The sequence below is a fragment of the Streptomyces sp. Root1310 genome (genome assembly GCF_001426425.1).
In the GTDB taxonomy this organism is placed as follows: Bacteria; Actinomycetota; Actinomycetes; order Streptomycetales; family Streptomycetaceae; genus Streptomyces.
Genome location: NZ_LMEQ01000031.1, coordinates 507,649 through 600,179 on the forward strand (window position 1 = coordinate 507,649; position 92,531 = coordinate 600,179).

Consider the following 92,531-nt stretch of genomic DNA (forward strand, 5'->3'; position numbering starts at 1 on the left):
GTGTCGGTGGACACGGTGTCGGTGGACACGGTGTCGGTGGACAAGGCGGCCCGGCGGGCAGCGCAACGTGGATGCAACGTCAGCCTGCCTAGCCTCCCGCGGAGAGCTGCCCAACGGCGGGCAGCGCTGCTGAGGGAGGCAGAGCAGGATGACCCGTTACGCGGCGCCAGGCACCGAGGGCGCGATCGTCTCCTACCAGACGCGGTACGACCACTACATCGGCGGCGCGTACGTGCCGCCGGCCCGGGGGCAGTACTTCGACAACCCGTCCCCGGTCAACGGCGAGACGTTCACCGAGGTGGCGCGCGGTACGGAGGAGGACGTGGAGCTGGCGCTCGACGCGGCGCACGCGGCAGCGCCCGGCTGGGGCCGCACCTCGGCGACCGAGCGCTCCGACATCCTGCTGAAGATCGCCGACCGCATGGAGGCGCATCTGGAGCCCCTGGCGGTCGCGGAGAGCTGGGAGAACGGCAAACCCGTCCGTGAGACGCTGGCGGCGGACATCCCGCTGGCCATCGACCACTTCCGCTACTTCGCCGGCGCGGTGCGGGCCCAGGAGGGATCGCTCAGCGAGGTCGACGACGACACGGTGGCGTACCACTTCCACGAGCCGCTCGGCGTCGTCGCCCAGATCATCCCGTGGAACTTCCCGATCCTGATGGCCACCTGGAAGCTCGCGCCGGCCCTCGCCGCGGGCAACACGGTGGTCATCAAGCCCGCCGAACAGACCCCGGCCTCGCTGCACTACTGGATGAGCCTGGTCGCGGACCTGCTCCCGCCGGGCGTGGTGAACATCGTCAACGGCTTCGGGCCGGAGGCGGGCAAGCCGCTGGCGTCCAGCCCGCGGGTGGCGAAGGTCGCGTTCACGGGCGAGACGTCCACGGGCCGGCTGATCATGCAGTACGCGGCGGAACACCTGAAGCCGGTCACCCTGGAGCTCGGCGGCAAGTCACCGAACATCTTCTTCGACGACGTGTGGGAGAAGGACGACGACCTTCGCGACAAGGCCCTCGAAGGCTTCACCATGTTCGCCCTGAACCAGGGCGAGGTCTGCACCTGCCCGTCGCGCGGGCTGATCCAGCGCGGCAACTACGGCGACTTCCTTCAGGCGGCCGTCGCCCGCACCGAGCTCATCAAGCCCGGCCACCCCCTCGACACGGACACGATGATCGGCGCACAGGCGTCCGGCGACCAGCTCGCGAAGATCCTCTCCTACATCGACATCGGCCGGAAGGAGGGCGCGAAGATCCTCACCGGCGGCGAACGCGCGGAGTACGACGGCGAGTTGAAGGGCGGCTACTACGTCCAGCCGACGATCTTCGAGGGTGACAACCGTATGCGGATCTTCCAGGAGGAGATCTTCGGTCCGGTCGTCTCGGTGGCCTCGTTCGACGATTTCGACGACGCCGTCAAAATCGCCAACGACACGTCGTACGGCCTCGGGGCCGGAGTGTGGACGCGGGACATCAACACGGCCTACCGCGCGGGCCGGGCGATCCAGGCCGGCCGCGTCTGGACGAACTGCTACCACGCGTACCCGGCGCACGCCGCCTTCGGCGGGTACAAGCAGTCGGGCATCGGCCGCGAGACGCACAAGATGATGCTGGAGCACTACCAGCAGACGAAGAACCTGCTGGTGAGCTACTCACCGAAGAAGCTGGGCTTCTTCTAGAGCCCCGAGGGTAATCCCGCCTCGGCGAGGGTCGGCGGCAAGCGCCTGGAGGTTTCCCTCCCCGTCTTCCTCGGCATGTCGCCGGCCCGCTCCGGACTCGCCGACGGCGATGGAGCGACGGGAAGCGGCGCACGTCCAGGAGCGAGGAGTGCGCCGGGCGGCGCTGCCCGTGGCCGCCGTCGGGCGCGCTCCGAGAGGAACGGCAGGCATCTGCCGGGACTCAGGTCAAAACGCTTCTTTGAACAAGCGCATACCCGACGCTCGAAACAATGCGGTGGCAAAAGCAATGACAGGGAGCGGGCGCGCACTCCGAGGAATGCGAATTCTCCATATTAGCTGAACTCTGTAGACGCTCTTGCCCTGGGCTCACGGTCTGCAGCTAGCTAGGTGCTGCGTCCACTTCCTGGCCCGGGTTCCCGATGAGCCCAGGGCAGATCGACAGCACACCGGAAAGTCCCGGGGCCGTCACTCACGGAGGTGGTCGGGAAACCCGTACGTGAGGAGTGGTCATGAAGAAGGCATACGAGGCTCCGACGCTCGTCCGACTCGGCAGCTTCCGGAAGGAGACCGGGCTCCTGGGACGCTCCGGCAACGACCGGCTGATCCTGAGCAAGAACTGACGACCGACGGTCCTTGACCCGACGTCATGACTGAACTGCACGAAAGTGCGGGGACGGGCCCCGGCGACGCGCACTTCGCGGTCTTCACCGACCGTGCGGACGCGGCCGCCGCGGCCCGCTCCTTCGCCCTTCCCGGAAGCCGGACCCTCACGCACGCGTCGGGCCGGCCCTGGCTGGTCGGCCACTGGCACGACGACGAGGTCGTCACGGGGAACGCGGGCGGCGCCGCCCTCGCCGTGGTCGGCTGCTGCCCTGTCACCGCCGACGAACTACGGCGCCGAGCCGCACGGTTGCGTGATCTCACGGAGCTCGACGCGCTGGCCCGGTCCCTTCCGGGCAGCTTCCACCTCGTCGGCGCCCTCGACGGGCAGGTCAGGGTCCAGGGCACCGCCTCCGGACTGCGACTCGTCTTCCACGCGGAGATCGATGGCCTGCGGGTGGCCGCCACCCGTGCCGACACGCTCGCCGCCGTCCTGGGCCTAGACCCCGACGTCGAGGAGCTGGCCGTGAGGCTGCTGTGGCCCGCCCCGTATCCGCTGTTCGAGACATCCCTGTGGCGTGCGGTCACCGCCGTGCCCCCGCAGGACGCCGTGGTCGTCACCGCGGACGGGCGCACCGCGCGGCACACCCGATGGTGGACGCCGCCGGAGCCGGTCCGACCGCTTGCCGAAGCGGCGCCTCTGATCCGAAGGGCACTGGAGGAGGCCGTCGGCGCCCGTACCCGGCAGGGCGGCGTGGTCAGCTGCGATCTGTCCGGCGGCCTGGACTCGACCTCCGTCTGTTTCCTCGCCGACCGCTCCCCCGCCCGCGTGGTGGCCAGTACCTGGCCGGGACGCGATCCGGCGGACACCGACCTGCACTGGGCCGAGCAGGCGATGGGGCACCTCCCGGACGTCGAGCACGTGGTCTGGGACGCCGACGCGTCGCCGCTGGTCTACGAGGACCTGCTCGGCATCGACGACCTCCTCGACGAGCCGACCATCGGCGTCATGGACCGATCCCGGGTCCTGCACCATCTGCCCGGCCTCGCCTCGCGCGGCAGCCGTCTGCACCTGACCGGCATCGGCGGCGACCACGTGGCATGGTGCTCCGAGGCCTACTACCACCGACTGCTGCGTACCCGACCGCTGTTCGCCGTGCGGCAGTTGCGCGGGTTCCGGGCGCTGTGGCAGTGGCCGCTCGGCGGCACGGCCCACGCGCTCGCCGACTCCCGGTCGTACGGGAAGTGGCTCGCCGACGCCGCCGGCCGCCTGCGCGGTCCGTTGCCCCCGTCCGTCGCGACGGGTCTCGGCTGGGGCATGGCTCCGCGCCTGTTCGACTGGGTGACTCCCGAGGCCGAACACATGGCCCGCCGGGCACTGCACGCGGCCGCGGCGAGCATCTCGCCGCTGCATCCGGACCGTGGCATGCACAGCGACCTGGAGCAGATCCGCTCGTGCACCCGCGTCATCCGCCAGTGGGACCGGATGGCGGCCCGCGCCGGTCTGCCGATGGCCTCTCCCTTCCTCGACGACCGCGTCATCGAGGCGTGTCTCGCCGTACGCCCGAGCGAGCGGGTCACGCCCTGGACGTACAAGCCCGTCCTGGGCGCCGCGATGCGCGGGATCGTGCCCGAGGCGTGCCTGCGGCGGTCCACGAAGGCCACGGCCTCCATGGACGCCTCCAACGGGCTTCGCGAACACCGCGCGGACCTGCTGGCCCTGTGGGAGGACTCGCGGCTGGAGGAGCTGGGTCTGGTGGACGCCGCCGAACTCCGCCGCCTCGCCCGGCGGCCCGCCTCTCCGGGATTGTCCGACGCCATCCTCTACTCCACGATCGCCGCCGAGGTGTGGCTGCGGGGCATCTCCGGCAGCCACACCCGTGTCCCCCACCTCTGATCACATCCCTACGTCAGAAAGGCCCTCACATGCCTCTGCGGTTCGGCGCCGACGTCTCCACGGCCGAGACCGACTACGGCACGGTGCTTCTGGACGAACGGGTCGGCGCCTACTGGGAGTTGAATCCGACCGCCACCCTGGTCGTACGCACGCTGATCGACGGCGGGGAGGAGTCGGACGCGGCCGCCGCCCTGGTCCGGGAGTTCGACATCGACGAGGCGCAGGCCCTGCGGGACGTCGAGGCGCTCGTGGGACAGCTGCGGAGCTCGGGACTGGCCTCATGACGACGCCCAGCGCGCTGGAACGACCCACCGGTGTGCCCATGGCCCGACGCCTGGCCGCCCACCTCGTCCTGCTCCCCGCCGTCGCCCTCGCCCTCCTGCCGCCCCGGCGGATCCGCACCGTACTCGGCATCCTGCGGCGCGGTGCCGCACCCGCCACCACCAGGCACGCCCAGAACGCGCGCGACGCCATGTGCGCCGCCAGCCTGCACTGCGCCGGACCGAAGGGGTGCCTGCCGCGCTCTCTGGGGGCGGCACTGCTGTGCCGGCTCGGCGGAACGTGGCCGACCTGGTGCACCGGCGTGCGCGTCGTCCCGCCCTTCACCGCGCACGCGTGGATCGAGGCGGAAGGCAGTCCCGTCGGGGAGGGTGCGCCGGAGGGCTACTTCGCCCGGCTGGTGGCCGTCGCCCCGCTGCCACGACCGACGGACCGATGACCGGCACAACGGTCGCGAACGGCGGCCCGGCCCGGGTCGCCGAGGGGGACAAGTCCACCCGGACGGCGGTGGCCACGATGTACCGGCTCACCGCCGGGCACCGGAACGCCATCGCCGTCGCCACCGTACTGACCCTCATGGGCTCCGCCCTGGGACTGGCCCAGCCACTCATCGCCAAGCACGTCGTGGACGCGAGTGGCCGCGGGCAGGTCATCTGGCCACTGCTGGCACTCCTCGGCGCGCTGTTCGTCACGGAAGCGGCGACGGGAGCCGCGGGGCGCTTTCTTCTGGAACGGATGGGCGAACGTGTCGTACGGCAGGTCCGGCACGGGCTGGTGGGGCGGCTGCTCCGGCTGGAGATGAGGGAGTACGACCGCCAGCGGGGCGGCGACCTCATCTCCCGGGTGACGGCCGACACCACCTTGCTCAGGGAGGTCGTGTCGCAGGCCCTCGTCGACCTGGTGACGGGAAGCCTTGTCGCCGCAGGGGCGATCGTCCTCATGGCGTGGCTCGACCCCCTGCTGCTGCTCATGGTCGCCGTCACCGTGGCCGCGGCGGCCCTGGTCGTCGCCTCGCTGCTCACGGGCATCCGAGGCGCGTCCGAACACATGCAGGACTCGGTCGGCGCCATCGCCGCCGACCTTGAACGCGCCCTCGGCGCCCTGCCGATGGTCCGCGTGCATTGCGCCGAGGAGCGCGAGGCTGCGGGCATCGGCGCACGCGTCGAGGCGGCCTACGGCGCGGGGGTACGCACCGCGAAGCTCGCCTCTGTCATGAGCCCCGCTGTCGAACTCGCCGTCCAGGGCTCCTTCCTCATCGTCCTGGTCGTCGGCGGCCTGCGCGTCAACGGCCACGCCGGCTCCCTCGGCGACCTCGTCGCCTTCCTGCTGTACGCCTCGTACCTCGTCCTGCCGCTGTCCTCCGTCTTCCACGCGGTGGGCCTCATCCAACGCGGGATGGGCGCCTACCAGCGCATCGACCAGGCGCTCCGGCTGCCCGTCGAGCCCACCGCACCGCGGATCCGAAGAGTCCCCGTCCCCACACCCGCGCCGACCGGGCCGTCCGACACCCTCGAGCAGCCCGCCCTCGCCCTGCGGGACGTCCGCTTCGGTTACGCCCCGGACCGGCCGGTCCTCCGCGGCGTTTCGTTCGCCGTCCCGCACCGGCAGCACGTCGCACTCGTGGGTCGGTCCGGAGCCGGCAAGAGCACGGTGTTCGCCCTGGTCGCGAGGTTCTATGAGCCGGACGCGGGCCACGTGCTCTTCGACGGGCTGCCCGCCGCCCAACTCACCCGTGACGCATGCCGCCGGCGCATGGCCGTCGTCGACCAGAACGCGCACGTCGTCCGCGGGACCCTGCGCGACAACATCGTCTACGCCGTTCCCGACGCCACGGAAGCGGAGATCAGGCGCGTCATGGAACTGGCCCGACTCGACGAAGTCGTCGACCGGCTGCCCGGCGGCCTGGCCGCCGTCATCGGCGAACGCGGCAGCACCCTCTCCGGCGGAGAACGCCAACGCGTCGCCATCGCGCGGGCGTTGCTGGCCCGCCCCTCGCTGCTCCTGCTGGACGAGCCCACCTCCCACCTCGACGCGATCAATGAATCGGCCCTCACCACCGTCATGAAGGACGTCGCCCAGGAGTGCGCTCTGCTGGTCATCGCGCACCGCCTGTCTACCGTGCAGCACGCCGACCACATCGTCGTGCTGCACGACGGCCGCACCGCCGCCGGCGGACGCCACGAGGAGTTGCTGGCCGTCAGCGCCCTCTACCGCGAGCTGGCCGCGAGCCAGATGCTCCGGCCGGGCGGGCACCCCGGAAACGGCGACCGAGCGGGGACATCGGGTTGAAGCCATGCCGTCCTCGCGGCCCGGTCGGCCCGAGATCCGGACCATGCACGGCCAACGGCCCAGCTGTCGCGGCCATGGGCTCACCAGTCATCTGTTGTCCGCCCCCCCCAACCGATCCCCCCACCGATCCTTCTGCCGAGTCCCGTTCGGCAGGGTCCCGGCGCACGTTCATCGCGACGACCACCGCGGTCGGGGGTGCCGTCGGCGGCGGCCTGGTCGCGGGGTCGCTCCCGTTGGGTGCCTCGGCGGCGACCGCCGCCGAGGCACCACCGAGTCCACAGAACGCGTACCCGGCGGAGACGGAACTCCCTCACCCTGCCGGCCGGCAGCCACCATCGTCGACGGACCCTGCGGCGTAGTCCGAGGTCAGTCGGTAGACGCCCGCCCGGGGCGCGGTCAGCCGGGTCCACGGACCGTCCGCGCTGACGCACGCTCCCTCGGCCCGCAACCACGGCGAATACGCGATCCGCACGGTGCTCGTCCCGGCGCGAGGCATCCTCAAGGTCAGCCCTGCCTCTCCCGCGTGCTGCAACACGGCCGGAGCGGAGACCAGCGGCAGAGTGTCGCGCACGCGGTAGATCTTCCAGTACCGGTCCTGCCAGACGAGCTCCAGCCAGTGTTGTCCCTCCTTGATCAGAGCGGTCTCGCGCTCCGCGGACCGATCGGGCGGGCCGTCGTGCAGCACGACGTAGCCCACAGCCCAGTGGCGCAGCCAGGCGTGGTAACGCGGCCCGTCGAGGTCGCCCTCGTAGAACAGGCGTCCCCGTTCCACGTCCAACTGCTGATTCCAGCCCCGCATCAGTTCGACGTGCGGGCCGAGGAGGGTGGCCCCGCGGTGGTCGCGATCCGTCGGCAATTCGACACGGCCGCGGTCCGCACCCAGGCGGGCGAGCGCGGCGAGCACTCCGTCGGTGTGCGTGACCCAGCCCGGAACGGGGTCCGGGCTCCGCAGATGCATCAGCGACGTCACACAGAGATAGGAGACGGAGAGAGCCGTCACCAGAGCCATCGCGCGCATACGAGTTCGGCGTACGCCGTTCCGGGTGGCTCCGGAGCGGCGGTGCAGCGCGGCCGCGAGCAACACCGCGGGGGCGAAGAGCAGGGCGAGGCGCTCCACGTTGTTGCCGATCGGTGAGGGGACCAGCCAGGTCAGGACGACCCCGGCGGCGTACAGGGCGCTGCCTGCCCGCACCACCCGCCACTTGCGCGGGGACGCCCACACCACGGCGGCGGACAACAGCACGGGCAGGATCATCCGGCCCGCGGCCATGGGCTGTTCGCCATGGAAGGGGAACAGCAGGGTCGTCAAGCCGACGACGGCGACGGGCGGGAGAGTCAGGGCGAGACACTTGCCGTACTGCCGGGTGACCAGATACCCGGCGCCCGCCACCAGCAGGAAGAGTCCGGCCACCGGGCTGCCCATGGTCGCGAACAGCGCCCCGAACGCGGCGGCGGCAAGCCGGGCCGGGCGGGGCGCACGGTCGGCCACGGCGAGCAGGCCGGCGAGAGCGAAGGCCAGACCGAGGGCGAACGTGGTGCGGCCGAGCACGACGTTGTACCAGAGGCCCAGCGCTCCGACCAGCCCGGGCCACAGCGACACACGGGGAACGGTGCGCTCCAGCAGCATGGCCAGCAGACAGGTGGCACTGACTCCGGACAGCACGGAGACAGCACGGACACCGAGCAGTGCCATCAAGTGCGGTGATATGACGCTGTAATTGACGGTGTGGACCCCGCCGAACCAGAAGAGCCCGTACGGCGTGACCGGGTGCCTGCCCACGAACCCCGCCCACGCGTACTGCGCGGCGAGGTCACCGCCGTCCGTCGCAAGAAGGGCATCCCACCCCCAGTACAGGGGGAGTACGGCGGCGATGGCGAGGAGCGGGACGCGGTATCTCGCCGCTCCGGACGACCGGCGTTCCCGGCGCAGTGCAGAGGCTGGGGGTTCCAGTGAGGCGGGGGTCGGCAGGGTGAAGGACTGTAGGGGCATATCGGCTTTCCCGGTGCGGTACGGACGCTGTACAAGCCCGCTGAGGAATTCGTGGCCCTGAGGGCTCCTGGAACTCGCGGACCCGCGCAGGCGTCACGGCCGGGTTTCTCCCGTCCGTCGCGCCCACTCGCGTATCGCGCACCACATCAGGGCCTCGGCCCCTCGGACGGCTCTCGCGCGTGCCGCCACCGGAGGTCCGGGCCGTTCGTTCGAGGCGCTGACGGCGTCACGCGGCAAGCCCGTATCAGCCCGCCTCCCGCCCGCCGGGGCAGCGTTGAACCACGCTGCGCGGATGGCGCAACTCGCTGACAGCGCCAGCACCAGGAGGCCGACATCGTGCACTGAACCGCTCCGGAATCGGTGGGAGGATCCGGACTGGGGCCTCCTACCCAAGCGGACCACGGACATCAGCCGGATCGCCCCCCGACCATGATCCGGACCATTCCCGGGCCGGCAACCCTCCACCGGCTTCAGCAGAGGCTATTTCCACAGGTCAGCCACAAGCAAGGCGTGTACCACCAGCAGACGAAGAACCTGCTGGTGAGCTACTCACCGAAGAAGCTGGGCCTCTACTGGACACCCTCCCGGCAGGACCCCTTGAGAGGGCCACGACACCGGTCGTGGCCCTCTGCGTCCGGGGTGGGTACCGGGGCCGGGTTCTACGGGCGGCCGCCCAGGCGCGCGCGCAGCAGATTGGGGTCGGCGGCCGTGGTGTAGGCGGCGCTGAGCACGTACACGTCCTTGCCGCGCAGCGCCACGGAGGTGGGGTTCTGCAGTCCGTCGGTGGCATCCAGAACGGTGGTGCCGGTGCCGTCGGTCCGGATGCGCACGACCGTGTTGGGGCCGTTGAGGGCGGCGAGGATCTCGTCCCCCCGGCCGGTGAAGGCGAAATCGTCGATACCGGCCAGGCCCGAAGCCTTGACCTGCGGTGCTCCCGCACGGTTTCCGGAACGGATCGGAATACGCAGGACGGTGCCCCGATCCAGGTTGGTCACCCACAGGGCTCCGCCGTGCACCTTCGCTCCGTTGGCGCCGAGGAAGCCGGTCGAGGCGAGTTCGGGGGCGGCGGACCACGCACGGGGTGTGCCGCCGGTGACGGGGACGGTCCACACGGTGCCGAGCACCGAGTCGGTGATGTAGAGCTGTCGGCTGTGCTCGTCCAGCGCCAGCCCGTTGGGCAGGCCTCCCGCGGGCAGTGCGGCGATGCGCTGCGGTGCCTGCCCGGGGCGCAGCCGCCACAGCCCCGTCAGGTCGGCCGTGCCGGTCGCGTACAGCACGTACAGGGTGCCGTCCGCGGTATGGGCGATGCCGGTGGCCAGGGGGAAGCCGAGGACCGGGGTGCCGACTCCGCCGTCGGCGGGGGCGGGCAGCGTCGCCAGGACGCGCGTGGCGCCCCGGCGGGTGACCTGTGCCACCTGGCGGCCGGCGGCGAAGGTGACGGCCGCCGTGCCGTCGGGCAGCAGGGTGATGTTCTCCGGCATCTGGCCCGTGGACAGGTCGAAGTGGGTGGCGACCCGCACATGTGTCAGCGGTCCTCCGGTGGATGTCGCGTCGGCGGGCACAGCCGCTGCGAGGGTGGCCGCGGCCACCACGACTGCCGACATGATCAGCTTCATGCTTCGGTGGGACATGGGGTTCCTTCACTGTTCTCGGGCATGCGGCAGCCGCGGTGCGATGCCGTGCGGTGCCGTGCGATGCCGTGGACGAGGGGTGCTTCGGGGATGGCGTGATCTGCCGACCGGCGGGCGTGAGGCCGTCCGACCGGCGGGCGTGAGGCCGTCCGACCGGCGGGCGTGAGCCGTCCGACCGGCGGGCGTGAGCCGTCCGGCCGGTGGGCGTGAGCCGTCCGGCCGGTGGGCGCCCTCGGGCGACGGAGGGGCTCGGGTCAGATGGTGCGGGTCTCGGCGCCGTGGCGCGGCTGGGTCGATTCCCGCGGTGCGGTGGAGTGGACGAGCAGGGTGAGGGCTGTGGCGGACGGGGAGCCGGGGGCGGCCGTAGCCACCACCAGGGACGGTCCGCTTCCTTGCGGGCTCTGGAGGGTCTGCTGGGTGACCGCCAGTGTCCCGACCAGCGGGTGGCGCATCTCGTAGTCGGCGACATCGCAGGCCTGGATCCGGTGATCTGCCCACATCGTGGCGAACTCCGGGCTGCGCATGGCCAGTTCGCCGATCAGTCCGGCCAGCAGAGGATCGTCCGGGAAGCGGCCGGCCGTCAGGCGCAGATTGCCCACCACGGCCCGGGCCTTGGCGGGCCAGTCGGTGTACAGATCGCGGGTGTGCGCGTCGAGGAACACCAGCCTGGCCATGTTCGGCCGTCGGCCCGGGTCGTCGGGGCTGTCCTGATCGAGATGACCCGCGAACAGCGCGTGTCCCGGCCGGTTCCAGGCCAGGACGTCGCTGCGGCGGCCGATGACGACGGCGGGTGTGCCCTCGATGGCCGCCAGCAGGGCGCTCGTTGCCGGGGTGACGCGTTCGACGGGCGGTCGGCCGACGGCCCTGGACCGCCTGGGTGCACGGGCCAGGGTGTGCAGGTGGGCCCGCTCGGAATCGTCCAGTCGCAGGGCGCTCGCCACGGCGTCGAGCACCTCGCGCGAGGCGTTGCGTGACTGGCCCTGTTCCAGACGGGTGTAGTAGGGCGCGCTGATGCCCGCGAGCATCGCGAGCTCCTCCCGCCGCAGCCCGGGCACCCGGCGCCGCTCACCGTAGGTCTGCAACCCGACGTCCTGGGGCCGCAGTTGGCTGCGGCGTGCCTGGAGGAAGTCCGCGAGGTGCCCGTGCTTGTTCATGTCACCGAGTATGCGTACGGCCGACGACCCGCGCCTCACCCCGCCGGGGTAGGGATCCCCGGGGTAGGGATCCCCGGGGTAGGCATCGGTGGGGGTAGGCATCGGCGGGGTCTGGTTCGGCCCGGCGGCGGTCTCCAGGATGGGCGCGTTCCTCTTCACCGTCCTCCGGGAGAATCCATGACCGCCACCTGCCCAGACCCCCGAAACCCGCTGGCCGGGATCGACCTGGCTCCCTTCGCCTTCACCCGGCGGTGCTGGGTCGACGCGACGCCGGACTCCGTCTACGACCTGATCAGCGATGTGTCACTGATCGAGACGTGGAGTCCGAGCGCCGGCGGCGTCAGCTACGCACCGGGCGACGGTCCGTGGGCCGGCGCCCGGTTCAGCGGCCGCAACCGCCGGGACGGGCGCGAATGGGTCACCCACTCCGAGGTGGTGCGGGCCGATCCGGGTACCGCGTTCGCCTTCGTCGTCGGTGGAGCCGACGACGGCATCGTGCGCTGGGACTGGCGCTTCCACGAGCAGGGCCGGGGCAGCATCGTCCAACAGTCCTGGCGGTTGCTGCGCGCCGACCCGATCCTGGGCGACACCCTCCAGGACGTCCATTCGTTGCGGGACCACATGGCCGACAGCGCGGAGTCCACCCTGCTCGCCCTGGCGGAGTGGATCGCCGACCGCCGCACCCCCGCCGGCCACCGCACCCGCACCCGCACCCGCTGACAGCTCGGGCCACCTCCGAACGGGCTGCCTCCGAACGACGCGGGGGTGCGGGGGTGCGGGGACAGCATCCTGGCGGAGGAAGAGACCCTTCTCCGAACGGCACCCCCTTGACCCCGGATTCCACTCCCAAACGGAAATTACCCGACGGACTTTTCCTGGCGGCCCCGGCATCCGCGCCCGGCGGTCCGGGCTCTCCAAAAGAAACACAGAGCATCTACAGGAGTGAAGATCGCTCCGCAGGGCACACGATGGATCGGAGGTTGATAACTATGGTTCCTATTCTTCTCGTTCTTCTGCTCGCCCTGATCCTCTTCGGTGCCGGTTTTGCACTCAAGGCCCTGTGGTGGATCGCAGTCATCGTGCTGATCGTGTGGGTCCTCGGGTTCGTGATCCGTCCTGCGGCAAGCGGCGGCAAGCGGGGTCGCTGGTACCGCTGGTAGGCGGACCTTCCTCACGAACGGAACATGGGTGGGCACCGGCGCCATGGCGCCGGTGCCCACCCATGTTCCGTTCCTCCAGCGCTCCGTTCCCCTGCACCAGCGGGACGAAAATGGTGATCTCGTTGATTCAGGGTACTTGGAGGTCGTGGCCGGAGGATGTTCGTGCCGCCAGGAACCATGGCCTCCAACACGACGCCTCCGGCCATTCGAGTTTTGCTTCGGGGCGAATGCGTGGAGGGCGAAAATCAGGGCACTCGATTTCCCGAGAAGGCGTTACCGAAGGTGATGACGTCACCCCGCAGATTCGACTGCGGGGGTAACGAGAATCTCGATGAGGGAGTCGTTTTATGAGTGACAGCATCTGGGGCTACCAGCCGACCACCGGCCACACCACGGGCACCGACCTGATCGGGTACACGGTCGAGGCCACCGACGGAAGCATCGGGAAGGTCGACAAGCACTCGGACGACGTCACCTCTTCGTACCTCGTCGTCGACACCGGCGTATGGATCTTCGGCAAGCACGTTCTGCTTCCGGCCGGCACCGTCAAGACGGTCGACCAGGCCGAGCGCAAGATCCATGTCGACCTCACGAAGGAGCAGATCAAGAACTCTCCCGAGTTCGACAAGGACAAGCACGTCGGTGACGCCGGCTATCACGAGCAGGTCGGCGGCTATTACCAGAACCACCGAAGCGTCTGACCCACGACGTCAGCCGGAAGCGGGGCCGACCTGAGGTACTCCGGTCGGCCCCGCTTCTCGGTCTGCGGCGGCCAAGCCTACGAGTGCCGCTGGCGGCGGGCCGGACGCCGATGCTGCGACGCATGAAGGATCGTGCTCATCCGGCGGCCGCTCTCAGGCGGCCGAAGTACTCCTCGCCCTGTCCGAGCGCGGCCGCCGGCGCCCGCAGCACTCCCGGCTCACCCGTAAGGCCTCGGCCTGCCAGCGCGGCACGATCTCCCGCAACTCCGGCAGTGCGGACGGCCATTGGTTCGGGCCGACCAGACGGAGGTAGTCGGGATCGTCCGGCCCGGTGTCCACGGCCGCGCGCCAGGGGCCGATGTCGATCTGCTCGCGCCGGTCGGCGCTGCCTGCCGTGCACTCGGTCCCGGTACGCGTATAGCCGCGGAACTGGGGCGAGTTGAGGTTCTCGATCTCCCGTCGGCGCTGTTCCGGGAAGGAGGGAGGGGAACGGAAGGACGAGATCGCGGGCCGTCGGACGGCGGTCAACGACAGATCTGGTCGAACTGGTCGGCGCGGCGGCTCACCCAGAACGGGTCGAGCAGCACCGTGTGTGCCGGTCTCCATGGCCGGGATCAAAGCACACGCCCGCAGGTGCGTCCACCAGGCGTCCCGACGGGTGAGACGCCGGTCGGCACGACGACCGGGACGGCGACCGGCACGACGACCGGGACGGCAGCCGGGACAGCCACCCGTGCGACGGCGGGGCACGGCGTGCCGGGCCTTTTCGCCCTCCCCGGCCTGCTGGTGCGCCGTCAGCATCTGTGGTTTTCTGACCTCATGACCGTCCTTGTGACCCGCCGCCACGTCGATTACGTGCGTGTCACCACCACGGGCTGTTCCACCGCGAGCTGACGCCCCACTCCGGTATCCGATCCCCCTCTTGATCCTCGCACCGCGCTGCCCTTCGCCCTGCCCGCGTCCCTGTCCGGGCAGCCGCCGCACGGTCGCTTCAGGCACCCCGCACGCCCCGGGCGCCCGCACGCCCCCGCACAAGGGAGAACCATGAGCCAGCCGATCGACTCCGTCACCGCCGGTCACACCCCCGAGGACGAACCAGCCGGACCCGACACCTCGGCCTGGTCGTTCGAGACCAAGCAGATCCACGCCGGCGCCGCGCCGGATCCGACGACCGGGGCGCGGGCGGTGCCGATCTACCAGACCACCTCGTTCGTCTTCCGCGACACCCGGCACGCCGCCGACCTGTTCTCGCTCGCCGAGCCGGGCAACATCTACACCCGGATCCACAACCCGACCCAGGACGTCTTCGAGCAGCGGATCGCCGCGCTGGAAGGCGGCGTCGCCGCGGTGGCACTGGCCTCCGGGCAGGCCGCGGAGACCCTCGCCGTCCTGACCCTGGCGAGCGCGGGCGATCACATCGTCTCCAGCACGTCCCTGTACGGCGGCACCTACAACCTGTTCCGCCACACCCTGCCCAGGTTCGGCATCGAGGTGTCCTTCGTCGACGACCCGGACGACACCGAGGCCTGGCGAGCGGCGATCCGGCCGAACACCAAGGCCCTGTTCGCCGAGACACTCGGCAACCCGCGCGGCAACGTGCTCGACGTACGGGCGGTGGCGGACGTGGCGCACGGGGCGGGTGTCCCGCTGATCGTGGACAACACCGTGCCGACACCCTATCTGCTGCGGCCCATCGAGCACGGCGCCGACATCGTCGTCCATTCCGCGACCAAGTTCCTCGGCGGCCACGGCACCACCATCGCCGGTGTGGTCGTCGACGGCGGCACCTTCGACTTCGGCGCGCACGCCGACCGTTTCCCCGACTTCAGCGAACCGGACCCCAGTTACCACGGTCTGAGGTACTGGCCCGCGCTCGGCCCGGGCGCCTTCGCGATCAAGCTGCGGGTCCAGCTGCTCCGTGACATCGGCCCCGCCCTCTCCCCGCACTCGGCCTTCCTTCTCCTCCAGGGCGTGGAGACGCTCAGCCTGCGCATCGAACGGCACTCCGCCAACGCCCAGGCCCTGGCCGAGTGGCTGGAACAGCGCGACGAGGTCGCCGTCGTCCACTATCCGGGCCTGGAGTCCAACCGGTGGTACGAGGCGGGGCAGCGCTATCTGCCGCGCGGCGCCGGCGCGGTCCTGGCCTTCGAGCTGCGGGACGGGGTCGAGGCCGGAAAGCGGTTCGTCGACGGCGTCGAGCTGTTCAGTCATCTCGCCAACATCGGCGACGTACGCAGTCTCGTCATCCATCCGGCGTCCACCACCCACAGCCAGCTGGACGAAGCGCAGCTGGCGGCGACGGGCACCGCGCCCGGCCTGGTGCGCCTGTCGGTCGGCATCGAGAACCTCGCCGATCTCAAGGCGGACCTGGAAGCCGGATTCCGTGCCGCGAAGGGCGCGTCCTGAACGCCGCACCGACGACCTCCAGGGTCCCCCTTCCGCCGGCCTCCGGGGCCTGGCGGGAGGGGGACCCTCCGGGGCGCCGCAGATGGCACCTGCGGGAAGGGCCGCTGCCGTTGGAGGCGGGAGGTGAACTCCCGGGTGTGCGGCTGGCGTTCGAGACCTGGGGGCGGCTCGCACCGGACCGCTCCAATGCCGTACTGGTGCTCCACGCGCTCACCGGCGACAGCCATGTCGCCGGGCCGGCCGAACCCGGTCACCCCACCCCCGGCTGGTGGGACGGGCTCGTCGGGCCCGGTCTGGCCCTGGACACCGACCGCTGGTTCGTCGTCGCCCCCAATGTGCTGGGCGGCTGCCAGGGCAGTACCGGGCCGTCCTCGCCCGGTCCCGACGGACGGCACTGGGGCAGCGCCTTCCCCCCGCTGACACAGCGCGACCAGGTCGCCGCGGAGGCCGGGCTGGCCGACGCGCTCGGCATCGACCGCTGGGCCCTGGTGGTCGGCGGCTCCATGGGCGGGATGCGCGCGGTGGAGTGGGCCGTGTCGTATCCGGAACGCACGAGCGCGCTGCTCCTGCTCGCCACCACCGCGGCGGCGAGCGCGGAGCAGATCGCCTGGGCCGACATCCAGCTGCACGCCATCCGCGACGACCCGCACTGGCGTGGGGGCGATTACCACGGCACGGGCCGGGGACCGCACGCGGGACTCGGTCTGGCCCGCCGCATCGCCCACGTCACCTATCGCAGCGAGCCCGAGTTGCAGGTCCGCTTCGGCCGCGCGCCCCAGGAGACGGAGGACCCCTGGAACGGCGGCCGGTACCAGGTCGGGTCGTATCTCGACCACCACGCCGCCAAGCTGGTGCGCCGCTTCGACGCGGGCAGCTATGTCGTACTGGCCGATGCCATGAACACCCACGACGTCGGCCGCGGTCGCGGCGGTACGCGTGCCGCTCTGCGCCGCGTGACCGCACGGACGCTGGTCGCCGGAGTGGGCTCGGACCGCCTCTATCCCCTCGGCCAGCAGGCGGAGCTGGCCGCGGGGATCCCCGCGGCCGATCACCTCCGGGTGATCGAATCCCCCCACGGCCACGACGGCTTCCTCCTCGAAGTGGCGCAGGTCTCCGCACTGGTACGCGAACTCCTCGGCCAGCGGGAGCCGTCGGGGGACTCCGCGCCGGCCTGAGGAGGACCGGGCGCCTTGCCCTTGACGCGTACGTCAGGGGTTAGCGTCTGCGCGCCGCCGGCCGGACCGGCCCGGCGGTCCGCGTCCGCGCGCCCGCCTTCGAACCCGTTCAGGAGCCCCGGCATGACCTCCCCCCCGTCCTCCGTCCTGCCCGCGACCACCCGCGAGATCCTGCTGACCGAGCCGCCCGGGGGGCTGCCGGGGCCGGAGCACTTCACGATCGCGCGGAAGCCGGTGCCCGCACCCGGTCCGGGACAAGTCGTCGTCCGCAACCGGTACTTCCTCGTCTTCCCCGGGCTGCGCACGCTCATCGGCGGCCAGGCCGACGGCGTACCGCTGCCCCGTATCCACGTGGGTGACACGCTGTTCGGACCCGCGGTGGGCGAGGTCGTCGCGGCCGGGCCCGGTGGTCCGTTGCGTCCCGGGGACACGGTCACGCATCTGCTCGGGTGGCGTGAGCACGCGCTGGTGGCGGCGGCCGACTGCGCTCCCCTGGGCGAGGTGCTGCCCGACCCGGTGGCGCATCTGTCGTCCGGTTCGGCCGCCTACGGAGCGCTGACCCGGCTCGCCGGAGTCCGCCCCGGCGACACCGTGTTCGTCACGGGCGCGGCGGGGGCCGTGGGGACGCTGGCGGGCCCCGTGGCGCGGCTGCTGGGCGCGGGGAGGGTCATCGGGAGCACCCGGTCGCCCGACAAGGCCGAGCGGCTGCGGGCCGAACTGGGCTACGACGCGGTCGTGGTCCCGGGAGCTCGGCCCCTCGACGAGCAGCTGGCCTCGGCGGCGCCGGACGGCATCGACGTGCTGCTGGACAACGTCGGCGGTGACCAGCTGGCCGCCGCTGTGCGCGCCGGGCGCAGGGGTGCCCGCTTCGCATTGGTCGGCGCCTTGTCGGGACAGTTGTCACCGCGCCGGGACGGCGGCAGCGCCCCCGCGCGGATCGACACGTTCCGGATCGTCAACCAAGGTATTTCGCTGCACGGTTACAGCGGAACGGACCATCCCGGGGTCGCGGAGGAATGGACCGGGCGGTTCGGGGACTGGCTGCGCTCCGGCGAGATCGCTTTCCCGTACGTGCGGATCCCGGGCATGGATGACGCGCCGCGAGCGTTGCAGGAACTGTTCCAGGGGCGGCACTTCGGGACGGTGGTCGTGGAGTTGCCGCCGACGTGAGGTGCCGTCGCGCGCGGTCGCGGCGGCCGGGACCGAGGACGCGAGGACGGACATGCGGATCGGAGACGCGGCGGCGGCCGCCGGAACCACACCACGGGCGCTGCGGTTCTACGAGGAACGGGGTCTGCTGCCACCGCCGCGGCGCACGGCCACCGGGCAACGTGACTACGGACCGGACGAGGTGGCGAGGGTCCGCGTCATCCGTGAACTGCTGGCGCTCGGACTCACCGTCGAGGACCTGCGCAGTTTCGCCGACCGGATCGGCCTGCTGGTGGAGAATCCCCGACGGCGGTGCGGGCCCCCCGACGACGGCGGGCCCGGCTCCGGGGTGGTCGACCGCAGGATCGCGGCCCTCGACGCCGAGATCGACCGCCTGAGCCGGCTGCGCGCCGGTCCGGCTGTCGTCGCGCCTCGCTAAATCGATCTAGCGCACGGTAGCAAAGCGACTCAGGCCGTGCGAGGCGCGAGGCGCGGGATCTTCGGTTGCGATCCGCGCAACCATCCGCGCACTCGCCCGTCGGCCGTCAGCCGTCTGCCGTCGGCCGTCAGCAGGTGACCGCGGCGGCGCGCAGCGGGGCGGCGGTCTTCGCGGTGACCTCCTCGAAGGTGACGCCCGGGGCGGTCTCCACCAGCGCCAGGCCGTCGGGGGTGACGTCGAGGACGGCGAGGTCGGTGATGATCCGGTGGACGCAGGCTTCCCCGGTGAGCGGAAGAGAGCACTCCCGGACGATCTTGGGTGAGCCGTCCTTGGCGGTGTGGTCCATGAGGACGATGACGCGGCGGGCGCCGTGGACGAGGTCCATGGCGCCGCCCATGCCCTTGACCATCTTGCCGGGGATCATCCAGTTGGCGAGGTCGCCGCGGGCGGAGACCTGCATGGCGCCGAGGACGGCGGTGTCGATGTGGCCGCCGCGGATCATGCCGAAGGAGAGGGCGGAGTCGAAGAAGGAGGCTCCGGGCAGCACGGTGACGGTCTCCTTGCCCGCGTTGATCAGGTCGGGGTCGACCTCGTGCTCGTGCGGGTAGGGGCCGGTGCCGAGGATGCCGTTCTCGGAGTGCAGGACGACGTGCACGTCCGGCGGGAGGTGGCCGGGGATCAGGGTGGGCAGGCCGATGCCGAGGTTGACGTAGGAGCCGTCGGTGAGTTCGGCGGCGGCGCGGGCGGCCATCCGGTCGCGGGTCCAGCTCATGCGCGTACGGTCCCTCGGGTCGAAGAAGAGGCGACGGAAAGGTGCTCGATGTGCTTGTCGGCCGCTTCGGCGGCTGTCAGTTCCACCACCCGCTGGACGTAGACGCCGGGCAGGTGGATCTCCTCGGGGGCCAGTTCGCCCGGTTCGACGAGTTCCTCGACCTCGGCGACGGTGATCCGGCCGGCCATGGCGGCGAGGGGGTTGAAGTTGGCGGCGGCGCGGCGGAAGCGGAGGTTGCCGTGCCGGTCGCCGCGCCAGGCCCGTACGAGGGCGAAGTCGGTGGTGATGCCGTGCTCCAGGATGTGCGGGCGGCCCGCGAAATCGCGGGTCTCCTTGGGCGGGGAGGCGACGGCGACCGCTCCTCCCCCGGCCGCGTAGCGCCAGGGCAGACCGCCCCGCGCGACCTGGGTGCCGACGCCCGCCGGGGTGTAGAAGGCGGGGATGCCCGCGCCGCCCGCGCGCAGCCGTTCGGCGAGAGAGCCCTGCGGGACCAGTTCCACCTCCAGCTCGCCGGACAGGTACTGGCGGGCGAACTCCTTGTTCTCGCCGACGTACGAGCCGGTCACCCGGGCGATCCGGCCCGCGGCGAGCAGCACGCCGAGGCCACGGCCGTCGACACCGCAGTTGTTCGAGACGACGGACAGCCCGGTGGCGCCCTGTGCGTACAGGGCCCGGATCAGCGCCTCGGGCACACCGCTGAGGCCGAAGCCGCCGACGGCCAGTGACGCGCCGTCGGCGATGTCGGCCACCGCCGCCGCGGCGCCGGAACCTACCTTGTCCATAGGGGAGTTGCCTTTCGGTCGGGGCGGCTCACTGCGCCGCCTCGCGCAGCGCGTCGGAGACGGACTTCACGCCGCCGTGCGCGGTGAGGCCGCCGTCGACGGGGATCTCCGCGCCGGTGATGAACGAGGCCTCGTCGGACAGCAGGAACACCACGAGCGGAGCGACCTCGTGCGCGGTGCCCGTGCGGCCGAGCGGTGTCTCGCGGACGTTCGCGTCACGGAACGCGGGTGCGGCGGAGGCGGTCATCTCGGTCTCGATGAAGCCGGGGTGGATCGTGTTCACGCGGATGCCGCGCGGGCCGAGCTCTGTCGCCGCGCTCTTCGACAGGCCGCGCAGGGCCCACTTGCTCGCCGTGTAGGCGACCGGATAGTGGCCGGTGAGTGCGGCGGAGGAGCCGACGTTGACGACGGAGGAACCCGGCGGCATCAGCGGGGCCAGATGCTGGATGCCGAGCAGCGGTCCGGTGACGTTGACGGCGTGGACGCGGGCGAAGTCCTCGGGCCGTACGTCGCCGACGCGGGCACGCCAGGTGATGCCCGCGTTGTTGACCAGGCCGTGCACCTCGCCGTGCGACTCCCGCAGGAACGCGGCCAGTTCGGCCCAGTCGTCCTCACTGGTGACGTCGAGGCGCCGGCAGTCACCGGTCGGCCGGGCGTCGGTGGCGATGACCCGGGCCCCCTCGCGGACGAGCGCCGCGGCCTCCGCCGCGCCCTGGCCGCGGGCCGCGCCGGTGACCACCACGACCTTGCCCGGAAGCCTCCCCCGCGGTTCGGTCACGGCCGCTCCCGGGTGCGGCGGCGGGCGGCGGGGAGCGGCACCGGAGCGGCGCCCGCCACCACCGTGTTGGAGACCGTGCCGATGGCCTCGACGGTGAGGGTGACCGTGTCGCCGGGCCGCAGCGGCGGCGGTGACTGCTGTCCGCGCACCCCCCACAGCTCCGCCAGGCAGCCGCCGTTGCCGCAGGTGCCCGAGCCGAGCACGTCGCCGGGGCGGACGACGGTGCCCCGTGAGGCGTAGGCGACCATCTCCTCGAAGGTCCAGCTCATGTGGGACAGCAGGTCCTCGCCGACGACCTCGCCGTTCACGGCGGCGGTGAGTGCCAGACGCAGGAAGCCGTCGGTGTCCCGGTACGGTTCGAGCTCGTCCGCGGTGACCAGGTACGGCCCGAGGGTGACGGCCGTGTCCTTGCCCTTGCACGGGCCGAGGCGGACCTGCATCTCCCGGGCCTGGAGGTCCCGGGCCGACCAGTCGTTGAAGATTGTGTAGCCGATGATGTGGTCCCGTGCCCGTTCGGGCGTGAGGTCCCGTCCCTCGCGGCCGACGACCGCCGCGACCTCCAGCTCGAAGTCGAGCAGGCGGCTGCCCGGCGGCACCGGCACGTCGTCGTGGGCGCCGACGACCGCGTACGGGTTGGTGAAGTAGAAGGTCGGGGCGTCGTACCAGGCGTCCGGCACCCCGTCGGCCCCGTCGACGGACCGTCGTACCCCTTCGACGTGTTCTTCGAAGGTGACGAAGTCCCGCACGGTGGGCGGCTCCAGCGGCGGCAGCAGCCGCACCTCGGAGACATGGGGTCCGGCCGGAGCCCCGAGGGCGGCGGCGCCGACGCCGAGCAGCGCGTCGAGGCCGTCGCCGGACCGGATCAGCTCCGTGAGCGAGCGCGCGCCGGACACCGGGCGGAGGGTGCCGTCCTCGTCGACGACGGCGACCCTGCGCCGGTGCTGGTGTTCGTAGGTGGCGAAACGCATGGACGGCTCCAGGGCTCCGGGGTGACTCGGCGGTGGCTCGGGGGGCGGGGGATCGGACCGGCGGCTCGGGGGGCGGGGGATCGAACCGGCGGCTCGGGGGATCAGACCGGCGGGGCGACGAACACGCCGCGGTCGACGTCGTTGAACGACTCCTTGGCGACGAGTTCGTTCATGGGGTTGGCGGTGCCCCACTGGTCGGCGATCTCGGGCTGGGAGAAGTCGTAGACGTGCGGGTGCCAGGTGTCCTCGTCCAGCAGCTCCAGCTCCGTCGTGTACTCGACGGTGTTGCCCTGCGGGTCGAGGAAGTAGGTGAAGGTGTTGTCGCCGGCCGTGTGCCGCCCCGGGCCCCAGAGCTTGCGGGCCCCCGAGCGGATCACGCGGCCGGAGCCGCGCAGGTACTCGTCGATACCGCGCATCTCGAAGGAGACGTGGTGCAGGGACGTGTGCGGGCCCTTGGCGATCGCCATGGAGTGGTGCTGGTTGCTGATCCGCATGAAGTGCATGGCCTCGCCCATCCGGGGATGCATGAGCGTGTCGGAGAGCCGGAAGCCCAGGTGGCGCTCGTACCACTCCCGAGTGACGTTCAGGTCCGGGGAGTTGAGGACGACGTGCGAGAGCTTGACCGGGATGGCCTCCTTCTCCTCGATCTTGCGGTGCTGCCGGGTCTCGACGTCGGCCGACACCTCGACGGTGCGGCCGTCGACGTCGAAGAAGCGGAAGCCGTAGCCGCCGCCCGGGGTCTCGACCTTGCCCGGCCGCGAGACCAGCCGGACGCCCCCGGCGAGGAGCCGCTCGGCGAGGGTGTCCACGTCCGCCGCGCTCGCCGCGCCGTAGGAGACCAGGTCGAGGCGCTTCTCGTCGGCCTTGCGCAGCCGTACGACATAACTCTCGGGGCTGCCCTCGGCGGCCAGGAAGGAGATCCCGGAGTCCTCGGCGACCTTGGTGAGGCCCCAGACACCGGCGTAGAAGTCGAGTTGCCTGTCGTAGTCGGGCACGGCGAGGTCGACGTGCCGCAGGTGGGTGAGCAGACGCATGGGGGTCAGTCCTTCCGGAGGAGGGCGGCGGCGTTGCCGCCTCGTACGGCGTGGAAGTCGGCGTCGGGCAGCCCGGCCGCGCGCAGCGCGCCGACGGGGTCCTCGGTGCCCATGTCGAAGGGGAAGTCCGAGCCGAGGAGTACGCGGTCGGCGCCGACGGCGCGGACCAGCTCCCGCAGGACGTGCGGGTCGTGGACCAGCGAGTCGAAGTAGAGCCGCCCGAGATAGCTGCTGGGCAGGTGGGCGCAGCCCGCTCCCGCGTCGGCGCGCGTCGACCAGGCGTGGTCGGAGCGGCCGATGTGGGTGGGCAGATAGCCGCCGCCGTGTGCCGCGATCACCTTCAGGCCGGGATGCCGGTCGAGCACACCGGAGAAGATCAGATGGGAGAGGGCGACCGCGTTCTCGGTGGGCTGGCCGACGGTGTTGGACAGGTACCAGCGGTCCAGGCGCTCGTCGAGGGTGCAGCCGAAGGGATGCAGGAAGAGGATCGCGCCGGTCTCCTCTGCCCGCGCCCAGAACGGCTCGTACGCCGGGTCGGACAGTTCACGGCCCGGGGCGTGGGAGGAGATCTCCACGCCCGACAGACCTTGTTCCAGGGCGTGTTCGAGGGCCCGTACGGCCAGGTCCGGGTGCTGGAGCGGCACGAGTCCGAGCCCCTTCAGCCGGTCGGGCGCCTGGGCGCAGTGCGCGGCGGTGGCCTCGCCCGCGAGCCGGTACAGCTTCTCGGCGGTCTCCTCGTCCGCCCAGTAGTGGTAGTGCGAGGGCGACGGACTGACCAGCTGCACGTCCACGCCCTGCGCGTCCATGGCGGCCAGCCGCACGGTGACATCGGTCAGCCGCGGGAGGCGCTCACGGACCATGGGGCCGCTGACGGCCAGGGAGGCCGGGCCGTTGCGCCGGGCGTCCAGCTCCCTGGCCGCGGTCAGACCGGGGAGCCCCGCGACGAGGGCGTCGACCTCGGGGAGCAGCACGTGGGCGTGCACGTCGACGGTCGGCGACGGGTGGTCGGTCACGGCAGCTCCTTGAGCATCGTCATCGTCCGGCCGATCAGGCCCGGTACGTCGGCGTCGCGCACGCCGTCCAGCTGCCACTGCCCGAGCTGCACGGACGCCTCGACCACGGCCCGCACCCGGGGGATGCGGCGCTCGTAGTACCGCTGGAGCAGGTCGTCGTCCCAGTCCTGGCCGGTGGTGAGGAGTTCGACGAGGACGGAGGCGTCCTCCAGGGACATGGCCGCGCCCTGCGCGAGGGTGGGCGGGCAGCAGTGCGCGGCGTCGCCGACCAGCACCACCCTGCCGCGGTGCCAGGAGCCCTCGACCAGCAGACGGTCGAACCAGGTGTAGTTGACCTTCGCCGGGTCCGTGATGTGCGGGGTGATCTCGGCCCAGTGGCCGCCGTATCCCCGCGCGAGCCGGCGCATCTCGTCGGCGTAGTGGGCCGGGTCGATGGAGGCGCGGTCGCGGCACGGCTCGACGACGTAGGCGTAGAGGGTGTGCTCGCCGGTCGGGCAGTAGCCGGCGATGTACGCCGGGCCGCCGTAGGCCAGGTCGGTGCGCACCAGGCCCGCGGGGCGTGGCGCGGTGGTGCGCCAGATGGCCATGCCGGTGGGCTCGGGTTTCGTCGTGATGCCGATGGCTGCGCGGGTGGCGGAGTTGAGTCCGTCGGCGGCGATCACCAGGTCGTACCGGGCGGTGGAGCCGTCGCTGAAGCGCGCCGTGACGCCTTCGGCGTCCTGGTCCAGGGTCTCGGCGGTGGTGCCCAGGCGGACGCCGGCGCCACTGGCGCGGACGGCGTCGATGAGGATCTGCTGCAACCGGGGCCGCTGCATGCCCAGGGTGGCGGGCAGGTCGTCGCCGCCGGTCCGGATGTCCTCGGCCTCGTGGAGAACGGTGCCGTCGGGGGCGACGACGCCCAGCGAACCGAAGGCCCAGCCGGAGGATTCGACCTCGTCCTGGACGCCGATCTCGCGCAGCACGCGCAGGGCGTTGCCCTGGAGGGTGATGCCGGAACCGGTCGTGGCGTTCCAGTCGGGCCTGGCCTCGATCAGGTCCACGGCGACGCCGGCGCGCCGCAGCAGGACGGTCACGGCGTTGCCTGCGGCGCCGCCGCCGATGACGAGGACCGTGCGGGGTGTGGTCATGGGAAGCTCCCTTGTCACGCGGGCTACTTGACCGCGACCGGGTTGACGGGTGAGCCGACGGCTCCGGTGATGGGCAGGGGGGCGGCGGTGAGCCAGAACGCGTACCTGCCGTCCACCGCGCAGTCGGCGGCGAGCGCGTCGAGGTCCCACATCTCCCCGATGAGCAGGCCCATGTTGGGGATGGCGACCTGGTGCAGGGGCTGGAAGGCGGCGTCGAACTCGTTCGGCCGGACCTCGAAGCCCCAGGTGTCGGTGGCGATCGCGGCGATCTCGGTGCGGTGCAGCCAGCCGGCCGTCGTGAACGACAGGCCGGGCGAGTCGCCGCCCGCGTAGTCGCCCCAGCCCTCGCGCCGGGCCCGGGCCAGCCGTCCGGTCCGCACGACGACGATGTCCCCGCGGCCGACCGCCACGCCGTGCGCGTCGGCGGTCGCGGTGAGGTGCTCCTCGGTGATGGCGAAGCCGTCGGGCAGCTCTCCCCCGCCTTCTCCGACGACTCGGCCGACATCGAGGAGGACCCCGCGTCCCGCGACGTGAGGCGCCATGTGCTCGATGCCGGTGACGAGGTCACCGTCCGAGGTGACGACCCGCTCGGCCGGCCGGCCGTTCCACGCCTTGCCGTGGTCGAAGATGTGGCCGAGCCCGTCCCACTGGGTGGAGCACTGCAGGGGCATCGCGATCACGTCGTCGGCGCCGCCGATGCCGTGCGGGAAGCCCTGGATGCCGAGGGCCGCGTCGGTACCGGTGTCGAGCATGGTGTGCACCGGGTTGGTGCGCCGCCGCCAGCCCTTCTGGGGGCCGTTCATGTCGAAGGACTGCGCGAGCGAGAAGCTGACTCCCCGGCGGACCAGTGCGGCGCCTTCGCGGCGCTTCGCCTCGTCGAGGAAGTTCAGGGTGCCCAGCACATCGTGTTCGCCCCAACGACCCCAGTTGGAATAGGACTTGGCCGCTTCGGCGATCGCGCCCTCGGGGTCGTGCCGGTCCGGGCTCACGACGCCGCCTGCGCGATACAGCGGGTGCGCTGGGCGCCGAGCCCGGTGATCGAGCCGTCCATGACGTCGCCGTCGCGCAGCAGCCGTCCCCAGTGCATGCCGTTGCCGGCCGGCGAGCCCGTCAACACCAGGTCACCGGGCAGGAGTCGGGAGGTCTGCGAGGCGTACGAGACGAGCCGGGCGACACCGAAGAGCATGTCCTTGGTGGACTCGTCCTGCATGGTCTCGCCGTTCAGCTTCAGGGTGACTCGCAGATCGCCCGGGTCGGCGATCGACGCGGCCGGCACGATCCAGGGGCCGAGCGGGGTGAAACCGGGCGCGTTCTTGCTGCGCAGCCAGTCCGTGCCGATGGCCTTCATGTCCCGGCGGAAGACGGTGGCACGGTCGGTGAGGTCGTTGGCGATCGTGTACCCGGCGACGTGCGCCAGGGCCTCCGACACGGACACCCGGTAGGCCGGCCTGCCGACGACGACCGCCAACTCGAGCTCCCAGTCCGGCTGTTCGGCCCAGGTCGGCAGGACGACATCGTCGTAGGGTCCCGTGATCGCGCTCGGCAGGCCGATGAACACGTACGGCAGGTCCTCCGCCGCCCGTCGGTCCATGACCTCGGCGATCTCCGCCCGGGCCGCTTCCGGTGTGCGCGGGTCGTCGGGCGCGCGGTGGGCGAGCTCCAGATCGATCACGTGCTGCCGGTAGTTGGCGCCTGACTGGAAGACCTGGCGGGGTTCGACCGGGGCGTGCACCCGCAGTCCGTCGAGCGGCTGCCAGGCGTCCGCGGTGTCGGCGTCGGCGTCGGCGTCGGTCTGGCTGCCGGCACTGACACCGGTGCCGACACCGGTGCCTTTCGCCGCGAGGGCGCCCAGGCGCGGGAGCACCTCGTCCCAGCGCTCGAGGAGCCGCCGTATCGTCAGGGCGGGGTCGCGGAGGGCGGTGCGCAGGTCCAGCACCCGCCCTTCGGGGACCACGAGGCCGGGGAAAGGTGCCTGGTCGGGGGCGGCGAGGGTGCCGAGGGCGAAGGGTCCGGAGAAGGACGCGGAAGGGGCTGCGGGTTTCACTGACATGTCCTCCTGATTGCGATGCGACTAATCTGGCCCCACCTCCCGTAATCTGGGAAATCGATTCTTTGGATATCGATCATCCATGGCATGAATACTGCCGCCTGGGGCGGCCTCGGTGTGGAGGCGCTGTGTACCTGTCCGGCCTCGATCTCAACCTCGTCCTGTCCCTGCGGGCCCTGCTGGAGGAACGCAACGTCACCCGGGCCGGACAGCGCATCGGGCTCAGCCAGCCCGCGATGAGCGCGGCCCTGGCCCGCCTGCGCCGCCACTTCGACGACGAGCTGCTCTCCCGCGTCGGCGGCCAGTACGAGCTCACGGCACTCGGGCGCGCGCTGCTCGACCGCACCGCCACCGCCTGCGACCTGCTGGAAAGGGTGTTCAGCAGCAGGGCCGAGTTCGTGCCCGGCAGCGAGGAGCACGAGTTCACCCTGCTCTCCTCCGACTACGCCGTCGCCGTGTTCGGCGCCGAGCTCGCCCGGACCGTGCACGCCGAGGCTCCGGGGGTACGGCTGCGCTTCCAGCGGCCTCCGACCGACGTCACGGAGGAGCCGGCGACCCTGCTCAGCACCGCCGACGGGCTGCTGATGCCCCACGGCGTCATCAGCGGCTTCCCCACCGTCGAGTTGTTCACCGACGGCTGGGCCTTTCTCGTCGCCGAGAGCAACGACGAGGTCGGCGACCGGCTGACCATGGACGACCTGGCACGGCTGCCCTGGGTCACCTACCAGCGCACCTACGACGCCCCCGCCGCCCGCCAGCTGAGCATGCTCGGCATCGAACCGCGCGTGGAGGTCTCCGTCGACAGCTTCCAGGTGCTGCCGTTCCTGGTGGCCGGGACCCGCCGGATCGCCCTGGTGCAGCAGCGCCTGGCCGAGCAGCTGCGCGGGGTGGCCGCCGTACGCGTCATGGCGGCGCCGTACGAGGTGGTCCCGCTGCAGGAAGCCCTGTGGTGGCACCCGGTCCACACCCACGACGCGGCCCACATGTGGCTGCGCGACACCGCGGCGCGCGTGGGAGCGGAGCTGAGCGCGCTCGCATCCGGCCCCCGGGGCGCATCTGCCGCATCCGCCGCTCCGCCCGCATCCGCCGCTCCGCCCGCGTCCGCCGCTTCTCGCGCATCCAGGGCATGAATGATCCACATCTTCGATCTCGATCGGCCGGGGGCTAGGCAGGTCCTGCGCGGTACCCCATAGTCGTCTCAACCCGGCGCCGGAGCCGCCCCGCTCACCGCCGCCGGGGCGGCGCGGGCCCGGCAAGCCGGACCTTCGCGACGTCACGGCGACCACCGGTGCCCCGCACTCCGGCCCGCCGGGCGCTCCGGTGCTGTCCCGAGTTCCGGATCCGCCATGTTTTCCGGACCGCCATGTTCTCCGGACCGCCGTGTGGCCCGGATCCGCTCCGAGTTCCCGATCCGCCGTGTGGTCCGGGTCCGCGATGCGGTCCGGATCCGCCATGTGGTCCGGGCGGCCTCACCGAGACGGCCGCGCCCCCGTCCCCCTCCCGATACGCCAGGTGGAGTTCCCGCATGCCCGCACCCGTGCCCCCGCTGCCTTCCCCGCCGCTCGCCGCCGCCGAGGACGCACCCTCCGAGCAGCCCGTGTCCGGAGCCGGCCACCGGCTTCGCATCACGCTGCTGATGGCCGGCAGCTGTCTGCCCATCCTGGGCGCCGTGCTCATCGCTCCCGTCCTGCCGCGGATGCGGGACCACTTCGCCGGCACTCCCGGCGTCGAGGCCCTGGTCCCCATGGCCCTGACGATCCCGGCCCTTTCCCTGGCACTGCTGGCGCCCTTCGCCGGCATCGCCGTCGACCGGCTCGGCCGTAAACGCCTCCTCGTGATCGCCACCGTGCTCTACGCCGTCGTCGGCACCGCGCCCCTGTGGCTGGACTCCCTCGGCGCCATCGTCGCCAGCCGCGCCCTCGTCGGTGTCGTCGAAGCCGCCATCATGACCTGCTGCACCACTCTGATCGGCGACTACTACTCCGGCCGGCAGCGCGACCGCTACCTGGCGATGCAGACGATGTGCGCCTCGATCTCCGCGACGGCCTTCTTCGTCCTGGGCGGCGCGGCGGGATCCGCCGGCTGGCGCACACCGTTCTGGGCCTACGCGGTCAGCCTGCTCCTCGCCCCCGCGATGGCCGCCTTCCTGCCCCGCCCCCGGCCGACCGGCCACAGCACGGCCCCCTCCCCCGTCGCGCCCGCCGACCCGGCCGCCACCCCGTCCCCCGTCGCGCCCCCGGAGCCGGCCGGGCGTCCCTTCCCCTGGCGGCCGCTGGCCGGGACCTGCGCGCTCACCGTCTTCGGCGCCGTCCTCTTCTACACGGTCCAGGTGGAGATGGCGTTCCTCCTCGACGACATGGGCGTGACCGACCCCGGCACGATCGGTCTCGCCATCGCCGCCTCCAGCCTCGCGACCGTGATCGGCGCGGTCGTCTTCACCCGGCTCGGCCGCACCCCGGACGCCTGGCTGCCCGCCGTCTTCGCCCTGTGCGCGCTCGGCTTCGCCGTGATCTGGCTCGCCCCCGGTCCCGTCGTCCTGACCGTCGGCGCCATGATCAACTGCTTCGGCGGCGGCATCATGCTGCCGAGCCTGCTCACCCTCGCCCTGTCCAAGCTCGACTACGCCGACCGCGGCCGCGGCACCGGACTGTGGACGGGTTCCTTCTTCATCGGCCAGTTCGTCTGCCCGCTCGTGGTCCTCGCGCTGACCTCGGCCGTCGGCAGCCTGGCAGGAGCGCTGGGCGTACTCGCCCTCGCCGGATCCGTCGCGGCGGTCGGTCTCGGCCTCGCCGGCCGCCGGCGGGTGGCCCTCACCGCGAGCTGACGCCCTTCTCCCGCGCCCGGCCGGCGCGGCGAGGTCGCCGAGGGCTCAGGAGTCTGCCGGGGCCAGCCAGGCACCGATGCCCGCGAGGGCACCGCTCCCGTAGTCGGACTCGACGTCACCGGCCAGGTCGGCGATGGTGACGGCCCCCAGGGACGCGCGCCACGCCGACTCGGCCGAGGCCATGGCACGGGAGATCGCGCACGGCGCGGTGCAGGCCTCGGGCGGACTCGCCATCGGGCCGCGTTGGCGGATCTCCGTGCAGACGAAGGCCGGGCCGGGCCCGTCGATCGCCTCGACGACGTCGAGCACGGTGATCAGGGCGGGCGACCGGGTCAGGACGTAGCCGCCCGACTTTCCCTGCACCGCCTGCACGAGCCCGGCCCGCGACAGGGCTTGGAGCTGCTTGGCGAGATAGGTGGGCGGGACATCGTGCAGCTGCGCGAGCCGTGCCGCCGGCACCGGCGCCTCCACCGAGGTCAGCACGACGCAGCAGTGCAGCGCCCACTCCACGCCACCGGACATCTTCACGCCCTCACCCTACCTGCGCCCGATTGACACGGACACAAGATGTCCGAGTATTATCTCGGATAGAAAGTGTCCGAGTTTAAGCACGGCGTGGCAGTGCCGTTGCGGCGGTGGTTGCATGAGCCGCATACGGCGCACAAGTCGCGTAGCGGGCACAGCCATCGAGGGAAGGACAGATCATGAAGTTCGCAGTCATCGGCGGCACCGGGCTGATCGGGTCGAAGGTCGTGGAGAACCTCAACGGGGCCGGACACGAGGCCGTCCCGCACTCACCGTCCACGGGCGTGGACATCATCACCGGCCAGGGCCTCGAGGCGGCGCTCGCGGGCGCGGACACGGTGGTCAACCTGTCGAACTCCCCGACCTTCGACGAGGCCTCGCTCGCCTTCTTCCGCACCTCGATGGACAACCTCCTCGCCGCGAGCGAGAAGGCCGGAGTACGGCACTTCGTCATCCTCTCCATCGTCGGCGTGGACCGGGTTCCCGATCTGGACTACTACCGGGCGAAGGTCCTTCAGGAGGACATCCTCAAGGCCGGGTCCGTCCCCTACTCCATCGTCCGCGCCACGCAGTTCATGGAGTTCATGGACGCGGTCCTGTCCTGGACCGCCGACGGTGACACCGTCCGCCTGCCCGCCACGCCGATCCAGCCGATCGCCGCCGCGGACGTGGCCCGCCTCGTCGCCGAGACGGCCGCGGGAGAACCGCTGAACGGTGTCCTCGACATCGCGGGCCCCGACCGCTACCCCCTCGACGAACTCGGCCGGCTCACCCTCGCCGCCAAGAGCGACGCGCGGACCGTCGTCACCGACGACAGCGCCGGCATGTTCGCCGCGGTCGACGGTGACGTCCTCACCGCCCCGAGCGGCGCCCGCATCGCCCCCACGCACTACACCGACTGGCTCTCCTGACCGCCGACGCGCCGATGGCCCACGGCAGGTCAGCGCTCCTCGGGCCGCGCGCCCGCGGGAGCCGGCGGGGACCCGGTTCACTCCCGGATCCCACCGGCTCCCCCACGCGTCGCGGGACGCCGTCAGCCCTTGGCCACCAGGTCCTCGAGCGCGATGTTGAGCTCCAGGACGTTCACCCGCGGCTCGCCGAGGAAGCCGAGGGTGCGGCCTTCGGTGTGCTCGTCGACCAGCCGCTGGACCCGGGCGACGGACAGGCCGTTCCGCTCGGCGATCCGATGGACCTGGATGTCCGCGTACTGCGGGGAGATGTCCGGGTCCAGGCCCGATCCCGAGGACGTGACGGCGTCGGCCGGAACCTCGGAGGGGCGGACCTCGTAGCCGGCTGTCGAGTTGTCCTTGACGACCGCCGCCTTGGCGGCGGTGACCCAGTCGATCAGATCCCTGTTGTCAGCGGACCGGTTGGTGGCCCCGGACAGGATCAGCTGGTACCGGGTGTTGACGCTGTTGGTGCCGAGGCCGTTCTGCGGGCGGCCCTGGAACCACTTCAGGTCGGGCTCCGGGGTCTCCTGGCCCTCCCTGAGCGGCAGGTCGTACGACTGCCCGATGAGCGAGGAGCCGACGACCCTGCCGTCCGCCTCGATCTCGGAGCCGTTGGCCTTGCCGCCGAACAGCCCCTGGGCGATGCCGGTGACGACCAGCGGGTAGAGGACACCGGTCACCAGGGTCAGCACGAGCAGGGCGCGCAGGCCCGCCCCGAGCAACCGGGCGGTGTGGGTGAGGGAGTTGTTCATGGCGTTCAGCCGATCCCGGGGATGAGGGAGATGAGCAGGTCGATGAGCTTGATGCCGACGAAGGGCGCGACCAGGCCGCCGAGGCCGTAGACCGTCAGGTTGCGGCGGAGCATCCTGTCGGCGCTCACCGGCCGGTACCGCACGCCCCTCAGGGACAGCGGGACCAGGGCGATGATGATCAGCGCGTTGAAGATGACGGCGGCCAGGATCGCCGAGTCCGGGGAGGTCAGGCCCATGATGTTGAGCCTGTCCAGGCCCGGGTAGACCGCCGCGAACAGCGCCGGGATGATCGCGAAGTACTTCGCGACGTCGTTGGCGATGGAGAACGTCGTCAACGCACCCCGGGTGATGAGGAGTTGCTTGCCGATCTCGACGATCTCGATGAGCTTGGTCGGGTCGGAGTCGAGGTCGACCATATTGCCGGCCTCCTTCGCGGCCGACGTTCCCGTGTTCATCGCCACCCCGACGTCGGCCTGGGCCAACGCGGGCGCGTCGTTGGTGCCGTCGCCGGTCATCGCGACGAGCTTGCCGCCCGCCTGCTCCCGCTTGATGAGCGCCATCTTGTCCTCGGGGGTGGCCTCCGCGAGGAAGTCGTCGACTCCGGCCTCCTCGGCGATCGCCTTCGCCGTGAGCGGGTTGTCGCCCGTGATCATGACGGTCCTGATGCCCATCCGGCGCAGTTCGTCGAACCGCTCACGCATGCCGTCCTTGACGACGTCCTTCAGGTGAATCACGCCCAGCACGCGCGCGCCCTCGGCGTCCTCGACCGCGACCAGCAGCGGGGTACCGCCCTCCTCGGAAATCCGGTCGGTCAACCCGGCCGCGTCCTGGGCCACTTCACCACCCTGTTCGCGCACCCAGGCGACGACCGAACCGGCCGCGCCCTTGCGGATCCTGCGCCCGTCGACGTCCACGCCCGACATCCGGCTCCGGGCGGTGAAGGCGATCCACTCGGCGCCCTCGAGTTCTCCCTGCCGGCGCTCGCGCAGCGCGTACCTCTCCTTCGCCAGGACGACGACGGAGCGGCCCTCCGGCGTCTCGTCGGCCAGGGACGACAGCTGGGCGGCGTCGGCGAGTTCGGCCTCGGTGGTGCCGCGCACGGGCACGAACCCGGCGGCCCGGCGGTTGCCCAGGGTGATGGTGCCGGTCTTGTCGAGCAGCAGCGTCGAGACGTCTCCCGCGGCCTCGACGGCACGCCCCGACATGGCCAGCACGTTGCGCTGCACCAGCCGGTCCATGCCCGCGATGCCGATCGCGGACAGGAGCGCGCCGATCGTGGTCGGTATGAGGCAGACCAGCAGCGCCACCAGCACGACCATCGTCAGGTGCGTGCCCGCGTAGTCCGCGAACGGCGGCAGCGTCGCCACCGCCAGCAGGAAGGCGATCGTGAGCGAGGCGAGCAGGATGTTCAGCGCGATCTCGTTCGGCGTCTTCTGCCGTGCCGCGCCCTCGACCAGGCTGATCATCCGGTCGATGAAGGTCTCGCCCGGCTTCGTCGTGATCCTGACGACGATCCGGTCCGAGAGGACCTTCGTGCCACCGGTGACAGCGCTGCGGTCACCGCCGGACTCACGGATGACGGGCGCCGACTCACCGGTGATCGCCGACTCGTCGACGCTCGCGACGCCCTCGACGACGTCACCGTCACCCGGAACGACGTCACCGGCCTCGCACACGACGAGGTCTCCGATCCTCAGCCCGGTTCCCGGGACCGGCTCTTCGGAGTCCCCGGTGAGCCGTCGGGCCACCGTGTCGGTCTTGGCCCTGCGCAGGGTGTCGGCCTGAGCCTTGCCGCGGCCCTCGGCGACCGCCTCGGCCAGGTTGGCGAAGACGACGGTCAGCCAGAGCCAGGCGCTGATGGTCCAGCCGAACCAGTCGCCCGGGTCCTTGAAGGAGAAGACGGTGGTCAGCAGGGAGCCGATCCACACCACGAACATCACGGGCGACTTGACCATCACCCGCGGGTCGAGCTTGCGGAACGCGTCCGGCAGCGACCTGACGAGCTGGGCGGGGTCGAACAGACCCGCGCCGACACGGCCCTGGACCTGGGGACCGGTCGGCACAGCCTGGTGCTGCGCCCGGGTCGGGACGGCTGTGGACATCGGGTCCTCTTGCTTCGTTACGTCGGTCGTCATGACGCCAGCCCTTCGGCGAGCGGTCCCAGCGCGAGCGCCGGGAAGTAGGTCAGGCCGGTGATGATCAGGATCGCGCCCACCAACAGGCCCGTGAACAGAGGCTTTTCGGTACGCAGCGTGCCCGCCGTCACCGGAATCGGCTTCTGTTCGGCGAGCGAGCCGGCCATGGCCAGCACGAACACCATCGGCAGGAAGCGGCCGAGGAGCATCGCCACGCCGAGGCTGGTGTTGAACCACTGCGTGTCCGCGTTCAGACCGGCGAAGGCCGAGCCGTTGTTGTTGGACGCGGAGGTGTAGGCGTAGAGGATCTCGGAGAAGCCGTGCGCGCCGGAGTTGGTCATGGAGTTGCCCGGCGTGGGCAGGGCCATCGCCGCGGCGGTGAGGACGAGCACCAGGGCGGGGGTGACGAGGATGTAGCAGGCCGCGAACTTGATCTCGCGGGTGCCGATCTTCCTGCCCAGGTATTCGGGGGTCCGGCCGACCATCAGTCCGGCGACGAACACCGCGATGACCGCCATGATCAGCATGCCGTACAGGCCGGAACCGGTACCGCCGGGCGCGATCTCGCCCAGCATCATGCCGAGCATGGTGATGCCGCCGCCCAGCCCGGTGAAGGAGGAGTGGAAGGAGTCCACCGCGCCGGTCGAGGTGAGCGTGGTCGCCACCGCGAAGATCGAGGACGAGCCGACGCCGAAGCGGACCTCCTTGCCCTCGTAGGCCCCGGCGGCAAGCTCCGGCGCGGGGCCGTGGTGGGCGAACTCGGTCCACATCATCAGAGCCGTGAAGCCGATCCAGATGGTGGCCATGGTCGCGAGGATCGCGTAACCCTGCCTGACGGAGCCGACCATGACGCCGAAGGTGCGGGTCAGCGCGAGCGGTATCACCAGCAGCAGGAAGATCTCGAAGAGGTTCGTGAACGGGGTCGGGTTCTCGAACGGGTGGGCGGAGTTGGCGTTGAAGTAGCCGCCGCCGTTGGTGCCCAGCTCCTTGATCGCCTCCTGCGAGGCGACGGCACCGCCGTTCCACTGCTGCGAACCGCCCATGAACTGGCCGACCTCGTGGATGCCGGAGAAGTTCTGGAGGGCGCCGCAGGCGACCAGGACGACCGCGGCGACGAGGGCGAGCGGCAGCAGGATGCGGACGGTCCCGCGCACCAGGTCCGCCCAGAAGTTGCCGAGCTCACCGGTTCGGGAGCGGGCGAAGCCGCGCACCAGCGCCACCGCGACGGCGATACCGACGGCCGCCGAGACGAAGTTCTGCACGGCCAGACCGGCGGTCTGCACGACGTGGCCCATGGCCTGCTCGCCGTAGTAGGACTGCCAGTTGGTGTTCGTGACGAAGGACGCGGCGGTGTTGAACGCCTGGTCCGGGTCGATCGCCCGGAAGCCGAGCGAGCCGGGCAGATGTCCCTGGAGCCGCTGGAGCAGGTAGAGGAAGAGGACGCCGACGGCGGAGAAGGCGAGAACGCCGCGCAGGTAGGCGGGCCAGCGCATCTCGGTGTCGGGATCGGCGCCGATGGCCTTGTAGATCCACTTCTCGACGCGCCAGTGCCGACCGGAGGAGTAGACCCGGGCCATGTAGGAGCCGAGGGGGATGTAGGCGAGCGCCAGCGCCGCCAGGAGAGCCAGCAGCTGGAGTACGCCGGCGAGTACGGGACCCATGGCCGCTCAGAACCTCTCCGGGAAGATCAGGGCGAGGACCAGATAGCCCAGCAGGGCGACGGCCACGACGAGGCCGACGATGTTCTCGGCGGTCACAGCTTGGTCACCCCCTTGGCGACGAGGGCCACCAGCGCGAAGACCGCGATCGTGGTGACGACGAAGGCCAGATCGGCCATCGCGAACTCCTTGGAGAGGTTCGGAAGAGGTACGGACAGGTCGAGCGAACACCGTCCGTGGCCGGAAACGACCGTCGTTGACACATCCCTTACGGGGTCGCCCACGCCTTTGACGCGGCCCTTACGGCCGGCCGTCGGCAGTGGGGTCCGCGCAGGGCGCGGAGCGGGTCACGGGAGCTCCTGCTCGGCCCAGATGATCTTTCCGTCGGCCGTGTACCTGGCGCCCCACCGGTGGGCGAGCTGCGCCACCAGGAACAGGCCGCGGCCCCCCTCGTCCATGATCCGGGCATGCCTCAGCCGCGGGGCCGTGCTGCTGGCGTCGGAGACCTCGCAGGTCAGGCGCGCGTCCAGGATCAGCCGCAGCCGGATGGGCGGGGTGGCGTAGCGCACGGCGTTGGTGACCAGCTCGCTCACGATGAGTTCGGAGGTCATGGCCAGATCGCCCAGCCCCCAGGCCTCCACCTGCCGGGTGGCATCGCCCCGGACGTGGGCGACGGCTGCCGGGTCCACCGGCACCTCCCAGGAGACGACGTGGTCGGCGCCGAGGGCGTGCGTGCGCGCCAGGAGCAGGGCGATGTCGTCGGGCTGGGGCACGGGCACGAGCTGTCGCACCGCCGAGGTGCACAGGGTCGCCAGATCGGCGTCGGACCCGGCCAGCACTTCGCCGAGCCGGGACATGCCCTCTTCGATGTCCCGGTCGGGCCCCTCCACGAGGCCGTCGGTGTAGAGACCGATCAGGCTGTTCTCGGCCAGCTCGATCTCGGTGGCCTCGAACGCCATCCCGCCGAGCCCCAGCGGAGGGCCGGCCGGGGGCTCCGGGAAGGAGACCCGCCCGTCGGGGGTGACGACGACGGGCGGCGGGTGTCCGGCCCGGGCCATGCTGCACCGTCGGGTGACCGGGTCGTAGACGGCGTACAGGCAGGTCGCCCCCAGAAAGGCGGTGGCGCCCTGCTGGGCGCCCGTGTCGTCGGTCCGCTCCGCGCTCAGCCGTAGCACGAGGTCGTCGAGGTGGGCCAGGAGTTCGTCGGGGGGCATCTCCATGTCGGCGAGGGTCTGTACCGCGGTGCGCAGCCGGCCCATGGTCGCCGCGGCGGCTATGCCGTGCCCCACCACGTCGCCGACGACGAGTCCCACCCGGGCCCCGGACAGGGGGATCACGTCGAACCAGTCGCCGCCCACCCCGTCGGTGGGGTCCGCCGGCAGATAGGAGGAGGCAAGCTCCAGCGCCGTGCCGCCCGCCAGCGCGTGGGGCAGCAGACTGCGCTGAAGGGTGACCGCCGCCGTGTGTTCCCGGGTGTACCGGCGGGCGTTGTCGACGCAGAGCGCCGCCCGCGCCACCAACTCCCGGGCCAGCAGGACGTCGTCGGCCCGGAACGGCACGGGGTTGAGGGACCGGACGAAGGTGGCGAGGCCCAGGGCGGTGTTCCGCGCCCGCATCGGCACGGAGATGAGGGAGTGCAGGCCGAACTCGCGGATGCTCACCGCCCGTTCCGGCTGTTCGGTGGTCCACAGTTCGTCGGAGGGATCGAGCACGGGGATGAACACCGGCTCTCCGTCGATGAGCAGGTTGGCGTCGTGCGGCGGCGGCAGGAAGTCCACCTGGTCCCCGATCCGTGCCACGGCCTCCGGGCAGCCCTCGCGCACCGAGCACATGCCGGCGCGCCGCATCACCGGCCGCGCGGGCGCCGGTCCCGCGTCGGTCAGCCACGCCCCGTGTCCCTCGGTGCTGAGCACCGGCTCCAGGAGGTCGACGATGACGAAGTCCGCGAATCCGGGTACGGCGAAGTCGGCGAGCTCCTGGGCCGTGCGCATCACGTCCAGGGTCGTGCCGACGCGCGTCCCGGCCTCGTTGACCAGCGACAGCAGCCGACGGGCGTGCCAGCGCTCGGTGACGTCCTGGACCATGTAGCAGACCCCGGTGACGGAGTCGTCGTCACCCACCAGCGGGAAGAACGACGTGGAGTAGGCGCGCCGGCGGTGCGGGTCGGCCCAGCTCCACCCGAGGTACTCGTAGTCGGTGACCGGAACCCCGGTCTCCAGCACCTTGCTCATCAGTCCCTCGATGGCGACCGCCTCGAGCCCGGGCAGCAGCTCGCTCAACCGCCGCCCCAGGCGCTGTTCGCGGGGCACACCGCCGAACCGTTCCAGCGTGTCGTTCAGCCACACATAGCGCAGCTCCAGGTCCATCACCGCCATCCCGACCGGGGAACGGGTCAGGAACCCGTCGAGGACGGACTGGCCCAGCGTCCACTGTTCGCTCCGCCTGCGCGCGGAGAGCAGGAAGCACTCGTCGTCTCCGATCCGGAAGGAGGCGGAGACCCGCAGGTCGACGTCGACGGGGCGGCCGTCGCGGTGGCGTACGGGGATGACACCGCTCCACCCCATCCCGGCCCGGCACCGCGCCGCCACGGCGGCCGCCCGTGCCGGATCCCGGTCCATCGCCATCAGTTCCGCGGCCGAGCGGCCGACGACCTGCGACGCCGGGCGGTCGAGCAGTGCTTCCGCACCACGCGTCCAGCCGACCACGACGCCTTGCGCGGACACGATCGCCGCCGCGTCGGTGGACGCGTCGAGGAGATCGCGTGGTCCCGCGGGCGTCGGGGCGTCGAAAGCGTCTCGCGCAGAATCCATGGGTTTCCGTCCTTTACACGACCATGGTCCTGCTTGTCCGCCCGATGCGCACGGCGCCGCCGGCTCCGCCTTCGGGGCTCCCGGTTTTCGGACACGCCGAAGCAGAGGCAGCATGGAGGTACAGGAGGAGGCTCCGCGATGACAGCCGAACCCATCCGGTCGGGCGGGGACAGGTACGACGCCGAGACGCCCGCGCGCACCGGTCTGCTGGACGTGCTGAGCGTGTCCGCGATGGTCATCGACATCGACGGACGCATCGTGTTCTGGACCCCCCAGGCGGAGGATCTCTTCGGGTACACCGCGCAGGAGGCCCTCGGCCAGTACGCGGCACGGCTGTTGATCCACCCCAAACACCTGCAGTCCGTGGTGCGGCTGTTCGCGGAGGTGCTGGAGACCGGCCGGAGCTGGGCCGGCGCCTTCCCCATCCGGCACAAGGACGGCAGCAGCCGGCTGATGGAGTTCCGCAACATGCGGCTGCAGGACGATCTCGGGGACGTCTACGCCCTCGGCATCGCCGCCGACCACAATCTGCTGCAGCGCGTCGAAACCGATCTGGCGCTGTGCGAACGGCTGATCAACCAGTCGCCGATCGGTCTGGCCCTCCTGGACCCGGACCTGCGCTACCTCCTGGTCAACCCGGCGCTCGAACGCATCGACGGCATCCCCGCCGAGGACCATGTCGGCCGTCGGCTCAGGGAGGCGATGCTCCTTCCCGACATCGACACCATCGAGTCCGCGCTGCGTCAGGTGCTCACCACCGGCACACCGCTGCTCGACCAGTACCACGTGGGCCGCCCGCCGACCGACCCCGACCACGAGCACGCCTGGTCCCTCTCCTTCTACCGTCTGGAGGACCCGGGCGGGCGGGTGCTGGGCGCGGCCGCCTCGGTCGTCGACGTCACCGAACGGCACCGCGCCGCCGCGGAGGCCGACCGGGCCCGGCGGCGCCTCGCCCTCATCGCCGAGGCCTCGACCCGGGTCGGCACCTCACTGGAGGTGGACCGGACCGCCCTCGAACTGGCCGACATCGCCGTCCCCCAGCTCGCCGACGTGGTCGCCGTGGACATCCTGGACTCCGCCCTGGCCTGCCGCCGCTCGCGCCGGCCGGACAATGGCCCGGAGCTCTTCCGCGCCCTCGCGCTGAAGGCCGCCCACCCCACCGTGGCGCTGCGCGCCGCCGATCCACCGGGTGACGTCGCCGCCTACGAGGGTGACCGTCTGGTCACCCTCTGCGTACACACCGGCCGGCCGGTCCTGGTGCGGCACGTCGGCGAGCAGGACATCCCCCGGATCGCGCGGGACGCCGAGGCCGGCGCGCTGCTGGCACGGGCCGGGGTCCACTCGTACCTCGCCGTGCCGTTGATCGCCCACGGCGAGGTGCTCGGTGCCCTCGACCTCAAGCGCACCCGCAACCCGCTGCCGTTCGACGAGGACGACGTCATCCTGGCCAGTGAGCTGGCCGGCCGCGCCGCCGTGGCCATCGACAACGCGCGGTGGTTCCAGAGCGTGCGCAACACCGCCCTCACCCTCCAGCGCAGTCTGCTGCCCGACCACGCGCCGCATCACACCGGTCTGGAACTGGCCTCCCGCTACCAGCCCGCCCAGGCGACCAGCGAGGTCGGCGGCGACTGGTACGACGTCATCCCGCTGACCGACGACAAGACCGCGCTGGTCGTCGGCGACGTCATGGGCAACGGCATCGACGCCGCCGCCACCATGGGCCGGCTGCGCACCGCGACCTGCGCCTACGCGGACCTCGACCTCGAGCCCGGCGACGTGCTGCGGCACCTCGACAAGATCACCTGCGACCTGGAGCACTACATCGTGACCTGCCTGTACGCGGTGTACGACCCCCGGACCCGGCAGTGCCGCATCGCCAACGCGGGCCATATGCCGCCCGCGCTGGCCGGTCCCGGCCATGATCCGAAGCTGCTGGAGCTGCCCCCGGGAGCCCCGCTCGGCGTCGGCGGCGTCCCCTTCGAGACCACCACGGTCGAACTCGCCCCCGGCGATCTGCTGGTCCTGTACACGGACGGCCTCGTGGAGACCCGCCTGCACCCCATCGACGACCGCCTGGCCGTCCTGCTCAGCTTCCTGGACGACCCCGGGCGGCCCCTGGAGGAGCTCTGCGACCTGCTGCTGTACGGTCTGCGCCACCCCGACGACCACGACGACGTCGCCCTGCTCATCGCCCGGACCCCGTAGCGGCGGCGTCGGTCATGACCAGACCCGCGATGTGGGCGGTGACCGTGTCGAGGATGTCGGTCCAGGCGGTCGCGTCCCCCAGCACGAGGTAGTTGAGGGTCAGACCGTCGGTCATGGCGGCCAGATAGCGGGCCAGGACGGGGACCGGGACGCGCAGCCGGAGGTCCATGCCGCTGCGGAGCTGCTCGATGAGTTCCGTGTAGGCGTCGCCGTACATCTCGTACTGCCGCCGGGCCAGGTGCTCGAATCCCGGCTCGCGCAGCGCGTACTGGGTGAGTTCGTAGGTCAGCATGTGCTCGTCGGGGTGGGCGCGGACGTGGTCCCAGTACGCCTGGAAGCCCGCCCGGACGGTCTCCTCGAGGGTGGCCCTGGGCCGTAGCGCGTCCTTCACGACGCTCACCGAGTGCTCGGTGAGCGTCGTGATGACGGACTCGACGAGGGCCTGCTTGGAGTCGAAGCAGTAGTGGAAGACGCTCAGGGACACCCCGGCCTCGGCGGCGATGGACCGGGTGGTCGTCTTGGGGACGCCGTCCCGGGCCATCGCTCTGATCGCCGCTTCCGTCAGCTGCCGGCGCCGTTGCGCCGACGGCATCCGTGCCATGTGTGTCCCCCCGTGGCTGCCTGCTAGGCGCTGTGGACGCCCACCTCGTACAGCGAGTATCCCCAATCCGTGCCCCGGTCCAGGCCGTGCACCCGGACGTAGCGGGCGGGGGTGCCGGTGAACCGGGCCGTGTCCAGGCCGCCGTCGCCGGAGGTGGTGGACCACGCGGTCGTCCAGGTGGTGCCGTCGGTGGAGAGTTCGACGCGGTACGACTTCCCGTACGCGCGCTCCCAGTCGAGGGTGACGCGGGAGACCAGCTGGGTGGAGCCCAGGTCGACCTGCCACCACTGGTCGTCGCTCCAGTCGCCGGCCCAGCGACTGGCGTCGTCGCCGTCCACGGCCCGGCCCGGCCGGTAGCTGGTGAACGGGTTGGACTCGTACGAACTCGCGCTGGCGGTACGGCCCTTGGCGAGGTTCACCGAGGCCTGGTGCTGCTCGGTGGAGCCCCAGGTGCCGAGGTAGGACTCGGCGCCCCGGAAGAGGTCGTCGACCACGTCCTGGCCCGCGACGAGCCGGATGTCCTCGATCCAGTCGGGGATCAGGCCGACGTCGGCGGCGCCGTCGGTGTTGAAGTCGAAGGTGCGGGTGCCGACGGTCTGCCTGTCGACGACGGAGCCGCCGTCGACGCTCTTGAAGGGGTACGTGACCTTGTTCGCGGCGTCGGCTCCGCGCGGTGCGGGGTGGTCGCCGATGCCGTTGAAGTCGGTGCCGTAGCCGTAGCCGACGCCGTACTTGTCACGCAGCGCGTCGGTGCGCTCGGCCTCGGCGCCGAACGCCTCGGACCCGTGCATGTACTGGGCGACGAAGCCGCCGAGGGAGTAGACCCGCTCGGTCCAGTCGATGTCCATCCAGCTGTGCGAGGACAGCACGCCCGGGTAGTTCGCGGCCTCGAAGATGTCGAGGGTCTGGCCGACCGCCTTGACGCTCATGTGGTCGATCTCGAGCATCATCTTGCGCTTCATCATGCCGCGCACGGCGTACTCGCCCAGGGCGGTGAGTCCGCGGGTGTTGCACCGGGCGTCCGCGTCGTACGAGGGGACCTCCGTGCCCGCCGGGAGGTCGGCCTCCGCCGCGGAGGCCGCGGTGCCGATGGGGTTGTCGTGCTGCGGTCCGGTGCACTTCTCCGTCTGCCAGAAGGTGCCGGTGGACAGGAACTGGCCGACGTTGATGGCCGTGCCGAGGCCGCCCTCGTCGAAGCGGACGCCGCACAGCGCGTTGTCGAACTTGTGGCACAGGAACATGCTGCGCACGCCCAGCGCGTACAGCTCGTCCAGCCCCTTGTCGACGTCGGCCTGGCTGCACTGCGCGATGTCGAGGATCTGCTTGCAGCCGAACGGTTCGGAGGTCTCGACGCCCAGGACGACCGCCAGCTTGCCCTGCTTGACGACCTCGCGCGCCTGCGCGCTGTCCAGGACGATCCGGAACCAGCCCTTGCCGGCGCCGCCGTACATCTTGTCGATGTAGGCCTGGAGGTCGTAGGTCAGCTTCGCCTGGAGGCGGATCGACGTCATCTCGTCACAACCGCGGTCCTTGAACGGGTAGACCGAGCAGATCATGCCGTTGGTGACCAGGTCGTTGACCAGTACCCGCTGCCCGCCGCGCCAGGCCCGCTCCACCCAGGCGTAGTAGTTCGCCTGATGGGTCATCGAGTCGTAGGCCGGCCAGTCCGCGAAGGTCGGCCAGCCCGCCGGGTCGTGCTTGCCGTCACCGCCGTGGGTGATGTAGTCGAAGAGCGCGAGCGTGCCGTCGGGGTAGTGCTCGGGACAGTCCTTGAGGGCGTCGGCGACCCCGGCTTCGGAGAACACCTTGCCGCAGATGAGCCGGCCGCCGAAGGCCTCGTTGGAGAACAGGTGGTTGTGCGCGTCGACGAACCCGCGCACGTCGCCCGCCGAGTCGGTGCCGGTGAACGGCTCGCCGGTCACGTTGACCTGGGAGTCGGGGGCCGGTCTGGCCGTGGGTGTCCACCAGTCCGCGCCTGCCGCCGAGCTCGGTGTGGGGCCGAGGACCGTGGCGAGCACGAGAAGGAGCAGCGAGACGACGGTGACATCTCGGCGTCTGCGGTACGGGCGTCCGGTCATGGTCACAGCCCACGTCCCTCGGTCGGCGGGAAGGCGCGGTCGACGAGGGCTTTTTGACTGCCCATGAGATTGTCATGACCGGCGCAAGATAGTGCGACGAGGATCGCGACAGAACCCGACCGAGTCAAGGGTCCGGGACGCTTGACCTGATAGCCGTTGACCCGGCGGGTGGCGCAAACTCCTTACGCCCGCCTTTCAGTTGCACCGGAAGCACCGCGGGAGCACACCCTCACCGGCGCGCTCACACGTTCAGGTGGTGATCCACGGGAGCGGCCCTCGCCACCTCCGCTCTGCCCCTATCCAGGGCGTATGGACAAGTCTTCCGCTTCTGTAGACCCCGATCGGCTCTCCCGGCGACGGTTCACCGCGGCCACCGCGACCGCCGCCGCCGCGCTCACGGCCGCCGCCCCGGCCGCCGCCCTGCCCCGGCAGCCCGCCCGTCCGCCCGGGTCCACCGCGGACTGGGCGACCTGCCTCACCGTCGCCCGGGCGCTGCTGGTGGTGGACGAGCACGACCGGCCGCTGGTGCCCCGGTACGAGAAGGTCCTCGCCGACGGGCTGCCCCGCGCCCGGACCGGGACCGGCAAGAAGGTCCTCGTGATCGGCGCCGGGCCCGCCGGGCTGGTGGCCGCCTGGCTGCTGAAGCGGGCCGGGCACCGCGTCACGCTCGTGGAGGCCAACGGCAACCGGGTCGGCGGCCGCGTCAAGACGTTCCGTACCGGTGGACACGAGCACGCGGCACAGCCCTTCGCCGACCCGGCCCAGTACGCGGAGGCGGGCGCCATGCGCATCCCCGGCAGCCATCCGCTGGTGATGGGCCTGATCCGTCAACTGGGCGTCGAGAAGCGCCGCTTCCATCTCGTGGACGTCGACGCCGAGGGCAAGCCCGTCAACAACGCCTGGCTGCACGTCAACGGCGTCCGGGTGCGCCGCTCGGCCTACGCGAGGTCGCCGCGCCGGGTCAACCGGTCCTTCGGGGTGCCACGGAAGTACTGGGACACCCCGTCCGCGACCATCCTGCGGGAGGCCCTGGACCCGGTGCGCGACGAGTTCAGCACCCGGGGCGCCGACGGCAAACGGGTGGACAAGCCGCTGGCGGAGCGGGTGCAGGGCTGGGCACGGGTCGTGCAGCGGTTCGGGGACTGGTCGATGTACCGGTTCCTGACCGAGGAGGCGGGCCTCGACGAGCGGACCGTCGACCTGGTCGGCACGCTGGAGAACCTCACCTCCCGGCTGCCGTTGTCCTTCATCCACAGCTTCATCAGCGCGTCGCTCATCAGCCCGGACACCGAGTTCTGGGAGCTGGTCGGCGGCACGGCGAAGCTCCCGGACGCCCTGTTCGAGGAGGTCTCCGACGTCATCAGGCTCGACCGGCGCGCGACGCAGATCGAGTACTGGGCGCCGGACCGGCAGGGCGACACCACCACCTCGCACGTGCGGGCCGACGGGCCGCACGTGTGGATCGACACCGTCTCCGAGGGGCGTGGCGGCAAGGTGGTGCGCGAGCAGTTCACTGCCGACCTCGCGATCGTCACGGTGCCGTTCTCGGGGCTGCGCCAGGTGCAGATCAGCCCGCTGATGTCGTACCGGAAGCGGCGTTCCGTCGCGGAGCTGCACTACGACAGCGCGACGAAGGTGCTGCTGGAGTTCAGCCGCCGCTGGTGGGAGTTCACCGAGGCGGACTGGAAACGGGAACTCGACGCCGTACGGCCGGGGCTGTACGAGGACTACCGGTCGGGCCGGGCGCCGGCCGACGGGAGCCTGCTCGGCGGGCATCCGTCCGTGCCGCCGGGGCACATCACGGCGGGACAGCGGGTGCACTACGCCGCCAACCGGTGGGCCGGCCGCGACCAGCCCGAGGCGGCGCACATCGTCGGCGGCGGCTCGGTCTCCGACAACCCCAACCGGTTCATGATCAACCCGTCGCACCCGGTCGACGGCAGCGCGGGCGGGGTCGTCCTCGCCTCGTACAGCTGGGCCGACGACGCCTCCCGCTGGGACTCCCTGGACGACGAGGCGCGCTACCCGCACGCCCTGCGCGGGCTCCAGCAGGTCTACGGCCGGCGCGTCGAGGTCTTCTACACGGGCGCGGGCCGCACCCAGAGCTGGCTGCGGGATCCGTACGCGTACGGGGAGGCGTCCGTCCTGCTCCCCGGTCAGCACACGGAGCTGCTGAGCGCCATCCGCTCCGCCGAGGGCCCGCTGCTCTTCGCGGGCGACCACACCTCGGTCAAGCCGTCGTGGATCGAGGGCGCACTGGAGTCGGGGGTCCGGGCCGCACTGGAGGCGCACGGGGCATAGGGACGGCCCAGGGTGTTTTGAACGCGTTCAAATACGTAGTAGGGTCCCTTCCGACAAGAAGGGGCCTTACTGATGAAGATCGTGCTGCCCGGCGGGACCGGCCAGGTGGGGGTCGTGCTGCGCCGCGCGCTGACCGCGGCCGGACACGAGGTCGCGGTGCTGAGCAGACGGCCCGCGGATCACACCCAGATCCGGTGGGACGGCCGCACCCTGGGCCCCTGGGCCGAGGCGATCGACGGCAGTGACGTCGTGGTCAACCTGGCCGGCCGCAGCGTCAACTGCCGCTACACACCGGACAACCTGCGGGCGATGATGGACTCCCGGGTGGACTCGGCCCGGGTCGTCGGCCGGGCGATCGCCGCCGCCGCGCGGCCCCCGCGGGTCTGGCTCCAGATGAGCACCGCCACCGTCTACGCCCACCGGTTCGACGCCCCCCACGACGAAACCACCGGAGTGATCGGCGGAGCCGAACCCGGTGTCCCGGACTACTGGGGCTACAGCGTGGACATCGCGACCGCCTGGGAGCGGGAGCAGGAGATGGCCGACACCCCGCACACCCGCAAGGTCGCCCTGCGGGCCGCGATGGTGATGAGCCCGGACCGGGGCGGGGTGTTCGACGTCCTGTCGCGGCTCGCCCGGCTCGGCCTCGGCGGCCCGGTCGCGGGCGGCCGTCAGTACGTGTCCTGGATCCACGAGAGCGACTTCGTCCGCGCCGTCGGGTTCCTCGTCGGACGGGACGACCTCGCCGGACCGGTGAACCTGGCCGCCCCGGCCCCGCTCCCCCACCGCGCCTTCATGCGCGCGCTGCGCGACGCGTGGGGGATCCCGGTGGGCCTGCCCGCGACGAAGTGGATGGCGGAAGTCGGCGCCTTCGCCCTGCGCTCGGACACCGAACTGCTGCTCAAGAGCCGACGGGTGGTCCCCGGCCGGCTGCTCGACGCGGGCTTCGCCTTCGACCGGCCCGAGTGGCCCGAGGCCGCCGCCGACCTCGTACGACGGGTGCGAGACCGCTGACGGGCCGCGCGGACGTGCACAGGGGTCACGTCCGCGCGGCTGTTCCGGGTGGGCGTCAGCTCGTCGCGCGGACCGCTTCGAGGATCAGCTCCGCGACCGCCTTCGGCTGCGACACCGCGACGGCGTGCGAGGCGCCGTCGATCTCGACGATCGTCGCGCCCGCCCGCTGCGCGCCGAAGCGCTCGACCTCGGGGTTGATGGCCTCGTCCGCACCGGCGATCAGCGCCCAGGACGGCCTGGTCTGCCAGGCGGCCGCGGCGGCCGTCTCCTCGAACGCGGCGGCGGCCAGCGGACGCTGGGACGCGGCCAGGATCTTGGTGACGCCCGCGGGCAGGTCGGCGGCGAACACCGACGGGAAGGCGTCCTCGGCGATGGTGACCTCGACGGCGGGCTCGCCGCCCGGCACCGGGTACGTCCACTGCTTGAGGTTGCTGACCAGCGTCGAGAGCGGGAAGCGGCCCTGGAGCTCGCCGAGGCTCTCGCCCTCCGCCAGCGCGTAGGCGGCGACGTAGACGAGGCCGACGACGTTCTCCGTGGTGCCGGCCACCGTGATGAGGGCGCCGCCGTAGGAGTGGCCGACGAGGATCACGGGGCCGTCGATCTGAGCGGCGAAGGAGGCGACGTACGCGGCGTCGGAGGCGAGACCGCGCAGCGGGTTCGGCGGGGCGACCACGGGGACGCCGTGGCCCTGGAGTTCGGCGATGACGCCGGACCAGCTGGCGGCGTCCGCGAACGCTCCGTGGACCAGGACGACGGTGGGGGTAGTCATAGCGGTATGTCTCCTGAAGGTCAGACGTGCAGAGCGTCGCGCAGGGTGCCGACGGCGAGCGTGATGGCGGCTTCGGCGGCGTACGTCGGGCGCAGCGCGTTCAGCATCACGAAGTCGTGGATGATGCCCTGGAAGCGCACCGCGGTGACCGGGACACCGGCCGCGCGCAGCTTGTTCGCGTACGCCTCGCCCTCGTCGCGCAGCACGTCGGCCTCGCCGGTGATGACCAGGGCCGGGGGCAGGTCCTTGAGCTGCTCGGTGGTGGCGCGCAGCGGGGACGCGGTGATCTGGGCGCGCTCGGCCTCGTCGGTCGTGTACTGGTCCCAGAACCACTGCATGCCGTCGCGGCGCAGGAAGTAGCCCTCCGCGAACTGGTGGTAGGAGCCGGTGTCGAAGCTCGCGTCGGTGACCGGGTAGAAGAGCACCTGCTGGACGAGCGGGACACCGCCGCGCTCCTTGGCCATCAGGGTGAGGGCGGCGGTCATGTTGCCGCCGACGGAGTCACCGGCGACGGCGATGCGCGTGGCGTCGAGGCCCTTGGACGCGCCCTCCTCGACGATCCACCGGGCGACCGCGAAGTTCTGCTCGATGGCGACCGGATAGCGGGCCTCGGGCGAGAGGTCGTACTCGGGGAAGACGACCGCGGCCTCGGCGCCGACGGCGAGTTCGCGCACCAGCCGGTCGTGGGTGTGGGCGTTGCCGAACACCCAGCCCGCGCCGTGGATGTAGAGGATCACCGGCAGGGTGCCCCCGGCACCGGCCGGCTTGACGATCCGGGCCCGGACAGTGCCCGTGGGACCGCCGGACACGGTGATCCACTCCTCGTCGACCGCGGGCTTGTGGATCTCACCGGACTGGACCTCGTCGACGGCCTTGCGACCCTCCGCAGGCGGCAGGTCGAAGAGGTACGGCGGGTTGGCGGTCGCCTCGGCGAACGCCGCGGCCTCGGGTTCGAGCACCGGCGTGACCGGCTCGACGACGTCGGACATGGCATCTCCTGCTGTATTCGATGTGCGTGGTCCTGCTCCGCCACGCTAAATCCGCCGGGCGGGCGGAATTTGTCCGCCCGTGCACCGACGCTGTGCTCACAGTGCACAGAAGCCTTTTCCGTGGTGGGTACGGAATTCCTCCGACCACGAAAGGAAATCCGAGAATACGATTCCGCTCCGCAGGGTGAACAGCCGGGAATCACCGCCGCGTTCAGCGGTGCCCGCTGCGCGCGCCGCGCCCCGCGGTGTCCCGCCATTCCCGCGGGGACATGCCGTAGGCCGACCGGAAGACCCGGCTGAAGTGCGTGGCGCTCAGGAAACCCCACCGGGCGGCCACGGCCGCGATGGTCCGGCCGCCGCGGCCGTACCGCATCAGGTCGCGTCGGCACTCCTCCAGGCGACGGCGCAGAATCCACCGGCCCACGGTGGTGCCCTCGTCCTTGAACAGCTTGTGCAGATAGCGCACGGAGATGTGGTGGGCACGCGCGATGACCTCCGGGGACATGTCCGGGTCGGTCAGGTGCAGTTCGACGTACTCCAGGACGCGCCCCAGCACCGGAGGGTGCGCGCCGGGTGCGCCCGGGGCCCCGGGCGCACCGCGCGTCCCGGGTCCTGCGGGCCCGCCGGGTATTCCGGTTCTGCCGGGTGTTCCTGATGCGTCCGGTGTTCCGGGTGTTCCGGGCCCGTCCGGTGTTCCGGGTGTTCCCGGGACCGCTGTGCCCAACTGCTCGGCGGCGAGGGTGGCCAGCAGGTTCAGCGCGTTCCAGGCGAGCATCTCGCCGACCTGGGGGCGGGCCTCGGCCGTGGCGCGGGCCAGGTCGGACAGCAGCGGCGACAGCAGGGTGCCGAGCCGGGAGGCACGGGCCACCGGTGTCCGCGCGATCCGCCGGACGTCGGAGTCCGCCAGCCCGAGCAGATCGGCCGGGACGAGGAACGTCGTCGCCCGGAACGGCTCGTGGAAGTCGAGCGCCGGCGCGCGCCGGACGTCGTAGAAGCAGACGTCCCCGGGCGCCAGAAGCAGACCGGGGGCCTCGGGCGGCTCATGGGCGGGAGCGGCGGCAGCGGCGGAAGTGGTGGGAATGGCGGCAGCGGTGTGCGGCCGGGCGCCGCCGCGCAGGCCGACGAAGAGGTACTCGCCGGCGTCACGGGCCAGCAGCCGGTGCGCGGGGTGGGGCGACGCCTCTCCCGGCAGCCGGGCGGGCGTGTCCTCGCCGGTCGTGATCTCGACACCCAGGGGTGTCCGGACCACGGACGGGTCGAGGGTGCGGGTGCGGGCGCTGTCACAGGTACTGGTGGTGCTGGTAGTGGGCATCTTCCGCCGTAGCCTCCGGGGACCGTCCATCACGTCGTCCGGACGGTAGTTCGGCGGATGTGCAAAAAGAGTGACAACGAAGTGACAGCGCCTTCACCGACCGGGTGGCCGGCCCTCCGCGGCGGCGCGTTCCACGGCGAAGACCCGCAGCAGGACATGGAGGGTGTAGCGGCCCGGCGCGGGCTCGGTGAGCAGATGGGCGTCGGCCAGCACGCCGAGCAGCTGCCGGGCTCGGCGGACCGGCAGCCCGGCGAGCGCGGCGGCCCCGGCCGGGGTGATGTCGGGTCCTTCGTGCCGCGCCAGGAGCCGGAAGAGCCGCGCGCCGTCCGGCGTCAGGAGCCGGTAGGACCCCTGGAAGGCCTCTCGGGTGGCGGCGAGGGCGTCGAGACTGCCGTGCGCCTCGCGCAGTCCGGCGGCCACCGCGGCGAGCGGGAAGTCCCGTCGGCCGGCCGCGCGCGCGGCGACGAGGGCCAGCGCGAGAGGCAGCCGGCCGCACCGGGCGACGATCTCCTCGGCGGCCCGGGGTTCGGCGGCCACCCGCCCGGCACCGATCCGCGCGGCCAGCAGCGCGTACGCCTCCTCGGCGGGCGGCGGTGCGAGGCGGAGCGGCCGCGCACCCGAGGCGACCAGTCCGGGCAGGGTGTGGCGGCTGGTGACCAGCGCCAGGGAGCCCGGTCCGGTGGGCAGCAGCGGGCTCAGCTGTCCGGTGCCCACGGCGTCGTCGAGGACCACGAGGACCCGCCGCCGCGCGAGGAGGGTGCGGTACATGCCGGTCAGGGCGTCCGGCCCGTCCGGCATGCGGGACTCGGGCACGCCGAGCGCCGCGAGCATCCCGCGCAGCGCGTCGGCCGGCTCCACGGCGGGCCGTGCCGGATCGGAGCCACGCAGCGCCACGTACAACTGCCCGTCCGGGAAACGGCCGGTGGCCCGGTGCGCCCAGTGCAGCGCGAGGGTGCTCTTGCCGATCCCGGCCATCCCGCCGACCAGTACGACCCCCGCCGCCGAGCCGGCCGCCCTGTCCAGCCACTCCGACTCGACGACCCGCCCCACGAAGGAGGGAAGGGCCGACGGCAACTGGGCTGGCCGCACGAACGCCCCGGTGCCCCGACCGGCGGGGGCGTCCGTCGTCCGGGCGGGTCCATGAATCCCGGCGGCGCTCGCAAGCCCGTGGACAGCACCCCTGTCGTCGGCGGAACCGGCACTCGCACGCCCCGGCCCGACAGGACGCAGGACGCCGAGCCCCTGGACGCGCCTACCGGCACCGGCACCGGCACCGTGACCCGGACCGGAGCCGCCGTCCGCGGAATCGGGAGCCCCGCAGTCGCTGAGGGGCGACGCGGCGAGCCCCCGGAGAACCACCCCACCGACATCGGCCCCGGCAGCGGCGAACTCGGGAGCGCCATCCCCGGCAGCGGCGAACTCGGGAGCGCCATCCCCGGCGGCGGCGAGCACTGGAGCGCCATCCCCGGCAGCGGCGAGCCCTGGAGAGCCGTCCCCGGCAGCGGCGAGCCCGGGGGCGCCAGCCCCGGAAACATCGCACCCGGCGGCGGCACGCCCCGGGACGGCAGCCCCGGCACCTTCGGCCCCGGCAGCAGCACGCCCCGAATCGCCAACCCCACCGACATCGGGCCGGACGGCGACGAGCCCCGGAGCGCTGTCCCCGACGGCGGCGAGCCCGGGAGCGCCAGCCCCGGGGGCGAGGGGGGCGAGGGGGGCGGGTCCCGGGGTGGGGGGCTCGGGTGGAATCGGGGCCGTAGGGGCCGGGGCGGTGGGGATCCTCGTGGTCGGGGCCGGTCGGCCGAGGTGGACGACGGGTCCGCTCTTCAGGCGATGTCCGACGTCCTGGCGGAGGACCCGCGTGTGGGCCGCCGCCAGTTCGGTGCCCGGGATGAGGCCGAGGTCGTGGGCGAGGCGTCGGCGGACGGCCTCGTACGCCCCCAGCGCCTCCGCCTGGAGTCCGCAGGCGGCCAGGACCAGCACCAGTCTGGCGTGCAGCGACTCGTCGAGGGGATCGTGCGCGGTGGCCCGGCGCAGGGCGGGCAGCGCCTGCTCGGCGTGGCCGCACAGCAGCGCCGCGTCGGCGGCCAGCCGGGCCGTCTCCAGGAGTTCCCTCTGCACGGCCGTGAACTGGACGTGTTCGCGTACGGACGCCGGGATCCCCATCGCCACCGGCCCACGCCACTCCTCCAGCGCCAGGACGAACTGCCGGGCCGCCGTCCCGGGCCGTCCGGTGGCCGCCGCCCGCTTGCCCTGCCGGGTCAGCTCACGGAAGCGCAGCAGGTCGACCTCGTCGGTCGCCGCCTCCAGGAGGTAGCCGCCGGTCCGGCGCAGCAGACGCCGGCCCGGGACGCGGGGCGGCAACCCCGGTTCGAGCAGCCGCCGCAACGCGCCGACGTAGCGCCGCACCACGTTCAGCGCGCTGGCGGGCGGCCGCTCGGCCCACAGCACGTCGACGATCTCGCTGGTCGGCACGGACCGGCCGGCATGCGCCAGGAGCAGGGCCAGCAGGGCGCGTTGCTGGGGGAAGCCGGGGTCGAGTTCCCGCCCCTCCCGCCACAGCCGTACCGGCCCCAGCATCTCGAAGCGCGTCACCTCGCCCAAGGCGTGGTCCGGCGGCTCACCCAAGGCGTGGTCCGGCGGCGTGATCGAGCCGGAGCGGGGTGTCAGACGGCACCGGCGTGACCGTCCCGTGCGTTCAGCAGTGCCTCGACCCGCTCGGCGTCGGGGTGGTTCAGTCCCCTGAGAAGGACCAGCGCCCGCTGCCACGCGATGCGGGCGCCGTCGTGGTCGCCGGTGGCGAGGTGGGTGTCGCCGACCCGGACGAGGATGTCGGCCTCCACGTAGGGCACGCCCAGGTCGCGCAGCAGAGCGAGGGCGTTGCGGTAGCCGAGGAGCGCGTGCGGGTGGCGGCCGAGATGGTGGTGGGCGTAGGCGATGCTGTCCCAGGTGGCCGCCTGCCCGTAGCGGTCCCCGAGTTCCTGGAGCATGGCGAGGGCCTCGAAGCAGTGCGTCAGGGCACGCCGGTGCTCGCCGAGCCGGGCGTGGTACCAGCCGACCGAGTTCAGCACACTGGCCTGCGCGGCGCGGTCGCCGAGCGTACGGAACAGGCCGAGGGCGAACCGGTTGTGGCGCAGGGCGCCGGGCAGGTCGCCCTGCTGGTCGCACTCCCAGCCGAGACTGCGGTGGGTGTGGGCGCGGCCCGTGTCGTCGCCCAGCTCGGTGAAGAGCTCCAGGGCCCGCTCCAGTCGGGGAACGGACCGGGAGTGCAGACCGAGCCGGCCCTCCACCCGGGCCAGTCCGCGCAGGCCGCGGGCCTCCAACGCGGGGTCGGCGAGCCGTCGGGCGGCGTCCAGCGCGGTGCGCTGCACGGCGAGCCCGTCGTGCCAGTGACCACGCCGGTCGAAGAACGGCTCCAGGGACCAGGCCAGTTGGCAGGCGAGACGTTCCTGCACCGGTCGACCCGACGCGGCGGCCGTCTCGACCACGGCGAGCAGGACCGCGTGTTCGGCGGTGAGCCAGGCCAGGGCGCGGTCGTCGTCGGCGAGGGGTTCCGGATGCACGCCCTCGGGCGCGGGCGGCGGGGGCAACGGGTCGGCGTTGGGGGCCAGCAGCCGGTCCGCGGCGTGGGCGGTGTGCAGGTAGTGATGGTGCAGCCGGTTGAGGGCCGCCGCACGCTCGGCCTCGGTGTGCCGCTCGTGGACGAGTTCGCCGGCGTGGGCGCGGAGCAGGTCGTGGAAGGCGTAGCGGCCGGGACTGTGTTCGGTGACGAGGTGCAGTCCGGTCAGCTCGGCCAGCAGCGGTCGGGTCACGCGTACGGGCAGGCCCGCCAGGGCGGCCGCGGCCGGCAGGGAGAGGTCGGGGCCGGGGTGCAGCGCGAGCAGCCGGAAGAGCCGGGCGGCCGCCGCCGAGATCGCGCGCGAGGACCAGGAGAAGACCGTGCCGACGTCCACGGAGGCGTCGGAGCGGGCGAAGGCGTCGAGGCTGCCGTGGGCCTCGCGCAGTTCGGCGGCGACGGCGGCGAGCGGGAAGTGGGGGTGAGCGGCGGCGCGGGCGGCGACGCAGGCGAGGGCGAGGGGCAGTCCGGCGCACAGCGCGCTGATCTCGTCGGCCGCCCGGGGCTCGGCCGCGACCCGTTCCGCCCCCAGCCGGCGGACCAGGAAGGACCGCGCCTGGACGGCGTCGAACGGGCGCAGGACCAGGGAGTGGGCACCGTGGGCGGCGACGAGCCCGGTCAGTTCGTCGCGGCTGGTGACGATGGCGAGGCAGCCGGGCGAGCCGGGCAGCAGCAGCCGCACCTGCTCGGTGTCCCGCGCGTTGTCCAGCACCACGAGGACCCGTCGGCCGGCGAGCACGCTGCGGTACAGGGCCGCCTGCGCGTCCACCCCGTGCGGGACGCGTTCCGGTGGCACTCCGAGCGCACCGAGGAAACCCCGGACCGCCTCCCCCGGGTCCAGGACGGCGCCGGACGGGTCGAAGCCGCGCAGGTTGACGTAGAGCTGCCCGTCGGGGAACCGGTCGGCGACGCGGTGGGCCCAGTGCACCGCGAGCGTGGTCTTGCCGACGCCCGCCATACCGCCGATGGCGCTGATCACCACGGTCCCGGGCCCCGCCCCGTCCGCTCCGGACAGCGCGAACACCTCGTCGAGCTCGACGTCCCGACCGGTGAACGCCGTGATGTCGTGCGGCAGTTGGGCAGGCGACGGAAGGGCGGACGGCGACGGCGGATCCGGCACCGGCGCAGGCGCGGGCGCGGGCGCGACAGAATCGTCCGCGCCCGCGCGATCCGGCACCTCACCACTCCGCGGCGCGGGCGCGGGGAACCCGTCCGTGCCCGCGCCGCCGGACGCCTCGGCACTCGACCCACCGGACGGCCCGACCGCCGTCTCCCGCATCCCGGACAGAACCGTGTCCCGCGCGTCGCGCAGTTCCGCTCCTGGATCGATCCCCAGTTCCTCGGCCAGCCGCGCCCGTACGGCCTCGTAGGCGGCGAGCGCCTCCGGACGGTGTCCGGCCGCCGCCAGCGCGAGGAGCAGCCCCGCCTGGAGGGGTTCGTCCAACGGGTGTCGCGCGGCGGCCTGTCGCAGCTCGGCCAGGACCGCGTCCGGTCTTCCGGCGCGCAGCGCGACGTCCGCCGCCTGCCGTACGGCTGCGGGCAGTTCACGGTCCACCGCGTCGAACGCCGGGTGCGCACGGGCCTGCACGGGAACGCCGCCGGCGAGGGGGCCACGCCACAGCGACAGTGCCTCGGTGAGGAGTTCGAGCGCCTGCCCGGGTGAGCGGTCCGCGATCCGGCGCCCCTCCTCGCGCAGTGCGCGGAACCTCAGCAGGTCGGAGGAGTCACCGTCGGTCACGAGCCGGTATCCACCGGCGTCCCGCACCAGCCAGCGCCCCTCCGCACGGGCGGCGAGGCCGGGTTCCAGCAGTCGGCGCAGCGAACCCACATGGCGCCGGACGACATTGACCGCGCTGCGCGGTGGAGCCGCTCCCCATAGCACGTCGACGATCTCGCCCACCGCGACCGGCCGCCCCGCCCCGACCAGCAGCAGGGCCAGGAAGGCACGTTCCTGCGGTCCTCCGAGCTCCAGTTCCGCATCCCCCCGGAACACCCGAACAGCGCCCAGGACCGCGAACCGCAGTGGCTCCGGCGGCACGCCATCCCCTCCCTCCGGTCGTCCTCCCCGCCTTCGACTGTACGACAGGACAAAGGTTACCCAGAGTTACACAGGATGCGTTCCGGCTGTTCAGGGACGGCACCCCGAAGAAAACCTGGTTGAGCTAGCCTAAAACCTAGGGATACTAGGAAACGCGGCGAGGGCACGAGGGCCTTCACCCGCACGGACAACCGACTGGAGCAAGCCATGACCCCGCCCCGGACCGGCACCCTGGCAGTGCCCGGCGCCACCCTGTACTACGAGACCCTCGGCAGCGGACCGGTCCTGCTGCTCATCCCCGGCGGCGCCGCGGACGCCGGACTGTACGCGGGCATGGCACCGGAGCTGGCCACCCGCTACACGGTCGTCTCGTACGACCCTCGTGGTCTGTCCCGCAGCCCTCTCGACGGCCCGGCGGACACCTCGCGCGCCGACGAAGAGGTGTCGGTGTGGAGCGACGACGCCCACCGGCTGCTCGAACTGCTCTCCCCCGACGAGGAGGCGGTCGTCCTCGGTTGCAGCTCCGGCGCCGTCGTCGCGGTGGAGCTGCTCGCCCGGCACCCCGAGCGGCTGCGCCGGGTGGTCGCGCACGAACCGCCGCTGTTGCGGCTGCTGGCGGACCCCGCCCCGCATCGAGCGCTGTTCGCCGAAGTACGCGAGACCTTCCGCACCGAGGGCGCCGACGCGGCCATGATCCGGCTCGGTGAGGGACTGGCGGACGGGACGGACCGGCGGGCTCCCGCGCGGCCCACGGAGCTGCCGCCCGAGATCCGGGAGACGGCCGACCGGATGCACGCCAACCTGCCGGTCTTCCTGGGCCGTGTCTTGTGCCCGTTCTCCTCGGCCGCACCGGATCTCGCCGCGCTGCGGCCCGTGGCACACAAGCTGGTGCCGGCCGCCGGGCGCGACTCCCGCCGCCAACTCCCTTTGTACGGACCGGCCGCGCGCCTCGCGGAGCTTCTGGGACGCGGACTCGTCGAGTTCCCGGGCGGCCACCTCGGAGCCGTCGAGTCCCCGAAGGAGTTCGCCGACCGTCTGCTGACCGTCCTGGACCGGTCGGCCCGGTGACGGCGCGCCGGCCCTCACCGGGCCGGCGGACGGACAAGCGGGGTCCGGGACGACCTCGCCCCGGACCCCGTCAGACCGTGGAGTGAGTGACCGCTCGTCAGCAGGTGCGGCCGGTGTAGTAGGCGCCCTGGATCTTGGCCGCGGAGCCCAGCCACGACGTGCCGGGACCGACGCACCGCTCGTAGTCGGCGGCCCAGGCCACGTCGACCTTGATGACGACCCGTGAGCCGTCCGACGTGCAGTGGTTGTAGAAGGCGTCGGAACCGGTCTCGTAGAAGCCGCACGGGTCCGCGGCCGCGGGGCCCGCGGTGGCGGCCGTCAGCGCACCCAGGGAGGTGAGGACGAGAGCGACGGAACCGAGGGTGCTGAGCACCGAACGACGAACACGCACAGCGTGACTCCTTGCCGGAAACGAGGATCGACAGAGGCAAAAGCCCAGGTCCGGCGAGGGACCGGAGGCCTGCACCAGGATCGTGGCGGGCTCCCGCAGATGATCGAACGACGGGCCCCGTTCACCCCGCGAATCGTTTCGCCGCTACTCCGTCGGAGTGATCATCGCCGCAAGGACGCGTGAGCGGGGCGGGGTCCCCGGGATGGAGGGCCGTTTCACCCGGGTGAGCGCCTTGAGTGGTGGAGCGGCGCTCGCTGACTGACGGTGGATCACGTCAGGCCGGGTCGTGTCAGCTGACGATGTGTCGGCTGCCCGGTCGAGACGGAAGGACCATCAGATGCGTTCTGCTCGCATGATCCTGGCCACCGCGGCGGCCTCGGCCGCCCTCGNAGCTGACGATGTGTCGGCTGCCCGGTCGAGACGGAAGGACCATCAGATGCGTTCTGCTCGCATGATCCTGGCCACCGCGGCGGCCTCGGCCGCCCTCGCCATCGGCGCCCCCGGCGCCTACGCCGGTGACACGGACCACGACGACTCTTCCTACAGCAAGGAGGACAGCTCCTCGTACGGCAAGGAGCACGGCAAGGAGGACGACTCCTCCTACGGCAAGGAGGAGCACGGCAAGGAGGAGCACGGCAAGGAGCACGGCAAGGAGGAGCACGACTCCCCGCACGGCGGCATGCACACCGGCGGCGGCGCGCTCGCCCTGGCCGACGACAGCAGCGACCGCGGCGCGGCCAAGGACCCCAAGTACGACCCCGAGACGTACAAGGACAAGGACGACAACGGCGGTGAGCACGGCAAGGACTCCTGGAACGGCGGCAAGGAGGAGTCCGGCGGCTGGAGCAAGGAGCACNCCGAGACGTACAAGGACAAGGACGACAACGGCGGTGAGCACGGCAAGGACTCCTGGAACGGCGGCAAGGAGGAGTCCGGCGGCTGGAGCAAGGAGCACKACAAGCCCAGCGGCGGCGTGCACACCGGMGGCGGCGCCCTCGCCACCCCCTCCGCGACCGCGGCCGGACTCGGCGTCCTCGGCGTCGCCGGCGCCGGCCTCTACGCCCTGCGCCGCAAGAAGACGGTGGGGGGTGTGGCCTGACCCATGCCTGACGCGATAGCGAAGCCGCGGCCGCCACACATGCCCCCCTGTGGCGGCCCGGCCCGTTTTTGCACCGACCGTCCTTCTTCGGCCGAGCCACTCCCGGCCGGGATCGTATGCAGGAGCCCCTACGCCCCTGTCGGCCCGTCCGCTTCGCCCGTACACTGACAATTTGTAGACGTGCGGGCGCAGTTGACCGGGGGGGAGCCGCCATGTCGGGGGACCAGTACGGCAGATACAACGACACCGACCACAACACCTTCTACTACGTTCCGCCCATGCCGTCGGCTCCGCCGCCTGCGCCGGCGGACGGCGCTCGGGCCGTCGCGGTGGCCGTGCTCAACCTCAGCGGTCTGGGCCTGGGTTACGCGCTGGTGCGCCGCTGGGCCCTGATGGCGCTGTGCTGGGTCGCCACCGCCGTCCTGCTCTTCGTGGCCCTGCCGGCCGACCCGGACGGTGTCCCGGGATTCGCCCTCGTCCTGTACGTCCTGTTCCTCGTCGCGGTGGCGGCGGACGGCGCGCGCGTGGGCCTGCGCAACCGGCTGTCGGGACTCCGGCGGGCGCCGCTCGCGCTCGTGCTCGGACTGCTGCTGCTCGTCGTGCCGGCCGGGGGTGTCGTGCTGTACGACAGCGCACGGGACGAAGCGACCCAGCAGATGCTGCTCGACCGGCTCGACGAGGCCGACGAACTGGTGCAGGCCGCCGGTGACAAGCCGTTCAACTCGGCCCAGGCCGACTACCGCAAGGCGCTGGGCGTCTACGCGGACCTCAGGTCCGACCACCCCGGTTCACGGGCGGCCGAGCGGGTGCCCGCCCGGATGAAGACCTACTACACGACGGTCGGAGCCGCGTACGCACAGGGCGACTACTGCGAGGCGGTCGAGCCGCTGAAGTACCTGCGCACGGTCCCGAAGAGCCTGCCCGGGACGGACCTCGGGGCACTGAAGACCTGGCCCGACGACCGGCTGGCCACCTCGCTGTACGAGTGCGCGTCGACGGCCCTCACCGCGGGCGAGGCCAACTGGGCCTCGCAGTACGGGGAACTGCTGACCACCTTCCCCGAGTCGGAGCAGGCCGCGAAGGTCGAACCCGCCGTGGCCGCCGCCGTCGTCCGTACGGAGAAGGACCTGCGCGGGGCCGAACCCTGCTCCGCGGTCCAGCGGCTGCGCACGCTCGGCTCCCAGATCGACGGTCTGGAGTCCGGGCAGGCGGCCATCGGCGCCGCTCTCGACAAGGACGGCCGGCGGGCCACGACCAGCGCCGACACCGGCACCTACACCTGCGGCGTGGACCAGTACCGGGACGGCGACTTCGAGTCGGCGCGGACGACCATGACGGAGTACGCCTCCGCCCACAAGACCGCCAAGAACGCCGGCCTGGCGAAGAAGATCGCCATAGCGGCGGAGATCGCCCAGACGGTGCCGGCCGCGGGCAAGAAGCTGCCGACGACCCGTACCGGCGGCAGCATCTCGGTCACCGTGCAGAACGACAGCCCCGACGCGGTCACGGTCCTCTTCACGGGCCCGGTCACCGGCAGCTTCACCCTCAAGGCCTGCGGCAGCTGCAAGGCGTACTCCCTCGGGAGCACCATCAACCCGTCGTTCGAGCCGTGCAACGACAGCGGCAAGAACTACCCGCAGCGCACCATCAGCCTGCCGGTCGGCACCACGTACTTCCTGCACAAGCCGAACGGCGACAGCTCCGCCACGCCCGCCTCGGACACGGCCAAGCTCGAGTCGGGCTACATCTACACGGAGTGCGCCTACACGACGCAGAGCCTGGGGACAGGCCTCTGAATTCCGTGTGAAAACCCGGAGGATTTCCGCCCGCTGAAAGGCTGTCAACAGCGCACCGTGTTACCTGTGGGTCGCATGTGACGGGTGATAAGGTGCGCCGGAATTCTCTCGCGCAGGGCCCCCACACGAAAGCCTTGAGATACTCCATGAACGACATAAAGGCGGAAACGCCCGTGCATTCCTTTGCCCCGGGCGGTCGACGCCGGCACCGCAAGGCCAGGCAGAGCGGTACCGGCGTCCGGCGGGCGATGGTGCTCGCGCTGGCCCTGCCCGTCACCTCGGCGGCCCTGGCCGGCCCCTCGGCGTTCGCCGCCGAAAAGGGCATCGGCACGACGGCCGAGGACACGGCGGCGGGCCGGACGCTCGACGCGGACGACCGGCAGATGGTCGCCAACCTCGAGAGCCGCGTCCTCGACCGGCGCCTGGGGTCCGAGGTCAGCGGTGTGGTCCTGGACTCCGCGTCGGACACCACCCTGTGGGACCACAACGGGGCGACCGCGCTGATGCCGGCGTCCAACACCAAGCTCGCCACGGCGACCGCCGCGCTGACCGTGCTCGGCCCGAACCACACGTTCACCACGAAGGTCGTCTACGGCAACGGCACCCTGACCCTGGTCGGCGGCGGCGACCGTACGCTGACCGGCGCCGACCTCGCCGAACTGGCGAAGAACGCGGTCGCCGGGCTCAAGGCGGCGGGGCTGACGTCGGTGAGGGTCGCCGTGGACGACAGCCTCTTCGGCGCCCCGACCCTGGCCAACGGCTGGAACACCGGCTACTACCCCGACTCCGTCGCCCCCGTGCGCGCACTGGTCGTCGACGGGCACGGGGTCCAGGACACCTCGCTCGACGCCGGACAGGTCTTCGCCCAGCAGCTCACGGCGGCCGGGGTCGCCGTCGACGGCGCCGTCACCCGCGCCGAGGCGAGCCCGGGCGACGTACCGGTGGCACGGCACCGGTCGGCGGCGCTGTCGGAGATCGTCCACAAGATGATCAAGGTCAGCGACAACAACATCGCCGAGACCCTGCTGCGGATGACCGCACTCGGGGCGGGCCGCCCGGCCACCTTCGAGGACGGCACGGACGTCGTGCGCAAGGTACTGAGCCTCCGTTACGGCGTTTCCCTCGACAATTTCGAGATCTACGACGGAAGCGGCCTTTCGCGGGCCAATCGCATTCCGGCCGCCACGCTCGCGGAAATCCTCGAACTGCTGACGGAATCGCGCTACTCCCCCACCCTGGGCTCCATCCTCGACGGGCTGCCCGTCTCCGGTGAGGCCGGCAGCACGCTCGGTCCGGAATGGGGCCGCTTCGACGACGTGAACTCCATGTGCGCGGTGGGCAAGGTGCACGCGAAGACCGGCACCCTCACCGGCGCCATCGCCCTGAGCGGTCTGACCCAGGGCAAGGACGGCAAGTGGAAGGTCTTCTCGTTCATCGAGAACAACTCCACGGCCAACCCGAACGACATCAAGGACGCCATGGACGGCCTCGCGGCCACCGTGAACGGCTGCTGGGCGTAGCGAAGACCCCTGCGCGACGAGAGGGCCGGCTCCTGCGGGGGCCGGCCCTTCTCGCTTCGCGTCGCGACCCTCCGGTGGGTGTGACCCAGACCACAAGAAAACGCTGCCGTTTCGATGGCTCCGAGGGCTAGTCTGGGCAGCAAGTGAACGAAACAGTTTCGTTCATGAGAGGCGCACGCCCCCACTCGCATGGAGAACACAGCCATGGCCTCCGTACTCATCGCCCACGACCAGTCCCTTCAACGTGTCGGCCTGCGCATGCTGCTGACCGCCGAGCCCGATCTGAGCGTCGTGGGCGACACGGCGAGCGGGCCCGAAGCGGTCCGGATGAGCGCCGCGCTGCGTCCCGACGTCGTCCTGCTCGGCGGCCACCGTCCCGCGACGGACGACATCGAGACCATCCGCCGCATCGCCCACCCGCCACACCTCACCGCCGTCAGCGGCCCCGCCGGACCGCTCGGCCAGCAGCCGCGGATCCTGGTGCTGACCTCCACCGGCGACGAGGGGTACGCCTACGCCGCCCTGCGCGCCGGCGCCGGCGGGTTCCTCCCGAAGGACGCCACACCCCACGAACTGACCGCGGCCATCCGCGTCGTGGCGGCCGGCGACGCCGTCATCACCCCCGAGCTGACCCGCGCGCTCATCGACACCGTCCGCCACGAGCGCGCCCCGCGCCCCGGCGAGCGGGCCGTCGGGCTCGACACCTTCACCGGGCGCGAGCGCGACGTCCTCGTCGCCGTCGCCTCCGGCTGGTCCAACGCGGAGATCGCCGCACGGCTGTCCATCGCCCCGACCACCGTGAAGTCGCACGTCAGCCACATCCTGGCCAAGATCGGCGCCCGCGCCCGGGTCCAGGCGGTCGCCTTCGCCTACGAGTACGGCCTGGTACACCCGGCGGCCTGACGCCCCTCCGCGCCCCATGTGCCTGGGCACCTCCCGCGCGGCCCCGTACCCCGCCTTCCGGGTACGGGGCCGCCGGGCGGCTAGCCGCGGTCGCGCTGGTGGACGCGTGCCAGGAGCAGGTTCGGGTCGGGCTGCTTGAAGTAGGCGGCGCTCGGGACGTAGGCGGTCCGGCCGCGTACGGCCACCGAGGTGGGGTTGGCGAGGCCGTCCTTCTTGGTGAGGACGATCCGGTGGGTGCCGTCCCGCTGGACCTGGGCGATCTCGCTGCCGCCGATCAGGGCGGCGAGAACCGTGTCACGGTGCCGGTCCACGAACGCGAAGTCGTCGATCGCGAAGAGGCTCTTCGCCCGGGTCTCGATCGCGCCGGCACAGCCGCTCTCACGGACGGGGATGCGCAGCAGCGTCCCGGCGTTGGTGTTGGACACCCACACGGCGTCGCGGTGGATCTTGAGGCCGTTGACTCCGACGCGGGCCGCGGGCGGTGCGTTGAGAGGCTCGAGCAGGGCTCCCTCGGCCCATGCCGTGGGCTTGCCGCCCGAGCGGGGCACGCGCCAGACGGTGCCCAGCACCGAGTCCGCGACGTAGAGCACGCCCCGGCGCTCGTCGAGGGCGAGGCCGTTGGGGAACCCGCTCGGCGGCAGCTGTGCGATCTGCCGGGGCCTGCCGCCGCCGGAGGGGATGCGCCAGATGCCGGTCGCGCGGGTACCGGTCGCGTAGTTGACGTACAGGGTGCCGTCCTGTGCGCGGGCGATGCCGAGGACGACGGCCCTGCCGACGACGGGTGTCTGCGGGTTCGTCACGGCGGGCAGGGTCGCGAGGATCCGCGTCCTGCCCTGCCGGGTGACGTTGACGACCTGCCGGGCGCTGGAGAACGTCAGGTCGGCGGAGCCGTCGGGTTCGAGGGCGATGTTCTCCGGTGACTGGCCCTTGGCGAGGTCGAAGTGGGCGACCACGCGCGGAGCGGAGACCGTCGGCTCGTCTCCGACGGCGGGAGCCGTGGCGAGCAGGCCGAGGGCGAGGGTGGCGGCGGTGACGCCCGCCGAACGGGGGACTCGGGGCATGTGACCTACTTTGCAGGGAAGCCGGAACGCCGCCGTGCGGCGGCCAGACGACCATGGCCGTGGGCCGGCGGCGGTCGCCGCAGTCGTGGCCGGGGGATCGCCCGCGTGGCCCACGGCATCGACCCGCCTGCCGCTCACCCGGGTGATCCGGCCATGCCGCAGACTGTGCGGTGCGGACAGCGGTCCCGACCCCCGTCCCGACGGCAGCCCGCCCGACGGACACTCACCCGGAAGGAAGCACAGCGTGATCATCTTCGGCACCAAGGGATACCTCTACCAGCTGGCGATACTGACGCTCGTCTGCGGCCGTTGCGGCAATCCCGCCGCGCACACGCTGCGCAAGCGGGTCACGAAGTTCACCCTGTTCTTCGTGCCGCTGTTCCCGATCTCGACGAGTCACGCGACGCAGTGCACGTTCTGCGGTGCCGAGCAGAAGCTGACCAAGGAGCAGGCGGAGCAGTTGACGGCGCAGGCCGCGGGCGGCGTCGGCGGCCAGGCGTACGGACAGCCGCACCAGCAGCCGCACCAGCACTGACGGCCTCCCGCGGCTCAGCGGGTGAGGCCCGCCCTCGCGCAGGCGGTCAGGAGCTCACGCGTGCAGATCTGCGCCGTGGTGTACAGGCCGCCCTTGACCAGGGTCCGCTCGATGTCACGGGCCGTCACCGGACGCGGCTGGAGCAGGACGGCCGGGACGCGTTTGGTGGTGGGGCTGTCGACGGTCGTGGTGGCGGTGTCCCGGGGGTCCTCACCCCGGCCGACGGCGACGGCCATGGCGGCGACCGCGGCGGCCTCCTTCGCGAACGGCTTGTAGACCGTCATGTACTGCTCGCCCTTGACGACGCGCCGCACCGCGTCGAGGTCGGCGTCCTGGCCGGTGACGGGCGGGAGCTCGGTGACGCCGGCTCTCTTGAGCGCCGCGACGACGCCCGCGGCGATGTTGTCGTTGGCCGCGAGGACTGCGTCGATCCGGTCGGGGCCGAGGGCCGCGATGGCGGCGGACATGTTGGTGTGGGCGTTCTGGGTGCTCCAGTCCGCGGTGTTGTAGGACCGGGCGATCCGCACCTCGCCGCTGAGGACGGACAGCGCGCCCTTCCGATAGGACTCCGCGTTCGGGCTGGTCGGATCGCCGTTCATCATGACGACGTCGTCGCTCGCGGCCCGTTGCCCCGGTTTCAGGCCCAAGGCCTTCAGGAGCGCCTCGCCCTGGAGTCTGCCGACCATGACGCCGTCGAAGCCGACATAGCCGGTGATCGGACCCTCGGCGAGGCGGTCGTAGGCGATCACCGGGACACCCGCCCGGTCCGCCTCCTGGATGGAGGAGCGCAGCGCCCGGGTGTCGGCGGCGTCGAGGATCAGGACCCGGGCCCCCTTGGTGACCATGGAGATCATCTGCTGCCGCTGTCGCGTGACATCGCTCTCGGCGTTGGCGTATTCCGTCCGGCAGCCGGGGCAGAGCTTCCTGACCTGCGCCTCGATCAGCGGCCGGTCCGCGTGTTCCCAGCGCGGGACCATGCGGCTCGGCAGCAGCAGGCCGACGGTGAACCCTTCGCCGGCCGCCTTCTCGTCTCCCCCGCAGGCGGCCAGGGGCATCGTCAGGAGCGCCGCGGCGAGCACCGCGACGACAGCCCTGCGGCGTGTCCTCACGGCACTCCCTCCGGCACGGCGATCTCGCTCCACACCTGTTTGCCGCCGGCCACCGGGACCGACCCGAAGGCGTCCGACATCGCCTCGACCAGCAGCAGCCCCCGGCCGCCGGTCGCCTCCCAGTCGACGATCACCGGTTTGGCGGGCGCGCGCGGCGAGGAGTCGCTCACGGAGACGCGCACCCGGTCCCCGCGCAGCACCAGGTCGAGCCGGACCGGCCCCTGGGTGTGCACCAGCGCGTTGGTGACGAGTTCGGAGACGACCAGCAGCACCGCGTCGGCCGCCTCCTGGACCTTCCAGCGGCGCAGGGTGCGCGCGGTGAAGCGGCGGGCGTGCATGACGGCGTCCGGCAGGCGCCACACCATCCAGCCGGCCCGGATCGGCCGGGTCGTCATGCCGTCGTAGCGCAGCAGCAGCAGCGCCACGTCGTCCTCCCGGCGGCCGTCGTCGCCGAGGAGTTCGTCGGCCATCTTCCCCGGGTCGGCGGGGTCGGCCGCGGCGAGCGCGACGCGTGTCCGGCGCATGCCCTCGTCCAGGGGCAGGTCGGCGGCCTCGACCAGGCCGTCGGTGACCAGGGCGAGGACCGTGCCGGGGGCCAGTTCGACGGACGTCATGGGGAAGTCCGCCTCCGCCAGGACGCCGAGCGGGGGGCCGCCCGCCACCTCGACCTCCTCGGTGGAGCCGTCGGGCAGACGCAGCATGGGTGCCAGGTGCCCGGCCCGGACGAAGAGGACGTTGCCCTCCTCCAGGTCCAGTTCGGCGTAGCAGCAGGTGGCGAACAGGTCGGTCTCCATGCCGACGAGCAGCCGGTTGGCGTGCGAGACGACCACGTCGGGCGGGTGCCCCTCGATGGCGTAGGCCCGGACGGCCGTACGCATCTGGCCCATGATCGTCGCGGCTCCGGCGCTGTGCCCCTGGACGTCGCCGATGACCAGGGCCACCCGGTCCTGGGAGAGGGCGATGACGTCGTACCAGTCGCCGCCCACCTGGAGCCCGCGCCGGGCGGGCAGATAGCGGGCGACGGCGGTCCCGCCGGGCAGTTCGGGCAGGCGCCGGGGCAGCAGGCTGCGCTGGAGCATCGTCGCGAGTTCCTGCTCGGCGTCGTGCGCGTGGGCGCGCTTGAGTGCCTGGCCGACCAGGGCGGCGGTGGCGGTGAGCAGGGACCGCTCCTCGGGGACGAACTCGTGCGGCCGGTCCCAGCCGACCAGGCACACCCCGGCGACCTGGCCCTTGGCGGGCAGCGGCAGCACGGCCAGTCCCCCGGCTCCGATGCCGGCCAGCCCGGCTTCGAGCGGGGTGCCGGCGGGCCAGAGGTCCATCCGGCCGTCCCGCAGGGCCGCCTGGAGGGTGGGCAGGGCGCGCAGCGGTGCGTCGGGCCATTCCGTGCGCCACTCGGTGCGCCACACCTCCGGCCAGGCGCCGGGCTGGGGCGGGTCGAGGGCGGTGACCATGACCCGGTCGTCCTGGACCGCGGCGAGGGCCACGTGGTCGGCGGCCAGCGGCTCGCGCAGGGCGGCGACCACCACGCGGCCGACGTCGCGGACCGTCGCGGCGTCGTCGAGGGCGGCGGTCAGCCACTGGATCCTGGAGACGTCGTCGCCGCCGCGGCGCAGCACCGGGGTGGCCGTCACCACGCCCAGGACCTGCGCGGGCCCGTCGCCCGTGCCCGGCTCCGCCCGGCAGCTCAGGCTCAGCCAGCGCATCTCGCCGGTGGGGCCCCGGACCCGGAACTCCAGGTCCCGGCGGCCGAAGGCGTCGGTGGTCGGCTCCAGGACGGACATCAGGGCGTGCATGTCCTCCGGGAGGGCGTGCGCGAGCAGGGTGTCGACCTTGCCGTCGAAGTCGTCCGGTGTGATGCCGACCAGTTCGAGCAGGGTGTCGTCGGCCTCGATCAGGCCGGTGTCCGGGGCGAGGACGAAGGAGCCGACGCGCAGGCTGCGCAGGGCGGGGCCCAGCAGCGGTGTCGGCATCGGCGGGTCGGCGCCCGGCGGGAGGAGGGCCGCGACCGCGTCGGCGTACCGCTCCAGGAAGCGGCGCTGCTCGGCCTCGAAGCCCTCCGGCGAGGCTCCCAGGACGAGGAGGCAGCCCAGTCGGCTGCCCTGGATGCCGAGGGGCAGCGCGCCGAGCGGGGTCCCGGCGGTCAGCCACAGGGGGTGGTCGGTGCGGAAGGCGCGTGCCGCGGGCGAGTCACCGGACAGCGGCAGGCGCTCCGGCGGTGACGGCCCGGAGGAGACGCTTCCGGACGTGTCCACCAGCTGAAGCTCGCGTGTGCCGACCTCCGGCGCGTAGACCGCCGCCAGTGTCGCTCCGGCGAAGGTCAGGGCCCGGTCGAGGCATGTCCGCAACGTACCTCCCATCCTGCCGCAGGTGCCGACAGGTTGAGATCGGGGCACCCACCCACCAGAATCGCATATAAGGATCAACCGAACATATCCACCGCTACCCACCCTATTGTCGTCTACGGCAGGTACCACCCATGAAGGCCTGCATCAGGGACACAGCCGCCGCGGTGACCGCGGTCTCCACCGCGATCGTCCTGACGGCCTGCGGGGCGGACTCCCCCGACGAACCCGGCACCGACAGGAGCCGGCAGCGCATCGGTCTGCTGCTGCCGGACGTCACCACGCCCCGCTGGGAGACCCAGGACAGGCCACTGCTGGAGAAGAAGATCCACGAACTGTGCCCCGACTGCGCGGTCGAACACGCCAACGCCAAGGGCGACGTGGCCCTCCAGCAGGAACAGATGGACTCGATGATCACCAAGGGGGTCGATGCCATCGTGCTCGTGGCCGTGGACGCCCGCTCGCTCGGCCCGGCGGTCACCAAGGCCCACGAGGCGGACATCCCCGTCATCTCCTACGACCGGCTCTCCGAGGGCCCCATCTCGGGCTACGTCTCCTTCGACGGCAAGGAGGTCGGCAGGCTCCAGGGCCGGGCGCTGCTGACGGCGATGGGCGACAAGGTGCCCGGCGCCGAGATCGTCATGATGAACGGCGACCCCAGCGACCCGAACACCAAGTCGTTCCAGGACGGCGCCCTGTCCGTGCTCGAGGGAAAGGTGAAGATCGGCAAGGCCTACGACACCCTCCAGTGGCGCAGGGAGGCCGCGCACATGAACATGTCCGGGGCCATCGCGGCCCTCGGCGTCGAGTCGATCGACGGGGTCTACGCGGCCAACGACGGCCTCGCCGCCGGGAGCATCTCCGCCCTCAAGGCGAACAAGGTCGACCCGCTGCCCCCGGTCACCGGGCAGGACGCCGAGCTCTCGGCCCTGCGGCGCATCGTCGGCGGCGACCAGTACATGACCGTCTTCAAGCCCTTCGGCCCCGAGGCCGCCGCCGGCGGCGCCATGGCGGTCGCCGCGGTCCGGGGGGAGAGTCTCGGGCAGGTGGCCACGGCCGAGGTGCCGACGCGCGGCGGGGAAGCGGTCGCCGCCGTACTGCTCACGCCCGTGTCGGTGACCGTCGACAACATCGAGGACACGGTGGTGAAGGACGGCCTGCACACCGTCCGGCAGATCTGCACGCCGCAGCTCCGGGCCGCCTGCGAGCGGGCCGGACTGACCTGACCCGCATCGAACGGACACCGTGTCGGCAGGACACGCGGCGATCCGACGCCGCCGCCGGAGCCGACGCCCTCGGGAAGGAGATGGTTTCCGTGCCGGAGACTCGCTCCGGGCGTTCCGCCGCCCTGCTCGGGGGCGATGCGCCCGGGGCCGTCACCGGCGCCGCACCGGGCACGCCCGCACGGCCGGCCGTGGCGGAGGCGAGGTGGTGACCCGCGTGCGGGCCGCCGCCCGTGCCGTGCGGAGCGGGCCCGCGGTCCTGCGGCGCAGGCTGAGCGCCGGTGAACTGGGCTCACTGCCCGTCGTCCTCGTCCTCGCCGTCGTCTGGATCACCTTCCAGTCCCTCAACGAGAACTTCCTCTCGCCCCGCAACCTGTCCAACCTCAGCGTGGACATCGTGGGCACCGGGATGATCGCGGTCGGCATCGTCTTCGTGCTGCTGCTCGGTGAACTCGATCTGTCCGTCGGCTCGATCAGCGGGCTCGCGGCGGCCGTCTTCGCCGTGCTGAACGTGAACAACGGGGTGCCGGAGTGGCTCGCGCTCATCGTCGCGGTGCTGGCGGGCACCGTGGCGGGAACCGTCCAGGGCTACTCCATCGCCAGAACCAGGGTGCCGGCCTTCGTGGTCACTCTCGCCGGGCTGCTCACCTGGAACGGCCTGATGCTCTCCGTCCTCGGGGACAGCGGCACCGTCAACCTCGACGAGAACGGGCTCGTCGCCAAGCTGACCAGCTACTACTTCACCGACGACGCCGTGGCCTACGGCCTGGCGGCGGTCGCCGCGGGCGCGGTCTTCCTCGTCTGCGACCGCGACCGGCGGCGCCGCAGGGCCATCGGTATGCCGCACCGGTCGGCGCGCGCCATCGCGCTGCGCACCGCGGCGGTCGCCGTGGTCGCCTTCGGCGTCGCGTACCTGCTCAACCGGTTCCAGGGGCTGCCGCTCGCCCTGCTGATCTTCCTCGTGGTGGTGGCCGGTCTCGACGTGGTGCTCCGCCGCACCCCCTACGGACGGCAGGTCTACGCGCTCGGCGGCAGCGTCGAGGCGGCCCGCCGCGCCAGCCTCAGCGTGACGTGGGTGCAGACCGCGGTGCTCGCGGCCTCGGGCACGATGGCCGCCGTCGGCGGCCTGTTCCTGGCCTCGCGCATCACCTCGGTGAGCCAGAGCTCGGGGTCGGGCGTGCTGCTGGTCAACGCCATCGCGGCAGCCGTCATCGGCGGCACCAGCCTGTTCGGCGGGCGCGGGTCGACCTGGTCGGCGGTGCTCGGCATGCTGGTCATCCAGTCGATCGCCTCCGGCATGGCCATCACGGACACTCCCCCGGCCGTGCAGTTCGTCATCACCGGCGGGGTGCTCTTCGCCGCGGTGATCATCGACTCGCTGTCGCGGCATTCCCAGGCCACCCGCAGACGGGCGTGAGGGGACGTTCGTGGAACGGTCCCGGTGACCGTTCCACGAACGGGGGGTCACCGAATCTGCTCGTCCTCGACGAACGCCGCGATCAGGCCGTGGGGCGCGAGGTCGCCGAACATCAGCTCGTGCAGCCGGGTGCCGTCGGCGGCGGCCTCGGCGCTGCGGGGGAACATGGCCCGCTCGTACGCGGTGAGCGCCGCCTCGACGTCGTCGGGGTGCGCGGCGAGGGCCCTGCCGAGTTCGGCGCCGTCGTACATGGCCAGGTTGGCGCCTTCGCCGTTGGGGACCGAGAGGTGGGCGGCGTCACCGAGGAGGGTCACCCCCGGCACCCGGTCCCACCGGTGCTCGATCGGCAGCGCGTGCAGGGGGCGCAGGACCGGCGCGGTGTCGGCGTCGGTGATCAGGGCGGTGAGTTCCGGCGCCCAGCCCTCGTACGCCTGGGCGATCCGCGCACCGGCTCCGGCGGCGTCGGTGAAGTCGACGGCGGCGAACCAGTCCTGCGGCTCGCTGAGCATCGCGTAGACGTGCAGGGTGTCGCCCTTCTCCCGGTGCGCCACGATTCCCCTGCCCGGGGCGAGCGCGAGCAGGGACCCGCCGCCGACCGCCTTCGCGCGGTCGGGGTGGCGGGTGTCGCCGTCGAACAGGTACATCTCGACGACCGACATGCCGGTGTACGCGGGCGAGGCGGCACAGAGCAGCGGCCGGACCCGCGACCACGCGCCGTCCGCGCCGACGAGCAGGCTCGTGACGACGGTGCCGCCGTCGGCGAAGGTCACCTCGTGACGTCCCTCGCCGAGGGCACGGACCCCGCTGACCTTGTGGCCCCACCGGACGGTGCCGGCCGGGAGCGAGTCGAGCAGCAGCCGCCGCAGCTCGCCGCGCTGCACCTCGGGGCGGCCGCCCGTGCCGTCGTCGGGGTCCTCGAACAGGACGGTCCCGTCCCGCTCGAGGATCCGCGTCGCCTGGCGGCCCTCCAGGACGAGGCCGCGGAACTCCTCCAGCAGGCCCGCCGCCCGCAGCGCCGGCTGTCCGTTGTCCTCGTGGATGTCCAGCATCCCGCCCTGGGCACGGGCGTTCGGCGAGGTCTCCGCCTCGTAGACGGTGGCGGTGATGCCGTGGACATGGAGGACCCGGGCGAGCGTCAGTCCGCCGAGTCCGGCGCCGATGATCGTGACGTCAGTGGTCATGGTGATTCCCTTGCGTGTCGCGCGGCTGCCGGACGGGCACCCGGCAGGATCTTCCGCAAGGTTCCGGCCCGGTGCCGACAAGCCGCCGACATCGCACCGACAGCCCCCGGCAGATCCCGACAGGCGACCGACAGCGCGGCCCGCCCCCCCCATTGCCCATCGCCCATCGCTCGCCGCCATCCGCCCATCGCCCGCCGCCCGCCGCGATGAGTTCCGGACGCGTCGCGAGTCTCCCTTCGTGAGCGTCCTGGGACGCCGTACGGCGAACGCCGAACGCCGCTGCCCGGCACGGGACCCACCCGCACGAGGCAGCACGCCCGCCCGCCCGGGACGGCGGGCACGAGGTCCGACGGAGGACAGCATGACGACCACCCCGCACGATCCGCACGATCCGGCCACCTCGCCGCCCGGCCGCCCGCCCGTCGTCGACCTGGGCACCTGGCAGACCGCCCGGGACGAGCTCCTGGTCCGCGAGAAGGCCCACACCCACGAGGGCGACGCCCTCGCGGCGGCCCGGCGCCGACTGCCGATGGTGGAGTTCGACGGGACGGTCGAGGTCGTCGGACCCGAGGGCCCGGTCCCGTTCCTGGACCTGTTCCAGGGCCGCGACGAGCTCATGGTCTACAAACACATGTGGTACGACGACACCCCGCACCAGGGGCAGTGCGAGGGCTGCACCACCACGGCCTGGCACCTGAAGGACGCCGTCTATCTCAACGCCCGCGGCGTCTCGTTCGCGATCCTGACCACGGGCCGCTGGGACGAGGTGGCCTCCTACGTCGAGTTCATGGGCTACACCCAGCCCTGGTACTCGGTGCGTGAGGTGGCGGCGCCGGTCGGCGGCGACATGGGTTACCTCACCTGCTTCCTGCGCGACGGCGACCGCACGTTCCTCACCTACTCCACGACGGGCCGCGGCAACGAGCCGGTCAACGGGTCCCTCGCCCTGCTCGACCGGACGCCCTACGGCCGCGGCGAGGCGTGGGAGGACAACCCCGAGGGCCGGCCCGAGGGGGGCAGCCCGTGCTGGTCCTGGCGCACGGACGCGGACGGCAACGCCACCTGGGGCCCGACCAGCCGCCCCGTACCGCAGTGGACCCGCCCCGGCGCGACCCCCGTGGAGACCCTCGGCCGGCACGGCCCCCACCACTGACGCCCCGTCGGCGGAAATCCGGTTGACCCGGCCACGGGCCGACGCTGCACTGTGGCGAGGCGTCACACGGTGTGGTGCCGGTATCCGAAGGGCAGGCTGCGGCAGCGATGGACATCCGCCCCACGACCGACCAGGACCTCGGCGTCTTCGTCGACACGCTCCACGCCGCGTTCGGGCGCTTCCCGGAAACCCCGGCCGAGGGCGGCGGCGGAGTCTGGTGGGCCGCGCTGGAGATGGACCGCAACCTGCTCGCCGTGACGGCGGACGGGCAGCCCGTAGGCACCGCGGGCGCGTACTCCTTCGAGCTCACCCTGCCCGGCGCGATCCCCGTACCGGCGGCCGGGGTGACCGCCGTCGGCGTCCTGCCCTCGCACCGGCGCCAGGGCGTGCTCGGCGCGATGATGCGGCATCAGCTCACCGGGCTGCGGGCCCGAGGGGAGTTCCTCTCAGTGCTGCTGGCCTCCGAGGCCCTGATATACCGCAGGTTCGGCTACGGACCGGCGACCTACACCCGGCGGCTGACGGTGCCGCGCCACAAGGGGGATCTCGCCCTCCCCCGGGCGCGCGCCACGGCCGACGCACCGGTTTCCGGGCCGACGTCCGGCCCGGCATCCGGCACCCCATCCGGCACGGCATCCGGCACGGCATCCGGCACGATCGAGCTGCTGCGGCGTGCCGAGTGCGGCGAGATCCTGGAAGAGGTCTACGACCGGTACCGCCGCGCGCAGCCCGGTGCGCTGTCCCGACCGCACCGCTGGTGGGCCGTGCGCGCCGGACAGCCCCCGATCGCCCCGGCGGCACGCTACGTCGCCGTCCACCGGAACGCCGACGGCGTCCCGGACGGGTACGCCTGCTATTCCCTCGGCGAGCGCGACACCCTGACCGTCGACGAGACCATCGCCGTCGACGACGCCGTCTTCACGGCCCTGGCCCGGTTCGTGCTCGGACACGACCTGGTCGGTGAGGTCGTGTTCCGGCACTTCCCGCCCGAGCACCCGCTGCGCTGGCAGTTCGCGGACTTCCGGGCCGGTCAGGTGAGCGACGACACCGACTGGCTCTGGGTCCGGCTGCTGGACGTCCCGCGCGCGCTGACCGCCCGCGGCTGGTTCACGGACGGCGAGCTGGTCCTCGACGTCGACGACCCGTTCCTCGGGGAGCGCGGCCGCTACCTGCTGACCGTCCGGGACGGCAAGGCCGGCTGCGTCCCGACGGACCGGGAGCCCGACCTCTCGCTGGACGTGAGCGACCTGGGCTCGGTCTACCTCGGCGGCACCGCCCCGAGCACGCTGGTCCGTGCCGGGCACATCCGGGCCCACCGCCCGGGCGCCGCCGTCCTGGCCGACGCCCTCTTCCGCGCCGAGCGTCCCCCGCACTGTCTGCACTGGTTCTGACCGCGCCGCACCGGTTCCGCGTGTGCGCGACCGACGTCCTGGGTGCGCGACCGACGTCTTAGATGAAAGTTGCACCACTTTTGAACGCAGTGCCGCCCACGCGTCGTAGTGAGGGGTACCCGGCGCGTCACGCGCGAGGCGCTCCAGAGGCGATAGGTCGATCGTGCCGAAGAACTCACCCGCGGCTGAGGGACGAAGAAAGCCCTTCACCCGCAACTGGCCCGTGGCCAGACGGCTTCGGGCCGTGCTGCTGATCCCCGTGCTCGTCGCCCTCGTACTCGGTGGCGTACGGGTGAAACGCTCCGTCGACACCTGGCAGGACGCGGACGACGCGGTGCGCGTGGCGGAATTGATCCAAGCGGCGAACAAATACGCGAGCGACGCGATCAACGAGCGCGATCTGTCGGTCATCCCCCTGCTGACGGGCGCGAGGACCTCCGACACCGTCGTACAGGCCCGGAAGATCACCGACGCGGACGCGCGGGTGTTCGACGCGGCGGTCGGCCGGATGCCGAAGACCGCCGGCCTCGTCCGGCGCGTCCAGCTGGTCCGCGCCGGTGAGGCACAACTCACCGCCGTACGGGCCAACGCGTTCACCTCCCGGATGTCCGGAGTGCGGACCGAGGAGAGCTACCACACCGTCCAGCACCCCTTGATGGAGATCTCGAACGAACTGGGCTTCGGCAGCAGCAGCCAGGCGAGCATCGGCCGGACGCTCTACGCCGTGTCCCTGACCCAGGCCGCCGAGTCCCTGATCCGATCCATCGGGACCCATCTGCTGGTGGAGGACCGCGACCGGCTGGCCCCCGGCGAACTCGCCTCCCAGCTCGCCTCGTTCCGCTCGTACGCCTACCTCGAACAGGTCGGGCTCCAGGAGTACGTGGGCGCCGGCACCACCGAGGACGTGACGAGGCTCCAGCAGGCGCTCGCCGCCGCCGAGGAGCGGGGCAGACAGCAGACCGCCGCCGCGGCCGCACAGGCCGCGGCGGCGGGGCGGACGTTCGTCGCCCCGCCCGGCATCGACGTGATGATCGCCGAGATCGCCGACGGGAAGCCGGCCGGGGAGCTGGCCGCGCGGGGCATCACACCCGAGTCGTTCTTCGCCGCGTCCACGCTGGGCTTCGACGCCTACCGGGGCATCCAGGTGAACCTCACCGACGCCGCGCTCACGAGCGCCCACGCCATCGCCGACGACGCGCGCCGGGACGCGGTCGTCAACGCGGCGCTCGTGCTCGCCTCGCTGCTCGTGGCCTTTCTGCTGGCTTCCTGGGTGGCCCGCACGATGAGCACCGGAATGCGCCGGCTCAGCGCCTCCGCGATCGAGATCGCCGGTCGACGGCTGCCCGCTCTCGTCGACCAGATGTCCCGGCCCGACTCCGGCGAGGTGGACACCCGGGTCGTCCCGATCCCGATCCACACCACCGACGAGATCGGCGAGGTGGCCCGCGCCTTCGACCTCGTCCATCGCGAGGCCGTCCGGCTCGCCGCCGAACAGGCCCTGCTGCGGGGCAACATCAACGCGATCTTCACCAACCTCTCGCACCGGGGCCAGTCCCTGATCGAACGTCAGCTCGCCCTCATCACCAGCCTGGAGGACAACGAGACCGACCCGGAGCAGCTGGAGAACCTCTTCCGGCTCGACCATCTCGCCACCCGGGTCCGCCGCAACGGCGAGAACCTCCTGGTGCTCGGCGGCGAACGCCCCGCCGAGCAGTGGGACCGGCCGCTACCGCTGGTCGACGTCGTCCGCGCGGCCTGCTCGGAGGTGGAGCAGTACGAGCGCATCCGGCTCTCCGGGCTGCCGGAGGCCCAGATCGACGGCCGGACCGTGCCCGACCTCGTGCATCTGCTCGCCGAACTGCTGGAGAACGCAACGGTGTTCTCCTCCCCGCACTCGGAGGTGCGGGTGACCGCCGTGCGGCTCCCCGACGGCAGGATCACGGTCGAGATCCACGACGAGGGCATCGGGCTGGCGGCGGACGACTTCGCGGTGATCAACCGCAAGCTGGCCGACCCGCCGACCGTCGACGTCGGCATCTCCCAGCACATGGGGCTGTTCGTGGTCGGCAGGCTCGCCGAACGGCACGGCATCCTGGTCCGGTTGCGGCCCTCCGGCGAGAAGTCCGGCACGACGTCCCTCGTGATGCTGCCCGCCACGGTCACCCGGCCCCTGCCGGGCACCCTGCCCGACTCCGACACCCTGGCGCTGGCCCTGCTCAAGAACGTGCAGCGGCCCGAGTACGCGGGTGCCACGGTCTCTGCCGGCGGCCAGGACTCCGGTGACGCCTTCACGGACTACGAGTCGTGGCAGGACGAACCGCCCGGGAGACGGCCCGCCGACGCCCCGTCCGCCGCCGAACCATCGGCCGCCGGGCCGTCCGCCGCCGAACCATCGGTCACGGGGCCGTCGGTCGCCGAGCCGGCGATGACATCCCGCGCCCGTCCACGGCGGCTCTCCCGCCGCGCCCCCCGAAACGGCCGCCGCCCGCGCACCGGCTGACAGCCGCCTCCGGACCCGCACCCGGCGGCGACGGTCGGCCGAGCGACGGTCGGTCCCGCGGGCCGGTGTCCGAGGGCCCGTCGAGGCGTCCGTCGGGGGCCAGTTGCCGGAGTCGGTGCACGACGGTCCGCGTCGCCGGGTGATCCAGCGGCTGCGGCGCCACTTCATCCGGACCGGACCGCCGGCGGTCCGACGCCCGACGCCGGACGCCCGAGGCCCGACGCCCGACGACAGTCGGCGGAGGGCGTGGCCGCGCGTAAGCAGGGCGACCGCCCGGTACCACGGGGACCACCGTGCTCGGGCCGCGTCGCCTCCGGCCATCGACGGTCCGGATCAGTCGCTCTCGTCGCGCCGTCCAGCGCGTCACCGGCCCGCAGAGCGGATTGTCGGCCAATACCTCCCGAGGTCGCCGCGGGCGCGGGAGGCCGCGATGGGGCGCTCCGGGCCGCGCCGGCGGAGTCCGGCGGCGGCGTTCGCGGCCGTCCGCGTTCGGCTGCGCAACCGTTGCCCGGGTCCTGGGCGCGTCCGGGGCCGCGGCACCGGACGCGGCACACACGGACCTGTGCCGGGTCATGAGCGCGATCTCCCGGGCGTGGCGGGAGGTCCGCTCCGCGCCGCCGCCGATATGCGGATGTGAAGCGGAACCTTTCGCACCGCAGGAGCGCCGGGCCGGCCGCCTCGTGCGCCACGTGAACACGTGCACGGGTTCATGACCAGTCGGTGCTGAGCCATATATCCCCGCATCGGACGACGATTGCGCACTGTGCGGCACTTGTCGCTGACGTTTCGTCATGGCTAGGCTCCCGCCCACTTTCACAGTTCACACACTTTCGGCACATGGAGGCCGGCCGCCGGCGCGGCCTCCCGGGCGTACGGGGGGTGGGGAACGTCGGCACGTCACCGATCCGCCGGCCTCCCGGCCCGGCGCACGAGGAGAGACCCGTCACCGACGGGGAGCCGCGCCGCACGCAGCGGACGGACCCGTCGGTCCCTGCGCACGGGGCGGACCGGACGGACCGCCCGGCGCCACGAAACGCCCGGCCCGCTCGGCCGTCCCGGGACCTCAGGATCCTGTGGTGGGTCAACGCGGCCGACGGGCTCGGCAGTCAGGCCTCCGGGCTGGTCCTCCCGCTCCTGCTCCTTCAGCTCGGTCACAGCCCCGGTACCGCGGGATCGCTGGCCAGTGTCGCCGCGCTCACCGGGGTCGTCCTCGGGCCGCTCGTCGCGGTACCGGCGGACCGGGGACGGCGGCGCCGCCTCATGACGGGTTCGGCGGCACTCGCGGCCCTGGCGACGGGGGTACTGGCGCTGGCCTGTCTGGGCCGGCCCGCGTTGTGGGTCGTGGTGTCGCTGGCCCTGGCGGAGCGGCTGTGCGCCGTGGCCTACGAGGCCGCGTCACGCGGCGCCCTCGTCCGTCTGGCGACCGTCGACGAGCTGCCCCGGGCGGCGGCCGGTATGCAGATGGGCGACCAGGCCGCACTCGTCCTCGGTCCGGTGCTCGGCGGTGCTCTCTTCCAACTCGCCCGGCCGCTGCCCTTCCTGGCCGACGCCCTCTCCTACGCGGTCGCCGCGCTGGGCGTCCGGGCCGTCCGCACCCCCCTCGACACACCCGCACCGACAACGCCGTCCGGCTCCGGCGCCCGTCGGCGAGGGACATGGCCCGAGCGGTTCGCCGCCGCGAGAGCCGGCGTGGTCACGGTGGCCGGGTCCCCGGTGCTGCGCCTCGTGCTGGTCTGGACGTCAGCGGCCGGGGGCGCGCTGACGTTGCTGTTCTACACGGCGCTGTTCCGGCTGGGCGGCGACGAGCGGAGCACGGCGGCCGGTGTGGTCCTCGCCGTGTCCGGAGCGACCGGCCTGCTGGGCTCGCTGGCCGCGGCCCCCGCCGTACGGCGGATCGGTGCGGCCCGCCTGCTGACGGTGACCGCCTGGCTGCTGCCGCTGCCGTGCTGCGCGCTGATGTGGGTGGACGGCGCGGTCGGCTGGGGAGTGGCGTTCGCCGGGCTGTCCCTGCTGGTGCCGCTGATCACCGTGGTGCTGGCCGGCGCCGCCGTCGCGTGCACACCGGTGGAGCTCCAGTCCCGTACCGCGAGTGTGCTCGGCTCGGTGTCCGCCCTGGCCGCGGCCGGTGCGCCGGCGCTCGCCGCCGTCCTGGTCACCGTCTGGAGCTCCCGCACGCCCGCGCTGCTGGTCACCGTGCTGTTCGCGGCACTGGCCGGGTACACGCAGCTGCGGGCCCCCGTCGTACTGCGCGCGGGTGCCGCGGCCGCCGCCGGGACGGGAGACGGCCGTGGCTGACGACTTCACGGTCTTCCTCGGCGCCCTGCCTCAGGTGTGCCCGCGTGACGCGCGGCGCATGGTGCTGACGGCCGACGCCGACGGCCGTTGCGAGGTGTTCACCTGGGACGCGGCCACCAGGAGCACGCGGCAGGTCACGGACCGGCCCCGGGGAACGGTGCACTGCGCCATCGACGCCGACGCGTACGTGTGGTGGTTCGACGAGGACGCCGAGGGCCGGGGGCACTGGTGGTTCCAGCCGTTCGACGGAGGCTGCCGGGTGCCCGGCCTGCCCGGTGTCCCGGCCGCGCTGCCGCGCGGTCTGGCGGTGACGGCCGACGGGACGGTCGCCGCGGCACTCGCGTCCCGGGACGGCGGCACGAGGCTGTTCGCCGGACGGCGCGGCCGGGTGCCGCGCGAGATCCTCGGGATCGCCGGGGAGGGCCGGCTGGGCGGTGTCACCCCGGAGGGCGATCTGGTGGCTCTGGCCACGGTGTCCGACGGTGACACGAGCGTCGTGGTCGTCACCCCGGCCGGCCGGGTCGTCGCCCGGCTGCCCGAGACCCGCGGTCCGGCCGGCAGGTTCTGGTGCCGGGGCTTCTCGCCGCGGCCCGGCCGGTCCGCACTGCTGCTGGTGCACGAGCTGGAGGACGGCTACCGGTTGGCCACGTGGACGCCGTCCGGCGGTCTGGTCACGCACTCCTGGTGCCGTTTCGACACGGAGATCACCGCCCGCTGGTACCCCGACACGGACGAGGTGCTGGTGCGTCAGGAGCGCCACGGACGCTCGCTGCTGCACCGGGTCCGCCTGCACGACCGAACCCGCCGGGTCCTCCCCACTCCGGCCGGGAGCCTGCTGGACGCCGCCCCCCGGCCGGGCGGAGGGCTGCACTATCTGTGGACGGACACCGCCCACCCGCCCGTCCCGCACGCCACCGACGGGGTCGCCCTGCCGACGCCCGGTCCGCTGCCCCGCGTCCCCGGGCGGCACACCGAGGTGTGGACCCGGACGCCCGACGGCCCGGTCCACACGCTGCTCAGCCTGCCGCGCCCCGACGGCGGCCGGCCCGGCGGGGCGGATGCCGACGGCGACGAGGCACCGCCGCCGGCCGTGTTCCTGGTGCACGGCGGCCCCGCCGACCACGACCGGGACGCCTACGACGCCACGGTGCACTCGCTGGTGGCCTCCGGCTATGCCGTGGCGCGCGTCAACTACCGCGGGTCGACCGGCTACGGTCCGCGCTGGCGGCGGACCCTGGGACCGGGTGTCGGCCATCCGCAGGTGGACGACCTGGCCGCGGTGCGCGCCGATCTCGTCGGTCGCGGGCTGGTCGACGACCGGGCGACGGCCCTGTGGGGAGTGTCCTGGGGGGCCTATCTGGTGCTGCTCGCCCTCGGTACCCGCCCGGGGCTGTGGCAGGCCGGTGTCGCGGTGAAGCCCGTCGCCGACTGGGTGACCGCCCACCGGCTGACCACCCCCGCGCTGCGCGCCCTGGACGTCCGCTGGTTCGGCGGCACCCCGGAGCAGGTGCCGCGGCGCTACGCCCACAGCTCGCCGCTCAGCTTCGCGGCGCAGGTGCGGGCGCCGCTGCTCGTGGTCGGTGCCGACAACGACGTCAAGTGCCCGCCGGAACAGATCCGCAGCTACCTCGGCGCGCTGACCGCGGCGGGCGTGGCCCATGAGCAGATGTGGCTCGACACCGGCCACGACGGCTACGACGGCGCGGCTCACGTCGCGGTCCTGCGCCGCTCACTGACCTTCCTGCGTGCGCGGCTGCCCGCGCCGGCGCCCCCTTCGCGTCCCCCGGCTCGCCCGGGAGGACCCCGGCCCCGCTGATCGACACAGCGGGACCGGGTCGTGCACAGCACCACCCGCCCGAAGAACACGCCATGAATCCGAGAAGGAGGACGACTGTGCAGAAGGACATCATCCACAACGACCCGCTGGCGGGCGACGAGGAGAACCGGAAGCCGGGCATCGGCATCACCATCACCATCCCGTTCCGCAACGCCGCCGAGAGCGACGACGAGGAGTGAGCCACGGCCCGGCCGGCCCGCTCCGACCTGGGCCGGCCGGGCTCCCTCCCGCACTCCCGCACTTCCCGCACTTCCCGCACTTCCCGCACTCCCGAACTTCCCGCACTCCCCCGCTCTTCACCGCGCCTCCCGCACCTCTCGTCCCGCCGGCCGCCCGTGCGCAAGGAGCCCATCGTGCGCGTTCTTCTCGTCAACATGCCCTGGTCCCCGATAGACCTGCCCTCACTGGCGCTCGGCATCCTGAAACGCAGCGTCGACGATCACGTCCAGGACGCCACGTGCGAGGTGCTGCACGCCAATCTGGAGTTCACCGACTGGATCACCGCCCGCTCCGAGTTCACGGCCGAGGACTACGAGTACTACGCCCTCTCCTCCTACTTCCTCGGCTGCGGTGACTGGGTGTTCTCCTCGGCGCTCTACGACGACCCGGCGTGGCGGGACGCGCAGTTCGTCGATGCGATGACGTCGAAGCTGCGCCGGTCCCGGATGCGCATGACCCGCGAACTGCACCGCCTCGTACCGGAGTTCGTCGACGAGGTGGCCCGCCGTGTCGTGGCTCTCGAACCCGACGTGGTCGGGTTCACCTCCACCTTCCAGCAGAACACCGCCGCGCTGGCGGCGGCCCGGCACATCAAGCGGCTCGCCCCGCAGGTCGTGACCGTGATGGGCGGGGCCAACTGCGACGCCGAACAGGGCGCGGCCGTCCACCGCAACTTCCCCTTCGTGGACTACGTGGTCCGCGGCGAGGGCGAGGACGCCTTCCCCCGGCTGCTGACCGCGCTGCGCGACGGCGACCCGTCCGCCGTGGAGGCGGTCCCGGGCCTGTGCCACCGCACCCCGCACTCCGGGCACACCGCCAACCCCATGCCGACCGGGCCGTTGCCGCCCAGTGCGATCCTGCCCCCCGACTACAGCGGCTACTTCGAACGTCTCGCCGCGTCCGTGGCACGCAACTGGGTGGAGCCGAAACTGGTCGTCGAGGGCGCGCGCGGCTGCTGGTGGGGAGAGAAGCACCACTGCACCTTCTGCGGCCTGAACGGCTCCTTCATGGAGTTCCGCAGCAAGAGCCCCGACGTCTTCTACCAGGAGATCATGGACCTGGCGGAACGCCACCGGGTGCTCGACATGTACGTGGTCGACAACATCCTGGACATGCGCTACCTGTCGACCGTGCTGCCCCGCATCGTCGACAGCGGCTACGACCTGCGCATGCACATCGAGATCAAGGCCAACATGCGGCGCCCCCAGCTGCAGGTGCTGGCGGACGCCGGGCTCATCTACGTCCAGCCGGGCATCGAGAGCCTCAACAGCCGCGTCCTCGACCTGATGGACAAGGGTGTCAGCGGCTGCCAGAACGTCCGCATGCTGCGCGACGCGGCGGAGACCGGACTGTCGGTGTCGTGGAACTACCTGCACGGCTTTCCCGGAGAGACGGCCGACGACTACGAACCCGTCATCCGCCAGCTCCCCGCCCTGGAACACCTCAACCCACCGGTCGACCTGTCCGCCCGTATCGCCATCGAGCGTTTCAGCCCCTACTTCAAGCGCCCCGAGCTGGGCTTCACCGGGCTGCGGCCCGAGGAGCACTACCTGTTCACCTACGACCTGCCCGAGGCGGAATTGCACGACCTGGCCTATGTCTTCCAGGCGCCCGAACGCGGTATCACCGAACCGACGGTCGGCCTCCTCAACGACGGCATCGCCGCATGGAAGAAGCACCACGCCGACGCCCGCCTCACCCACACCGACCTGGGCGACCGGATCGTGCTGGTCAGCAGGCGGCCGTCCTTCGCCTGGCGGACCATGCAGCTCACCGATCCGTTCGAGACCGCGGTCTTCCGGCTCCTGGACCAGCCGCACACCGTCGTGGCGCTGCACCGCAAGCTGACGTCGGCCGCCGTCGCCGCCGGGGACGCGCCGCGCACGGCGCGGGAGGTCGAGGCCCTCCTGACGGAGTGGGTCGCGCAGGGCGTGGTGTTCACCGACGCGGGCCAGTACGTGCACCTCGCCCCCGCCGCCGTGAACCAGGACCTGCTGCGTCTGGACTACATGCGTCACACCCACACCCGCGGCGAGGCCACGGCGCCGGCCGGTGCCGCGCCCGAGCCCGAGCCCGAGCCGGCGCCCGCGCCCGCGCCCGTCCCGTCCTGAGCGTCGGCCTCCGTACCTCCCTCCCCCACCGCCCCGCTCCACCGAACCGGACGAAGGACCGCCCATGACAGCCACCGCACCGGACCTCGCGATACGTGCCTGGCGCGATCTCGACCCGCAGGCCCGTCACCTGCCGGGCATGTCGCTGGGTTCCCTCCCGGTGACCGCGCGGGACCGGGAGGCCGACCGCCTCTGGGACCTGGGCGTGCGCCACGCCGAACTCGACGCGCCCGTCGACCTGTCCACCGACGATCCCGCGGTGCATCGCCGGACCGTCGACCGGCTGTGTCTCGTCCGCGATCTCACCGCCCGCGCCGTCTCCGTCGACTGGGACCTGCGGCTCTCGCCCCGGGAGTCCGCCCACCAGTGGAAGGTGCTGTCCCACCTCCAGCCGCCCCGCACCCTCACGGGCCTCGACGACGCCGAGGAGGCACTGCACGCCTGGCGGACCCGCCACTACCTGTGCAAGCTGGTCTGGCGTCAGGGGCCGGGCTTCGTCCAGATCCGGGACCGCCGCTGGGGGGACCTGCGCCGTTTCACCGCCGTCGAACCCCACTACCGGGAGGCGATCGCCCTTCTCGGTCCCGGCGTGCACCACGCCGACGTACCCGCCGACGTGCTGGAGGAGTTCGCGGCCGAGCACCTGCTCCTGCGCGTCGGCGAGCTGGCCTGGTGGCTGCCCTACCGGGTCTCCCGCTGGCTCCAGGAGGCCATGGCCGTGTGAGTCCGCAGGCCCGCTCTCCCGGAGCGCGCTCTCCCGGGCCCGCCCGCCCCGCTCCGGCGGACTTCCGGAGCGGGGAGGACACGCCGCCGGATGGCCCATAGCGGCCTTTTCGGACCTCACGGCCATAACGTACACAATATGAAGAAATGCCATATCGCGTACTTGGCGTGCACCGCGGCGCTGATCGGGACGGGCCTCGGCGCCGCTCCGCCGGTCGCCGCGCACAGGATCCATGTGGTCCACCCGGGGGAATCCATCCAGAAGGCGGTGGACTCGGCCCGTCCGGGCGACACCGTTCTGCTGACCTACGGCACCTATCACGAGAGCGTCGACGTGAGCACGCCCGGGCTCACCCTGCGCGGCGTGGGCCGCGGCACGGTGCTCGAGCCGGCGACGGCCGCCGCCACCGGCAGCACCGCCCCGAGCACCGGATCGGCCGCCGGATCGGGCGCCGTGAAGGGCTCGAAGGGCTCAAAGGGAACGAAGGGCCCGAAGGCCGCGACCAGTTGTGCCGCGAGCGGCAACGGCATCTGTGTCGTGGGCACGAAGGACCACAACGTCGACGACGTCACCGTCGCCTCCCTGACGGTGAGAGGCTTCGCCAAGACCGGCGTCTACGCCACCGAGGCCGACGGGCTGACCGTGCGGCACGTCACCGCCGAGAAGAACGGCGTATGGGGCATCGCCACCGAGCACTCGGTGCACGGCCTGTTCCGCCACAACACCGCCCGCGACAACGGCGACGCGGGCCTCTTCCTCGCCAACACGGTCAAGGAGGAGCTGGGCGCCACGGACACCGAGGGAACCGTGGTCGAGCGCAACCGGCTGGAGGGCAACCGGATCGGTGTCACCGTCCGCCGGCTGCGCAACCTGACCCTCGCGGGCAACCACCTCACGGGCAACTGCGCGGGCGTGTTCGTCGTCGGCGACGAGAACAAGCCGAAGGCCGGCTTCGTGACGGTGCGCGAGAACCGCATCGTGCGCAACAACAAGTCGTGCCCGAAGACCGCGCGGCTGGACGCCCTCCAGGGCTCCGGCATCGTCCTGACCGGCGCCGAGGACAGTCTGGTCACCCGGAACGTGATCAAGGACAACGTCGGCAAGTCCCCGCTGTCCGGCGGCATCGTCCTGTTCAAGAGCTTCGTGGGCACGACCAGCGACCGGAACCGGATCAGCGACAACCTGCTGCGGGGCAACTCCCCGGACCTCGTCAACACGGACACCGGCAAGGGCAACACCTTCGAAGGCAACTCCTGCCGTTCGTCGAAGCCCGCCGGTCTGTGCTGAAGCCCGTGACCCCCACGAACTCCAAGAAGAAAGGCGGCACATGACGACCACTCAGTCTGCCCCTCCGCCGTCGATGCGGCTGCGGGAACTCGCGTTCGGGGCGGCCTGTGCCGCCGCCGTGCGCGCGGCCGCGCGGCTGGGCGTCGCCGACGCCCTCGGCGACAGCCCCATGGCCGTGGAGGACCTCGCGGCCGCGGTCAAGACCGAACCCCGCCCGCTGCGACGGCTGCTGCGGGCCCTGTCCTGCTACGGCGTCTTCGCCGAGGGGCCGGACGGCACCTTCGCGCACACCGACGTCTCCCGGCTGCTGCGCGAGGATGACCCCAACAGCCTGCGCGCCATCACGCTGTGGTGCACCGAGCCGTGGACCTGGGACGCCTGGCCGATGCTGGACGAGGCGGTGCGCACCGGCCGCAACGTGGTGGAGGACCTGTACGGCAAGGAGTTCTTCCCCTACCTCAACGAGGACGCCCCGGAGTCGGCCGACGTCTTCAACCGTGCCATGACGACCTCCAGCGTGCAGTCGGCGCGGGACGTCGCCGAGTTCCTCGACCTGACGGGGAGCTCGTCGGTCGCCGACATCGGCGGCGGCCAGGGGCACGTGGTGGCCAGCCTGCTGGACAAGTACCCGTCGATGCACGGGGCGCTGCTCGACCTCCCCCGGGTGGTGGAGAACGCGGTGCCGCGTCTGCTCGCGGGCGGCGACCTCGCCGGCCGCGCGCGCGTCGTGCCCGGCGACGTCCGCGCGTCCGTTCCGGTGAAGGCCGACGTCTACGTCATCAAGAACATCCTGGAGTGGGACGACGAGAGCACGGCCCGCGCGCTGCGCAACGTCCGTGAGGCGGGCGGCCCGGGGACCCGGGTCGTGGTCATCGAGAACCTCGTCGACGACTCGCCGTCGATGCGGTTCAGCACCGCGATGGACCTGCTGCTGCTCCTGAACGTCGGCGGGGCGAAGCACACCACCCAGAGCATGGTGGACCGGCTGACCGAGGCGGGCCTCGTCATCGACGACATCAGCCCGGTCAACCCCTACCTGCACGCGTTCGACTGCCACGTCCCCGGCTGATCCGACCGCGTCCCCGGATCTGCGGATCCCCCCGTCCGCCCAGGACGAGACCCCCGCAGACCACCGGTCGCCGGGCCCGCGGCGTCGCGGGCCCGGCGACCGGTGACGGTCGGCGGGGGTCAGCCGGCCGGCTCGCGCTCCCAGAGGTAGAAGCGCTGCGCCATGGCGTCCTTCGGGGAACGCCAGGTCTCGGGGTCGTACGCGCTGACGTACGCGGCCAGCCGCTCGCTGACGTCCCGGAACTCGGGATGCCCGGTGATCTTGGCGATGGCGGGTCCGGGGTCGCGCTCGGACTCGATCAGGTGCATGTAGACGTCGCCGAACTGGAACAGGCTGCGCCGGTTCACACCGACGAGCCGCGGCAGCTCTCCCCGGTCGGACTCCTCGAACACCTTGGCGATGTCGGTTGCGGATCCCGGGGCCATCCGGGCGACGATCAGGGCTTGGTGCATGGCGCTGTCCTCCGTCCGGTTCAGTCGGTCAGACCGCGGGTGGCACCGCGCTCGGCGGCGGTCTTCTCGATTCGGTCCCGGATCAGGCCCAGCTGGACCTTCGAGTTCCGGTTGATGTTGTCGGTCATCCACTCGTCGTCGACGGGCGCTTCCGGCTTCATCGCGAAGTCCTGCGTCCACACCATCCGCGTACCGGCCGGCACCTCCTCGTACCGCCAGTGGATGTCCATGTGGGCGAAGGGCCCCGTCTCGACCCGGCGGGCCTTGACGGTGAGCGTGTCGCGGTCCGGCTCGCGTTCCGAGACCCAGCTCCACACGGTGCCGTTCTCGTCCGGGTGCATGGTCAGCCGGAACGTCGTCTTGCGTCCCTCCCGGGAGAGGATCTCGACGGAGGCGTACTCGCTGAACAGCCGCGGCCAGTTCTCCAGGTCGTTGGTCACCTCCCAGACCAGGTCCAGGGGCGCCGCGATGGTGATCTCGTTCTGGGTGTGTCCGGTCATCTCAGGCTCCTGTCAGGAGGGCGCTGTTGACGAGGTCGAGGAACTGCCGGGGCGACTTGGAGCGTTCGGCGTCGGGAGGCATCGGCGTGCCGTACCGGTTCTCCAGTTCGCCCACGATCCCCAGCAGGCCGAGCGAGTCGACGCCCAGGCTGTCGAAGCCGGTGTCGTCGCGGCGGAGTACCTCCGGGGCGACGGTGACGCCGGCGGACTTCTTCATGAGTTCGGCCAGCTCTTCCACGGTGATGCGGTCAGTCATGCCATTCCCTTCCTCTGCTGCTCCGCGGCGCCTCGCTACGAGGCGTCGGTGGCGCCGTGCCGCAGCACCAGCGCCGAGTTCGACCCCATGAGCCCCCGGCTCAGGACCAGTGCCGTGCGTACCTCGGCGGTACGGGCCCGGCCGGTCACGAGGTCGAGGTCGTGGCAGATGTCGAAGACGTTGGGGGTGGGCGGGATCAGGCCGTGCTCCATCGCGAGCACCGCCGCGGCGGCGTCCATCAGCGGCGCCGCGCAGTAGCCCCGGCCGATCCCCGTCTTCGGCGCCGTGACGGGCACGCGGGTGCCGTGCGCCCCGAGGGCGTCGGCGATCGCCAGCGCCTCGGCCCGGTCGGCCTGCGGTACACCGAGCGCGTCGGCGAAGACCACGTCGATCTCCTCGGGCGCGCAGTCGGCCTCCTCCAGTGCCTGCCGGACTGCCTGGGCGAGCCCCTCCCGGGACTCCTCCCAGCGGGCCGCCCCGGTGAAGGTCGCCGCGTGCCCGGCCAGGTAGGCCTGCACCCGCGCGCCCCGTGCCCGGGCCGCGGCCTCCGCCTCCACCACGAGCATGGCGCCGCCCTCGGCGGGAACGAACCCGCAGGCCGCGGAGGTGAAGGGGCGGTAGGCGCGGGTCGGGTCGTCGACCGTGCTGAGTTCCTCGTAGCCGAGTTGGCAGACCACCGAGTAGGGCGCGATCGGCGCCTCGGTGGCCCCGGCCACGATCACGTCGGTGCCCCGGCGCACCGCCCGCGCCGCGTGGGCGAGGGCGTCCAGGCCACCGGCCTCGTCGGCCGCGACGACCGAGCAGGGGCCCTTGAAGCCGCGGCGGATGGAGATCTGGCCGGTGCTGGCGGCGTAGAACCAGGCGATGGACTGGTACGGGCCGACATAGCGACTGCCCTTGCCCCACAGCTGCTGGAGCTCGCGCTGTCCGAACTCGCCGCCGCCGGAACCGGCCGCGGTGACCACGCCCACGGAGAAGGGCGCGGCGTCGGTCTCCGGCCGGCCGAGCTGGGCGTCGTCCAGCGCGAAGTCGGCCGCGGCCATCGCGAAGTGCGTGAACCGGTCGGTCTGGACCAGGAAGCGTTCCTCGATCGCGGCCGACGGGTCGAAGTCGCGGACCTGGCCCGCCACCCGCAGCGGCAGATCCTCGCAGCCCTCGCGGTCGACCCGCTCCAGGACGCTGATGCCCTCCCTGGTGGACTTCCAGAAGGTCTCGGTACTGGCTCCGTTGGGCGCGATCACACCGATTCCCGTGACGGCCGCGCGTGGCAGGGGTTCGCTCATCGTGTCTTCTCCCTCGGCCGGTTCATGACCACCGCGGACTGGAAGCCGCCGAACCCGCTGCCCACCGAGAGCACGCTCGCGAGCTTGCGCTCACGGGCCACGCGCGGGACGTAGTCCAGGTCGCACTCGGGGTCGGGCGTCTCGTAGTTCGCGGTCGGCGGTACGACCTGATTGGCCAGGGCCAGCACACAGGCGACGAGTTCGATCGCTCCGATCGCGCCGAGGGAGTGGCCCACCATCGACTTGATGGAGCTCATGGGCGTGTCGTAGGCGTGCGTGCCCAGGACCCGCTTCACCGCGGCGGTCTCGTGGCGGTCGTTCTGCTTGGTGCCCGAGCCGTGCGCGTTGACGTAGTCGATCGCGGTGGCGTCGAGCCGGGCGTGGTCGAGGGCTTCCTCGATGGCCCGGGCCATCTCCAGGCCGTCGCTGGTCAGGCCGGTCATGTGGTAGGCGTTGCCGAACGTGGCGTAGCCGCCGAGTTCGCAGTAGATGTGCGCGCCGCGGGCCCGGGCGTGCTCGAGCTCCTCCAGGACGAGTACGGCGCCGCCCTCGCCCATGACGAACCCGTCACGGTCGGCGTCGAAGGGACGCGAGGCGTGGGCCGGGTCGTCGTTGTTCGAGGAGGTGGCCTTGATCGCGTCGAAGCACGCCATGGTGATCGGCGAGATCGGCGAGTCGGAGGCGCCGGCTATGCAGATGTCGGCCCGCCCCTCCTCCACGGTGTGGAAGGCGTACCCGACCGCGTCGAGCCCGGAGGTGCAGCCCGTGGAGACGGTCTGCACCGGACCGCGCGCCCCGAACCGCTCCGCCACCGTCGAGGCGAGCGTGCTGGGCGTGAACGCGCGGTGCAGGTGCGGGGCCGCCTGCCGGTGGTCCACGTCCCAGCGCTGCCCGCCGTGGCTGACGGCGACGTAGTCGTGCTCCAGCCGGGTGGTGCCGCCGACCGCGGTGCCCAGGGAGACACCGACCCGCCAGGGGTTCTCGGCGGCGAGGTCGAGACCCGCGTCGCGTACCGCTTCGTCCCCGGCGACCAGGGCGAACTGGATGTAGCGGTCGCACCGCTCTACGTCCGTCGCGTCCAGGCCGTGGGCCGCCGGGTCGAAGTCGCACTCGGCGGCGATCCGCGACCGCAGACCCGCCGGGTCGAAGAACGTGATGGCCCGCGTCGCCGTGCGCCCGTCCGCCAGGAGGTTCCAGAAGGCCGGTACGCCTATGCCGCCCGGGGCGACGATGCCTATGCCGGTGACCGCCACTCGTCTCGTCATGAGCGCACCTGACGTCGCGCGGCCGACTCCGCCCCGACCACCGCGGGCTCGCCCTCGGTCTCCTCCGTGTCGACGTGGCCGAGCGGCGGGCTCGGGGCCAGCGGGCCGAGGTGGAAGACCATCCGGGCCTCCACCTTGCCGACGTTGCGGAAGCGGTGGCGCACGTTGAGGGGGATCAGGAGCCCCTGCTCGGGCTGGAGCGGGTGCGGCTCACCGTCCAGGTCCACTTCCAGCTGTCCGCACACGACGTACACGAACTCCTCGGAGTACGGGTGGTAGTGCTCAGCGATGCGGTCGCCGGGCTGGATCAGGGCCAGGCCCATGAAACCGCTGGTGGCGCCCACCGTGGCCGGAGTGAGCATGGCGCGCAGGTCGCCGCCTCGCCGGGTGTTGGGCTCGACCTCGCTGAGGTCCATGATTCTGTGACGAGAAGTGATCACGACTTCCTCCGATGGTGTGGTGCACCGACGTGGCAGGGACGGGGCACCGCCCCTGCCACGTGATGGCGAATCAGGCGTCGGGCGACCGGCGGTCGGTGACGAGATCCATGCGCGCCAGTTCGAGGAAGCGCGCGAGACGGCCGTCCTTCGACGCGGACTTGCCGGCGGCGTCGTCCTGGAGCGTCGTCAGCTCGGCCACCTGTCCGGGGTCGGACAGACCGAGGGCCTGTACCGGGTCGGCGGTTTCGAGGCCGCCGCGCACGTCGATCAGCCGTACGACGACGTCGTCGCGCTGGAAGATCGTGCTGCGCAGGACCGGGCTGCGCGGGTCGTCCGCCGCCGCTTCGTCCTGCCGGGCGAGCAGCTCGGCCAGCTTCATGCCGCGGTCCGGCCGGGCCGGGTAGTACAGGGCGTACCGCTCGGCCTGCGGGTTCTGCCGCTCCTCCGCCGTCACGTGGTGGACGGCCGGCAGCGCGGCCCGGGTGAAGAAGACCCGTGCGGACTCGGGGTCGTTGAGGTCCCGGTCCTGCTCCAGATGGGGGTTGATGGCCTCTTCGACGGCCCGCACCTCGGGCTGCCGGGAGACGTGACGCAGCGCGGAGAGCAGGTCGCCCCGCACCTCGATGGCCCGCACCACCCGGTTGCCGTGCATGAACAGCGAGGTGCGGCACAGCCGGGTGGTGTCGTCGACCTGCGGCTCGGGTGAGGCGTAGTCGGCGAGGATCTTGGCGACGATCTCCTCGCTGCCCGGCTTGACGGTGAAGGTGAGCGCGTGGCGGATCACGCCGTCGCCGATCCTGGGCGACGTCTGGAGCCGGCGCTTGGCCTGGTCGGCGGCCACCGCCGGACCGCCGGTCTCGCGGACGACGTGGAAGCGCAGCGACCGGGTGTCGCGCACACAGCTGTGCAGCGGCTCCACCATCGCCACGTGCTCCTCGCTGTTGACCCAGGCGAGGAACGGCGGGGCGCTCTCCCACTCGCTGGTGATCAGCCACTGGGAGGGGTTCTCGATGGACTGGCACAGCTGGTCGCTGACGTGCCCGGGGACGGACGCGACCTGGTTGCAGAGCTGCTCGTACGCCTCGAGGAACTGCTGCTGGGCCCCGTCGTAGACGTCGACCAGAAGGACGACGCGGAGCCGGGAACCGTCGAACACGGACTGGGACACACGTTGCGACGCCTGTCGCGCCCGCGAACCTGCAACACGTTCGGACGTGGTGGTCATCCTGCGCACATCTCCTTCGCGGAGGGGATAGGTGAACGTCGGCCGCGGTGATGCGACGTCAGCGTTCCTCGATCCTGTGCCCGTCCCCGCGAGCGCGCGACTCGGATGAACTACGTGGGTGACTGGGCGGTCGGCCGTCAGACGAGATGGGCGAAGACGACCAGGTTGTCGGTGTAGTCCTTGACCCGCCGGTCGTAGGCCCCCGCGCAGGTGATGAGCCGCACCTGCGCCTCGGAGGTGTCGCCGTACACCCGTTCGCTGGGGAAGTCGGCCTTGTCGAAGGTCTCCACGCTGTCCACCCGGAAGGACGCCTTCACGCCGTCGGCCCGCAGGACCTGGAAGCCGTCGCCCTTCACCAGCGCGCTGAGCCCGGCGAAGACGGCCGGGGAGGTCTTGGTGTCGACGTGCCCGGCGATGATCGCGGTGCCCGTCTCGCCGGGTGAGGCTCCCTTGGCGTGCCAGCCGACGAGGTTGACGTCGTTCGCGGGAGGCGGCTCCAGCTGCCCGGTCGGGCCGATGGCGAGGTCGACGAAGGGGGCGTCGACCCCGATCTTCGGGATGAACAGCCGCACGGGCCGGGAGCGCGGCAGATGCTTGCCCACGGCGTCCCCGGTGTCCGCTTCACCGGCGGCCGGGGCCGGCGCGTCCGGTGCGCGGGCGGCGGGGACCGAGCCGGCGGCGGGCGGGGCGTGCGGTGGGCTGCCGGCGCCGGTCGCCGGGTCGTTGCCGCCGCCGAACAGGTTCAGCGCCAGGACCACCGCGACCGCGGCGCAGACCATCATCACGCCGGCGCGGGACGTTCCCTCTTCGGTGGGCGCCGGCTCGGTTCCGCGGGGTTCGGCGGGGTCGGAGGGAGAAGGGGAGGACGAAGGGGGAACTGCCATCGGGGACCACCTCATTCGGGCACGGCAGCGGGGCGGACAGGGCACGGGGAGCGAGCCGGGCCGCCACGCGGGGGTACCGGTGGCGGCCGCGGCCTCGCTATCGCGTCCGGCATGGGTCAGGCCACGCTTCCGGCCGTCTTCTTGCGGCGCAGGGCGTAGAGGCCGGCGCCGGCGACGCCGAGGACGCCGAGTCCGGCCGCGGTCGCGGAGGGGGTGGCGAGGGCGCCGCCTCCGGTGTGCACGCCGCCGCTGGGCTTGTAGTGCTCCTTGCTCCAGCCGCCGGACTCCTCCTTGCCGCCGTTCCAGGAGTCCTTGCCGTGCTCACCGCCGTTGTCGTCCTTGTCCTTGTACGTCTCGG

General features: G+C 72.2%; 77 protein-coding genes and 1 pseudogene. 37 read left to right on the top strand and 41 right to left on the bottom strand.

What is annotated here, in order from left to right:
* Positions 1 to 148: 148 nt before the first annotated feature.
* The 6 genes from ASD48_RS32950 to ASD48_RS32970 all read left to right on the top strand — a co-directional run bounded on the left by ASD48_RS32950 (position 149) and on the right by ASD48_RS32970 (position 6,737).
* Positions 149 to 1,672: an aldehyde dehydrogenase family protein gene (locus tag ASD48_RS32950; protein ID WP_057605463.1), complete on the top strand. Its 1,524-nt coding sequence runs from the start codon at positions 149 to 151 to the stop codon at positions 1,670 to 1,672.
* Between the two features lie 509 nt (positions 1,673 to 2,181).
* Positions 2,182 to 2,292: a keywimysin-related RiPP gene (locus ASD48_RS43860; RefSeq protein WP_019759430.1), complete on the top strand. Its 111-nt coding sequence runs from the start codon at positions 2,182 to 2,184 to the stop codon at positions 2,290 to 2,292.
* A 26-nt stretch (positions 2,293 to 2,318) separates the two neighbouring features.
* On the top strand, positions 2,319 to 4,169 hold the full coding sequence (locus ASD48_RS32955) for a lasso peptide isopeptide bond-forming cyclase (protein ID WP_057605464.1): 1,851 nt from the start codon (positions 2,319 to 2,321) through the stop codon (positions 4,167 to 4,169).
* A 29-nt stretch (positions 4,170 to 4,198) separates the two neighbouring features.
* On the top strand, positions 4,199 to 4,453 hold the full coding sequence (locus ASD48_RS32960; RefSeq protein ID WP_057605465.1) for a lasso peptide biosynthesis PqqD family chaperone: 255 nt from the start codon (positions 4,199 to 4,201) through the stop codon (positions 4,451 to 4,453).
* Positions 4,450 to 4,887, top strand: coding sequence for a lasso peptide biosynthesis B2 protein (locus ASD48_RS32965; protein ID WP_057605466.1), 438 nt, complete (start codon positions 4,450 to 4,452; stop codon positions 4,885 to 4,887). The genes ASD48_RS32960 and ASD48_RS32965 overlap by 4 nt, the downstream gene beginning before the upstream one ends.
* Complete coding sequence (locus tag ASD48_RS32970) at positions 4,884 to 6,737, top strand: ABC transporter ATP-binding protein (RefSeq protein WP_057605467.1); 1,854 nt, start codon at positions 4,884 to 4,886, stop codon at positions 6,735 to 6,737. Before ASD48_RS32965 ends, ASD48_RS32970 begins: the two co-directional genes overlap by 4 nt.
* Positions 6,738 to 7,047: 310 nt before the next feature.
* Here the strand turns inward: ASD48_RS32970 and ASD48_RS32975 are convergent, their stop codons facing one another.
* From ASD48_RS32975 to ASD48_RS32985, 3 genes are all read right to left on the bottom strand, one after another.
* Complete coding sequence (locus ASD48_RS32975; protein WP_242432804.1) at positions 7,048 to 8,727, bottom strand: hypothetical protein; 1,680 nt, start codon at positions 8,725 to 8,727, stop codon at positions 7,048 to 7,050.
* 659 nt (positions 8,728 to 9,386) lie between these two features.
* A complete protein-coding gene (locus ASD48_RS32980; RefSeq protein WP_057605468.1) occupies positions 9,387 to 10,358 on the bottom strand; it encodes a hypothetical protein in 972 nt (323 codons plus the stop codon).
* Positions 10,359 to 10,612: 254 nt separating this feature from the next.
* Positions 10,613 to 11,512, bottom strand: coding sequence for a helix-turn-helix transcriptional regulator (locus tag ASD48_RS32985; protein WP_057605598.1), 900 nt, complete (start codon positions 11,510 to 11,512; stop codon positions 10,613 to 10,615).
* Between the two features lie 177 nt (positions 11,513 to 11,689).
* On the opposite strand from ASD48_RS32985, the gene ASD48_RS32990 reads away from it, so the two are divergent.
* The 3 genes from ASD48_RS32990 (at position 11,690) to ASD48_RS33000 (ending at position 13,373) form a co-directional block, all read left to right on the top strand.
* The gene (locus tag ASD48_RS32990) at positions 11,690 to 12,232 is read left to right on the top strand and encodes an SRPBCC family protein (protein WP_057605469.1); all 543 of its coding nucleotides are present in this window, start codon (positions 11,690 to 11,692) and stop codon (positions 12,230 to 12,232) included.
* Positions 12,233 to 12,501: 269 nt separating this feature from the next.
* Positions 12,502 to 12,672 (top strand): hypothetical protein, encoded by a 171-nt coding sequence (locus tag ASD48_RS32995; RefSeq protein WP_057605601.1) that lies wholly within the window; start codon positions 12,502 to 12,504, stop codon positions 12,670 to 12,672.
* A 347-nt stretch (positions 12,673 to 13,019) separates the two neighbouring features.
* Complete coding sequence (locus ASD48_RS33000; protein ID WP_057605470.1) at positions 13,020 to 13,373, top strand: PRC-barrel domain-containing protein; 354 nt, start codon at positions 13,020 to 13,022, stop codon at positions 13,371 to 13,373.
* Between the two features lie 258 nt (positions 13,374 to 13,631).
* Here the strand turns inward: ASD48_RS33000 and ASD48_RS45785 are convergent.
* Positions 13,632 to 13,826, bottom strand: a pseudogene (locus ASD48_RS45785) (2-oxoglutarate and iron-dependent oxygenase domain-containing protein); the annotation flags it as partial.
* A 591-nt stretch (positions 13,827 to 14,417) separates the two neighbouring features.
* Between ASD48_RS45785 and ASD48_RS33010 the strand changes: the two are divergent.
* The 4 genes from ASD48_RS33010 (at position 14,418) to ASD48_RS33025 (ending at position 18,542) form a co-directional block, all read left to right on the top strand.
* Positions 14,418 to 15,779, top strand: a complete 1,362-nt coding sequence (locus ASD48_RS33010; protein ID WP_079074121.1) for a bifunctional o-acetylhomoserine/o-acetylserine sulfhydrylase — start codon at positions 14,418 to 14,420, stop codon at positions 15,777 to 15,779.
* Entirely contained in the window at positions 15,776 to 16,954 is a 1,179-nt protein-coding gene (locus ASD48_RS33015) for a homoserine O-acetyltransferase (protein WP_199876086.1), read from the top strand. The genes ASD48_RS33010 and ASD48_RS33015 overlap by 4 nt, the downstream gene beginning before the upstream one ends.
* Positions 16,955 to 17,077: 123 nt before the next feature.
* Complete coding sequence (locus ASD48_RS33020; RefSeq protein WP_057605473.1) at positions 17,078 to 18,124, top strand: NADP-dependent oxidoreductase; 1,047 nt, start codon at positions 17,078 to 17,080, stop codon at positions 18,122 to 18,124.
* Between the two features lie 52 nt (positions 18,125 to 18,176).
* The gene (locus ASD48_RS33025) at positions 18,177 to 18,542 is read left to right on the top strand and encodes a MerR family transcriptional regulator (protein WP_057605605.1); all 366 of its coding nucleotides are present in this window, start codon (positions 18,177 to 18,179) and stop codon (positions 18,540 to 18,542) included.
* A 127-nt stretch (positions 18,543 to 18,669) separates the two neighbouring features.
* Here the strand turns inward: ASD48_RS33025 and ASD48_RS33030 are convergent, their stop codons facing one another.
* From ASD48_RS33030 to ASD48_RS33070, 9 genes are all read right to left on the bottom strand, one after another.
* On the bottom strand, positions 18,670 to 19,314 hold the full coding sequence (locus ASD48_RS33030) for a CoA transferase subunit B (protein WP_057605474.1): 645 nt from the start codon (positions 19,312 to 19,314) through the stop codon (positions 18,670 to 18,672).
* Positions 19,311 to 20,096, bottom strand: a complete 786-nt coding sequence (locus ASD48_RS33035; protein WP_057605475.1) for a CoA transferase subunit A — start codon at positions 20,094 to 20,096, stop codon at positions 19,311 to 19,313. The genes ASD48_RS33030 and ASD48_RS33035 overlap by 4 nt, the downstream gene beginning before the upstream one ends.
* A gap of 28 nt (positions 20,097 to 20,124) precedes the next feature.
* On the bottom strand, positions 20,125 to 20,874 hold the full coding sequence (locus ASD48_RS33040; protein ID WP_057605476.1) for an SDR family oxidoreductase: 750 nt from the start codon (positions 20,872 to 20,874) through the stop codon (positions 20,125 to 20,127).
* Positions 20,871 to 21,842 (bottom strand): fumarylacetoacetate hydrolase family protein, encoded by a 972-nt coding sequence (locus ASD48_RS33045; RefSeq protein ID WP_057605477.1) that lies wholly within the window; start codon positions 21,840 to 21,842, stop codon positions 20,871 to 20,873. The genes ASD48_RS33040 and ASD48_RS33045 overlap by 4 nt, the downstream gene beginning before the upstream one ends.
* 101 nt (positions 21,843 to 21,943) lie before the next feature.
* Positions 21,944 to 22,876: a VOC family protein gene (locus ASD48_RS33050; RefSeq protein ID WP_057605478.1), complete on the bottom strand. Its 933-nt coding sequence runs from the start codon at positions 22,874 to 22,876 to the stop codon at positions 21,944 to 21,946.
* Positions 22,877 to 22,881: 5 nt separating this feature from the next.
* Entirely contained in the window at positions 22,882 to 23,889 is a 1,008-nt protein-coding gene (locus ASD48_RS33055; RefSeq protein ID WP_057605479.1) for an amidohydrolase family protein, read from the bottom strand.
* Positions 23,886 to 25,016, bottom strand: a complete 1,131-nt coding sequence (locus tag ASD48_RS33060; protein ID WP_057605480.1) for an FAD-dependent oxidoreductase — start codon at positions 25,014 to 25,016, stop codon at positions 23,886 to 23,888. The genes ASD48_RS33055 and ASD48_RS33060 overlap by 4 nt, the downstream gene beginning before the upstream one ends.
* A 23-nt stretch (positions 25,017 to 25,039) precedes the next feature.
* Positions 25,040 to 26,005: a cyclase family protein gene (locus ASD48_RS33065; protein ID WP_057605481.1), complete on the bottom strand. Its 966-nt coding sequence runs from the start codon at positions 26,003 to 26,005 to the stop codon at positions 25,040 to 25,042.
* Positions 26,002 to 27,066, bottom strand: coding sequence for a fumarylacetoacetate hydrolase family protein (locus ASD48_RS33070; protein WP_057605482.1), 1,065 nt, complete (start codon positions 27,064 to 27,066; stop codon positions 26,002 to 26,004). The genes ASD48_RS33065 and ASD48_RS33070 overlap by 4 nt, the downstream gene beginning before the upstream one ends.
* Before the next feature lie 125 nt (positions 27,067 to 27,191).
* On the opposite strand from ASD48_RS33070, the gene ASD48_RS33075 reads away from it, so the two are divergent.
* Together ASD48_RS33075 and ASD48_RS33080 are read left to right on the top strand one after the other, a co-directional pair.
* Positions 27,192 to 28,193, top strand: a complete 1,002-nt coding sequence (locus tag ASD48_RS33075) for a LysR family transcriptional regulator (protein ID WP_057605483.1) — start codon at positions 27,192 to 27,194, stop codon at positions 28,191 to 28,193.
* 395 nt (positions 28,194 to 28,588) lie between these two features.
* Complete coding sequence (locus ASD48_RS33080; protein WP_057605484.1) at positions 28,589 to 29,887, top strand: MFS transporter; 1,299 nt, start codon at positions 28,589 to 28,591, stop codon at positions 29,885 to 29,887.
* Positions 29,888 to 29,932: 45 nt separating this feature from the next.
* Here ASD48_RS33080 and ASD48_RS33085 read toward each other — a convergent pair whose 3' ends face one another.
* Entirely contained in the window at positions 29,933 to 30,409 is a 477-nt protein-coding gene (locus ASD48_RS33085; protein WP_057605607.1) for an Rrf2 family transcriptional regulator, read from the bottom strand.
* Between the two features lie 182 nt (positions 30,410 to 30,591).
* Between ASD48_RS33085 and ASD48_RS33090 the strand changes: the two genes are divergently transcribed.
* Positions 30,592 to 31,323, top strand: coding sequence for an NAD(P)H-binding protein (locus tag ASD48_RS33090; RefSeq protein WP_057605485.1), 732 nt, complete (start codon positions 30,592 to 30,594; stop codon positions 31,321 to 31,323).
* Positions 31,324 to 31,445: 122 nt separating this feature from the next.
* Here the strand turns inward: ASD48_RS33090 and ASD48_RS33095 are convergent, their stop codons facing one another.
* The 6 genes from ASD48_RS33095 to ASD48_RS33115 all read right to left on the bottom strand — a co-directional run bounded on the left by ASD48_RS33095 (position 31,446) and on the right by ASD48_RS33115 (position 38,717).
* Positions 31,446 to 32,114 carry a potassium-transporting ATPase subunit C gene (locus ASD48_RS33095; RefSeq protein ID WP_057605486.1) on the bottom strand — a complete coding sequence of 223 codons (669 nt, stop codon included), beginning with the start codon at positions 32,112 to 32,114 and terminating at the stop codon, positions 31,446 to 31,448.
* Between the two features lie 5 nt (positions 32,115 to 32,119).
* Positions 32,120 to 34,249, bottom strand: coding sequence for a potassium-transporting ATPase subunit KdpB (kdpB, locus tag ASD48_RS33100; RefSeq protein ID WP_199876078.1), 2,130 nt, complete (start codon positions 34,247 to 34,249; stop codon positions 32,120 to 32,122).
* Positions 34,246 to 35,910 (bottom strand): potassium-transporting ATPase subunit KdpA, encoded by a 1,665-nt coding sequence (gene kdpA, locus ASD48_RS33105; RefSeq protein ID WP_057605488.1) that lies wholly within the window; start codon positions 35,908 to 35,910, stop codon positions 34,246 to 34,248. Before kdpA ends, kdpB begins: the two co-directional genes overlap by 4 nt.
* A 6-nt stretch (positions 35,911 to 35,916) precedes the next feature.
* On the bottom strand, positions 35,917 to 36,006 hold the full coding sequence (kdpF, locus tag ASD48_RS33110) for a K(+)-transporting ATPase subunit F (protein ID WP_016434100.1): 90 nt from the start codon (positions 36,004 to 36,006) through the stop codon (positions 35,917 to 35,919).
* Positions 36,003 to 36,170, bottom strand: a complete 168-nt coding sequence (locus tag ASD48_RS44535) for a hypothetical protein (protein WP_157880755.1) — start codon at positions 36,168 to 36,170, stop codon at positions 36,003 to 36,005. The genes kdpF and ASD48_RS44535 overlap by 4 nt, the downstream gene beginning before the upstream one ends.
* 84 nt (positions 36,171 to 36,254) lie before the next feature.
* Positions 36,255 to 38,717 carry a SpoIIE family protein phosphatase gene (locus tag ASD48_RS33115; RefSeq protein ID WP_057605489.1) on the bottom strand — a complete coding sequence of 821 codons (2,463 nt, stop codon included), beginning with the start codon at positions 38,715 to 38,717 and terminating at the stop codon, positions 36,255 to 36,257.
* 138 nt (positions 38,718 to 38,855) lie between these two features.
* On the opposite strand from ASD48_RS33115, the gene ASD48_RS33120 reads away from it, so the two are divergent.
* Complete coding sequence (locus ASD48_RS33120) at positions 38,856 to 40,922, top strand: SpoIIE family protein phosphatase (protein ID WP_057605490.1); 2,067 nt, start codon at positions 38,856 to 38,858, stop codon at positions 40,920 to 40,922.
* Here the strand turns inward: ASD48_RS33120 and ASD48_RS33125 are convergent.
* Complete coding sequence (locus ASD48_RS33125) at positions 40,903 to 41,523, bottom strand: TetR/AcrR family transcriptional regulator (protein ID WP_057605491.1); 621 nt, start codon at positions 41,521 to 41,523, stop codon at positions 40,903 to 40,905. The two genes, ASD48_RS33120 and ASD48_RS33125, sit on opposite strands and share 20 nt — an antisense overlap.
* Before the next feature lie 23 nt (positions 41,524 to 41,546).
* Positions 41,547 to 43,601, bottom strand: a complete 2,055-nt coding sequence (locus ASD48_RS33130; RefSeq protein ID WP_057605609.1) for a discoidin domain-containing protein — start codon at positions 43,599 to 43,601, stop codon at positions 41,547 to 41,549.
* Between the two features lie 309 nt (positions 43,602 to 43,910).
* On the opposite strand from ASD48_RS33130, the gene ASD48_RS33135 reads away from it, so the two are divergent.
* Both ASD48_RS33135 and ASD48_RS33140 read left to right on the top strand, forming a co-directional pair.
* Positions 43,911 to 45,902: an NAD(P)/FAD-dependent oxidoreductase gene (locus ASD48_RS33135; protein WP_057605492.1), complete on the top strand. Its 1,992-nt coding sequence runs from the start codon at positions 43,911 to 43,913 to the stop codon at positions 45,900 to 45,902.
* 72 nt (positions 45,903 to 45,974) lie between these two features.
* Positions 45,975 to 46,916 (top strand): DUF1731 domain-containing protein, encoded by a 942-nt coding sequence (locus tag ASD48_RS33140; RefSeq protein WP_057605493.1) that lies wholly within the window; start codon positions 45,975 to 45,977, stop codon positions 46,914 to 46,916.
* A 55-nt stretch (positions 46,917 to 46,971) separates the two neighbouring features.
* Here the strand turns inward: ASD48_RS33140 and ASD48_RS33145 are convergent, their stop codons facing one another.
* The 5 genes from ASD48_RS33145 to ASD48_RS33165 all read right to left on the bottom strand — a co-directional run bounded on the left by ASD48_RS33145 (position 46,972) and on the right by ASD48_RS33165 (position 55,637).
* Complete coding sequence (locus ASD48_RS33145) at positions 46,972 to 47,685, bottom strand: alpha/beta hydrolase (protein WP_057605494.1); 714 nt, start codon at positions 47,683 to 47,685, stop codon at positions 46,972 to 46,974.
* Positions 47,686 to 47,705: 20 nt separating this feature from the next.
* A complete protein-coding gene (locus tag ASD48_RS33150) occupies positions 47,706 to 48,674 on the bottom strand; it encodes an alpha/beta hydrolase (protein WP_057605495.1) in 969 nt (322 codons plus the stop codon).
* A 211-nt stretch (positions 48,675 to 48,885) separates the two neighbouring features.
* Complete coding sequence (locus ASD48_RS33155) at positions 48,886 to 49,986, bottom strand: helix-turn-helix transcriptional regulator (RefSeq protein WP_057605496.1); 1,101 nt, start codon at positions 49,984 to 49,986, stop codon at positions 48,886 to 48,888.
* 93 nt (positions 49,987 to 50,079) lie between these two features.
* Positions 50,080 to 52,611: a BTAD domain-containing putative transcriptional regulator gene (locus ASD48_RS42765; protein WP_348983242.1), complete on the bottom strand. Its 2,532-nt coding sequence runs from the start codon at positions 52,609 to 52,611 to the stop codon at positions 50,080 to 50,082.
* A 38-nt stretch (positions 52,612 to 52,649) separates the two neighbouring features.
* Positions 52,650 to 55,637, bottom strand: coding sequence for a BTAD domain-containing putative transcriptional regulator (locus tag ASD48_RS33165; protein ID WP_057605497.1), 2,988 nt, complete (start codon positions 55,635 to 55,637; stop codon positions 52,650 to 52,652).
* 207 nt (positions 55,638 to 55,844) lie between these two features.
* On the opposite strand from ASD48_RS33165, the gene ASD48_RS33170 reads away from it, so the two are divergent.
* Entirely contained in the window at positions 55,845 to 56,705 is an 861-nt protein-coding gene (locus ASD48_RS33170; protein WP_057605498.1) for an alpha/beta hydrolase, read from the top strand.
* A gap of 97 nt (positions 56,706 to 56,802) precedes the next feature.
* Here ASD48_RS33170 and ASD48_RS33175 read toward each other — a convergent pair whose 3' ends face one another.
* Positions 56,803 to 57,096, bottom strand: coding sequence for a DUF6355 family natural product biosynthesis protein (locus tag ASD48_RS33175; RefSeq protein WP_057605499.1), 294 nt, complete (start codon positions 57,094 to 57,096; stop codon positions 56,803 to 56,805).
* A 436-nt stretch (positions 57,097 to 57,532) separates the two neighbouring features.
* Between ASD48_RS33175 and ASD48_RS45790 the strand changes: the two genes are divergently transcribed.
* The 4 genes from ASD48_RS45790 to ASD48_RS33195 form a co-directional block, all read left to right on the top strand.
* Positions 57,533 to 57,952 (top strand): hypothetical protein (locus ASD48_RS45790; RefSeq protein ID WP_242432805.1); only part of this gene is annotated, 420 nt, incomplete at its 3' end.
* 455 nt (positions 57,953 to 58,407) lie between these two features.
* A complete protein-coding gene (locus ASD48_RS33185; RefSeq protein WP_057605501.1) occupies positions 58,408 to 59,991 on the top strand; it encodes a hypothetical protein in 1,584 nt (527 codons plus the stop codon).
* 146 nt (positions 59,992 to 60,137) lie between these two features.
* A complete protein-coding gene (gene dacB / locus ASD48_RS33190) occupies positions 60,138 to 61,511 on the top strand; it encodes a D-alanyl-D-alanine carboxypeptidase/D-alanyl-D-alanine-endopeptidase (RefSeq protein ID WP_057605502.1) in 1,374 nt (457 codons plus the stop codon).
* 204 nt (positions 61,512 to 61,715) lie between these two features.
* Positions 61,716 to 62,414, top strand: a complete 699-nt coding sequence (locus ASD48_RS33195) for a response regulator transcription factor (protein ID WP_057605503.1) — start codon at positions 61,716 to 61,718, stop codon at positions 62,412 to 62,414.
* A gap of 80 nt (positions 62,415 to 62,494) precedes the next feature.
* Here ASD48_RS33195 and ASD48_RS33200 read toward each other — a convergent pair whose 3' ends face one another.
* Positions 62,495 to 63,475, bottom strand: a complete 981-nt coding sequence (locus tag ASD48_RS33200) for a hypothetical protein (RefSeq protein ID WP_057605505.1) — start codon at positions 63,473 to 63,475, stop codon at positions 62,495 to 62,497.
* Between the two features lie 244 nt (positions 63,476 to 63,719).
* On the opposite strand from ASD48_RS33200, the gene ASD48_RS33205 reads away from it, so the two are divergent.
* The gene (locus ASD48_RS33205) at positions 63,720 to 64,010 is read left to right on the top strand and encodes a zinc-ribbon domain-containing protein (protein WP_057605506.1); all 291 of its coding nucleotides are present in this window, start codon (positions 63,720 to 63,722) and stop codon (positions 64,008 to 64,010) included.
* A gap of 14 nt (positions 64,011 to 64,024) precedes the next feature.
* Here ASD48_RS33205 and ASD48_RS33210 read toward each other — a convergent pair whose 3' ends face one another.
* Together ASD48_RS33210 and ASD48_RS33215 are read right to left on the bottom strand one after the other, a co-directional pair.
* A complete protein-coding gene (locus tag ASD48_RS33210; protein WP_057605507.1) occupies positions 64,025 to 65,119 on the bottom strand; it encodes a substrate-binding domain-containing protein in 1,095 nt (364 codons plus the stop codon).
* Positions 65,116 to 67,464, bottom strand: a complete 2,349-nt coding sequence (locus tag ASD48_RS33215; RefSeq protein ID WP_107104457.1) for a SpoIIE family protein phosphatase — start codon at positions 67,462 to 67,464, stop codon at positions 65,116 to 65,118. The genes ASD48_RS33210 and ASD48_RS33215 overlap by 4 nt, the downstream gene beginning before the upstream one ends.
* A 131-nt stretch (positions 67,465 to 67,595) precedes the next feature.
* Between ASD48_RS33215 and ASD48_RS33220 the strand changes: the two genes are divergently transcribed.
* Positions 67,596 to 68,687 carry a substrate-binding domain-containing protein gene (locus ASD48_RS33220; protein ID WP_057605509.1) on the top strand — a complete coding sequence of 364 codons (1,092 nt, stop codon included), beginning with the start codon at positions 67,596 to 67,598 and terminating at the stop codon, positions 68,685 to 68,687.
* Positions 68,688 to 68,889: 202 nt separating this feature from the next.
* The gene (locus ASD48_RS33225; protein WP_057605510.1) at positions 68,890 to 70,101 is read left to right on the top strand and encodes an ABC transporter permease; all 1,212 of its coding nucleotides are present in this window, start codon (positions 68,890 to 68,892) and stop codon (positions 70,099 to 70,101) included.
* Positions 70,102 to 70,148: 47 nt separating this feature from the next.
* On the opposite strand, the gene ASD48_RS33230 is transcribed toward ASD48_RS33225, so the two are convergent.
* Positions 70,149 to 71,282, bottom strand: a complete 1,134-nt coding sequence (locus ASD48_RS33230) for an NAD(P)/FAD-dependent oxidoreductase (RefSeq protein WP_057605512.1) — start codon at positions 71,280 to 71,282, stop codon at positions 70,149 to 70,151.
* 361 nt (positions 71,283 to 71,643) lie between these two features.
* Between ASD48_RS33230 and ASD48_RS33235 the strand changes: the two genes are divergently transcribed.
* From ASD48_RS33235 to ASD48_RS33275, 10 genes are all read left to right on the top strand, one after another.
* On the top strand, positions 71,644 to 72,435 hold the full coding sequence (locus tag ASD48_RS33235; RefSeq protein ID WP_057605514.1) for a DUF899 family protein: 792 nt from the start codon (positions 71,644 to 71,646) through the stop codon (positions 72,433 to 72,435).
* A gap of 107 nt (positions 72,436 to 72,542) precedes the next feature.
* Complete coding sequence (locus ASD48_RS33240) at positions 72,543 to 73,826, top strand: GNAT family N-acetyltransferase (RefSeq protein ID WP_057605515.1); 1,284 nt, start codon at positions 72,543 to 72,545, stop codon at positions 73,824 to 73,826.
* A gap of 223 nt (positions 73,827 to 74,049) precedes the next feature.
* Positions 74,050 to 76,326 carry a nitrate- and nitrite sensing domain-containing protein gene (locus ASD48_RS33245; RefSeq protein ID WP_057605516.1) on the top strand — a complete coding sequence of 759 codons (2,277 nt, stop codon included), beginning with the start codon at positions 74,050 to 74,052 and terminating at the stop codon, positions 76,324 to 76,326.
* Between the two features lie 837 nt (positions 76,327 to 77,163).
* Positions 77,164 to 78,621: an MFS transporter gene (locus ASD48_RS33250; protein ID WP_107104458.1), complete on the top strand. Its 1,458-nt coding sequence runs from the start codon at positions 77,164 to 77,166 to the stop codon at positions 78,619 to 78,621.
* Positions 78,614 to 80,437 carry an alpha/beta fold hydrolase gene (locus ASD48_RS33255; RefSeq protein ID WP_057605613.1) on the top strand — a complete coding sequence of 608 codons (1,824 nt, stop codon included), beginning with the start codon at positions 78,614 to 78,616 and terminating at the stop codon, positions 80,435 to 80,437. Before ASD48_RS33250 ends, ASD48_RS33255 begins: the two co-directional genes overlap by 8 nt.
* 77 nt (positions 80,438 to 80,514) lie before the next feature.
* Positions 80,515 to 80,637 carry a hypothetical protein gene (locus ASD48_RS46075; protein WP_266720057.1) on the top strand — a complete coding sequence of 41 codons (123 nt, stop codon included), beginning with the start codon at positions 80,515 to 80,517 and terminating at the stop codon, positions 80,635 to 80,637.
* 174 nt (positions 80,638 to 80,811) lie between these two features.
* On the top strand, positions 80,812 to 82,788 hold the full coding sequence (locus tag ASD48_RS33260; RefSeq protein ID WP_057605518.1) for a RiPP maturation radical SAM C-methyltransferase: 1,977 nt from the start codon (positions 80,812 to 80,814) through the stop codon (positions 82,786 to 82,788).
* A 64-nt stretch (positions 82,789 to 82,852) separates the two neighbouring features.
* Complete coding sequence (locus tag ASD48_RS33265) at positions 82,853 to 83,512, top strand: DUF5825 family protein (RefSeq protein WP_057605520.1); 660 nt, start codon at positions 82,853 to 82,855, stop codon at positions 83,510 to 83,512.
* Between the two features lie 138 nt (positions 83,513 to 83,650).
* A complete protein-coding gene (locus ASD48_RS33270; protein ID WP_057605523.1) occupies positions 83,651 to 84,799 on the top strand; it encodes a right-handed parallel beta-helix repeat-containing protein in 1,149 nt (382 codons plus the stop codon).
* 40 nt (positions 84,800 to 84,839) lie between these two features.
* On the top strand, positions 84,840 to 85,868 hold the full coding sequence (locus ASD48_RS33275; protein ID WP_057605525.1) for a methyltransferase: 1,029 nt from the start codon (positions 84,840 to 84,842) through the stop codon (positions 85,866 to 85,868).
* Positions 85,869 to 85,987: 119 nt separating this feature from the next.
* Here the strand turns inward: ASD48_RS33275 and ASD48_RS33280 are convergent, their stop codons facing one another.
* From ASD48_RS33280 to ASD48_RS33320, 9 genes are all read right to left on the bottom strand, one after another.
* Positions 85,988 to 86,320: a TcmI family type II polyketide cyclase gene (locus tag ASD48_RS33280; RefSeq protein WP_057605527.1), complete on the bottom strand. Its 333-nt coding sequence runs from the start codon at positions 86,318 to 86,320 to the stop codon at positions 85,988 to 85,990.
* Between the two features lie 20 nt (positions 86,321 to 86,340).
* Positions 86,341 to 86,820, bottom strand: coding sequence for an SRPBCC family protein (locus ASD48_RS33285; protein ID WP_057605529.1), 480 nt, complete (start codon positions 86,818 to 86,820; stop codon positions 86,341 to 86,343).
* Between the two features lies 1 nt (position 86,821).
* Entirely contained in the window at positions 86,822 to 87,076 is a 255-nt protein-coding gene (locus ASD48_RS33290; protein ID WP_057605531.1) for an acyl carrier protein, read from the bottom strand.
* Positions 87,077 to 87,111: 35 nt separating this feature from the next.
* Positions 87,112 to 88,359, bottom strand: coding sequence for a beta-ketoacyl synthase N-terminal-like domain-containing protein (locus ASD48_RS33295; RefSeq protein WP_057605534.1), 1,248 nt, complete (start codon positions 88,357 to 88,359; stop codon positions 87,112 to 87,114).
* Positions 88,356 to 89,624, bottom strand: coding sequence for a beta-ketoacyl-[acyl-carrier-protein] synthase family protein (locus ASD48_RS33300; protein WP_057605536.1), 1,269 nt, complete (start codon positions 89,622 to 89,624; stop codon positions 88,356 to 88,358). The genes ASD48_RS33295 and ASD48_RS33300 overlap by 4 nt, the downstream gene beginning before the upstream one ends.
* Positions 89,621 to 90,040 carry a cupin domain-containing protein gene (locus tag ASD48_RS33305; RefSeq protein WP_057605538.1) on the bottom strand — a complete coding sequence of 140 codons (420 nt, stop codon included), beginning with the start codon at positions 90,038 to 90,040 and terminating at the stop codon, positions 89,621 to 89,623. Before ASD48_RS33305 ends, ASD48_RS33300 begins: the two co-directional genes overlap by 4 nt.
* Positions 90,041 to 90,134: 94 nt before the next feature.
* The gene (locus tag ASD48_RS33310; protein ID WP_057605539.1) at positions 90,135 to 91,289 is read right to left on the bottom strand and encodes a SchA/CurD-like domain-containing protein; all 1,155 of its coding nucleotides are present in this window, start codon (positions 91,287 to 91,289) and stop codon (positions 90,135 to 90,137) included.
* A 137-nt stretch (positions 91,290 to 91,426) separates the two neighbouring features.
* On the bottom strand, positions 91,427 to 92,068 hold the full coding sequence (locus ASD48_RS33315) for a class F sortase (protein WP_057605615.1): 642 nt from the start codon (positions 92,066 to 92,068) through the stop codon (positions 91,427 to 91,429).
* A gap of 221 nt (positions 92,069 to 92,289) precedes the next feature.
* The coding region (locus tag ASD48_RS33320; RefSeq protein WP_157880756.1) for an LPXTG cell wall anchor domain-containing protein at positions 92,290 to 92,531 on the bottom strand (242 nt) is incomplete at its 5' end.

Excerpts from the sequence above, each read along its gene's own strand:
- ASD48_RS32950 (WP_057605463.1), top strand. The coding sequence starts at position 149 with ATGACCCGTTACGCGGCGCCAGGCACCGAGGGCGCGATCGTCTCCTAC.
- ASD48_RS43860 (WP_019759430.1), top strand. The coding sequence starts at position 2,182 with ATGAAGAAGGCATACGAGGCTCCGACGCTCGTCCGACTCGGCAGCTTC.
- ASD48_RS32955 (WP_057605464.1), top strand. The coding sequence starts at position 2,319 with ATGACTGAACTGCACGAAAGTGCGGGGACGGGCCCCGGCGACGCGCAC.
- ASD48_RS32960 (WP_057605465.1), top strand. The coding sequence starts at position 4,199 with ATGCCTCTGCGGTTCGGCGCCGACGTCTCCACGGCCGAGACCGACTAC.
- ASD48_RS32965 (WP_057605466.1), top strand. The coding sequence starts at position 4,450 with ATGACGACGCCCAGCGCGCTGGAACGACCCACCGGTGTGCCCATGGCC.
- ASD48_RS32970 (WP_057605467.1), top strand. The coding sequence starts at position 4,884 with ATGACCGGCACAACGGTCGCGAACGGCGGCCCGGCCCGGGTCGCCGAG.
- ASD48_RS32975 (WP_242432804.1), bottom strand. The coding sequence starts at position 8,727 with ATGCCCCTACAGTCCTTCACCCTGCCGACCCCCGCCTCACTGGAACCC.
- ASD48_RS32980 (WP_057605468.1), bottom strand. The coding sequence starts at position 10,358 with ATGTCCCACCGAAGCATGAAGCTGATCATGTCGGCAGTCGTGGTGGCC.
- ASD48_RS32985 (WP_057605598.1), bottom strand. The coding sequence starts at position 11,512 with ATGAACAAGCACGGGCACCTCGCGGACTTCCTCCAGGCACGCCGCAGC.
- ASD48_RS32990 (WP_057605469.1), top strand. The coding sequence starts at position 11,690 with ATGACCGCCACCTGCCCAGACCCCCGAAACCCGCTGGCCGGGATCGAC.
- ASD48_RS32995 (WP_057605601.1), top strand. The coding sequence starts at position 12,502 with ATGGTTCCTATTCTTCTCGTTCTTCTGCTCGCCCTGATCCTCTTCGGT.
- ASD48_RS33000 (WP_057605470.1), top strand. The coding sequence starts at position 13,020 with ATGAGTGACAGCATCTGGGGCTACCAGCCGACCACCGGCCACACCACG.
- ASD48_RS33010 (WP_079074121.1), top strand. The coding sequence starts at position 14,418 with ATGAGCCAGCCGATCGACTCCGTCACCGCCGGTCACACCCCCGAGGAC.
- ASD48_RS33020 (WP_057605473.1), top strand. The coding sequence starts at position 17,078 with ATGACCTCCCCCCCGTCCTCCGTCCTGCCCGCGACCACCCGCGAGATC.
- ASD48_RS33025 (WP_057605605.1), top strand. The coding sequence starts at position 18,177 with ATGCGGATCGGAGACGCGGCGGCGGCCGCCGGAACCACACCACGGGCG.
- ASD48_RS33030 (WP_057605474.1), bottom strand. The coding sequence starts at position 19,314 with ATGAGCTGGACCCGCGACCGGATGGCCGCCCGCGCCGCCGCCGAACTC.
- ASD48_RS33035 (WP_057605475.1), bottom strand. The coding sequence starts at position 20,096 with ATGGACAAGGTAGGTTCCGGCGCCGCGGCGGCGGTGGCCGACATCGCC.
- ASD48_RS33045 (WP_057605477.1), bottom strand. The coding sequence starts at position 21,842 with ATGCGTTTCGCCACCTACGAACACCAGCACCGGCGCAGGGTCGCCGTC.
- ASD48_RS33050 (WP_057605478.1), bottom strand. The coding sequence starts at position 22,876 with ATGCGTCTGCTCACCCACCTGCGGCACGTCGACCTCGCCGTGCCCGAC.
- ASD48_RS33060 (WP_057605480.1), bottom strand. The coding sequence starts at position 25,016 with ATGACCACACCCCGCACGGTCCTCGTCATCGGCGGCGGCGCCGCAGGC.
- ASD48_RS33070 (WP_057605482.1), bottom strand. The coding sequence starts at position 27,066 with ATGTCAGTGAAACCCGCAGCCCCTTCCGCGTCCTTCTCCGGACCCTTC.
- ASD48_RS33080 (WP_057605484.1), top strand. The coding sequence starts at position 28,589 with ATGCCCGCACCCGTGCCCCCGCTGCCTTCCCCGCCGCTCGCCGCCGCC.
- ASD48_RS33085 (WP_057605607.1), bottom strand. The coding sequence starts at position 30,409 with ATGTCCGGTGGCGTGGAGTGGGCGCTGCACTGCTGCGTCGTGCTGACC.
- ASD48_RS33090 (WP_057605485.1), top strand. The coding sequence starts at position 30,592 with ATGAAGTTCGCAGTCATCGGCGGCACCGGGCTGATCGGGTCGAAGGTC.
- ASD48_RS33095 (WP_057605486.1), bottom strand. The coding sequence starts at position 32,114 with ATGAACAACTCCCTCACCCACACCGCCCGGTTGCTCGGGGCGGGCCTG.
- kdpB (WP_199876078.1), bottom strand. The coding sequence starts at position 34,249 with ATGACGACCGACGTAACGAAGCAAGAGGACCCGATGTCCACAGCCGTC.
- kdpA (WP_057605488.1), bottom strand. The coding sequence starts at position 35,910 with ATGGGTCCCGTACTCGCCGGCGTACTCCAGCTGCTGGCTCTCCTGGCG.
- ASD48_RS33115 (WP_057605489.1), bottom strand. The coding sequence starts at position 38,717 with ATGGATTCTGCGCGAGACGCTTTCGACGCCCCGACGCCCGCGGGACCA.
- ASD48_RS33120 (WP_057605490.1), top strand. The coding sequence starts at position 38,856 with ATGACAGCCGAACCCATCCGGTCGGGCGGGGACAGGTACGACGCCGAG.
- ASD48_RS33125 (WP_057605491.1), bottom strand. The coding sequence starts at position 41,523 with ATGGCACGGATGCCGTCGGCGCAACGGCGCCGGCAGCTGACGGAAGCG.
- ASD48_RS33130 (WP_057605609.1), bottom strand. The coding sequence starts at position 43,601 with ATGACCGGACGCCCGTACCGCAGACGCCGAGATGTCACCGTCGTCTCG.
- ASD48_RS33135 (WP_057605492.1), top strand. The coding sequence starts at position 43,911 with ATGGACAAGTCTTCCGCTTCTGTAGACCCCGATCGGCTCTCCCGGCGA.
- ASD48_RS33140 (WP_057605493.1), top strand. The coding sequence starts at position 45,975 with ATGAAGATCGTGCTGCCCGGCGGGACCGGCCAGGTGGGGGTCGTGCTG.
- ASD48_RS33145 (WP_057605494.1), bottom strand. The coding sequence starts at position 47,685 with ATGACTACCCCCACCGTCGTCCTGGTCCACGGAGCGTTCGCGGACGCC.
- ASD48_RS33150 (WP_057605495.1), bottom strand. The coding sequence starts at position 48,674 with ATGTCCGACGTCGTCGAGCCGGTCACGCCGGTGCTCGAACCCGAGGCC.
- ASD48_RS33155 (WP_057605496.1), bottom strand. The coding sequence starts at position 49,986 with ATGCCCACTACCAGCACCACCAGTACCTGTGACAGCGCCCGCACCCGC.
- ASD48_RS33170 (WP_057605498.1), top strand. The coding sequence starts at position 55,845 with ATGACCCCGCCCCGGACCGGCACCCTGGCAGTGCCCGGCGCCACCCTG.
- ASD48_RS33185 (WP_057605501.1), top strand. The coding sequence starts at position 58,408 with ATGTCGGGGGACCAGTACGGCAGATACAACGACACCGACCACAACACC.
- dacB (WP_057605502.1), top strand. The coding sequence starts at position 60,138 with ATGAACGACATAAAGGCGGAAACGCCCGTGCATTCCTTTGCCCCGGGC.
- ASD48_RS33195 (WP_057605503.1), top strand. The coding sequence starts at position 61,716 with ATGGCCTCCGTACTCATCGCCCACGACCAGTCCCTTCAACGTGTCGGC.
- ASD48_RS33200 (WP_057605505.1), bottom strand. The coding sequence starts at position 63,475 with ATGCCCCGAGTCCCCCGTTCGGCGGGCGTCACCGCCGCCACCCTCGCC.
- ASD48_RS33220 (WP_057605509.1), top strand. The coding sequence starts at position 67,596 with ATGAAGGCCTGCATCAGGGACACAGCCGCCGCGGTGACCGCGGTCTCC.
- ASD48_RS33230 (WP_057605512.1), bottom strand. The coding sequence starts at position 71,282 with ATGACCACTGACGTCACGATCATCGGCGCCGGACTCGGCGGACTGACG.
- ASD48_RS33235 (WP_057605514.1), top strand. The coding sequence starts at position 71,644 with ATGACGACCACCCCGCACGATCCGCACGATCCGGCCACCTCGCCGCCC.
- ASD48_RS33240 (WP_057605515.1), top strand. The coding sequence starts at position 72,543 with ATGGACATCCGCCCCACGACCGACCAGGACCTCGGCGTCTTCGTCGAC.
- ASD48_RS33250 (WP_107104458.1), top strand. The coding sequence starts at position 77,164 with ATGGAGGCCGGCCGCCGGCGCGGCCTCCCGGGCGTACGGGGGGTGGGG.
- ASD48_RS33265 (WP_057605520.1), top strand. The coding sequence starts at position 82,853 with ATGACAGCCACCGCACCGGACCTCGCGATACGTGCCTGGCGCGATCTC.
- ASD48_RS33270 (WP_057605523.1), top strand. The coding sequence starts at position 83,651 with ATGAAGAAATGCCATATCGCGTACTTGGCGTGCACCGCGGCGCTGATC.
- ASD48_RS33275 (WP_057605525.1), top strand. The coding sequence starts at position 84,840 with ATGACGACCACTCAGTCTGCCCCTCCGCCGTCGATGCGGCTGCGGGAA.
- ASD48_RS33280 (WP_057605527.1), bottom strand. The coding sequence starts at position 86,320 with ATGCACCAAGCCCTGATCGTCGCCCGGATGGCCCCGGGATCCGCAACC.
- ASD48_RS33285 (WP_057605529.1), bottom strand. The coding sequence starts at position 86,820 with ATGACCGGACACACCCAGAACGAGATCACCATCGCGGCGCCCCTGGAC.
- ASD48_RS33290 (WP_057605531.1), bottom strand. The coding sequence starts at position 87,076 with ATGACTGACCGCATCACCGTGGAAGAGCTGGCCGAACTCATGAAGAAG.
- ASD48_RS33295 (WP_057605534.1), bottom strand. The coding sequence starts at position 88,359 with ATGAGCGAACCCCTGCCACGCGCGGCCGTCACGGGAATCGGTGTGATC.
- ASD48_RS33300 (WP_057605536.1), bottom strand. The coding sequence starts at position 89,624 with ATGACGAGACGAGTGGCGGTCACCGGCATAGGCATCGTCGCCCCGGGC.
- ASD48_RS33305 (WP_057605538.1), bottom strand. The coding sequence starts at position 90,040 with ATGGACCTCAGCGAGGTCGAGCCCAACACCCGGCGAGGCGGCGACCTG.
- ASD48_RS33310 (WP_057605539.1), bottom strand. The coding sequence starts at position 91,289 with ATGACCACCACGTCCGAACGTGTTGCAGGTTCGCGGGCGCGACAGGCG.
- ASD48_RS33315 (WP_057605615.1), bottom strand. The coding sequence starts at position 92,068 with ATGGTCTGCGCCGCGGTCGCGGTGGTCCTGGCGCTGAACCTGTTCGGC.